The sequence below is a fragment of the Roseovarius sp. B-10 genome (genome assembly GCF_056859295.1).
This window is the reverse complement of record NZ_JBSXOE010000030.1, coordinates 55,281-166,026: the sequence shown is the minus strand read 5'-3', so window position 1 is coordinate 166,026 and position 110,746 is coordinate 55,281. Positions and strand designations below refer to the sequence as shown.

At 67.3% G+C, this 110,746-nt stretch carries 110 protein-coding genes (2 of these 110 only partly in view); 52 read left to right on the top strand and 58 right to left on the bottom strand.

Annotated elements, in window-relative coordinates:
* Window positions 1-307, top strand: the final stretch of a protein-coding gene (locus AC13D8_RS08455) for a TrkH family potassium uptake protein (protein WP_482968485.1). 1,142 nt of this gene lie to the left of the window's left edge; the window shows 307 of its 1,449 coding nt (coding positions 1,143-1,449); its start codon lies beyond the left edge, outside the window; the stop codon is at window positions 305-307.
* Window positions 308-328: 21 nt separating this feature from the next.
* Here the strand turns inward: AC13D8_RS08455 and AC13D8_RS08450 are convergent, their stop codons facing one another.
* Together AC13D8_RS08450 and AC13D8_RS08445 are read right to left on the bottom strand one after the other, a co-directional pair.
* Complete coding sequence (locus tag AC13D8_RS08450) at window positions 329-628, bottom strand: hypothetical protein (protein WP_482968484.1); 300 nt, start codon at window positions 626-628, stop codon at window positions 329-331.
* Between the two features lie 97 nt (window positions 629-725).
* A complete protein-coding gene (locus tag AC13D8_RS08445) occupies window positions 726-2,432 on the bottom strand; it encodes a serine protease (protein ID WP_482968483.1) in 1,707 nt (568 codons plus the stop codon).
* A 206-nt stretch (window positions 2,433-2,638) separates the two neighbouring features.
* Here AC13D8_RS08445 and AC13D8_RS08440 point away from each other — a divergent pair, with 206 nt between their 5' ends.
* The 6 genes from AC13D8_RS08440 to rpmG all read left to right on the top strand — a co-directional run bounded on the left by AC13D8_RS08440 (window position 2,639) and on the right by rpmG (window position 10,070).
* The gene (locus tag AC13D8_RS08440; RefSeq protein WP_104018063.1) at window positions 2,639-3,568 is read left to right on the top strand and encodes a glycine--tRNA ligase subunit alpha; all 930 of its coding nucleotides are present in this window, start codon (window positions 2,639-2,641) and stop codon (window positions 3,566-3,568) included.
* Window positions 3,568-4,089 carry a DUF6446 family protein gene (locus tag AC13D8_RS08435; RefSeq protein ID WP_482968482.1) on the top strand — a complete coding sequence of 174 codons (522 nt, stop codon included), beginning with the start codon at window positions 3,568-3,570 and terminating at the stop codon, window positions 4,087-4,089. The genes AC13D8_RS08440 and AC13D8_RS08435 overlap by 1 nt, the downstream gene beginning before the upstream one ends.
* A gap of 5 nt (window positions 4,090-4,094) precedes the next feature.
* Window positions 4,095-6,353, top strand: coding sequence for a glycine--tRNA ligase subunit beta (glyS, locus tag AC13D8_RS08430; protein ID WP_482968481.1), 2,259 nt, complete (start codon window positions 4,095-4,097; stop codon window positions 6,351-6,353).
* Window positions 6,354-6,495: 142 nt separating this feature from the next.
* The gene (locus AC13D8_RS08425) at window positions 6,496-9,036 is read left to right on the top strand and encodes a putative PEP-binding protein (RefSeq protein WP_482968540.1); all 2,541 of its coding nucleotides are present in this window, start codon (window positions 6,496-6,498) and stop codon (window positions 9,034-9,036) included.
* 126 nt (window positions 9,037-9,162) lie between these two features.
* Entirely contained in the window at window positions 9,163-9,777 is a 615-nt protein-coding gene (locus AC13D8_RS08420; protein WP_482968480.1) for a cell wall hydrolase, read from the top strand.
* 125 nt (window positions 9,778-9,902) lie between these two features.
* Entirely contained in the window at window positions 9,903-10,070 is a 168-nt protein-coding gene (rpmG, locus tag AC13D8_RS08415) for a 50S ribosomal protein L33 (protein WP_129431683.1), read from the top strand.
* Between the two features lie 180 nt (window positions 10,071-10,250).
* On the opposite strand, the gene AC13D8_RS08410 is transcribed toward rpmG, so the two are convergent.
* Both AC13D8_RS08410 and AC13D8_RS08405 read right to left on the bottom strand, forming a co-directional pair.
* Window positions 10,251-11,030 (bottom strand): Bax inhibitor-1/YccA family protein, encoded by a 780-nt coding sequence (locus AC13D8_RS08410; RefSeq protein ID WP_482968479.1) that lies wholly within the window; start codon window positions 11,028-11,030, stop codon window positions 10,251-10,253.
* A 133-nt stretch (window positions 11,031-11,163) separates the two neighbouring features.
* Entirely contained in the window at window positions 11,164-11,364 is a 201-nt protein-coding gene (locus AC13D8_RS08405) for a DUF1127 domain-containing protein (RefSeq protein WP_482968478.1), read from the bottom strand.
* Between the two features lie 124 nt (window positions 11,365-11,488).
* Here AC13D8_RS08405 and AC13D8_RS08400 point away from each other — a divergent pair, with 124 nt between their 5' ends.
* The gene (locus tag AC13D8_RS08400; RefSeq protein ID WP_482968477.1) at window positions 11,489-12,364 is read left to right on the top strand and encodes a LysR family transcriptional regulator; all 876 of its coding nucleotides are present in this window, start codon (window positions 11,489-11,491) and stop codon (window positions 12,362-12,364) included.
* On the opposite strand, the gene AC13D8_RS08395 is transcribed toward AC13D8_RS08400, so the two are convergent.
* Entirely contained in the window at window positions 12,345-13,313 is a 969-nt protein-coding gene (locus AC13D8_RS08395) for an NADPH:quinone oxidoreductase family protein (RefSeq protein WP_482968476.1), read from the bottom strand. The two genes, AC13D8_RS08400 and AC13D8_RS08395, sit on opposite strands and share 20 nt — an antisense overlap.
* A 353-nt stretch (window positions 13,314-13,666) precedes the next feature.
* Here AC13D8_RS08395 and AC13D8_RS08390 point away from each other — a divergent pair, with 353 nt between their 5' ends.
* Entirely contained in the window at window positions 13,667-14,032 is a 366-nt protein-coding gene (locus AC13D8_RS08390; RefSeq protein WP_129431688.1) for a helix-turn-helix domain-containing protein, read from the top strand.
* A gap of 54 nt (window positions 14,033-14,086) precedes the next feature.
* Window positions 14,087-14,878 carry a histidinol-phosphatase gene (hisN, locus tag AC13D8_RS08385; protein WP_482968475.1) on the top strand — a complete coding sequence of 264 codons (792 nt, stop codon included), beginning with the start codon at window positions 14,087-14,089 and terminating at the stop codon, window positions 14,876-14,878.
* Window positions 14,879-14,880: 2 nt separating this feature from the next.
* Here the strand turns inward: hisN and AC13D8_RS08380 are convergent, their stop codons facing one another.
* Window positions 14,881-15,042, bottom strand: a complete 162-nt coding sequence (locus AC13D8_RS08380) for a hypothetical protein (protein WP_482968474.1) — start codon at window positions 15,040-15,042, stop codon at window positions 14,881-14,883.
* A gap of 150 nt (window positions 15,043-15,192) precedes the next feature.
* Here AC13D8_RS08380 and mgtE point away from each other — a divergent pair, with 150 nt between their 5' ends.
* The 8 genes from mgtE (at window position 15,193) to AC13D8_RS08340 (ending at window position 22,119) form a co-directional block, all read left to right on the top strand.
* A complete protein-coding gene (gene mgtE, locus AC13D8_RS08375) occupies window positions 15,193-16,590 on the top strand; it encodes a magnesium transporter (protein WP_129431690.1) in 1,398 nt (465 codons plus the stop codon).
* Window positions 16,587-17,144 carry a 5-formyltetrahydrofolate cyclo-ligase gene (locus AC13D8_RS08370; RefSeq protein WP_482968473.1) on the top strand — a complete coding sequence of 186 codons (558 nt, stop codon included), beginning with the start codon at window positions 16,587-16,589 and terminating at the stop codon, window positions 17,142-17,144. Before mgtE ends, AC13D8_RS08370 begins: the two co-directional genes overlap by 4 nt.
* Window positions 17,145-17,182: 38 nt before the next feature.
* Window positions 17,183-17,653, top strand: a complete 471-nt coding sequence (locus tag AC13D8_RS08365; protein WP_482968472.1) for an OsmC family protein — start codon at window positions 17,183-17,185, stop codon at window positions 17,651-17,653.
* A 76-nt stretch (window positions 17,654-17,729) separates the two neighbouring features.
* Window positions 17,730-18,542, top strand: coding sequence for a TIGR00282 family metallophosphoesterase (locus AC13D8_RS08360; protein ID WP_482968471.1), 813 nt, complete (start codon window positions 17,730-17,732; stop codon window positions 18,540-18,542).
* 155 nt (window positions 18,543-18,697) lie between these two features.
* Window positions 18,698-19,438, top strand: a complete 741-nt coding sequence (locus AC13D8_RS08355) for a YebC/PmpR family DNA-binding transcriptional regulator (protein ID WP_104018047.1) — start codon at window positions 18,698-18,700, stop codon at window positions 19,436-19,438.
* 55 nt (window positions 19,439-19,493) lie between these two features.
* Window positions 19,494-20,087: a LysE/ArgO family amino acid transporter gene (locus AC13D8_RS08350; protein ID WP_482968470.1), complete on the top strand. Its 594-nt coding sequence runs from the start codon at window positions 19,494-19,496 to the stop codon at window positions 20,085-20,087.
* A gap of 87 nt (window positions 20,088-20,174) precedes the next feature.
* Complete coding sequence (locus AC13D8_RS08345; RefSeq protein WP_482968469.1) at window positions 20,175-21,101, top strand: pirin family protein; 927 nt, start codon at window positions 20,175-20,177, stop codon at window positions 21,099-21,101.
* An 88-nt stretch (window positions 21,102-21,189) separates the two neighbouring features.
* On the top strand, window positions 21,190-22,119 hold the full coding sequence (locus AC13D8_RS08340) for a DMT family transporter (RefSeq protein ID WP_482968468.1): 930 nt from the start codon (window positions 21,190-21,192) through the stop codon (window positions 22,117-22,119).
* 173 nt (window positions 22,120-22,292) lie between these two features.
* Here the strand turns inward: AC13D8_RS08340 and AC13D8_RS08335 are convergent, their stop codons facing one another.
* The 8 genes from AC13D8_RS08335 to AC13D8_RS08300 all read right to left on the bottom strand — a co-directional run bounded on the left by AC13D8_RS08335 (window position 22,293) and on the right by AC13D8_RS08300 (window position 36,912).
* A complete protein-coding gene (locus AC13D8_RS08335) occupies window positions 22,293-22,631 on the bottom strand; it encodes a TfoX/Sxy family DNA transformation protein (RefSeq protein WP_482968467.1) in 339 nt (112 codons plus the stop codon).
* Between the two features lie 3 nt (window positions 22,632-22,634).
* Complete coding sequence (locus tag AC13D8_RS08330; protein ID WP_482968466.1) at window positions 22,635-24,224, bottom strand: FMN-binding glutamate synthase family protein; 1,590 nt, start codon at window positions 24,222-24,224, stop codon at window positions 22,635-22,637.
* Window positions 24,225-24,332: 108 nt separating this feature from the next.
* Entirely contained in the window at window positions 24,333-28,061 is a 3,729-nt protein-coding gene (locus AC13D8_RS08325; protein WP_482968465.1) for a translocation/assembly module TamB domain-containing protein, read from the bottom strand.
* Window positions 28,061-29,890: an autotransporter assembly complex protein TamA gene (locus AC13D8_RS08320; RefSeq protein ID WP_482968464.1), complete on the bottom strand. Its 1,830-nt coding sequence runs from the start codon at window positions 29,888-29,890 to the stop codon at window positions 28,061-28,063. The genes AC13D8_RS08325 and AC13D8_RS08320 overlap by 1 nt, the downstream gene beginning before the upstream one ends.
* A gap of 62 nt (window positions 29,891-29,952) precedes the next feature.
* On the bottom strand, window positions 29,953-33,051 hold the full coding sequence (locus AC13D8_RS08315; RefSeq protein WP_482968463.1) for an efflux RND transporter permease subunit: 3,099 nt from the start codon (window positions 33,049-33,051) through the stop codon (window positions 29,953-29,955).
* A complete protein-coding gene (locus AC13D8_RS08310) occupies window positions 33,048-34,160 on the bottom strand; it encodes an efflux RND transporter periplasmic adaptor subunit (RefSeq protein WP_482968462.1) in 1,113 nt (370 codons plus the stop codon). Before AC13D8_RS08310 ends, AC13D8_RS08315 begins: the two co-directional genes overlap by 4 nt.
* An 89-nt stretch (window positions 34,161-34,249) precedes the next feature.
* Complete coding sequence (locus tag AC13D8_RS08305) at window positions 34,250-36,379, bottom strand: ATP-binding protein (protein WP_482968461.1); 2,130 nt, start codon at window positions 36,377-36,379, stop codon at window positions 34,250-34,252.
* 14 nt (window positions 36,380-36,393) lie between these two features.
* Window positions 36,394-36,912: a putative pterin-binding protein gene (locus AC13D8_RS08300; protein ID WP_482968460.1), complete on the bottom strand. Its 519-nt coding sequence runs from the start codon at window positions 36,910-36,912 to the stop codon at window positions 36,394-36,396.
* 181 nt (window positions 36,913-37,093) lie between these two features.
* Here AC13D8_RS08300 and AC13D8_RS08295 point away from each other — a divergent pair, with 181 nt between their 5' ends.
* On the top strand, window positions 37,094-37,705 hold the full coding sequence (locus AC13D8_RS08295; RefSeq protein ID WP_482968459.1) for a response regulator transcription factor: 612 nt from the start codon (window positions 37,094-37,096) through the stop codon (window positions 37,703-37,705).
* Between the two features lie 58 nt (window positions 37,706-37,763).
* On the opposite strand, the gene trpA is transcribed toward AC13D8_RS08295, so the two are convergent.
* Window positions 37,764-38,555 (bottom strand): tryptophan synthase subunit alpha, encoded by a 792-nt coding sequence (trpA, locus tag AC13D8_RS08290; RefSeq protein ID WP_482968458.1) that lies wholly within the window; start codon window positions 38,553-38,555, stop codon window positions 37,764-37,766.
* A gap of 129 nt (window positions 38,556-38,684) precedes the next feature.
* Here trpA and ychF point away from each other — a divergent pair, with 129 nt between their 5' ends.
* A complete protein-coding gene (gene ychF / locus AC13D8_RS08285; protein WP_482968457.1) occupies window positions 38,685-39,782 on the top strand; it encodes a redox-regulated ATPase YchF in 1,098 nt (365 codons plus the stop codon).
* Window positions 39,783-39,830: 48 nt separating this feature from the next.
* Here the strand turns inward: ychF and mazG are convergent, their stop codons facing one another.
* Window positions 39,831-40,646, bottom strand: coding sequence for a nucleoside triphosphate pyrophosphohydrolase (gene mazG, locus AC13D8_RS08280; protein ID WP_482968456.1), 816 nt, complete (start codon window positions 40,644-40,646; stop codon window positions 39,831-39,833).
* Between the two features lie 63 nt (window positions 40,647-40,709).
* Between mazG and AC13D8_RS08275 the strand changes: the two genes are divergently transcribed.
* The 4 genes from AC13D8_RS08275 to AC13D8_RS08260 all read left to right on the top strand — a co-directional run bounded on the left by AC13D8_RS08275 (window position 40,710) and on the right by AC13D8_RS08260 (window position 44,256).
* Window positions 40,710-41,876 carry a M20 aminoacylase family protein gene (locus AC13D8_RS08275; protein ID WP_482968455.1) on the top strand — a complete coding sequence of 389 codons (1,167 nt, stop codon included), beginning with the start codon at window positions 40,710-40,712 and terminating at the stop codon, window positions 41,874-41,876.
* Between the two features lie 124 nt (window positions 41,877-42,000).
* Window positions 42,001-42,945 (top strand): sulfurtransferase, encoded by a 945-nt coding sequence (locus AC13D8_RS08270; protein WP_482968454.1) that lies wholly within the window; start codon window positions 42,001-42,003, stop codon window positions 42,943-42,945.
* Window positions 42,946-42,952: 7 nt separating this feature from the next.
* Complete coding sequence (locus tag AC13D8_RS08265) at window positions 42,953-44,083, top strand: YeeE/YedE thiosulfate transporter family protein (protein WP_482968453.1); 1,131 nt, start codon at window positions 42,953-42,955, stop codon at window positions 44,081-44,083.
* Entirely contained in the window at window positions 44,080-44,256 is a 177-nt protein-coding gene (locus AC13D8_RS08260; RefSeq protein ID WP_164989161.1) for a hypothetical protein, read from the top strand. The genes AC13D8_RS08265 and AC13D8_RS08260 overlap by 4 nt, the downstream gene beginning before the upstream one ends.
* A 54-nt stretch (window positions 44,257-44,310) precedes the next feature.
* On the opposite strand, the gene AC13D8_RS08255 is transcribed toward AC13D8_RS08260, so the two are convergent.
* From AC13D8_RS08255 to AC13D8_RS08240, 4 genes are all read right to left on the bottom strand, one after another.
* Window positions 44,311-45,492 carry a peptidoglycan DD-metalloendopeptidase family protein gene (locus AC13D8_RS08255; protein WP_482968452.1) on the bottom strand — a complete coding sequence of 394 codons (1,182 nt, stop codon included), beginning with the start codon at window positions 45,490-45,492 and terminating at the stop codon, window positions 44,311-44,313.
* Between the two features lie 49 nt (window positions 45,493-45,541).
* Entirely contained in the window at window positions 45,542-46,198 is a 657-nt protein-coding gene (locus AC13D8_RS08250; RefSeq protein WP_104018028.1) for a protein-L-isoaspartate(D-aspartate) O-methyltransferase, read from the bottom strand.
* Window positions 46,195-46,977 (bottom strand): 5'/3'-nucleotidase SurE, encoded by a 783-nt coding sequence (surE, locus tag AC13D8_RS08245; RefSeq protein ID WP_482968451.1) that lies wholly within the window; start codon window positions 46,975-46,977, stop codon window positions 46,195-46,197. Before surE ends, AC13D8_RS08250 begins: the two co-directional genes overlap by 4 nt.
* A gap of 82 nt (window positions 46,978-47,059) precedes the next feature.
* On the bottom strand, window positions 47,060-47,713 hold the full coding sequence (locus tag AC13D8_RS08240) for an SDR family NAD(P)-dependent oxidoreductase (RefSeq protein WP_482968450.1): 654 nt from the start codon (window positions 47,711-47,713) through the stop codon (window positions 47,060-47,062).
* 106 nt (window positions 47,714-47,819) lie between these two features.
* On the opposite strand from AC13D8_RS08240, the gene AC13D8_RS08235 reads away from it, so the two are divergent.
* On the top strand, window positions 47,820-48,386 hold the full coding sequence (locus tag AC13D8_RS08235; RefSeq protein WP_482968449.1) for a biotin transporter BioY: 567 nt from the start codon (window positions 47,820-47,822) through the stop codon (window positions 48,384-48,386).
* 55 nt (window positions 48,387-48,441) lie between these two features.
* Here AC13D8_RS08235 and AC13D8_RS08230 read toward each other — a convergent pair whose 3' ends face one another.
* The 8 genes from AC13D8_RS08230 to hpt form a co-directional block, all read right to left on the bottom strand.
* Window positions 48,442-48,864 (bottom strand): DUF1284 domain-containing protein, encoded by a 423-nt coding sequence (locus tag AC13D8_RS08230; protein WP_482968448.1) that lies wholly within the window; start codon window positions 48,862-48,864, stop codon window positions 48,442-48,444.
* 31 nt (window positions 48,865-48,895) lie between these two features.
* Window positions 48,896-49,156, bottom strand: a complete 261-nt coding sequence (locus AC13D8_RS08225; protein ID WP_482968447.1) for a hypothetical protein — start codon at window positions 49,154-49,156, stop codon at window positions 48,896-48,898.
* Window positions 49,157-49,258: 102 nt separating this feature from the next.
* Window positions 49,259-50,713 (bottom strand): amidophosphoribosyltransferase, encoded by a 1,455-nt coding sequence (purF, locus tag AC13D8_RS08220; protein WP_482968446.1) that lies wholly within the window; start codon window positions 50,711-50,713, stop codon window positions 49,259-49,261.
* A 138-nt stretch (window positions 50,714-50,851) separates the two neighbouring features.
* Window positions 50,852-51,409, bottom strand: a complete 558-nt coding sequence (locus AC13D8_RS08215; RefSeq protein ID WP_104018021.1) for a CvpA family protein — start codon at window positions 51,407-51,409, stop codon at window positions 50,852-50,854.
* A gap of 24 nt (window positions 51,410-51,433) precedes the next feature.
* Entirely contained in the window at window positions 51,434-52,801 is a 1,368-nt protein-coding gene (gene radA / locus AC13D8_RS08210; RefSeq protein WP_104018020.1) for a DNA repair protein RadA, read from the bottom strand.
* Between the two features lie 59 nt (window positions 52,802-52,860).
* On the bottom strand, window positions 52,861-53,625 hold the full coding sequence (locus AC13D8_RS08205; RefSeq protein WP_482968445.1) for a DNA repair protein: 765 nt from the start codon (window positions 53,623-53,625) through the stop codon (window positions 52,861-52,863).
* Between the two features lie 137 nt (window positions 53,626-53,762).
* On the bottom strand, window positions 53,763-53,942 hold the full coding sequence (locus tag AC13D8_RS08200) for a hypothetical protein (RefSeq protein WP_129431718.1): 180 nt from the start codon (window positions 53,940-53,942) through the stop codon (window positions 53,763-53,765).
* On the bottom strand, window positions 53,939-54,481 hold the full coding sequence (hpt, locus tag AC13D8_RS08195) for a hypoxanthine phosphoribosyltransferase (protein WP_482968444.1): 543 nt from the start codon (window positions 54,479-54,481) through the stop codon (window positions 53,939-53,941). The genes AC13D8_RS08200 and hpt overlap by 4 nt, the downstream gene beginning before the upstream one ends.
* A gap of 72 nt (window positions 54,482-54,553) precedes the next feature.
* Here hpt and AC13D8_RS08190 point away from each other — a divergent pair, with 72 nt between their 5' ends.
* A complete protein-coding gene (locus AC13D8_RS08190) occupies window positions 54,554-55,000 on the top strand; it encodes a type II toxin-antitoxin system RatA family toxin (RefSeq protein WP_482968443.1) in 447 nt (148 codons plus the stop codon).
* Between the two features lie 34 nt (window positions 55,001-55,034).
* Here the strand turns inward: AC13D8_RS08190 and AC13D8_RS08185 are convergent, their stop codons facing one another.
* The 4 genes from AC13D8_RS08185 to ispF all read right to left on the bottom strand — a co-directional run bounded on the left by AC13D8_RS08185 (window position 55,035) and on the right by ispF (window position 58,462).
* Entirely contained in the window at window positions 55,035-56,213 is a 1,179-nt protein-coding gene (locus tag AC13D8_RS08185; RefSeq protein ID WP_482968442.1) for an ammonium transporter, read from the bottom strand.
* Between the two features lie 163 nt (window positions 56,214-56,376).
* Window positions 56,377-56,847, bottom strand: a complete 471-nt coding sequence (locus tag AC13D8_RS08180; protein WP_129431721.1) for a CinA family protein — start codon at window positions 56,845-56,847, stop codon at window positions 56,377-56,379.
* Complete coding sequence (locus AC13D8_RS08175) at window positions 56,844-57,332, bottom strand: phosphatidylglycerophosphatase A family protein (RefSeq protein WP_482968441.1); 489 nt, start codon at window positions 57,330-57,332, stop codon at window positions 56,844-56,846. The genes AC13D8_RS08180 and AC13D8_RS08175 overlap by 4 nt, the downstream gene beginning before the upstream one ends.
* Window positions 57,329-58,462 (bottom strand): 2-C-methyl-D-erythritol 2,4-cyclodiphosphate synthase, encoded by a 1,134-nt coding sequence (gene ispF / locus AC13D8_RS08170; RefSeq protein WP_482968440.1) that lies wholly within the window; start codon window positions 58,460-58,462, stop codon window positions 57,329-57,331. The genes AC13D8_RS08175 and ispF overlap by 4 nt, the downstream gene beginning before the upstream one ends.
* A gap of 160 nt (window positions 58,463-58,622) precedes the next feature.
* Between ispF and dusB the strand changes: the two genes are divergently transcribed.
* The 5 genes from dusB (at window position 58,623) to ntrX (ending at window position 65,815) form a co-directional block, all read left to right on the top strand.
* Window positions 58,623-59,606, top strand: coding sequence for a tRNA dihydrouridine synthase DusB (gene dusB, locus AC13D8_RS08165; RefSeq protein WP_482968439.1), 984 nt, complete (start codon window positions 58,623-58,625; stop codon window positions 59,604-59,606).
* Window positions 59,603-60,685: a two-component system sensor histidine kinase NtrB gene (locus tag AC13D8_RS08160; RefSeq protein WP_482968438.1), complete on the top strand. Its 1,083-nt coding sequence runs from the start codon at window positions 59,603-59,605 to the stop codon at window positions 60,683-60,685. The genes dusB and AC13D8_RS08160 overlap by 4 nt, the downstream gene beginning before the upstream one ends.
* A gap of 3 nt (window positions 60,686-60,688) precedes the next feature.
* Entirely contained in the window at window positions 60,689-62,050 is a 1,362-nt protein-coding gene (locus AC13D8_RS08155; RefSeq protein ID WP_482968437.1) for a response regulator, read from the top strand.
* A 98-nt stretch (window positions 62,051-62,148) separates the two neighbouring features.
* On the top strand, window positions 62,149-64,413 hold the full coding sequence (locus tag AC13D8_RS08150) for a sensor histidine kinase NtrY-like (protein WP_482968436.1): 2,265 nt from the start codon (window positions 62,149-62,151) through the stop codon (window positions 64,411-64,413).
* A gap of 7 nt (window positions 64,414-64,420) precedes the next feature.
* Complete coding sequence (gene ntrX, locus AC13D8_RS08145) at window positions 64,421-65,815, top strand: nitrogen assimilation response regulator NtrX (RefSeq protein ID WP_482968435.1); 1,395 nt, start codon at window positions 64,421-64,423, stop codon at window positions 65,813-65,815.
* A 16-nt stretch (window positions 65,816-65,831) separates the two neighbouring features.
* Here ntrX and AC13D8_RS08140 read toward each other — a convergent pair whose 3' ends face one another.
* Window positions 65,832-66,218: a hypothetical protein gene (locus AC13D8_RS08140; protein ID WP_482968434.1), complete on the bottom strand. Its 387-nt coding sequence runs from the start codon at window positions 66,216-66,218 to the stop codon at window positions 65,832-65,834.
* Window positions 66,219-66,273: 55 nt separating this feature from the next.
* Window positions 66,274-67,185 carry a LysR family transcriptional regulator gene (locus AC13D8_RS08135; RefSeq protein ID WP_482968433.1) on the bottom strand — a complete coding sequence of 304 codons (912 nt, stop codon included), beginning with the start codon at window positions 67,183-67,185 and terminating at the stop codon, window positions 66,274-66,276.
* Window positions 67,186-67,482: 297 nt separating this feature from the next.
* Here AC13D8_RS08135 and trkA point away from each other — a divergent pair, with 297 nt between their 5' ends.
* From trkA to AC13D8_RS08105, 6 genes are all read left to right on the top strand, one after another.
* The gene (trkA, locus tag AC13D8_RS08130) at window positions 67,483-68,862 is read left to right on the top strand and encodes a Trk system potassium transporter TrkA (RefSeq protein ID WP_129431729.1); all 1,380 of its coding nucleotides are present in this window, start codon (window positions 67,483-67,485) and stop codon (window positions 68,860-68,862) included.
* Between the two features lie 4 nt (window positions 68,863-68,866).
* Window positions 68,867-70,390: a TrkH family potassium uptake protein gene (locus tag AC13D8_RS08125; protein ID WP_482968432.1), complete on the top strand. Its 1,524-nt coding sequence runs from the start codon at window positions 68,867-68,869 to the stop codon at window positions 70,388-70,390.
* 116 nt (window positions 70,391-70,506) lie between these two features.
* Complete coding sequence (gene hfq, locus AC13D8_RS08120) at window positions 70,507-70,746, top strand: RNA chaperone Hfq (protein WP_104018005.1); 240 nt, start codon at window positions 70,507-70,509, stop codon at window positions 70,744-70,746.
* Between the two features lie 17 nt (window positions 70,747-70,763).
* Entirely contained in the window at window positions 70,764-72,026 is a 1,263-nt protein-coding gene (gene hflX, locus AC13D8_RS08115; RefSeq protein ID WP_482968431.1) for a GTPase HflX, read from the top strand.
* Between the two features lie 159 nt (window positions 72,027-72,185).
* Window positions 72,186-72,644: a c-type cytochrome gene (locus tag AC13D8_RS08110; protein WP_129431731.1), complete on the top strand. Its 459-nt coding sequence runs from the start codon at window positions 72,186-72,188 to the stop codon at window positions 72,642-72,644.
* Window positions 72,644-72,868 carry a plastocyanin/azurin family copper-binding protein gene (locus tag AC13D8_RS08105; RefSeq protein WP_482968430.1) on the top strand — a complete coding sequence of 75 codons (225 nt, stop codon included), beginning with the start codon at window positions 72,644-72,646 and terminating at the stop codon, window positions 72,866-72,868. Before AC13D8_RS08110 ends, AC13D8_RS08105 begins: the two co-directional genes overlap by 1 nt.
* A gap of 30 nt (window positions 72,869-72,898) precedes the next feature.
* Here the strand turns inward: AC13D8_RS08105 and mnmA are convergent, their stop codons facing one another.
* A complete protein-coding gene (gene mnmA / locus AC13D8_RS08100; RefSeq protein ID WP_482968429.1) occupies window positions 72,899-74,044 on the bottom strand; it encodes a tRNA 2-thiouridine(34) synthase MnmA in 1,146 nt (381 codons plus the stop codon).
* A 124-nt stretch (window positions 74,045-74,168) separates the two neighbouring features.
* Here mnmA and sciP point away from each other — a divergent pair, with 124 nt between their 5' ends.
* The 5 genes from sciP to AC13D8_RS08075 all read left to right on the top strand — a co-directional run bounded on the left by sciP (window position 74,169) and on the right by AC13D8_RS08075 (window position 79,759).
* Window positions 74,169-74,447 carry a CtrA inhibitor SciP gene (gene sciP / locus AC13D8_RS08095; RefSeq protein ID WP_482968428.1) on the top strand — a complete coding sequence of 93 codons (279 nt, stop codon included), beginning with the start codon at window positions 74,169-74,171 and terminating at the stop codon, window positions 74,445-74,447.
* 96 nt (window positions 74,448-74,543) lie between these two features.
* On the top strand, window positions 74,544-75,260 hold the full coding sequence (gene ctrA, locus AC13D8_RS08090) for a response regulator transcription factor CtrA (protein WP_129431735.1): 717 nt from the start codon (window positions 74,544-74,546) through the stop codon (window positions 75,258-75,260).
* 68 nt (window positions 75,261-75,328) lie between these two features.
* A complete protein-coding gene (ligA, locus tag AC13D8_RS08085; RefSeq protein WP_482968427.1) occupies window positions 75,329-77,461 on the top strand; it encodes an NAD-dependent DNA ligase LigA in 2,133 nt (710 codons plus the stop codon).
* Entirely contained in the window at window positions 77,458-79,548 is a 2,091-nt protein-coding gene (gene recG, locus AC13D8_RS08080) for an ATP-dependent DNA helicase RecG (RefSeq protein ID WP_482968426.1), read from the top strand. Before ligA ends, recG begins: the two co-directional genes overlap by 4 nt.
* Window positions 79,549-79,636: 88 nt before the next feature.
* Window positions 79,637-79,759 carry a hypothetical protein gene (locus tag AC13D8_RS08075; RefSeq protein ID WP_276308243.1) on the top strand — a complete coding sequence of 41 codons (123 nt, stop codon included), beginning with the start codon at window positions 79,637-79,639 and terminating at the stop codon, window positions 79,757-79,759.
* Window positions 79,760-80,037: 278 nt separating this feature from the next.
* Here AC13D8_RS08075 and AC13D8_RS08070 read toward each other — a convergent pair whose 3' ends face one another.
* Window positions 80,038-80,493, bottom strand: a complete 456-nt coding sequence (locus AC13D8_RS08070; protein WP_482968425.1) for an iron-sulfur cluster assembly scaffold protein — start codon at window positions 80,491-80,493, stop codon at window positions 80,038-80,040.
* Window positions 80,494-80,559: 66 nt separating this feature from the next.
* On the opposite strand from AC13D8_RS08070, the gene hisI reads away from it, so the two are divergent.
* Entirely contained in the window at window positions 80,560-80,928 is a 369-nt protein-coding gene (hisI, locus tag AC13D8_RS08065; protein ID WP_482968424.1) for a phosphoribosyl-AMP cyclohydrolase, read from the top strand.
* A gap of 22 nt (window positions 80,929-80,950) precedes the next feature.
* Here hisI and gluQRS read toward each other — a convergent pair whose 3' ends face one another.
* The 3 genes from gluQRS to AC13D8_RS08050 are packed head-to-tail and all read right to left on the bottom strand — an operon-like array spanning window position 80,951 to window position 83,937.
* A complete protein-coding gene (gluQRS, locus tag AC13D8_RS08060) occupies window positions 80,951-81,784 on the bottom strand; it encodes a tRNA glutamyl-Q(34) synthetase GluQRS (protein WP_482968423.1) in 834 nt (277 codons plus the stop codon).
* Window positions 81,785-81,796: 12 nt separating this feature from the next.
* Window positions 81,797-83,155, bottom strand: a complete 1,359-nt coding sequence (gene trmFO, locus AC13D8_RS08055) for a methylenetetrahydrofolate--tRNA-(uracil(54)-C(5))-methyltransferase (FADH(2)-oxidizing) TrmFO (RefSeq protein ID WP_482968539.1) — start codon at window positions 83,153-83,155, stop codon at window positions 81,797-81,799.
* The gene (locus AC13D8_RS08050; RefSeq protein WP_482968422.1) at window positions 83,152-83,937 is read right to left on the bottom strand and encodes an enoyl-CoA hydratase; all 786 of its coding nucleotides are present in this window, start codon (window positions 83,935-83,937) and stop codon (window positions 83,152-83,154) included. Before AC13D8_RS08050 ends, trmFO begins: the two co-directional genes overlap by 4 nt.
* A 58-nt stretch (window positions 83,938-83,995) precedes the next feature.
* Between AC13D8_RS08050 and AC13D8_RS08045 the strand changes: the two genes are divergently transcribed.
* Window positions 83,996-84,433, top strand: coding sequence for a PaaI family thioesterase (locus AC13D8_RS08045; protein WP_104020491.1), 438 nt, complete (start codon window positions 83,996-83,998; stop codon window positions 84,431-84,433).
* A 67-nt stretch (window positions 84,434-84,500) separates the two neighbouring features.
* Window positions 84,501-85,298: a DUF2189 domain-containing protein gene (locus AC13D8_RS08040; RefSeq protein ID WP_482968421.1), complete on the top strand. Its 798-nt coding sequence runs from the start codon at window positions 84,501-84,503 to the stop codon at window positions 85,296-85,298.
* Here the strand turns inward: AC13D8_RS08040 and AC13D8_RS08035 are convergent.
* The 11 genes from AC13D8_RS08035 to guaA all read right to left on the bottom strand — a co-directional run bounded on the left by AC13D8_RS08035 (window position 85,253) and on the right by guaA (window position 95,359).
* Window positions 85,253-85,843, bottom strand: coding sequence for a TetR/AcrR family transcriptional regulator (locus AC13D8_RS08035; RefSeq protein ID WP_482968420.1), 591 nt, complete (start codon window positions 85,841-85,843; stop codon window positions 85,253-85,255). The two genes, AC13D8_RS08040 and AC13D8_RS08035, sit on opposite strands and share 46 nt — an antisense overlap.
* Window positions 85,836-86,705: a polyphosphate kinase 2 gene (gene ppk2 / locus AC13D8_RS08030; protein WP_482968419.1), complete on the bottom strand. Its 870-nt coding sequence runs from the start codon at window positions 86,703-86,705 to the stop codon at window positions 85,836-85,838. The genes AC13D8_RS08035 and ppk2 overlap by 8 nt, the downstream gene beginning before the upstream one ends.
* 38 nt (window positions 86,706-86,743) lie before the next feature.
* Window positions 86,744-87,712, bottom strand: coding sequence for an alpha/beta fold hydrolase (locus tag AC13D8_RS08025; protein WP_482968418.1), 969 nt, complete (start codon window positions 87,710-87,712; stop codon window positions 86,744-86,746).
* Between the two features lie 3 nt (window positions 87,713-87,715).
* Complete coding sequence (metA, locus tag AC13D8_RS08020; RefSeq protein WP_482968417.1) at window positions 87,716-88,660, bottom strand: homoserine O-acetyltransferase MetA; 945 nt, start codon at window positions 88,658-88,660, stop codon at window positions 87,716-87,718.
* Window positions 88,661-88,679: 19 nt separating this feature from the next.
* Entirely contained in the window at window positions 88,680-89,543 is an 864-nt protein-coding gene (locus AC13D8_RS08015; RefSeq protein ID WP_482968416.1) for an ATPase, read from the bottom strand.
* A gap of 129 nt (window positions 89,544-89,672) precedes the next feature.
* Complete coding sequence (locus tag AC13D8_RS08010; RefSeq protein ID WP_482968415.1) at window positions 89,673-90,752, bottom strand: OmpP1/FadL family transporter; 1,080 nt, start codon at window positions 90,750-90,752, stop codon at window positions 89,673-89,675.
* Between the two features lie 139 nt (window positions 90,753-90,891).
* The gene (locus AC13D8_RS08005) at window positions 90,892-91,788 is read right to left on the bottom strand and encodes a DMT family transporter (RefSeq protein ID WP_482968414.1); all 897 of its coding nucleotides are present in this window, start codon (window positions 91,786-91,788) and stop codon (window positions 90,892-90,894) included.
* Window positions 91,785-92,051 carry a putative quinol monooxygenase gene (locus AC13D8_RS08000; protein ID WP_482968413.1) on the bottom strand — a complete coding sequence of 89 codons (267 nt, stop codon included), beginning with the start codon at window positions 92,049-92,051 and terminating at the stop codon, window positions 91,785-91,787. The genes AC13D8_RS08005 and AC13D8_RS08000 overlap by 4 nt, the downstream gene beginning before the upstream one ends.
* Window positions 92,048-92,869: an FkbM family methyltransferase gene (locus AC13D8_RS07995; protein WP_482968412.1), complete on the bottom strand. Its 822-nt coding sequence runs from the start codon at window positions 92,867-92,869 to the stop codon at window positions 92,048-92,050. Before AC13D8_RS07995 ends, AC13D8_RS08000 begins: the two co-directional genes overlap by 4 nt.
* 32 nt (window positions 92,870-92,901) lie before the next feature.
* The gene (locus AC13D8_RS07990) at window positions 92,902-93,624 is read right to left on the bottom strand and encodes a sulfotransferase domain-containing protein (RefSeq protein ID WP_482968411.1); all 723 of its coding nucleotides are present in this window, start codon (window positions 93,622-93,624) and stop codon (window positions 92,902-92,904) included.
* 166 nt (window positions 93,625-93,790) lie between these two features.
* Window positions 93,791-95,359 carry a glutamine-hydrolyzing GMP synthase gene (guaA, locus tag AC13D8_RS07985; protein ID WP_482968410.1) on the bottom strand — a complete coding sequence of 523 codons (1,569 nt, stop codon included), beginning with the start codon at window positions 95,357-95,359 and terminating at the stop codon, window positions 93,791-93,793.
* Between the two features lie 210 nt (window positions 95,360-95,569).
* Here guaA and AC13D8_RS07980 point away from each other — a divergent pair, with 210 nt between their 5' ends.
* Complete coding sequence (locus tag AC13D8_RS07980; protein WP_482968409.1) at window positions 95,570-97,117, top strand: trimethylamine methyltransferase family protein; 1,548 nt, start codon at window positions 95,570-95,572, stop codon at window positions 97,115-97,117.
* Here AC13D8_RS07980 and AC13D8_RS07975 read toward each other — a convergent pair.
* Entirely contained in the window at window positions 97,072-97,398 is a 327-nt protein-coding gene (locus AC13D8_RS07975; RefSeq protein ID WP_104020479.1) for a DUF6477 family protein, read from the bottom strand. The two genes, AC13D8_RS07980 and AC13D8_RS07975, sit on opposite strands and share 46 nt — an antisense overlap.
* Window positions 97,399-97,667: 269 nt before the next feature.
* Here AC13D8_RS07975 and AC13D8_RS07970 point away from each other — a divergent pair, with 269 nt between their 5' ends.
* The 3 genes from AC13D8_RS07970 to lipA all read left to right on the top strand — a co-directional run bounded on the left by AC13D8_RS07970 (window position 97,668) and on the right by lipA (window position 100,828).
* The gene (locus AC13D8_RS07970; RefSeq protein WP_482968408.1) at window positions 97,668-98,768 is read left to right on the top strand and encodes a DUF6456 domain-containing protein; all 1,101 of its coding nucleotides are present in this window, start codon (window positions 97,668-97,670) and stop codon (window positions 98,766-98,768) included.
* A 41-nt stretch (window positions 98,769-98,809) separates the two neighbouring features.
* Complete coding sequence (locus AC13D8_RS07965) at window positions 98,810-99,745, top strand: hydrogen peroxide-inducible genes activator (protein ID WP_482968407.1); 936 nt, start codon at window positions 98,810-98,812, stop codon at window positions 99,743-99,745.
* A 138-nt stretch (window positions 99,746-99,883) separates the two neighbouring features.
* Complete coding sequence (gene lipA, locus AC13D8_RS07960; RefSeq protein ID WP_482968406.1) at window positions 99,884-100,828, top strand: lipoyl synthase; 945 nt, start codon at window positions 99,884-99,886, stop codon at window positions 100,826-100,828.
* Between the two features lie 24 nt (window positions 100,829-100,852).
* Here the strand turns inward: lipA and AC13D8_RS07955 are convergent, their stop codons facing one another.
* Window positions 100,853-101,551: a DUF502 domain-containing protein gene (locus AC13D8_RS07955; protein WP_482968405.1), complete on the bottom strand. Its 699-nt coding sequence runs from the start codon at window positions 101,549-101,551 to the stop codon at window positions 100,853-100,855.
* A gap of 264 nt (window positions 101,552-101,815) precedes the next feature.
* Between AC13D8_RS07955 and rpsB the strand changes: the two genes are divergently transcribed.
* Together rpsB and tsf are read left to right on the top strand one after the other, a co-directional pair.
* The gene (gene rpsB / locus AC13D8_RS07950; RefSeq protein WP_129431756.1) at window positions 101,816-102,592 is read left to right on the top strand and encodes a 30S ribosomal protein S2; all 777 of its coding nucleotides are present in this window, start codon (window positions 101,816-101,818) and stop codon (window positions 102,590-102,592) included.
* 81 nt (window positions 102,593-102,673) lie between these two features.
* Window positions 102,674-103,546, top strand: a complete 873-nt coding sequence (gene tsf, locus AC13D8_RS07945; protein WP_482968404.1) for a translation elongation factor Ts — start codon at window positions 102,674-102,676, stop codon at window positions 103,544-103,546.
* Between the two features lie 368 nt (window positions 103,547-103,914).
* Here tsf and AC13D8_RS07940 read toward each other — a convergent pair whose 3' ends face one another.
* The 5 genes from AC13D8_RS07940 to AC13D8_RS07920 form a co-directional block, all read right to left on the bottom strand.
* A complete protein-coding gene (locus AC13D8_RS07940; protein WP_482968403.1) occupies window positions 103,915-104,673 on the bottom strand; it encodes a LuxR family transcriptional regulator in 759 nt (252 codons plus the stop codon).
* A complete protein-coding gene (gene aroQ / locus AC13D8_RS07935) occupies window positions 104,670-105,113 on the bottom strand; it encodes a type II 3-dehydroquinate dehydratase (protein ID WP_129431759.1) in 444 nt (147 codons plus the stop codon). The genes AC13D8_RS07940 and aroQ overlap by 4 nt, the downstream gene beginning before the upstream one ends.
* Before the next feature lie 224 nt (window positions 105,114-105,337).
* Window positions 105,338-106,750, bottom strand: coding sequence for an MATE family efflux transporter (locus AC13D8_RS07930; RefSeq protein ID WP_482968402.1), 1,413 nt, complete (start codon window positions 106,748-106,750; stop codon window positions 105,338-105,340).
* Window positions 106,751-106,837: 87 nt separating this feature from the next.
* Complete coding sequence (locus AC13D8_RS07925; RefSeq protein WP_482968401.1) at window positions 106,838-108,130, bottom strand: NAD(P)/FAD-dependent oxidoreductase; 1,293 nt, start codon at window positions 108,128-108,130, stop codon at window positions 106,838-106,840.
* 6 nt (window positions 108,131-108,136) lie between these two features.
* Complete coding sequence (locus AC13D8_RS07920; RefSeq protein WP_482968400.1) at window positions 108,137-109,360, bottom strand: acyl-CoA dehydrogenase; 1,224 nt, start codon at window positions 109,358-109,360, stop codon at window positions 108,137-108,139.
* A gap of 114 nt (window positions 109,361-109,474) precedes the next feature.
* Between AC13D8_RS07920 and AC13D8_RS07915 the strand changes: the two genes are divergently transcribed.
* Entirely contained in the window at window positions 109,475-110,386 is a 912-nt protein-coding gene (locus AC13D8_RS07915) for a LysR substrate-binding domain-containing protein (RefSeq protein ID WP_482968399.1), read from the top strand.
* Between the two features lie 6 nt (window positions 110,387-110,392).
* Here the strand turns inward: AC13D8_RS07915 and phoB are convergent, their stop codons facing one another.
* Window positions 110,393-110,746, bottom strand: partial view of a phosphate regulon transcriptional regulator PhoB gene (phoB, locus tag AC13D8_RS07910; RefSeq protein ID WP_129433696.1) — the 3' portion only. 336 nt of this gene lie beyond the right edge of the window; only the last 354 of its 690 coding nucleotides appear in the window; its start codon lies off the right edge, out of view — the gene reads right to left on this strand; its stop codon occupies window positions 110,393-110,395.

Here is a 110,746-nt window from a genome sequence, read left to right as displayed (position 1 = left end):
GGGAAGGCGGGTCGAGGACGAGGTGCTGCAATCGGTGATGCTGCTCTTCACCGTCTACATCCTGTCGCTCGGGGTGTTTTCCGTGGCGCTGGAACTGACCGGGCTGACGCTGATCGAATCTGTCACGGGCGCGTGGACCGCGATCTTCAATATCGGTCCCGCGTTTGGCCCGAGCGTGGGCGCAACCGGCTCGGTGCAGGGCTTCCCCGAGACGGCCAAGGCGCTGATGATCGTCGCCATGCTCATGGGACGGTTGGAAGTCCTCGCCGTACTGGTGCTGCTCCTGCCGCGGTTCTGGCGGCCCTGAGGGCGCGCCGCCGCGTCCTGGTCAGTAGACGTCGCGCCCGCCGCGCGTGGCGATATAGGTCGGGCATTCGGGGCGCGCGGTGTTGATGATGAGATACCACACCACCTCGCCGGGGCGGCCCGTGCGGGAATATTCGCAGCCCGAAGGGTGGGTCCACCACTGGCCGGCATGGCCCGCTGGCGGCATGATCTGGCTGCTGCCGCCCATGATCGCGGTGGTGTAGCCGCCCATGTCCTGTGCGTATTGGTCCTGCTGCGCGATAGCGGCAGGCACCGCGAGGCCGAAAAGGCCGAGCGCGGCAAAGAGATGTCTTGCGGTCATGATGCTGTCTCCGGGTGTGCGTGACAGCATCATCACGCCCCGCCGCCCCGGCCTCCGCCGGCCCGGTCGGTGGCGAAATCGTGGCGTTTGCAGAGAATTATTCCCAACACCCCACGAGTGCGGTCATCGCCTCGGCCCGGTCGGTCAGCGCCTCGCCCGAGAGGTCGGCCTCTACCGTGGCGGCGCGCGGCGTGACACCGCCGGCATCCAGAACTGCGCGTAGCGCGCCGTTTGTAGCGGCAAAGCTTACCCCCTCGGGCAGTCTGCGTCCCTCGGTCTCGTAGGGCACCAACATCCCCAGCACGGCGCCGCTGCCATCGAGCACGGGGCCGCCCGCATCGCCAGCCCGCGCGCTGAGCGCCAGCCGCTTGAGATGTGTCTCGCCGTCGAGCCCCTCGAGCGCTGCCAACTGGCCGAAGGTGACGGTGGGTGCACCCAGCAGCCCCTCGTAGGAATAGCCCGCCACTGCCACTCGTGACAGTACCGCCGGAAGACCGTCGCGGAACCGGGCGACCTGCGCGGGCGCAAGCTGGTCGCGCGGGCGTAGCACCGCCACCCCGAGCGCTTCGTCCAGATGGGCAATATCGGCTTCCGTCGTCTCGTTGATGGTAATGCGTCCGCATCTCTGCACCGCCTCTGCGGTGGTCAGCACCGCGCCGCCTGCATCGACGAAAAAGCCCGTGCGCACGCGGTCTGGCCGGCGCACGTCGAGGCCTGCGACGAGGTCCACGCGCTGCCCCGTCGCGGGGGCGGCGATGGCATCAAGCGTGCCGGGCACGGGGGTAAAACTGTCCTCCATCTCCTCGAGCAGCCGGGTGAGGCGGGCCTCGTCGCCCGCGGGCCAGACAAGGGTGAACCCCTTGATCTCGCGCCCCCGCAGCCAGACGCGGGTATGCGAGACCGTGTCGCGCCCTTCGCCGGTGAGGGTGAAGCCGTCCGATTCGAGCGCACGGGGCCCGGTTTCGGGCACGATCTCGAGGCTCTGCATGATGTCGTAGAGCGCGGTCATGGTCGTGCGGTCGCCCGGCTGACTGATGAGTAAAACCTGCGCCGGAAAGCTGCCGCTGGGTTGGTAATGGGCAAAGGGGGCCTCGTGGCGGTCGAATTCAACCATCCCGAGCGGCAGGTCGATCTCGATGCCCGCGCGGGTATCGCGCACGGTTTCCAGTCCGAGATCCTCCAGTACCGCGTTATACTGCCCCATTAGCGCGGCGCGCTGGCGCGTGGTCAGCACGCCGGTCGGCTCGAACCCGTTCTGTTGCTGCCAGCGGGCCATCGCCCCGCGGGTACCGCGCCCGAACGCCGCATCGATCGCGCCGTCATAGACCCCGGCCCATTGTAGCGCGACCTGCAATTCCTCACGTTCCTCGCGGCTCAGCCGGGCCTCGCCGGCGCGGGCCTCGCGCAGGGTTTCCCCCGGTTCGGGCTGCGGGGCGGGATCGGGGGCGGTCACGAGCGGAGCCTCCTCGGGCGCGGGGGCGGGCGCGCTCGCGTCGCCGACGGGCCAGAACCGGCGGCCGAAGTCGGACGATTGCGCAATATAGCTGTCGCGCGCGATCACCCCCTCGCGGCGATAAACCTGGAGCACGCGCTCGGCCTCGTCCTCCCTGTAAGGGCCAAGCGCGATCGCATACCAGCCCCGCCCCAGGGCAAATCCGTTCACGTCCGGCAGGTCGCGCGCGTAGACGCGCGCCCGCGCCCGCGCCTCGGCGAGGGTTGGCTGCGCCTCGATCTGCACCCAGACCTGCGGGACACCGCCGCCCGTATCCTGCGCCGCTGCCGCGAGAGGAAAGATGAAAACCATGTAGCAAAGGGCCGTGACCAAACGCATTCCTGTGCATCCCGTATCTGGTTTGCGCCCTGCTCGGCGCCTCTGACCGGTTCTACCAAACTACGCGGGCATTGCATCTCCTTTCTGCCACCGACGCCACGCCGACGCGACCCCGAAGCCCGATTGACCATGCCCCGCACCCGGCCTAGGTAGGGCGGGCAATTTCGGGGGCCTTTCGCATGACCGACAGCACTGTGAGACCGCGCAGCTTTCAGGAGATCATTCTCCGGCTCCAAGCCTATTGGGCGGGCCAGGGCTGCGCGATCCTGCAACCCTATGACATGGAGGTGGGCGCGGGCACGTTTCACCCCGCCACCACCCTGCGCTCGCTCGGCTCTCAGCCCTGGGCCGCGGCCTATGTCCAGCCCTCGCGCCGGCCCACCGACGGGCGCTACGGCGAGAACCCGAACCGCCTGCAGCACTATTACCAGTACCAGGTGCTGATCAAACCCTCGCCGCCCGATCTGCAGGATCTCTATCTCGGCTCGCTCGCCGCCATCGGCATCGACGCGGCCCTGCACGACATCCGCTTCGTCGAAGATGACTGGGAAAGCCCCACGCTCGGCGCCTGGGGCCTCGGCTGGGAGGTCTGGTGCGACGGGATGGAGGTCAGCCAGTTCACCTATTTCCAGCAGGTCGGCGGGCATGACTGCCACCCGGTCAGCGGGGAATTGACCTACGGGCTGGAGCGGCTGGCGATGTATGTGCTGGGCGTGGACCATGTGATGGACATGCCCTTCAACGACCCCGGCGCGCCCATACCGCTCAGCTATGGCGACGTGTTCCGCCAGACCGAGGAGGAATACTCGCGCTTCAATTTCGACGTGGCCGACACGACCGTGCTGCTCAGGCATTTCGAGGAGGCCGAGGCCGAATGCGCCGCCATCCTCGGCCAGGAAGAGACCGACCCCAAGACCGCCAAGCGCATCGTCATGGCGCATCCCGCCTATGACCAGTGCATCAAGGCCAGCCACATCTTCAACCTGCTCGACGCGCGCGGTGTCATTTCCGTGACTGAACGGCAGGCCTATATCGGTCGCGTGCGCGCGCTGGCACGGGCCTGCGCCGATGCCTTCGTCCGGACCGGGGCCGGGGGGCAGGCGGCCTGATGGGCAGGGTTCTCAGCATTGGCATTCTGGTCGCCGCCCTGATCGCCGGGGTGGCGATGTATTACCTGCAGGTCTACCACTTCTACGAAGAGGTTCGCCCCGCCTCGGAGGGTGGCACCGTGGACATGCGGATCACCCTCGCCGACGGCGGCACGCGCGCCCTGCCGGTGCGCGATTTCGCGGGCATCGACGCCGACAGCTCGCCGATTCGCTTCCGCGCCTGTTTCGAAACCGATTTGCCGCAGGACATGGCGCTCGCCACCTACGAGTCCGCCGAGCCGCTCAATGCGCCCGGCTGGTTCGACTGTTTCGATGCCGAGGCCATCGGTGCCGCGCTGCAAGAGGGCCGCGCCCGCGCGTATCTCGGCCAGAAGAACATCACCTATGGCATCGACCGGGTGCTGGCTGTCACCGGCGAGGGCCGCGCCTTTGCCTGGCACCAGATCAACCGCTGCGGAGAAGTGGTCTTTGACGGCCAGCCCGCCCCCGACGACTGCCCCGAACCGCCGCAAGGATACTGAGCCCCATGCCTGATCTCCTGATCGAACTGTTCTCCGAGGAAATCCCCGCGCGCATGCAGGGAAAGGCCGCGGATGATCTCAAGCGGCTGATGACCGACGCGCTGGTGGATGCGGGGCTCACCTATGCGGGCGCGGCGGCGTTCTCCACCCCCCGGCGGCTGACGCTCGCGGTGCACGGGCTGCTTGCGACAAGCCCCACCACGCGCGAAGAGCGCAAGGGCCCGCGGGTGGACGCCCCGGACAAGGCCATCGAGGGCTTCCTGCGCGGCGCGGGTGTCACGCGCGACGACCTGGAAATTCGCGATGAAAAGAAGGGCCAGGTCTATTTCGCCACCATCACCCGGCCCGGTCGCCCGGCCACCGACATCGTGGCCGAAGAGCTGGAGAAGGTCATCCGCCACTTCCCCTGGCCCAAGTCGATGCGCTGGGGTGCGGGCAGTTTGCGCTGGGTGCGGCCGCTGCATTCCATACTGTGCATCCTCACGGACGACGGTGGCGAGGCGCAGGTGGTGGAGATGGAGGTCGACGGTATCCGCGCGGGCGATGTCACGCGCGGCCACAGATTCATGGCGCCAGAGCCGTTTTCTGTCACGTCTTTCGAGGATTACGAGGCAAAGCTAAAGCGCGCAAACGTGGTGCTCGACGCAGCCGAACGGCAGGCAACGATTTGGCAGGAGGCCACCAACCAGGCCTTTGCCTCGGGGCTCGAGGTGGTCGAGGATCGCGGGCTTCTGGCCGAGGTGGCAGGGCTGGTGGAATGGCCGGTGGTGCTGATGGGCCGGATCGACGAGGATTTCCTCGGCCTGCCGCCGGAAGTGTTGCAGACCTCGATGAAGGAGCACCAGAAATTCTTCTCGGTGAGGAACCCGAAATCGGGGCGCATCGAACGTTTCGTCACCGTTGCCAACGTCGAGACCGCCGACCACGGCGCGACCATCCTGGCGGGCAATCAAAAGGTGCTGGCGGCGCGGCTGTCGGACGCGAAATTCTTCTGGGAGAATGACCTGCGCATTGTGCGCGAGCGGGGCCTTGAAGGCATGGCCGAGGGGCTGCGCGACGTCACCTTCCACAACAAGCTCGGCAGCCAGGCCGACCGCGTGGCGCGCATCACGGCGCTGGCGCGCGAGATCGCGCCGCTGGTGGGGGCGGATGCCAGCTTGGCGGAACAGGCGGCACAGGTCGCCAAGGCCGACCTCGAGTCGGAAATGGTTGGTGAATTCCCCGAATTGCAGGGGCTTATGGGGCGCTACTACGCCAAGGCCGCGGGGCTCGCGCCAGAGGTCGCGGCGGCCTGCGAGGAGCATTACAAGCCGCTCGGGCCGGGCGACGCGGTGCCCGCCGCCCCCGTCTCGGTTGCGGTCGCCTTGGCCGACAAGATCGACATGCTGACCGGTTTCTGGGCCATCGACGAGAAACCCACCGGCTCCAAGGATCCCTACGCCCTGCGCCGCGCGGCACTCGGCGTGATCCGTATGGTGATGGAAGGCGACCTTCGCCTGCCACTCGACCGCTTTATCGACGCGCAGCTTCTGCGCCAGAAGATCAAACTCAATCGAGACGAGGCCAGTGATGACGAGATCGACACGCTGGAGGAAATACTGGACGAGATCGCCCATCACGGCGTGTTCGGTGCCGCCTTCGAGGCGGTTCTTGACAAGTTGCACGGCCGGGACCGGACGCCGGAAACCGGCAATGGCAGTCTGATACACGAGGTGGGCGCAGCTATGCCGGACCTCAGCGACGACCTCCTCGCCTTCCTCCACGATCGTCTCAAGGTCCACCTGCGCGAAGAGGGCCTCCGCCATGACGTGATCGACGCCTGTCTGGCCATGCCGAACAACGACGATCTCACCCTGCTCGTCCACCGCGCCCGCGCGCTCGGGGATTTCCTGAAAACCGACGATGGCGAGAACCTGTTGCAGGGGTTCAAGCGCGCCAACAACATTCTAAGCCAAGCCGAGGACAAGGATGGCGTCGAGTATTCCTACGGCGCCAACGTGAAATTCGCCGACACGGAGGAGGAGCGCACGCTGTTCGCCGCTCTCGACGCGGCCGAGCCGCAAATCGCCGCCGCGCTCGGCTCGGAGGACTTTGCTGGTGCCATGTCCGCGATGGCCGCCCTGCGCGCGCCCATCGACGCGTTTTTCGACGCGGTGCAGGTCAATGTCGAGAATGCGGTCATCCGTCGCAACCGGCTCAACCTGCTGAGCCGAATCCGCCACATCTGCCTTCAGGCCGCCGATCTGACCCGCGTCGAGGGGTAGGGACGGCCACCTCTTACCCGTCACACGCCTGTGATCCTTTCCCTTGCCATGTTCACGTCGCGGCGTATGGTGCGGGCAAAGGAGAGGTGCCGCAGTGCAGCAAGACGACCCCGATATCACCCTCATCACCGCCTCGGCGCCCATGCAAGCGGACACCCATGGCGGCCGCGCGAAATGCCTGCAACGGCTGGTGCGGCTCGACCTGCCGGTACCGCGCACCATCGCGCTATCGTTTGACGCCGTTCACCGCATCGCGGCGGGCGAGATGCCCGACATGGCCGCGCTGCTCGCCCCATTCGGCGCGACGCCGCTCCTGTGTGTGCGCCCCTCGTCCGAGGACCCCGACTGGGGCGGGCCGAACGCGGTGCTCAACATCGGGATGAACGACGCGCGCTACCTGGATCTGTCCGAGCAGATCGGCAAACAGGCGGCCTCGGATATCTACCTGCGTTTCGTGCAATCCTATGCCATCCACGTGGCCCGGCTCGATCCGGACGTGTTCGAAGAGGTCGCACCCGACCCGGTGCAAGGGCTGGGAGAGGCGCTGCGCGCCTACGAGGACGAGACCGACGAGGCCTTCCCGCAGGATCCGGCCGTGCAACTCGGGCAGGTGCTGCGCTCGATGGCGCGCGCCTGGGAGGGGACGACCGCGCGCCTCCTGCGGCAGGCCAAGGGCGCACCCAAAGATGCCGGGCTGGGCCTCGTGGTGCAGCAACTGGCGCTGGGGATCGGCCCGGGCGAGAGCGGTTCGGGCGTGATGCAGCTTGTCGATAGCCGCACCGGCGCGCAGCAGATCACCGGGCGTTACCTCAGCCAGAGCCAGGGGCGCGACGCGCTGCGCGGCGGCGAGGACTCGATCTTTCTCACCCGCGACCCGCGTGGCCCCTCGCTCGAAGAGCTGGCCCCTGACGCGTTCGCCGAGATCCGCGCGCATACACGGCTCATGCGCGAGAAGCTGCGAGAGGAGATGCAGACCGAGTTCACCATCGAGGACGGCAAGGTCTGGATCCTCGATGGCATCCGCGTGGCGCGCAACGCCCGCGCGGCGGTGGCCATCGCGGTGGCGCTGGCCGAGGACGGGATCATTCCCCGCGAGGAAGCGCTGATGCGGGTCGAGCCGCGTGCGCTCAACGAGCTTCTGCACCGGCAGGTGGACCCCGAGGCGCCGCGCGACATCCTCGCCCACGGCATCGCCGCAAGCCCCGGTGCCGCCTCGGGCAAGGTGGTGTTCACGGCCGCCGAGGCGCAGGCGGCGGCGGCGCGGAGTGAACCTTGCGTTCTGGTGCGGCGCGAGACCAGCCCAGAGGACATCCGCGGGATGCACGCCGCCAGCGCCATCCTTACCGAGCGCGGCGGCATCACCAGCCACGCCGCGGTAATCGGGCGCGGCATCGGCTTGCCTTGCGTCGTGGGGGCGTCGGATATCCGCTTCCAGACCCGGCGCAAGATGCTGACCATGCCCGGCGGGCAGGTGATCCGCGCGGGCGAGACGATCACCGTCGATGGCACCAACGGCGAGGTGCTGGCGGGCGAGGCCCCGCTGCTCGAAGCCGCGCGCGACGCCGCCTTTCAAACGCTCATGTCCTGGGCCGACGAGACCCGCGACATCGCCGTGCGCGCCAATGCCGACACCCCCGCCGATGCCGAGCTCGCGCGCAATTTCAACGCGCGCGGCATCGGCCTGTGCCGGACAGAGCACATGTTCTTCGAGGCCGACCGCCTCACCGTCATGCGCGAGATGATCTTCGCTGACACGAGCGAGGACCGGGCCGCCGTGCTCGAACGGCTCCTGCCCATGCAGCGCGCCGATTTCGCCGACCTGTTCCGCATCATGCAGGGACAGCCCGTCTGCATCCGCCTCTTCGATCCGCCGCTGCACGAATTTTTGCCCGCCGACCGCGCGGGCCACCTGCAACTGGCCGAGGCACTGGACATGCCGGTCTCTGACGTCACCCGCCGGGTCGAGGCCCTGGGCGAATACAACCCGATGCTGGGCATGCGCGGCGTGCGGCTGGGCATCACCGTGCCGGAAATCTACGACATGCAGGCGCGCGCCATCTTCGAGGCGACGCTCGAGGCGAGCCGCGAGGGCGAGGAGCCGGTGGTGCCCGAGATCATGATCCCGCTGGTCAGCGCGCGCCGCGAGGTGGAGATCGTCAAGACGCGCATCGACGCGGTGGCGGCGGCGGTGCGCAACGAGCGGCAGCGCGATTTTGCCTACCGGCTGGGCGTGATGGTAGAAACCCCGCGCGCAGCGCTGCGCGCGGGCGAGATCGCGCCCCTGGTGTCGTTCCTCAGCTTCGGCACCAATGACCTGACGCAGATGACCTATGGCCTGTCGCGCGACGATGCCGGTCGGTTCATGTCGGCCTATGTGCAGCAGGGCGTCTTTCCGGAAGACCCGTTCCACGTGCTCGACACCGATGGTGTGGGCGAGCTTCTGCGGATCGGGGCCGAACGCGGGCGCGCGGCCAACCCCGACATCGTGCTGTCGATCTGCGGCGAGCATGGCGGCAACCCCGAATCGATCTCGTTCTGCCGAGACGCGGGCTTTACCTACGTCTCATGCTCGCCCTTCCGGGTGCCGGTGGCGCGACTCGCTGCCGCACAGCTCTCGGTGCGTGACAGGATCGGCACGCCTGAGGCCGTCCTCGCGCAAGATCCTTCGCGTTCTGTGGGCTGAGACGCGCTGGATTGCCCGTCGGCAAAAATTCGCCGATGGGGGCGGGTGGACGCGTGGTGCGCTTTCGGCTAATGGCCCGCGATGATCGTGCCGGTGCGACGCGCCGGAAAACGAAGGAGATCGCCTATGAAACGGACGCTTTTGATCGCGGCGCTTGTCTCCGCCTTAGGCGGGGCTGTGGTGGCGGACACCCCGCTCACGCAACTCATGGCCCAGGAAATCCGCGCCCTGCGCGCGATCCCGGGTGACCGGCTGGCCGGCTACGTTGCCCGCCCCGAGACCGGGATCGAGTATTCGCGCGGCTGGCTTGCGCGGCAGCGGGTGCGCGGCGCGGACCAGCAGACCGAATGCCTCGCCGAGGCGCTCTATTTCGAGGCCCGCGGCGAGAGCGTGCGCGGCCAGTTCGCGGTGGCCGAGGTCATCATGAACCGCGTCGACAACCCCGAGTTTCCCGACACGGTCTGCGGCGTGATCAACCAGGGCACCGGGAAAAAGTACCAGTGCCAGTTCACCTATACCTGCGACGGCAACCCCGAGCACATCGCCAACCAGTCCATCTACGGGCAGGTGTCCAAGGTGGCGCGGCTGATGGTCGAGGGGGCACCGCGGCAACTGACCGACGGGGCGACCTACTACCACACCCGCGCCGTCAAGCCGCGCTGGGCACGCAAGTTTGCGCACACCGCCTCCATCGGCGTGCATCATTTCTACCGCAAGCCGACGCGCCTCTCGAGCAACTGAGGGCGGCGCGCAATTCCCTCGCCACGCGCCGGAATCGCGGTTGACTCGGTCGCGCGCCCCGGTAAAAGGCGGGGTTCATGGGATATTCGCGGGTGCCCATGCGCATCCGCCGCAGGAGACGAGACATGGCAAAGCCGACCACCATCAAGATCCGCCTCAACTCGACCGCGGGTACCGGGCATTTCTACGTGACCAAGAAGAACGCGCGCACCATGACCGACAAGATGACCGTGCGCAAATACGACCCGGTCGCGCGCAAGCATGTCGAGTACAAGGAAGGCAAGATCAAGTAACGATCGCCCTCCCGTTCGACACGGCAAGAGCCGCGCCCCCGGGCGCGGCTTTCTCTTTGTGCGCCACTCTGCACCTGGTGTTGTGCCTCTTCTTGGCGAAAATACCCGAATCCCACGGCGCAGGCACGAAAAAGGGCCGGTCGCTGTGACCGGCCCTGATGTCTTCCAGAGGCTAGCGCGCTATTCCTGCTGGCCCATGAACATCAGCAGGAACTGGAACATGTTGAGGAAGCTGATGTAGAGGTTGAGCGCGCCGTCATAGGCGGCCTTGTCCAACCATTCCTGGTCGCCCTGCGCGGCGTGGGCCACGTAGGTGTTCTTGATTTCCTGCGTATAGAACGCCGTCAGCCCCGCAAAGATCAGCACGCCGATGGCAGAGATGGCGAACATCATCGCCGGGCTCTGCAGGAAGATGTTGACGATCATCGCCACGATCAGCCCGATCACCCCCATGATGAGGAAGCTGCCCCAGCCCGAGATGTCCTTCTTGGTGGTGTAGCCCCAGAGCGACAGCCCGGCAAAGGCGATCGCCGTCACCACGAAGGTCTGCGCGATCGAGAAGCTGGTGAAAACCAGGAAGATCGAGCTGAGCGAGATGCCGATCAGCGCCGCGAAGGCGAAAAAGCCAAGCTGCACGCCCGCTGCGGGTGCCTTGCGCAGCAACGCGCCCCAGCCGAGGAAGATGAACGCCAGCGGCGCCAGCATCACCACCCATCTCAGCGGCGACAGGTAGATCGCCGAACCGAAGCCCGTGAGCATCTCGCCGTTGGGCAGTTGTGCGGCCGCGGCCGAGGGATCGGTGGTCACGGCGAGTCCCGAGATGGCCCATGCCGCCAGCGCAGTGATGAGCATCCCCACGGACATGGTGCCGTAGACCTTGTTCATGTGCGCGCGCAGTCCGGCGTCGATCTCGCTGGCGCGTGCGCCCGCTGCCGTCCGGATCGTGTCGTGTTGAGCCATTGATACCTCCAGTTACGTGGCAGCCCCGGGACGGGGCTTTGCCAGTAATATCGGAGGGGACGGGGGTCTTTTCAAGCTTTTCCGACCGTTTCGGATATGTTTTTCGTGCCGGTCCGGTGCGCCTGCCCGCGCGTCACGCGCAGGGGGTTCCAGGCAAGTCCCAGAACGGGCGTGCGGCCTCGCGCTGCGCGTCATGACGGCTCAGGCCGAGATCGGCAAGGATGGCATCGTCGAGTTGCGCCAGTTCCCGGCGCTGACGGGCGACTTCGTACATCTGCCGTAGGGGCAGGCGGCGCGGGCGGGGCAGGGCGAAGGCTGCGATGCGGATGGACATGGGTTGCTCCTTTCGGGTCTGTGATGAATTTCCCGGTTTACATTTCATGTCTTGATCATATGGCGGAAGTCGCTGCATAATGAAAATGAATGTTCGTATGCCAATACATCACGGGAGCTGATCCATGAGGAATCTCGACATCACCACCCTGCGCGCGCTCGTGGCGGTCGCGGACCACGGCGGGGTCACGCGGGCAGCGGCGATCCTGCACCTCACGCAATCGGCCGTGTCGATGCAGATCAAGCGGCTGGAAGAGATGCTGGACCTCGCGCTCTTCGACCGTGGCAACCGGCGCGTGTCGCTCACCGGCCCGGGCGAGCAGCTCGTGAGCTATGCGCGGCGCATCCTCGCGCTCAACGACGAGGCGGTCGCGCGACTGACCGAGGATCGCTACGAGGGCGAGCTGCGCCTCGGGGTGCCGCATGACATCGTCTACCCGGTGGTGCCGCGCGTGCTCAAACAGTTCAACGCCGCCTATCCGCGGATCAACGTGCACCTGCGTTCGTCGAGCACGATGAAACTGCACGAAGAATTCCAGCGTGGCGAGGTGGACGTGATCCTGACCACCGAGGAATCGCCCAAGCCCGGCGGCGAGACCCTGACCGAGATGGCCCTGCGTTGGACCGGGGCGCGTGGCGGCGTGGCGTGGAAGCGGCGCCCGCTGCGGCTCGCCTTCTGCTCCAACTGCATCTTCCGGCCCATCGTGCTGCGCCGGCTCGAGGAGGCGGGGATCGACTGGGAGATGGCGGTGCTGTCCGAAGACGACCGCGCGGTCGAGGCGCTGGTCAGCGCCGATCTCGCCGTCGGCGCGCTGCTAGAGGACAGCATTCCGCCGCACCAGGAGGCGATCGAGCCGGGCACCGCGCTGCCCGATCTCGGCGTGCAGAAGATCAACCTCTACGTCCGCCCCGGCGGCGACGCGCTGCTTGATCCGCTGTCGGACATGCTGCGGCAGGGCTTCGTCGCACAGCCCGCGCCGGTTAGTCTGCGGATGGCGTGACCACCACCTTGCCGGTGGATTTGCGGCTGCGCAGCAGATCCAGCGCCTCGGCGGCGCGGTCGAGCGGCAGGACGTGGCTCACATGCGGGCGGATACGCCCCGCCTCGTGCCAGCCGAACAGCGTCGCGAGGCTCTCGGTCACCACCTCGGGTCGGAACTTCAGGTATCCGCCCCAGTAGAGACCCATCACGCTCAGGTTCTTGACCAGCAGGTGATTGGCGGGGATCTGCGGCACCTCGCCGCTGGCAAAGCCGATGGCGAGGATGCGCGCCTCGGGGCGGCAGGCGCGCATCGCCGCCTTGAACTGGTCGCCACCCACCGGGTCATAGACCACGTCCACACCTCCCAGGCCACGGCACGCCTCGCGGATGTCCTCGGTGGCGGCGTCAATCAGGTGGTCGGCGCCAGCCTGCCGCGCCACCTCCAGCTTTTCCGCCCCGCGCGCGCAGGCGATCACCCGCGCGCCCATCAGCTTGCCGATCTCCACCGCCGTCAGACCCACACCGCCCGCCGCGCCCAGCACGAGGAGCGTTTCACCGGGTTGCAGCCGCGCCTTGTGATCGAGCGCGACGTGGCTTGTGCCATAGGCGATCTGGAACGCGGCGGCGTCGGTGAAACTCATTGCATCGGGCAGCGGCACGGCGCGCGCCGCCGGGAAACAGCCCTGCTCGGCTAGCCCGCCCTGTCCGCCGAACACGGCGACGCGGGTGCCGGGGGCCGGACCGTCAGTGTCGGGGCCGCGCGCGGTCACCGTGCCCGCCACCTCCATCCCGAGGGTAAAGGGCGGCTCGGGCGTGTCCTGATAGCGTCCCTCGATCATCAGAAGATCGGCGAAGTTGAGCCCACAGGCGGCGATGCGCAGGCTGATCTCACCGGCCTTTGGTGCCGGCGCGGGGATATTTTCGAGCGCGGGCGGGGCGCCGGCGGCGGTCAATCGGTAGGCACGCATTTGTCGGTCTCCGGTCACAACTGCGCCCCTTGGCGTAAGCGCCGGGTGCGGGCATGTCCATCCGATTCGCCGGACCTGCACGGCGGACCCCATGATTGCACATCGAACCGCGCCACAACCTATCCGAAAGAGCGGTGGCCGGGTACGGGTCCGCACCACCGACCCCGCGCGACCACATGTAATTTCGAATTCCCCTGCAACCGAGTGGCGAAATTTCTTGAATTTCAAGGCAGTTTCGCTATTCATTCAGATACGCTGCCGGGTCGCGCGGCGTTGGGTGACGGACTTGGGTCGTTTTTGACCGATCCGGTCCGGGCCGCACAACGATTGATAAGATTGATAAGGGGAAAGACATGCCGCATCCCGTCGATGTTCACGTGGGCAAACAAATTCGTCATCGCCGGTGGCTGACCGGGATGACCCAGCAGCAACTGGCCGAGGCTGTCGGCATAAAATTCCAACAGATCCAGAAATACGAGACCGGTGCCAACCGCGTGAGCGCGTCGCGGCTTTGGGACATCGCCGAGGCGCTCGAGGTCGATGTCGCCTTCTTCTTCGATGGGCTGGCCAGGGTCGAACACGAGGGCGGCACGGCGCTTCCGGCTGATATCATCGCCGACAAGGAGGCGCTCGACCTCGTGCGCTCCTACTACGCGATCCCCGAGACCCAGCGCAAACGCCTGTTCGATCTTGCCCGCGTCCTGAGCGAGGTGGCTTGAGCCCCGCGTGATAGCGGGGTATCGCTCCGGCAGGACCGGGGCGAGGATACGGCAATGAACGAACTCGAGATACGCGAGACCGCGCACAGCCTCGCCGATGCGGCGCGCGCGGTTATCCTGCCGCATTTCCGGCATATCGCACTCAGCGCCGACAACAAGCATGATACCGGCGGCTTCGACCCCGTGACCGAGGCCGACCGTGCCGCGGAGCGCGCCATGCGCGCGCTTCTGGCAGAGCGTCGCCCGCGCGACGGCATCCTCGGCGAAGAATATGGCGCCACCGAAGGTGAAAGCGGCCTGACATGGGTGCTCGACCCGGTGGACGGCACCCGCGCCTTTCTCTCGGGCACGCCCACATGGGGGGTGCTGATCGCCCTCGCCGACGCTTCCGGGCCGGTCTACGGCCTGATCGACCAGCCCTATATCGGCGAGCGGTTCGAGGGCGGCTTCGGCACCGCGCGAATGACCGGACCGCAAGGCGCACGCCCCTTGCGCGCGCGCGGTGACCGCCCCCTTTCCGACGCGATCCTGTTCACCACCTTTCCCGAGGTCGGCACCCTCGCCGAGGGCGCAGGCTTTGCCGATCTGGCGCGCCACGTGCGGCTTACGCGCTATGGGTTGGACTGCTACGCCTACGCGCTCGTTGCAGCGGGGCAGATCGACCTCGTGGTCGAGGCTGGGCTCGCCCCTTACGACATCCACGCGCCCATCGCGGTGATCGAGGCGGCGGGCGGCATCGTCACCGACTGGCAGGGTGGCCCGGCCCATGCGGGCGGGCGCGTGATCGCGGCTGCGGGGCGCACGCAGCACGCGGCGGCGCTCGAGATCCTGTCGCGCGTCACCTGAGCTCAGCCGAAGAGTCGCGGCTTCAGCCTGAGAACTGTCTCGCCCATCTCGGCGCTGATCTCGCGTGCGACCCCGAGCGCGGCGTTGTCGCGCCCGTAACCGGGGCCAAAGGTCGCGTCGATGGCCTCGCTCGCATCGGAGAGACGGCGGGTCTGGTCGGTCATGGCGGTCTGCTCGCCGGGTTTTGCCGCCACATGGGGCAGGCGGGCCGGCTGTCCCGGCGCCGCGTGGTGAAAACGGGCTGCAACGCGATTGTTTTCACGCCCGCCAATCGCTAATCACGGGGTGCCGGAGCGGCGCAGAGGGAGGGCGGAATGGCCGAGACAGACAACGAACCGCTGCCCGGGGCCGAGACCGGCGAGGACGAGGGTCACCCGCTGAGCGAGGCGCGCATCGCGCGCATCATGGAGGCGCTCGACGCCGGTGACCGCACCCGGCTCTGGGCCGAGATGGAACCGCTCCACGCCGCCGACATCGCCGACCTGCTCGAACAGATCAGCGGCGGCGACCGGCGGCGGCTTATCGCGCTCTACGGGCAGGAATTCGACGGCGACATCCTGTCGGAACTCGACGAATCGATCCGCGAGGAGGTGATCGGCCTTCTGCACCCCGAGGTGCTGGCCGAGGCGGTGCGCGAGCTGGAATCCGACGACGTGGTCGATCTCGTCGAGGATCTCGAGGACGACCAGCAGGAGGCGATTCTCGACATCCTCGAGGCGTCCGACCGGCTCGCGGTGCAGCAATCGCTCACCTACCCGGAATACTCCGCCGGCCGCCTCATGCAGCGCGAGGTGGTCATCGCCCCCGAGCATTGGCGCGTGGGCGACGTGATCGACTTCATGCGTGGCGCCGAGGATCTGCCCGAACAGTTCTATCACATCATCCTCGTCGATCCGCGCCTGCACCCGGTGGGCAACGTCATGCTGGGCCGGATCATGGCTGCGCGGCGCGCCACGCCGCTGCGCGACCTGTTGGAGGAGACCTTCCACACCTTCGCCGTGACCGAGGAAGAGGCCGACGTGGCCTATGCCTTCAACCAGTATCACCTGATCTCCGCGCCCGTCGTGGACGAGGAGGGGCGTTTGGTGGGGGTCATCACCATCGACGACGCGATGATCGTGCTCGACGAGGAGCACGAAGAGGACATCCTGCGCCTCGCAGGCGTCGGCGAGGAGGGCGGCTTTTCCGGCCGCCTGACCGAGACCATCCGCGACCGGGCGCTGTGGCTTTTCGTCAACCTGCTCACCGCGATCCTCGCCTCGGTGGTGATCGAGCAATTCGCCGAGACGATCAACCAGATGGTGGCGCTGGCGGTGCTGATGCCCATCGTCGCCTCGATGGGCGGCAACGCGGGCACCCAGACGATGACGGTGGCGGTGCGCGCCCTGGCCACCCGCGACCTGACGCCACGCAACGCGCTGCGCATGGTGCTGCGCGAACTGGTCGTGGGTGGTGCCAATGGCTTGTTTTTCGGCGTGTTGATGGCCGGGGTGGTGGGCCTGTGGTTCGGCGTGCCGCTGCTGGCTGCCGTGATCGCGGTGGCGATGCTGCTGACGCTGGTGGCCGCCGCGTTGGGGGGCATCGCCATCCCGATGACGCTCGAGCGGTTCGGCATCGACCCGGCGCTCGCCTCGGGGCCGTTCGTGACCACGATCACCGACGTGGTGGGCTTCTTCGCCTTCCTCGGGCTCGCCTCGCTGGTGCTGCTGTGAGCGGGTTGGCAGAGCGCAAGGCCGAGGCGCGCAAGGCCGCCTTCGCCCGCCGCAAGGCGGCGCACGCGGCGGGGCATCCGGCCCCGGCGGCGCATCTCTCGGCGGTTCTGGCCGGCCATCGCGGCGTGCCGCTGGCCGGATATATGCCGATCCGCACCGAGATCGACCCGCTGCCCGCGATGGCCGAGGCGGCAGCACACGGCCCCGTCGCCGTACCGGTGATCGCGGGCACGGGCCTGCCGCTCGATTTTTCGCTGTGGGAGCCGGGCTGCGCGCTGCGCGAGGGGCCGTTCGGTGCGATGGTGCCCCAAGAGGACCGCTTCATCGAGCCGGAGATCGTGATCGTTCCGCTGGTGGCCTTTGACCGCAAGGGCGGGCGGCTCGGCTACGGCGGCGGTTTCTACGACCGCACGCTGGAGCGGCTGCGCGCCCGCCGCCCGACGCTGGCCATCGGCTTTGCCTGGGCCGCGCAGGAGGCGGAGGGGCTGCCGCTCGAGCCCACCGACCAGCCGCTCGACATGATCGTGACCGAGGATGGTGTGATCGCGTTCTGAGCGGATGAGGACAGTCTGGAACGGAGGGGAACGCAGCCATGGCCGAGCACGATTATACCGCCCGTGTCGTATGGACCGGCAACCGCGGCGAGGGCACGCGCCATTACCGGGGCTACGACCGGACATGGAATGTCGAGACCGAGGGCAAGCCGGTCATCCATTGCTCCAACGACCCATTGCTGGGGGGTGATCCGACCCTGCACAACCCCGAGGACATGCTGATCGCCGCGCTGTCGGCCTGTCACATGCTGTGGTTCCTGCACCTCGCGAGCGATGCCGGGATCACCGTCACCGCCTATGCCGACGAGCCCGTGGCCGTGGGCGAGACCGACGCGGCAGGCGCAAGCCGCTTCCTGCGCGCCATGTTGCGGCCCCGGATCACGGTGGCGCGCGGCACCGATCTGCAACGGGCGGATGCGCTGCACGCCCGCGTGCACGATTTTTGCTTCATCGCCCGGTCGGTGAATTTCCCGGTCGAGTACCGCGCGCGCTACCGCGTCGGGGATTGAGTATGCGCGGCAAGATGAAGGGCGGACGGCCATTCACCCGCTTGCCCTCGCACGCGCCTGCGCCTAACAGGGGCGCATGAAGATACTCTTTCTCGGCGATGTAATGGGGCGCGCGGGGCGCGCGGCGGTGGCAGAGCGGCTGCCCGGCCTGCGCGACACTTGGGCGCTCGATTTCGTGGTCGTCAACGGCGAGAACGCCTCGGGCGGGATGGGGCTCACGGCGGCGCATGCCAAGGGGCTGCTGGAGGCCGGGGCCGACGTGGTCACGCTGGGCGATCACGCCTTCGACCAGAAGGACATGCTCCAGGAGGTCGAGCGTAACGAGCGGGTACTGCGCCCGCTCAACTATGCCAAGGCCGCGCCGGGGCGCGGCGCGCGCGTGTTCTCCGACCGGCGCGGGCGTCGCGTGCTGGTGGCGCAGGTGCTGGGCAACGTGTTCATGCGCCGCGCCTTCGACGATCCGTTCTCGGCCATCGACGCGACGCTGCGCAGCCATCCGTTGGGCGGCGCGGTGCAGGCGGCAGTGGTCGATGTGCATTGCGAGGCGACCAGCGAAAAGATGGCGATGGGCCATTTCTGCGACGGACGTGCGAGCCTCGTGGTGGGCACCCATACCCATATCCCCACGGCGGATGCGCAGATCCTGCCCGGCGGCACCGCGTTCCAGGGCGATGCGGGCATGTGCGGCGATTACCATTCGGTGATCGGCATGGACAAGACCGAGCCGATGCGCCGCTTCGTCACCGGCATGGGCCGCGAACGGTTTACCCCGGCGATGGGGGCGGTGACGCTGTCGGGGGTCTATCTCGAGACCGACGATGCCACCGGCCGCGCCACCCGCATCGAGATGGTGCGACAGGGCGGGCGCCTGCCGCAGGCCGGACCCTGAGTTGGCCGACCGGCTGCGCCTGACGGCCCTGCTGCAGCCGCGCCCGCGCCTGGCTAGCCGGCCGACCCGCCCGGCACAGTGAGTTTGGGGCGTTGCCCCGCGCGCCGACAGCGGATAAAAGACCCCAGATTTCCAGCATCCGACAAGAGGACCTCATGGCCGGCCATTCCAAGTGGGCGAATATCCAGCATCGCAAGGGGCGGCAGGACGCCGTCCGGGCAAAGCTCTTTTCCAAGTTTTCCAAGGAAATTACCGTCGCCGCCAAGATGGGCGACCCGGACCCGGAAAAGAACCCGCGTCTGCGCCTGGCCATCAAGGAGGCCAAGGCGCAGTCGATGCCCAAGGACAATATCGAGCGCGCCATCAAGAAGGCGAGCGGCGGCGACGCCGAGGATTACGAGGAAATCCGCTACGAGGGCTATGGCCCTGGCGGCGTGGCGGTGATCGTCGAGGCAATGACCGACAACCGCAACCGCACCGCGTCCAGCGTGCGCTCGACGTTTTCAAAGAACGGCGGCAACCTGGGCGAGACCGGCAGCGTCGGCTTCATGTTCGAGCGCAAGGGCGAGGTGATCTACCCGGCCGATGCCGGTGACGCCGACACGGTGATGATGGCCGCCATCGAGGCAGGCGCCGAGGATGTCGAAAGCTCCGAGGATGGCCACGTGATCTGGTGCGCCGACACGGATCTCAATGACGTCTCGACCGCGCTCGAGGCCGATCTCGGCGAGAGCGAATCGACCCGGCTGGTGTGGAAACCCACCACCACGACCGAGATGGACCTCGAGACCATGCAAAAGCTGATGAAGCTGATCGAGGCGTTGGAGGATGACGACGACGTGCAGCGCGTCACCACCAATTTCGAGGCCTCCGACGAGGTGATGGCGCAGCTCTGACCATCCGTGCTGCGGGGCCTGTCCGGCTCGGTCCGCAGGCAAGAAGGGGCAGAACATGCAGGCAGCGGTGGCAGGCTTCGCGCTGGGGTTCTCGTTAATCCTCGCGATCGGGGCGCAGAATGCCTTCGTGCTGCGGCAGGGCTTGCGGCGCGAGCATGTGCTCGCCGTGGTGCTGGTCTGCGCGCTGTCGGACGCGGTGCTGGTGGCCGCCGGGGTCGCGGGGTTTGGCGCGCTGGCCGAGGCGGTGCCGGGGCTGGAGCGCGTGATGCGCTATGGCGGCGCGGCCTTCCTGCTGGTTTACGGCGCGCGCGCCTTCTTCGCCGCGTGGCGCGGCGGCGAGGTGCTCGAGGCGGGCCCGGGCGCGGGCAGCCGCGCACGCGCGGTGCTCACCTGTCTCGCGCTCACCTGGCTCAACCCCCATGTCTATCTCGATACGGTCGTGCTGCTGGGCTCGGTCTCTGCGCAATACGAGAACCGGCTGGGATTCGGCGCAGGCGCCGTCGGTGCGAGCTTCGTGTTCTTCTTCTGCTTGGGCTTTGGCGCGCGCCTGCTCGCCCCGTTCTTTCGCCGCCCCATGAGTTGGCGGGTGCTCGACGCACTGGTGGGGGCGGTGATGTGGACGATCGCGGCGGGGCTGCTGCTGGGCTGAGGGTTGCACAGGCGTTGTGCGGCGGCGGGGCTCAGCATGTCGGCGCGATCGTGCTAGCCTTGTCCCGTTCAGCAAGGAGGACACGCGATGAGCTGGAACCCCGGACTGGAACCGAAATGCCCCGCGGCGGACGAGGTGGACGCCATCGAGACGGTGATCGTGCCGCGCGCCCGCGATATCGGCGGCTTCGCGGTGCGCCGCGCGCTGCCCGCGCCGCGGCGGCAGATGGTCGGCCCTTTCATCTTCTTCGACCAGATGGGCCCGGCAGAGTTCCTGACCGGGCAGGGCATCGACGTGCGCCCGCATCCCCATATCGGCCTCGGCACGGTGACCTACCTGTTCGAGGGCGAGTTTCAGCATCGCGACAGCCTCGGCACCGACCAGATGATCCATCCCGGCGCGGTCAACTGGATGGTGGCGGGCCGCGGCGTCACCCATTCCGAGCGCACCAGCGCGGCCACCCGCCGGGGCGAGAGCCGCCTCTTCGGTATCCAGACATGGGTGGCGCTGCCCGAGCGCGAGGAAGAGCGCGCCGCCAGTTTCGAGCATCACGGGGCGGACGCGCTGCCGGTGCTGGACGATTCAGGTGCACAGGTCCGCCTCATCATGGGGCGGGGCTGGGGCGCGCGCGCGCCGGTCCACACCTTCTCCGAGATGGTCTATGCCGATGCGCGGCTTGATCCGGGGGCGGCGCTGCCGCTGCCCGACGATCACGAGGATCGCGGCATCTACGTGGTCGCGGGCACGGTCGAGATCGCCGGGCAGGTATTCGAGGCCGGGCGGATGATGGTGTTTCGCCCCGGCGACCGGATGTCCCTGCGCGCGGGCGAGGGCGGCGCGCGGCTCATCGTGCTGGGCGGCGAGACACTGGCGGGACCGCGCTATATCTGGTGGAATTTCGTGGCCTCAAGCCGCGAACGGATCGAGGCGGCCAAGGCGGATTGGGCTGCGGGCGACCGCGCGCGCTTTCTCCTGCCGCCGGGCGATGCGGACGAGTATATTCCGTTACCCTGAGCCATGCATTCGCGCAAGCCCGGCCTTGCGCCCCATGCATGGCAAACCGCGCCCCGCGCGCTCGACAGTTCGTGCAAGGCGTGAGTTAATGCCATCCATGAGCGCGAACGTGGGTATTTCGGCGGAGGCCGCCGCGCGCCCCGGCTGGGGCGTATTCTGGATGGTGGTGACGGGGCTCCTCTTCGTGGGGGTCACGGCGCTCGTAAAGGTGCTGGGCACGCGGGTGCCTGCGCCGCAGGCGGCATTCCTGCGCTACGCGATGGGACTGGTCTTTCTCCTGCCGATGCTCGCCACGCTGCGCGATCTGCGTCTCGACCGGGGCACATGGGGCCTCATCGGCGCGCGCGGGGCGTTCCACACGGCAGGGGTGGCGCTATGGTTCTACGCGATGGCGCGCATCCCGATCGCCGATGTCACCGCGATGAATTACCTCTCGCCCATCTACGTCACGCTGGGTGCGGCGCTCTTTCTGGGCGAGCGGCTGGCGGTGCGGCGGGTGATGGCGGTGGTGGTGGCGCTCTGCGGGGCGCTGATCATCCTGCGCCCCGGCTTTCGCGAGGTCGGGGCGGGGCACATGGCGATGCTGTTCACCGCGGTGTTCTTCGGCGGCTCCTACCTGCTGGCCAAGATGATCTCGGGCCGGGTGAGCGCGGGGGTCGTTGTCTCGATGCTGTCGATCTTCGTCACGGTGGGTCTCGCGCCGCTCGCCTGGGCGGTCTGGGTGCCGCCCACCACGTGGGAGCTGGCCGTGCTCTTTTGCGTGGCCTGCCTCGCCACCGGGGGGCACTACACCATGACGCTCGCGTTCCGTGCCGCGCCGCTGACGGTGACGCAGCCGGTGACCTTCCTGCAACTGGTCTGGGCGGTGATCCTCGGCGCGGTGGTGTTCGGCGAGGGGGTGGACCCGTTCGTGGTGCTCGGCGGCACGGTGATCGTCGCCTCCGTCAGCTTCATCTCGTGGCGCGAGGCGATGCTCAAGCGCCGCGTGACGCCGCCGGTGTCGGCCACAAAGGTCTGAGCGCCGTCCCTTGGTGGGGACCGGCCAAAAGGGCTGTGGGTCGCGACGGTTTTTGGTCTTGAGCGGACCTTCCGGTCTTGGCCCACTTGCGCGGAATCAAGGCGCGGAACGCGCCGCCGCGCAGCGCCAAATGCCCAACGACCGCTTCACTCCATATTCCCGGCGTCAGCCCGCTATCTCCTCACGCCCGTCCCGATCCTGTCGAGCTCGGCCTCGATCGCGGCATCGGGCTTCTCGCCGCCCGCGGCGACTCGCGCCTTGATCGCGTCGAACCGGGCGCGCAGCGCCGTCTTCTCGGCACCCTGGCAATCGTTCCACGGCCGACCCTGAAGCCCCATCACCATGGCATAATAGGCGATGAAATGCGGTCGCGCGCCGCTGCGCAACAGTGCCTCATAGCCCGCGTCCGCCCCCATCTCGCGCAGCATCCCGGCGCTGGTGATCCCGGCGCGGGCATAGGCGGCATCGGACGCGGGGCCGAGATTGCGGATCGACGAGACGGGATCGGGCATGGCTCAGGTAAAGGCGAAGGTATCGGCGTGGGCGCGATCCCAGTACTTTGCAAAAGCCGGATGGCTCACCTCGCCCGACAGCAATTCTCCCGGCTCCAGCCACAGGTACTGGCTGGCGGCCGAGCGCACCTCGCGGCTGCTGACGCGGATCATCAGGTGATGCGGGGTGAAATCCAGCGGGGATATCAGTCCCGAGGATTCCACCGCCTCCTTGAGTGCGATCATCGTGTTGCGATGGAAATTGGCGACGCGCTGATACTTGTCCGCCACCACCAGCGCGCGATACCGCCCCGGATCCTGCGTGGTGACACCCGTGGGGCACTTGCCCGAATGGCACACCTGCGCCTGGATGCACCCCACCGCGAACATGAAGCCGCGTGCGATATTGCAGCCATCCGCGCCGAGCGCGAACATCCGGCACATGTCGAACGCGCTGATCAGCTTGCCCGACACGATGAGCCGGATGCGATCGCGCAGCCCCATGCCGACAAGCGTGTTATGCACCAGCATCAGCCCCTCGCGAATGGGTGCGCCCTTGTGGTCGGCGAATTCCGCAGGCGCCGCGCCGGTGCCGCCCTCCGCTCCGTCGATGGTGATGAAATCCGGCGTGATGCCGGTCTCGTGAAACGCCTTGGCGATGGCAAAGAATTCCCACGGATGACCGACGCAGAGCTTGATGCCCACGGGCTTGCCGCCCGACAGATCGCGCAGCATTGCTATGAAGGCGCACAGATCCTTGGGCGAGGTAAACTCCGAATGGCCCGGCGGGCTGATGCAATCCTCGCCCACGGCCACGCCGCGCGCCTCGGCGATGGCCTCGCTTACCTTGGCCCCGGGCAGGATGCCGCCATGCCCCGGCTTGGCGCCCTGGCTGAGCTTTATCTCGATCATCTTGACCTGGTCGTCGGCGGCGGTTTCGGCGAAACGGTCAGGATCGAACGCGCCCTCGGGCGTGCGGCAGCCGAAATAGCCCGAGCCCACCTGCCAGATCAGGTCACCGCCATGCTTGCGGTGAAACCGCGAGATCGAGCCCTCGCCGGTGGTGTGGGCGAATCCGCCGATCCGTGCCCCCCAATTGAGCGACTCGATGGCATTGGGCGACAGCGCCCCGTAGGACATGCCCGAGATGTTGAGCGGCGAGGCGTCGTAAGGTTTCGTGCAGTCCGGCCCGCCGATGCTGTGGCGGAAATCATGGCTCTCGAGATGCGTCGGCGCCATCGAATGGTTGATCCATTCATGCCCGATCTCGTTCACGTTGCGCAGCGTGCCGAACGGGCGCAGTCCCTCGATCCCCTTGGCGCGGCGATAGACCAGCGCGCGCTGCTCGCGTGAATAGGGGGTCTCTTCGTGGTCGCTTTCCAGGAAATACTGCCGGATCTCGGGGCGGAAATGCTCGAAGATAAAGCGCAGCCGCGCCGAGACGGGATAGTTCTTGAGCACCGCGCTCCGGGTCTGGAAAAAATCGTAGAGTCCGATCAGTGCGACGATCCCGGCAATCCCCGCAAGCAACCCGCCCCAGAACGGCAGCGCGGTCGCGAGCCCGATCCCCGCCGGTATCAGGACAAGACTGATGATGAGCGGAATGTAACGCAAGTAACCCCTCCCAAGGTTCTGGCCGATCCGAATACTGTTGCAGATTGCCGCTCGGGAAGGCGAGTCATTTCTGCCCGGAAAACGGGCAGGTGGCAGGCAGGACGCGCCTCAGTAATCCTTCTCGAAGAACAGCCCGATCCCGGTATCCCCGTCATTCGACGCACTGCCCTTGGCAGTCAGGTTGCGTGTGAGGTCGAGGTTGAGGTTAATCATCTGCCGTCCAGCGCTGTCGGCGGTGACCTCGGTATAGACGTTGTCCGAGATATAGGCCCCGGCGCTCACCTCGGTGTCGCCCTCGGCGGTCTGCGTCACGTCGAGATCGCTCAGCCCGAAACCGCCGCGCAACCGCCCCACCAGATCGCCGCCCCCGCCCGAGAGCGTCGCCACCGCCGAGGCAAGCTGCGCGGCCTGCAACGGCGAGATATTGTCGAGCCCGCGCCCGAAGATGAGCCGCGCGACGATCTCTTCCTGTGGCAGGTCGGGGGAGGAAGCGAATGTCACCTCCGGTGCGCTCGCCAGCCCCTCGAGAATCACCCGCACCTCGACATCGTCGATCACCGTCACCGCGACAAAGCGCAGCCACGGGTCGAGCGAGCCCTGCATCGTCACGCGCCCCTCGGTCAGCTCCAGCCGCTTGCCCAGAATATCGAGCCGCCCCCGGCGCAACCCGAAGAAGCCCGCCGGCGCGACCGAAGCCGTGGTCCCGCCGACGCGCAGCCGCCCGCCAAGCTCGGCGTCGAGCCCGCGCCCGCGCACGAAGATGCGGGCAGGCGCGCTGATCGTCAGATCGACCGCGTAGGGGCGGGCAGGGGTCGCGCGCGCGGCCTCCGTCTCGATCAGCCCCGCGCGCGCCCGCGTGATCCGCGAGGCGGCAGGCTCGCCCACGTGGCGCAGCCCCGGCAGCGCGGCGGTATCGGGGCCAAGCCCCGAGGGGATGCGAATCTCGGTCTCCTGCAGAAATATCTCGCCGCCGATGCGCGCCCCGCCGATGAGCGGGCCGCGCACAGTCACCGTGCCATCCGCCGTTGTGCTATAGACCAGCCGGTCGGTCAGCACCGCATCGGCCAGCTCGATTGTCAGGTCGGCGTCATACCCGGGGACGAGCGAGATCGGCCCTGTCACGGCCACACTCCCGCCCTCGCGCAGGCGCGCGGTGAAATCGGTCTCCACCCGGTTGCCGCCCAGCCGCGCGGTGCCGCTCAGGTCGTCGATGGCCAGCCCGGCACCGGGCACCGATACCTGCGCGCCGCGCGCCTCGACGGTGCCCGCCAGCGCCGCCAGCCCCGGCGCGCCCTCCACCCGCAGATCGAACGCCGCATTCCCCGACAGCGCATTGGGCCGGATGGCACCGTTGGCCAGCGCCAGCGGCAGCTGCCCCGTGGCGGCGAGATCGAGCCGCGCGCCGTAATCGTGCACATCGCCCGACACCCGCGCCGTGGTTCCGCCCGGCCCCGTGGCGTCGAGCGCCAGCACGATCCTCCGCGCCTCGGGTCCGTGTAGCGCGACCGTGCCCCCCGCCGACAGCGCGCCGGAAAACTCGGGCAGGAACAGGCCCAGATCGGCCAGCCGCGCCTCAACGTGCACCGGCCCGCCCGCACCGTCATCGTGCGCGCTCAGCTCCAGTTGCGGGGTGGTGAGGGCGACATCGGCGATCTCGATGCGCTCGGGTGTGCGGCGCGCCTCTGCACTCAGGTTCAGCCGCCCGGCGATCAGCCGGTCAAGGTCGGCGATCCCGGTGGCAATGTCTTGCCCCTCGGCCTCCAGCGCGACCTCCAGCCGCTTGGCTTGCAGCGCGCCCTCGGCCTCCAGCGTGCCGGTGATCCGACCCCGCAGCGGCATCCCGGCGAGCGCGGCAAAGCGCGCGAGATCCTCTGCCTCCATGCGCAGCCGCGCGGTCACCGGCAGGCCCTCGGCTTCGGGCTTGACGCTGCCGGTGCCAGCGATCTCGGCCCCCATCGCCGTCAGTTCGACCCCGTCGAACGAGACCGCGCCGCCCGCCCACCAGCCGATCCCGCCTTCGAGCCGCGCCGGGCCGTCGAGGCGGCGGTCGCTCAGCCCCAGGTCGGCGATCGCCGCTGTGATATCGAGTGCGCCGCTTTCGCTGTCCAGTCTGCCCGAGGCGCTTGCCTCCAACGCGCTGTTGACGATTCTGAGCCGCTCCAGCGTGGTGCCCTGCGTGTCGCGCCGCGCCCTGAGCACGAGCCTGCCGGGGGGCGCGATCAGCGGGTCCACCTGCGCGATCCCGAGCGTCAGACCATCTGTCCCGGCATCGAGCGCCACGTCGAAATCCCCGCCCAAAAGGCGACCCGAGCCGGTGAGCGTAACCTGTGCCGCCCCCGCGAGGTCCAGCCCCGTCAGCTCGGCAAAGCGGGCGAGGTCGGTCGCGTCGATGCGGGCCGTGCCCTCGACGGGCAACCCCTCGGCCAGTGCCGCGATCTGGCCATTGGCCGCGAGGGTGACGTTGCCCGAGGCGACGCGCAGGCCGCGCAGTAGCAGGGGCTCGCCTTGGGTCCATTGCAGGCTGGCATGGCCCGAGAGCGCGGTGCCCGCCGCGCGGGCGAGGGCGGGATCGGCGAGGTCCAGCCCCGTGAGGTCGAACTCGGCCAGGGCGGTCACGCCGCGCGGGGCGCTGCGCTGCAAGGTGCCAAGACCCGACAGCGTGGCGCTGTCGAGCCTGAGATCGGCCTGCATGAAGTCGGTCAGGTCGATGCGCGCGCGCCAGCGATCGCCTCGGGCGGCGTCATAACTGGCCTCGATCATGGCCTTTTCCAGCGTGACGGCCGGGCCTGTAATGGGTAGGCGCACGGGGACCGTGCCATCACCGATATTGCCGGTGAGGTCGAACCGCACGGGCCAGCCCGCCGCATCGAGGGCGAGCGTGCCGTCGAGCGCCAGTTGCGCCGCCGAGAGGCTGAGCCGGTCGATATCGAGCGCACCATCCACGGCCCGTGCGCCGCTAAGCGCGAGTTCCGTGCGCCCGCCAAAGAACGGCCGGTACTCCTCGGCCATGAGCGGTGTGATGTCGCCGTCGAGCGCGACGTCGAAACGGGTGCCACCGGTCTCGTCCCCGTCGAGCGTCACGCGCCCCGTCAGCCGGTCGGTGCCGTCGGTGGCAAGCCGCAGGTCGGCCGCGTAATCGTCGATCGGGGCCTCGCCTTGCACCGAGAGCACGATGGCCGGGCTGTCGGGCAGGTTGAGCAGCGTGGACGCGATGCCGCCCGGCGCCTCGTCGAGCAAAAGATCCAGCGCCAGCACGCGGGTTTCGTTGTCAAAGCTCGCATCGAGCGAGATTTCGCCGCGCCCGTCGAGGCGGGTGACGTCGATCTCTGCCGTGCCATCACCGCTGCCGAGCGAGAGACTGCCGAACAGTTCCAGCCGGATTTCCTCGCCCAGAACGGGTGCGCCGAGGATCAAGGTATCGGCGCTGATCTCGCCGATATTGACCGACACGGGCAGGTCGGGCAGGGCAAAGGGCGTGGCCTCGGCATTCTCGGGGCTGATCGCGGGGCCGCCATCCGGCAGTCGTGCGAGCGTGATCTGCTCGGCGGTCAGGGCGTTGACCTCGACCCGGCCTGCCAGCAGGGCGGAGCGGCTCCAGTCCAGCGTGACGTTGCGCAGGCTGATCCAGATGCCGTCATCGTCGGCGATGGTCAGGCTCTGGAGACTGGCTCGGGACGAGAGCGCCCCGGCAAAGCCGGTGATCCGCACCTCGCGCCCGGCGCCCGAGAGGTTGTCCTCGATCGTGCGTTCGAGAAAGCCGCCGCCGGTCTCCTCCTGCGCCGCAAGCGGCGGGGAGAGAAGCGCGAGCGCCAGCGATATGCGCCACAGCAGTCGCATCAGAACGCCTGCCCGATGCCGACATATATCTCGAATGCCTGGAACGCGTCGTCGTCAACGGGCGTGGCGATATCGAGGCGGATCGGCCCGACGGTGGTGAAATACCGCGCGCCCAGCCCCGCGCCGCCATGCCATTCGCCCGTGCCGGTGCCGAGCGCGTCCTCGCCGACGAACCCGGCATCGGCAAAGGCCACGGCCTGCACGCGGTCATTCACCATTGCCCGCAATTCGCCCGAGACTCCGACAAAGGCGCGCCCGCCCACGGTGATGTTCGGGGCCAGATCGACGCCCAGCGATTGGTAGCCCTGTCCGCGCACCGTGCCCGCCCCGCCCGAGTAAAACAGCATGTCGGCGGGCACATCGACAATCCCCGCCCCGGCGACCGAGCCAAGCTGCGCGCGGCCCGCAAGCGTAAACCGCCCCGCATCGCCAAGCGTGAGATAGTCACGCAGATCGGCGTAAAATCGCGCGCCCCCTCCGCCCTGATCGAGCCCGGCGAATGGCGTGATCCCAAGCTCGAGATACAGCCCCTCCGTCGGGTTGAGCGGATCGTCGCGCCGGTCCCAGGTGGCGCTCGCCGGAAACAGCAAGTGCTGCACCTCGCGCTTGCCGAGATCGTCGGTGATCTCGGAAAAGCGAAAGGTGACGCCCGCCTCGGCGCTCAACTCGTCGGAAAACACATGGGTCAGCCCGCCGCCGATCTCGGCCTTGCGCTCGCGGTAATCGGGCTCGTTGCGCTCCTCGACATCGGCAAGCAGAAATGCGCCGGTGTCCGGGGTGAAGGTGGCGGGCCGGTCGACCCGCGCGCCGAGACGAAAATCCTCGCCACCGGAATCGCCGCCGATGCCCCCGATCAGCGCGTCGATGCGCAGCCGCTCGGCCCCGCCAAAGAGGTTGCGATGCAACCAGAATCCCGACAGCGTCACCCCTTCGAGCGACGACAACTCCGCGCCCACGCCGACGCGGCGGCGCTTGGCGTCGCTCACCCGCGCGTCGATATCGAGCGTGCCGTCGGCATTGGCGGCCTCTGCCTCGCTCAAACGCACCGAGCGGAACGCACCGCTGCGGCGCAGGCGGTTCGCGGCGTCATCCACCTCCCCGGGGGAAAACACACGCCCCGTGGGCAGACCGGCGATCTCGCGGATGCGTGCGGCGCGCACGCGGCTTGGGCGGTCGCCCTCGGTGATGCGCAACGCACCGAACCGCAGCCGCGGGCCGGGGTCGAGCGCAATGCGCGCATCGAGCCGCGCGCGCGGGTGATTGGCAACGATATCCTTGGCATCGACACGCGCCTTGGCATGTCCCGCCGAGCGCCAGCCTTCGATCCCCGTTTGCGTGGCCTCGGCGATGAGCCCCGCCTTGGCCAGCTCGCCCGACAGGAACTTGCCCGGCAGCCTGGTGCCGGGTGCGAGCGGCGTCACCTCGGCTACGCCGAAGCGGAACCCCGCCCCGCGCACCACCTCGATCGCCACTTGCCCGATCTCGTCGGGGGCCGACAGCGGCGGGATGTCGGCGGCCTCTTGGCCATCGACCCGGATCGAGATGATGCCGCCGTAATAGCCCTCGGCATAGAGAACGCTCAGCAGCCGCGCGTAATCGGCTTGCGCGGCGGCGAGCAGATCCTGCGCGGTGCTGTCCTCCCGCGCCACCTCACTCACCGTGAGCGAGGCGGCGCGCAGCCGCTCGGTGAATTTCTCCGGTGCCCGTGGTGCCGACAGGCTCACCTCCGCCGCGTGGGCGGACGGGGTGGTCAGCGCGGTTAGCGCCACGATCACCAAGACGATTCGGGCCGACCATTCCCGCACGACAGCACCCCCCACGGACACCATTTCTCTATCGCACCCGGGGCCACCGATGGCCAGACCCGTCGCCCGCCGCGATCGGCGAAAAATCACTCGGCGGGGTGCGCACGCTCCGAAATTTCGCGCTCCAGCGCCGCCTCCATCGCGCCGCGCGGGCGCGTGAACCGCGCCAGCAGGTCATATAGCACCGGTGTGACGACCAGCATCAGCACGGTGGCAAGGCTCAGCCCGGCGATGATGACCGTGCCCACGGCGATCCGGCTCTCGGCCCCCGCACCGCTGGCCAGCACCAGCGGCAGCGCACCCAGCACGGTCGAGATCGCGGTCATCATGATCGGGCGCAGACGCAGCACCGATGCCTCGATCACCGCTTCGCGCACGGCGTGTCCCTCGTCGCGTAGCTGGTTGGCGAATTCCACGATCAGGATGCCGTTCTTGGCGATCAGCCCGATCAGCAGGATGATCCCGATCTGGCTGTAGACGTTAAGCGACAGGCCCCCCAGCGTCATCGCGTAGATCGCCCCCGCCACGCCGATGGGCACCGTCAGCATGATGACCACCGGGTGCAGAAAGCTCTCGAACTGCGCGGCCAGCACCAGGTAGACGATCACCAGCGCCAGCAGGAACACCACGTTGGCCCCGCCCGCGGTGTCCTTGTAGGTGCGCGACTGCCCGTCATAACCCAGCTTGGCCTCGGCGGGCAGGATTTCGGCGGCGATCTCTTCGAGCTGTTCGAGCACGGTGCCAAGCTCGGCGTCGGGGGCGAGCGCGCCCGAAAGCTGGATCGAGGGCAGCCGGTCGAAGCGCCGCAGTGACGGCGCGGCAGCGTTCTCCTCCAGCGTGACCAGCGCACCCAGCGGCACCAGCGTCTCGCCGTCGCCCGCGCGCACAAAGATATTCCCGATATCCGTGGGGGTGCGGCGGTCCTCGTCCTCGGCCTGCAGCAGAACCGGATATTCGCGCCCACGGCTGACAAAGGTGGTCACCTCGCGCGACGCGAGCATGGTCTGGAGCGTGGCGGCAATCGCCTCGGCCGAGATGCCGAGATCGTCGGCCCGCGCGCGGTCGATCCCGATATCGAGCTGCGGCAGGTTTTCCTCGTAATTGATCTCGGGATTGACCAGCCCCGGCACGCTCTCCGCGCGGGCGAGCAACTCGGCGGCCCAGTCCTTGACGCTCTCGAAATCGGGGCCGCCGATGACCACCCGCACCGGGGTGGAACTGCCGCGCAGGCCCAACCCGGCGGGCGTCACCGGAAAGCCGCGCGCGATGGTAACGCGGCTCATCTGCGGGGCCAGCTCGCCCACCAGCGCCGAGACCGGGCGATCGCGCTCTTCCCACGGCGCAAGGCGGAACACCACGAAAGAGCGCCACGCCCGCCCGCCCCAGCCGGTAAAGGTGAACACGGTCGCAATTTCGCCCGAGGCGACATGCGGCTTCAGGATCTCCTCGACCTGCCGGGCGGCCATGTCCGAATGCGCGACGGTCGAGCCCTGCGGCGCGGTGAGCGGCACGAAGCCCACGCCACGATCCTCGCGCGGGGCCAGCTCGCGCGGCAACCCGTCATAAAACAGCGCCGCGCCCCCGGTGACCGCCAGCGCCACGCCCAGCACCACGAGCGGCATGGCAATACAGCGCGTGAGCAGCGCGCGATAGGCCCGCTGGATCAGTGGCGGGCGTCGCGGCGTGGCGTCGCCCGCCCCGCGCCGCGCCCGCGCCCGCAGCACCTTGGATGCCAGCGCCGGGCACGCAGTGAGCGCCACGAAGGTCGAGATCGCCACCGTGCCTGCCAGCACCCAGCCGAACTCCACGAACAGCCGCCCCACCTGCCCGGGCATGAACGACAGCGGCACGAACACCGCGATCAGCGTGAGCGAGGTGGCGATCACGGCGAAGGTCACCTGCCGCGTGCCGTTGAGGCTCGCCACCAGCGGCGTCTCGCCGTCCTCGATGCGGCGCTGGATGTTTTCCAGCACCACGATGGCGTCGTCCACCACCAGCCCGATGGCCAGGAGCAGCGCCAGCAGTGTCAGCGTGTTGAGCGAAAATCCCCAGATGCCGATCAGCAGGAACGTCCCGATGAGCGAGACGGGAATTGTAATCGCCGGGATCAGCGTGGCGGCACCCGAGCGCAGGAACACAAGGATCACCCCGATCACCAATGCGAGCGAGATGCCCAGCGCGATCACCACCTCGCGGATCGACGCGCCGACAAAGAGCGCGTCGTCAGAGCCCACGATGATCTCCATCCCCTCGGGCAGGGTCGGGGCCATCGCCGCGATCTCGGCGCGCACGGCGTTCGAGATGGCCAGCGTGTTCGACTGGCTCTGGCGCAGCACCCACATGCCCACCGCGTCGTTGCCGTTGGTGCGCACCACGGTGGAATCTTCGGCCACGCCCGGCTCCACCCGCGCCACGTCGCGCAGCCGCACCGGATAGCCCGCCACCCGGTCGATCACCACGTCGCGGAAATCCTCGATACTGGCCAGCCGGCTGTTGAGCCGCACGGTAAGCTGCCGGTTGTCGGATTCCACGTCGCCCGCGGGCAGTTCGATATTGGCCCGGCGCAACGCCGCCTCGACATCGGCCACCGTCAGGTTGCGCGCTGCCAGCGCCCGCCGGTCCAGCCAGATGCGCACCGCGAAGGGCCGGTCGCCCGCGATATCGACGCTCGCCACCCCCGCGACCGTGGCCAGCCGGTCGGCGATGAACCGGTCGATGTAATCGGTGATCTCGGCGGTGGTCATCCGGTCCGAGGTGATCGCGAGCCGCATCACCGGCGAGGCGTCGGCATCGCTCTTGACGACCTGCGGCTCCTCGGCCTCGTCGGGCAACGCGCCGCGCACGCGCCCCACCGCGTCGCGCACATCATTGGCGGCCACGTCGATATCCACCCCGGTCTCGAACTCGATGGTCACCCGCGACCGGCCCTGTCGGCTCTCCGACGAGATGGTGCGAATCCCCGCGATCGAGGCGACAGCGCCCTCCACCGCCTCGGTGATGTCGGTGTCGATCACCTCCGGCGCGGCGCCGCGATAGGTTGTGGTGACGGTGACGACAGAGTTGTCCACGTCCGGCAACTCGCGCACCGGCAGGTCGCGCAGGCTGGCCACGCCAAAGATGATGATCAGCAGGCTCGCCACCGCCGCGAGAACAGGGCGGCGCACGGCGATGTCCGACAGCGTCATGTCGGCGCCTCGCCGGTTCCCGCATCGTCCCCGGCGGTGGCGTCGCGGTCGCGCGCGAGGATATCGATCGGCGCGCCGTCGCGCACCCGCTGCAGCCCGCGCACCACCACCTCGTCCCCGACGACCAGCCCCGAGGTCACCGCGATCACCCCGTCGCGGCGCTGCCCGGTCTCGACCGCGCGCCGCCGGGCGATACCGTCCTCGGCCACGAACACATAGGTCTGCGCGGCCTGGAACACGATCGCCTCCTCCGGCACGACGATACGCTCCGCCTCGTCCAGCACCAGCGTCAGCGACAGGAACATGCCCGCGGGCAGCGTGCTGTCACGATTGGGAATAAGCGCGCGTGTCAGGAAGGACCGGCTCACCGGGTCGATACGGCTATCCACCTCCGAGATGGTGCCCTCGAAGCGGCGGTCGGGAAAGGCGGCGGCGTGCGCGATGATCTTTTGCCCGCGCGCCACCTGCGCAAAGACCGTTTCCGGCAGGCCGAATTCCACCTCGACCTCGCTCAGGTCGTCGAGCCGCGCCAGCACCTCTCCCTCGGTCACGCGCGCGCCCACGTCATAGGCGGTCAGCCCCACCACGCCGTCAAACGGCGCGGTGATCACCCGGTCGTCGAGCCTGCGTTGCGCGCGCTCGACCCGCGCCTGCGCCTCGGCGCGCCGCGCCACCGCCTCCTCCACGGCGGCAACCGAGACCGCGTTGGTCCTGCGCAACTGGCGCAACCGGTCGAGCGTGCTCGATTGTTCCTTGAGCACCGCCTCGGCCTCGGTGAGGTCCGACTGCTGGATCGAATCGTCGAGCCGCGCCAGCACGTCGCCCTTCTTGACTCGGCTTCCCGGCGCGATGTCGAGCGCCACCAGTCGCCCGTCGGTCTCCGGCACGATCTCGATCGAGCGGCGCGCGCGGGTGGTGCCGACGGCCTCGACGGTGCGCTGCATCACCCGCGTCTCGGCGGTGGCTAGCTCGACCGTCGCCGCGCGCGGGCCGCCATCGCCCTGCGCCGCGCCGGGATCGGTGGCGTATTCCGATCGCCAGTAGCCATAGCCGCCATAGGCCAGCCCACCCAGCACCGCGAGCACGATGAGTTGCCTGAATACGGACATGCGGTGACGGTCCCTTGCCGGTGCGCGTTTGGTCGTGGCCGATGAGTAAACCTACTGCGCCCGCGGCGAAAGGCAACTCCGCGTGAGCGTCAGGCCGCGAATCCGTGCTGCCGAAGCGCGGCGCGCGTTCGGCGCCACAGCGTCGGCAGCCCGTCGCACAGCGCGCGCGCCCGCGCCTCGTGCCCGGTCTCCAGCGCCGCCTCGATCTGCTCCAGCCGTGTGTTCAGGGCCGTGGCGCCACAGGCCCCGGCGGTCCCTGCGAGCCTGTGGATACGCCGACCCAGATCGTCCGGCATACCCGCCTCCAGATCGGCCAGCAGCGCCTCTGCCTCGCGCCCCAGCGCCGCCATCGTCCCGGCCATCTGCGCCTCGGACAGGACGGCCTGCATCTGCGCGATGTGCGCCGCGTTCACGAGCGCCTCGTCCCGTGGCACCTGCGCGATGAGCGCGCGCAGCGCGGCCCGCGACAGCGGCTTGACCTCGATTGCGCAGGCCCCGGCCTCCCGCAACCGCGCCACCGTGCGCGCGCCGTGATAGGCGGTCAGCGCGACGATCCGCGTGGCCGCATTGGGGCCGCCGCCCTCGCGGATGCGCCGGGTCGCCTCGATCCCGTCGAGCCGCGGCATGTCCACATCCATCAGGATCAGGTCGAAAGCGGCCTCGTCAGCAGCCCGGACCGCCTCGATCCCGTCCGCGGCCAGCACCACCTCGTGACCGTCGCGCTCCAGCATCGTCCCGGTCACCGTGCGGCTTGCCGGGGTGTCCTCGACAACCAGTACGCGCAGGGTGCGGGGCAGGGGGGCGGCACCCGCCTCGGGCTGCACCTCGCCGTCGCTCCTTGCCGGCGGCAGGGGCACCCGCACCGTAAAGATGCTGCCCGCGCCGGGGCTGCTCTCGACGTCGATATGCCCGCCCATCGCGGACACGATCCGCCGCACGATGCCAAGCCCCAGCCCGGTCCCACCGGCCTCCTCCTCCGCGCCCGCAACGTCGCGATGGGGCAGGCGGATGAAGTCCTCGAAGATCGCCGGTTGCTCGGCCTCGGCGATGCCGATCCCGGTATCGTGCACGGAGAATACCACCGCGTCGCCGGTGTCGCGCCGCGCCGACAGGGTGATGGTGCCCTCGCGGGTGAACTTGATGGCGTTGGCCACGAGGTTGAGCAACACCTGCCCCAGACGCCGCGCATCGCCGACCGCAGTGCCCAGACGGGCCTGCGCGGGATCGAGCCGGAGCGTGTTGCCACGCGCCTCGGCGGCAATCCGCTGCCCCGCCACCAGATCGGCGAGCAGCGCATCCAGATCGAACGGCGCCGGGCGCAGCACCGGCGCATCGCCGGGCGGTCCCAGCCCCCCCAGCGCCTCGTCGATATGGGTGCGCAGCGCCTCGCCGCTCAACCGCATGAGCCGCACGTGATCGCGCTGATCGCTGTCGAGATCGCTGTCCTCCAGCAATTCGAGCGCGCCCAGCAGGCCATTGAGCGGGGTACGCATCTCGTGGCTCGTCATGCCCAGGAACCGCGCGCGCGCCTGCTCGGCGGCCAACGCCTCCTCGCGCGCCGCCGCCATCGCCGCCTCGGCCCTGAGCCGCCCGCGATAGAGCCGCCACAGCAGCACCAGCAACAGGAACAGCGCCACGAACATCAACGTGCTTAGCGCCGTGAGGGTCACGATCTGCGTGGTCAACTGCCTGCGCTCGGCGTCCGAGCGGCGCGCGTCGATGGCCAGCGCGGCGGCGGCGATCCGGCGAATGGGCGGTGTCATCCACGCCGCCTGCGCCTCCAGCACCCCACGGGCCGCCACAAGGTCCGCGTCGCCGCCGTCGATCAACGGGATCATCTCGTCGAGGATCGCCATCACCTGCGCCACGTCGCCCGCCGCCTGCGAGCGCGCCAGCATGGCGCGATAGGCGGGCGCGTTGCGCAGCGTCGTGGTACGGCTATAGAGCAGATCGAACCGCTGCCGCACGGCATCCGGCGCCTCCGGGTCAGCGCGGCCGAGAGTCTCCAGCGCCAGCCGGAACTTGAGCTGGTCCACCTCGATCTGCGAGATGGTCCATTGCAGGTTGTCATCGCGTGCCGTGCCATACTCGCCGATCCGCGCCAGCACATGCGAGGTAATGGCCGCCGCCGCGATCATGCAGCCGATGGCGAACATCGCCAGCAGCGCCAGCGCGAGCCGCTCGCGCGCGGACAGACGGTGATCCTCGGTGCCCTGCATTCGTCGCCCGGTCCTCACTCCGCCGCCGGATGCACGGTGATCCGGTCAAGCTGCCAGATGCTGCGCATGTAGACGGTCTCGCGTTGGAAATCGGGGTCGCTGTCGTAATTGTAGACCAGCCAGAACGGCCCCTTGTCGCGCAGGCTCATCGGCGCACCGTTTCGGCTGTGCGCGATCACCGGATAGACCGGTCCGATCTCGTCGGCCGGCAGCGAGACGGTGTAATCGTTCACCGCCACGAGGTCGAGCCGCCGGGCGCTGATGCCGGTCCGCGCGAGCAGCGTGGCCAGCGACACGCCTTCGAAACGCTGCGCCCCCTCGGTCCAGATCGTATGCGTCGTGAACGCGGTCTGCGGCAGCGCGGTCAGGTCCGCGCGGTCGAGCGCGGCGAGCCGCGTGCCGTCGGGCGCGAGGATGTCCAGCCGTGCCTGCGCCTCCGCCTCCAACGGCTGCCACGTTGCCGCCCATGCCACGGCGAGGCACAGTCCGAACGCGCGGACGACCCGGATGATCGCGGCAATGCGGTGCAGCATGATCCCTCCCTGTTCGTGCGCAACCAGTTTCGGCAATTTCAGGCGCGTGCCCAGCCCTCCTATGCTTTTGCCCGGGGTGACGTCTTGCGGTCCGGCGTGCAATCACGCATTTGTCATTCCTGTGACGCCAGACTACACTCGACCTTCTGTCAAGACGAACACTCACCGAACCGGAGACAAGATGAGCCGCGTTTTGCTCGCCGACGATCACGACCTCGTGCGCGACACGCTCGCCGCCTACCTGCGCAGCGAGGGGGGCTTTGACGTGGCCGTGGCCGGCAGGTTCGACGACGCCCTTGCAATGGTGCGCACGCAGGACGGGTTCGACCTCGTGCTGCTCGACTACCGGATGCCGGGAATGGCGGCGCTCGCCGGTCTCGCGCGGATGCGCGAACAGGCCGGCTGCCCGGTGGCGATCCTGTCGGGCACCGCCCCGCCCGAGGTGGCGCGGCGCGCGCTGCGCGCGGGCGCGGCGGGCTTCCTGCCCAAGACGCTGGCGCCGCGCGCGCTGATCTCGGCGGTGCGGCGCATCCTCGGGGGCGACACCTTCGCGCCCTGCGATTTCCTGAATTCCGACCGCGACCCCGGTGCCGAGGCCGATATCGCCCTCACCGCCCGCGAACGCGACGTGCTGACCGGTGTCTCGGACGGCAAATCCAACAAGGAAATCGCCCGCGATCTCTCGATCCAGGAGGTGACGGTCAAGCTTCATCTCAAGACGCTGTCGCGCAAACTCGGTGCCCGCAACCGCACCCATGCCGCCATGCTCGCCCGCGACATGGGCCTGGCCTGAGGCGACTGCCCGCCCGCCGCGCGATGTGGCAAACCATCCGCCCGCGGTCAGCGGCACCTCACGCCCGGTGCGCGCCCTCCGCCAGTCCGCGCACGAACTCCAGCACCTCGACCACCGGGCGCCCCGCGGCCATCTCGCCCACGATGGCCGAGCCAACCACGCAGCCATCGGCCACCCCGGCGATGGTCTGCGCGGTCTCGGGGCTGCGGATGCCGAAACCCACGATTACCGGCAGATCGGTCTGCGCCTTGATCCGCGCCACCTCGGGGCCGACATCCGTGGCCTCGGCCGCCGCCGCCCCGGTGATCCCGGTGATCGACACGTAATAGACAAACCCGCTGGTATTGGTCAGCACCTTGGGCAGGCGCTTGTCATCGGTGGTGGGCGTCGCCAGCCGGATGAAGTTGAGCCCCGCCTTCGCCGCGGGAATGCACAGCTCGTCATCCTCCTCGGGCGGCAGATCGACCACGATCAGCCCGTCTATCCCGGCCGCCTTGGCATCGGTCAGGAACTTGTCCACCCCGCGATTGTAGATCGGGTTGTAATACCCCATCAGCACGATCGGCGTGGTATCGTCCTCCTCGCGGAACGCACGCGCCATCGCCAGCGTCTTCTCCAGCGTCATGCCCCCCGCCAGCGCCCGCTGCCCGGCCAGCTGAATGGTCGGGCCGTCGGCCATCGGGTCGGTGAACGGCACGCCCAGTTCGATGATGTCCACGCCCGCGCCCGGCAGCCCCTTCATCACCTCCAGCGAGGTGTCGGCATCCGGGTCGCCCGCCATGATGTAGGACACGAACGCCTTGCGTCCGGCGGCGCGAAGCTCTGCGAATCTGGCGTCGATGCGGGTCATGGAGGCGGCCTCTCAACTGTCACGTTCGCGCGGGTTTGGCGCAATCGGCGGGGAAAATCAATGCCCGGCTTGACCTTGCCCCGCCCGGCCCCGTAGATGCCCCCGACCTAGGATCGAAGGGGGCCGCAGATGGGCTTCAAGATGGGAATCGTCGGCCTGCCCAACGTGGGCAAGTCCACGCTCTTCAACGCGCTCACGCGCACCGCCGCCGCGCAGGCGGCGAATTTTCCGTTCTGCACGATCGAGCCCAACGTGGGCGAGGTCGCGGTCCCCGATCCCCGGCTCGACCGGCTGGCCGGGATCGCCGGGTCGAAACAGACCATCCCCACGCGCATGACCTTCGTCGATATCGCGGGCCTCGTGAAGGGCGCGAGCCGCGGCGAGGGTCTCGGCAACCAGTTCCTCGCCAATATCCGCGAGGTCGATGCCATCGCCCACGTCCTGCGCTGCTTCGAGGATGGCGACGTCACCCATGTCGATGGCCGCGTCGATCCGGTGGCCGATGTCGAGGTGATCGAGACCGAATTGATGCTGGCCGATCTCGATTCCATCGAGAAACGCCGCGCCGGGCTGGTGCGAAAGATCAAGGGTGGCGACAAGGAGGCCGTGCAGGCCGACCGGCTCCTGGCCGACGCCCAGGCCGCGCTGGAAGAGGGCCGCCCCGCCCGGACTGTCGAGGTCGATGACGAGGACGCCCGCGCGTGGCGGCTCCTGCAGCTGCTCACCGCGAAGCCGGTACTCTATGTCTGCAATGTCGACGAGGGCAGCGCGGCCACGGGCAACGCCCATTCCGCCGCGGTGGCAGAGATGGCCGAGGCGCAAGGCGCGGGCCATGTCGTCATCTCCGCCCGGATCGAAGAGGAAATCGCCCAGCTCGACGCCGAAGAGGCGGAAATGTTCCTCTCCGAGATGGGGCTAGAAGAGGCCGGTCTCGACCGGCTCATAAAGGCGGGCTACGCGCTCCTGCACCTTCAGACCTACTTCACCGTCGGCCCCAAGGAGGCGCGCGCCTGGACCATCCCCGAGGGCACCCCCGCGCCCCGGGCGGCGGGCGTGATCCACGGCGATTTCGAAAAGGGCTTCATCCGCGCCGAGACCATAGCCTACGAGGATTTCATCGCCTGCGGCGGCGAGACCCCGGCGAAAGAGGCCGGCAAGATGCGCGCCGAAGGCAAGGGCTACGTCGTCAAGGATGGCGACGTGCTGCATTTCCTGTTCAATACCTGAACGCACCGCGCGGTGAAACGCGCGAACCGTGCGGTTCGCGCTCTGAACCTACAGTTTCTCCTCGGCCTTGGCCGCGTTCCACATCGCGTCCATCTCGGCGAGGTCGCTCTCTTCGGGGCGGCGTCCGTCCTCGGCCAACAGCTCCTCGATGCGGGCAAATCGGCGGGCGAACTTGGCGTTGGCGCGGCGCAGCGCGGTCTCGGGACACAGCTTCATGTGCCGCGCGAGGTTGGCCATGACGAACAGCAGATCGCCGAATTCTTCCTCGATTTCATCCGGGTTACCCCCTTCTGACGCCTCATGTAATTCTTGAACTTCTTCTTCTATCTTTCGGAGAACATGTGATGTTTCCGGCCAATCAAATCCAACCCGCGCGGCGCGTTTCTGCAGCTTCACCGCCCGCAACAGCGCCGGCAGCCCCAGCGCCACCCCGTCGAGCGTGCCGCTTTCGCCCGACGCGGCGCGCTCGGCGGCCTTGACCGCCTCCCAGTCGCGGGTTTGCTGCTCGGCGCTCTTGTCGCGGTTTTCTTCCCCGAAAACATGGGGATGGCGGGCAATCATCTTGTCGGAAATCGCGTTCGCCACATCCTCGATGTCAAACAGCCCCTTGTCCCGCGCAATCTGTGCATGAAACACCGCCTGCAACAGCAGGTCACCCAGCTCCGCGCGCAAATCCCGCCAGTCGCCCCGCTCGATGGCATCGGCAACTTCATAAGCCTCTTCAATGGTATAGGGGGCAATGCTCGCAAAATCCTGCTCGATATCCCAGGGACAGCCCGTCTCGGGATCGCGCAGCCGCGCCATGATCTCGATCAACCGGGGCATCCCACCATCGGGGTCGTGCAGAAGGGTATCGTCGGCCATTGCAGCGCCCTTGAAATTGCTGTCTGTTGCCACCGTGACGACAGACGAAAGGGATGTCCAGACATGGCCGCAATCAATCGCATAGCCGGGTTCGCCGAGGAAATGACCGCGTGGCGGCGGCACCTGCACGCCCACCCAGAGCTTGGGCTGGATTGCTTTGAAACCGCTGAATTCGTTGTGGAAAAGCTGCGTGAGTTCGGCGTGGACCGGATCGAAACGGGGGTCGCCCGCTCGGGCGTTGTCGCGGTGATCGAGGGCCGCTCCCCCGGTCGGTCCATCGGTCTGCGCGCCGACATGGACGCGCTCGCGATGGACGACCTGACCGGTGCCGAGCACGCCAGCACCGTGCCGGGGCGCGCCCATGCCTGTGGCCATGACGGGCACACGACCATGTTGCTTGGTGCAGCAAAATATCTTGCAGAAACAAGAAATTACGCCGGGCGCGCGGTGCTGTTCTTCCAGCCCGCCGAGGAAGGACCGGGCGGCGCACAGCTTATGGTCGAGGAGGGCACACTCGACCGCCACGAGGTGGCCGAGGTCTATGCCCTCCACACCCTGCCCGGCGCGCCCGAGGGCACGTTCGAGACCACGCCAGGGCCGATCATGGCCGCCGTCGATACCCTCCATGTCCACGTAATCGGGCAGGGCGGGCACGGCGCCATGCCCCACGAGGCGCGCGATCCCATCCCGGCGGCGGTGGCGATTGTCCAGGCAATTCAGACCATTATCACCCGCGACCGCGACCCGCTCGACGACCTCGTGATTTCGGTCACGCAGATCCACGCGGGCAGCGCCGACAACGTCATCCCCGAACGCGCCTATGTCGGCGCGACGATCCGCACCTTTGCCGAGGGCGTCCGGGACATGGCGCACCGCCGCTTGCGCGAGGTGGCCGCGGGCGTGGCGGCGGCACATGGCGTGCGCGCGGAAGTGGAGTTCGAGTCCGGCTATCCGCCCACGATAAACGATCCGCAAACTACGGAATTTGCATCGGAAATCGCGCGGGAAGTGGTTGGAGATGCAGCCGTGATCGCGGATCGCACGCGCGAGATGGGAGCCGAGGATTTTTCCTATATGCTGGCCGAGCGGCCCGGCGCCTATCTGTTTCTCGGGCAGGGCGCGGGGCCAGCACTTCACCACCCGGCGTTCGATTTCAACGACGCGGTGGCGCCCCTCGGCGCCTCGTTCTTCGCGCGGGTAGTGGAACGGGCGCTGCCGCTCGATACCTGAGCCCGCGCGCCGGGACGTGGCGGGGCTCAACAGCCCGTGAGATCACTGTGACAGGCTTGTTGCCGACAGGCTCTGGGAATATGTCTCAAGCGATTGCATCAACCACAGGGATGGGAGAGGCTCCATGCTGACGAGATTGAAACAGGCGGCGTTGGTGCTTGGGATGGCGCTGATCCCGCTGGCGGCGCAGGCGTCGAACGGCCCGCTCACGACCCCCGCGGCGCTCGATGACGCTTTGGACGCCGCCGAGGCACCGGTTGTGCTCGATATCCGCGCGCCGACCGCCTACGAGGCGGGCCACATCCCTGGCGCGCGCAACGCACCCTATGGCCTCTTTCGCGGGCCGTCGGAAAACCCCGGCGAGCTTGTGACCGAGGCGCATCTGACCGAGGTGCTTCGCAACCTTGGCCTCGAAACCGACACGCCCGTGGTAATCGTCCACCAGGGTAGCAACCAGACGGATTTCGGTTCGGCGGCAAGGGTTTACTGGACGCTGAAATCCAGCGGATTCACCGATCTGGAGGTGCTCAACGGCGGCATGAATGCGTGGGAGCAAGCCGAGGCCGCGATCAAGACCGGCGCGGCCCCCGACATCGCGCCGAGCGCGATCACCGTGAGCTTCTCCGACGAATGGCTGGCCACGCGCGCGGATGTGCAGGCCATTGTCGAGGGGCGTGAAGAGGCGACCCTCGTCGATGCCCGCCCCGAGGCGTTCTGGCGGGGCGAGACCAAGCATGGCGCGGCGGCGCGGCCCGGCACCATCCCGCAATCGCAGTATTTCACCCATGACCGCTGGTTCGGCGAGGACGAGCCGTCGCTCATCAAGACAGACCTCGTGCGTGAACTGGCCGCCGAGAACGGATTCATGCAGGGCGACCGGCTGGTATCCTTCTGCAATACCGGGCACTGGGCGGCGACCAACTGGTTCGCGCTGAGCGAGATCGCCGGGATCGAGGGCGTGCGGCTCTACCCGGAATCGGTGGTCGGCTGGTCCAACGCGGGGCTGGAGATGGCCAACGTGCCGGGCCTCATCCAGAACCTGCTCAACAAGATCACCGGCAAGTATTGAGGCGCCCATGACACAGGCCACCGCGCACGCGGCCCCGTCCTCTGCCCCCGGTGCGTTGTTGCGCGCGGGGGTGATGGTTCTCGTCGCGGCGCTGGTGATGGCGGTGGCGCTGAGTGCCGGGCCGCGCGCGGGTGCAATCCTGGCCATCGGGCTCGGCTTCGGCCTTGCGCTAGAGGGGTTCCGTTTTGGCTTTACCGGCCCGTGGCGACGAATGATCCTGGAGGGGGATGCCTCGGGGCTTCTGGCGCAACTTCTGGCCATCGGTATCGTCGCCTGCGCGGCACTGCCGCTTCTCGCTGCGAACGGGGCCGAGCTGAAGGGCGCGCACGCCCCCATTGGCTTTGCGATGGTGGGCGGGGCCTTCGTCTTCGGCGCGGCGATGCAGGTGGTGCTGGGCTGCGGCTCGGGCACGCTCGTGAACGCCGGGAGCGGCAATGCCATCGGCGCGGTGGCACTGCCCTTCTTCGCCATCGGCAGTTTTGCCGGGGCCTATCACCTGAGCTGGTGGACGGCGCTGGGCAGTTTGCCAGTGGCCACGCTTGACGGCACCGGTGGGCTCGCGATCACGCTCGCCGGGCTGGCGGGGATCGCGGCGTTGGCGCTTCGTCTGGGCCGCAAGGGCAGCCACCGTCTGCCCGCGCGTTACTGGGGGGCGGCGCTGGCGCTGGCGGTGTTGGCGATCCTGCACCTCGTGGTGGCCGGGCAACCATGGGGTGTGGTCTACGGCCTCGGGCTATGGGTGGCCAAGGCGGTGGTGGCCGTGGGCGGCGACCTATCCGGCTCGGTGTTCTGGTCCGCCCCGGCCAATGCCGCGCAGGTCGAGGCGAGTCTGCTCACGGATGTCACCTCGCTCACCGATCTGGGGCTCATAGGCGGCGCCGCGCTCGTGGCGTGGTGGCGGGCGGGGTTCGCCTCGCCGGTCGGCGTGCTGCCTGCGCGCGCCTGGGTGGCGGTGATCGTCGCGGGACTGGTACTGGGCTACAGTTCGCGGCTCGCGTTCGGCTGTAATATCGGCGCGTTCTTCAGCGGTGTCGCCACCGGCTCGGCGCATGGCTGGGTGTGGTTCATAGCGGCCTTTGCCGGATCCTGGGTGGGGATCCGGCTGCGACCCGCGTTGGGACTGGAGGCGCGAAAATGAGGCGGGTGCACGTGGCAATGCTCGTGGGGCTGGGCATTCTGGGTCTCGTCGCCCTGGATCAGTTGCAGTCTGACCCGCTCAACCCTTACACGGCGCCGCCGATGCTTGCGCTCGGCTCAGGGCTGGCCGCCACAGGTGGGCATTGCGCGGCCCCGCCGCCGCCGGCGCGGTAGCGCGGGGGAGGGTGTCGGCCCCAAGTGCGACTCCCGTTTGCCGTCCCCTCTCGCTCAACTTCCCAGAAACGAATTGGGGTCGAGACTCTCGATCCCGTCGCGCACCTCGAAATGCAGCGCCGGGGTGCCCGAGTTGGGCAGTGTGCCGATGGTTTGACCGCGGGTCACTTGATCGCCCTTGGCCACGCTCAGCTCTGCAAGGTTGGAATAGACAGTCAGCAGGTTGCCATCGTGGCGGATGACGGCGATGGGGCGGCCGTCACTGTCCTCGATCACTGCCGCCACGGTGCCCGCGCCTGCGGCGCGCACCTCGGCGCCGGGCGCGCCGGAGATGTCGATGCCTTCATTGCGGCCCTTGTCATAGTCACGCACGATCGAGCCGTCGAGCGGTCGGGCGAGACGTGCCTCGTTTCTGTCGGTCTGCGACTGGCCAAGATCGGGCGTGGCCACCGGCTCGGGCGCGGCGGGCTCTTCTTCGGGCAGGGGCTGCGCGGCACTCGGTGGCTCGGGCGTGGGCGAGCCGGCGCCGGGCGCGGTGACGGTGTCCTCTTGCTGCTGCTTGGTTCGCTCCGCGTCACGGGTCCGGGGCCGTGCGTCGGGCGCGGGTACGGGGATCAGCAGGAACTGACCCTCGCGCACGGTGAAGGACGGGCCAAGCCCGTTCCAATCGGCGAGGCTGCGCACCGGCACGTCGTAGAGTCGGGCAATGGAATAGGCGGTCTCTCCGCGCTCGACCTTGTGGCGTATGGGCTGCGCCCCGTTCTGGCCCGCCTCGCTCTGCGCCGCCGGTTCGAGCGTGCTGGTCGCGATGCCATCGCCGTCGGCGCGTTCTATGGCGCGGTCGGCGAGGGCCGCGATTTCGGTGTCGGGCCGGATGGGTCCGCCCTCGGGCTCGGCCACCCGGCGCGGCAACGCCACGATCTCTCCGTCGCGCAGGATGTCGCCGGTCTGGATACCGTTGTAGCGGGCCAACTCGTCGGCATCGGCACCGATCCGTGCGGCGAGCGCGGCAAGGGTATCGCCGCGCCGTGCCACGGCAACCTGGTAGCCGGGATAGGAAATGATGCCGCGCGAATCCGGCTCGGGCCGCGTGGCGGTCGCGGTGCGCGCTGCTTCGGCCGTGCTCGGTGCATTGCCGAACCCGCCGCGCATGTCGATGTCGAGCGGCCCGCTGCACGCCGCGAGTCCCGCCGCCATACCGATGCCGATCACCACCTGTCGTGGCAAATGTCGCATTGAGATACCCCTTGTCCCTCGTCCATTTCCTGCCTCTGCGCGGCCGGTTTCAGCCGTCGCGTCCCAGCCCCTCGACCAATGGCACGAAACGCACCGGGCGTAGCTCGTCATATTCGTACCCGGTCTCGTGCCGGGTCACGCGGATGAGTTTCTGCACCGTGTCCGACTGGCCTACGGGCAGGACCATGATACCGCCGATCTTTAGCTGGGCCAAGAGCGGTCCGGGTGGGTCCTCGGCGGCGGCGGTCACGAGGATGCGGTCGAACGGCGCCTGGTCGGGCAGGCCGAAGCTGCCATCGGCGGTGAGCGCGATGATATTGGCCAGATCGAGCTCTCTGAAGATCGCGGTGGCCTCGTGCACCAGCTGGCGATGACGGTCCACGGTATAGACACGGCGCGCAAGCTGGCTGAGGATCGCCGCCTGGTAGCCGCTGCCGGTCCCCACCTCCAATACCTTGTCGCGCGGCGAGAGCCGCAGCGCCTGCGTCATCAGCCCCACCACCGAAGGTTGGCTGATGGTCTGGCCGCAGGCGATCGGCAACGGCATGTCCTCGTAGGCACGCCCGGTAAAATAGCCCCGCACGAAGCGCCCCCGGTCGACTCGCTCCATCGCCGAGAGCACCCGCGCATCGGTCACCCCGCGGGACCGCAGCGCGAACAGGAACTGCATCTGGCGTTCGGCACTATGATCGGCCTCGTCGCTCATTCGATCGCCTTCAGCGCCTCCAGCGCGTCATGGGCCGTAAGGTCGGCGCGCATCGGCGTGACCGAGACATAGCCCTGCAGGTTCACATCCGCGTCCGAGCCGGGGCTCGTCGGCTCATGCTGTGGCGCACCCGTAACCCACAGAAAACGTCGCCCCGAAGGTGCCACATGCGGCTGCACACCAAAGCCCATGTCGCGGCGAAAGCCCTGCCGCGCGGCGCGGATGCCCCTTACCTCGGACCCGGGGCAAGGAGGGAAGTTGATGTTGTAGAAGATGCCATAATCGTCTTGCGTCCATACCCCCTTGTCCAGCAGGCGGCGCAGCACCGGCAGGCCGTGGGTGCGGGCACACTCGAATGGGTCGTCGAGTTCGCGGATTTTTGGCCCGTAATACTGGCTGAGCGCCACCGCCGGCACGCCCTGGAGCGCCGCCTCCATGGCCCCGCCCACGGTGCCGGAATAGACCGCGTTCTCGGCGGCGTTGTTGCCGCGATTGACGCCCGAGAGCACAAGATCGGGGCGGGCATCCTTCATCACGTCGTGCAGCCCCGCGAGCACGCAATCGGCAGGGCTGCCCTCGGCGGCAAACCGGCGCTCGGCCATCTGCGAGATCATCATGGGCCGCGTGTAGGAGATGCAGTGCCCGACGCCCGATTGCTCGAACGCCGGGGCCACGGTCCAGACCTCGCCCCCGTCCCCGGCGAGCGCGGTGGCAATCTCTTCCAGCACGGCAAGCCCGGGCGCGTTGATGCCGTCGTCGTTGGTAATAAGAATGCGCATGTCGCCCGCCCTGTCCGCTGCTTGCCCTGTCCTGCGGCCTGTCTAACGCCTGCGCCGCGCGGCAACAAGCGGGCAGCGATGCTCAGCCGAGCGAGGCCAACAGGCGCGCCGCCTCGTCGCGGGGATGGGCGAGCGTCTCGCGGTCCTCGCCGGGGAAAAAGCGCGCGCGCGTCGCCGTGGCCATCGGTGCGGGCGCGAGGATATGCACGCGGGGGCCGGTCCGGGCAGTTTCGGCCTGCCAGCTTCGGGCGAGCGCAATCTGCGCCGCCTTGGTCGCGCCGTAGGCGCCGAAGAATTTCTCGCCCGCGCGCGGATCGTCGAGGAACACCGCCTGTCCCTCGAGGCCCAAAAGTGGCGCGACGTAGGGAATGAGAATGCCCGTGGCGCTGATATTGGTGGCGATGGAGCGCTCGAGGTCGCGCGCATCTACATGGTCGGCGGGGCTGAGGGGCGCTGCGTGAACGGCGGTGTGTATCCAAAGTGCCAACCGTCCCCAGCGGTCGTGGATCGAGCGGCAAAGCTGTGCCATCGCGTCGCGCGTGGTAATGTCCATGGGCGCGAGCGTGGCCTGTCCGCCCGCAGCGCGGATACGGTCGTCAAGCTCCTCGAGTCCGCCCACTGTGCGCGCCACGGCAACCACGTGATGGGTGGGGGCAAGCGCCTCGGCCATCGCGGCCCCAAGGCCCCGGGACGCGCCGGTGACGAGGGCGATCGGGAAATCATGCAGGTCTGTCATGAAAGCCAAATCCCACTCTCGCGTGATCGGATCAAGGACAATCGCTTGACTTTTGACGCAGTGCGGCGAAAAAGTCGGTCCGGGACGGAAACAGGAGGGACGCGTGATGCGCGAACAAACACTGACGCAGGCCGTGATCGGCCACGAGGGCCTTGTACGCAAGGCGGGTCTGGTTCTGGGAGGATCGCTCTTCATCGCGCTGGCGGCGCAAGTGAGCGTGCCGTTCTTTCCGGTGCCGCTGACGCTCCAGACACTGGCGATCCTGGTCGTCGGGCTGACCTTCGGCTCGCGGCTCGGGGCGGCGGCGCTGCTGGCCTATCTCGCCGAGGGGGCGATGGGGCTGCCGGTCTTTGCGAACGGCATGAACGGTGCGGCGCTGGTCGGGCCGACCGCCGGGTTCCTCTATGGCTTTGTCGGTATGGCGTGGCTTGCTGGCCTCGCGGTCGAGCGCGGGCTCGCGCGCGGGGTCGTGAGCACCGCGATTTGCGGCGTCGCGATCTCGGCGCTGCTCTACCTGCCCGGGCTCGCCTGGCCTGCCGCGGTGATGGGCAAGACCATGCCGGAACTGTGGACCTACTGGATGAGCCCATTCCTGCTGGGTGACGCGGTCAAGGCCGTGCTCGCGGCGATGGTCGTCTGGGGTGGCTGGAAGGCGCTGTCGGCGCGCGGCTGAGCCTGCGGTTAAAACCGATACTCAGGCCGCACCCGGGCATCCGGGGGCGGCCTTTTCATTTGGCATCATGAAGGCGGGCGAGGGCTGCCTCGCACAGCCCAAGCTCCAGCCACTGGCAACCGTCACAGAGCTTGCCCAGATCGCCGGGGGCAACTGCACGCCTGATGAGATCCTGCGCCTCGCCCCATGTCAGCCGCGCACCCGCGCGCAGTCCGAGCGCCGCCGCGTGACGCGCGTCGAGCGCTGCGATCTTCTCCTGGCTGACGCAGAGCGCGCCGCGCCGCTTGGGGCAGGGGGTGCATATATCATCCGCCGCGCCCGCCACCTCGATCACCGTCTCGTCGCCACCCGGCGCGCGTAGCCCGTCGCGCACGATTCGCGTCATGTTGGCGGTGAACGCGTCGGAATAGCCCGCGCCGGCAAAGCCGAGGGCACAGAGAAAGTGGTGCGGACGAAACCATAGGGCAGGCGGTGTCATGCCCGTTTTCTGCGCGACGAAGGACAGGACGTCAAATCCCGGGCAGGGCGAGGCGCTCGGTCGTGCGCCCGCGGGCGAGAATCAGCACCCCGTCGCCGATCGCCGCCACGGTGCCCCCGTCAATGCGGTCGCCGCTGGTCACGGTCTCGACGCGCCCACCGACGCGCAATAGGGCCCGCGCGCTGCCGGGGCCGTGCATCGTGCCCAGAAGGATCAGACGCTCATTAGGCAACGCGTTCTTTTGCGTAGCCGCGGCGAGGGTTGTCGCGGGGCTCTCTGTCTGGTCTGTCATGATGGTCCTGTGATCCGTCTACGGACCTGCGCCCTACGCCTGTCGACACGCGTGCGAAAGCGGAATTCTGCGCTGCGGCAGAACTCCGCCTGCTGGGAGGGCCTATTCGGCGGCCTTCAGCTCAAAGCCCTTCTCGATCATGTCCGTCGGTGCCACCGGGTAGTCGCCCGAGAAGCAGGCATCGCAGTATTGCGGACATGCGGCATCGCGCCCACCCGCCTCGCCGACGGCGCGGTAGAGCCCGTCGAGTGAGATGAAGCGGATGCTGTCCACGTTGAGATGTTCGCGCATCTCGTCCTCGGACATGGTCGCGGCCAGCAGTTTCTCGCGCTGCGGCGTGTCCACGCCATAGAAACACGGCCATGCCGTGGGCGGGCTGGCGATACGGAAATGCACCTCGGCTGCCCCGGCATCAAGGATCATTTCCTTGATCTTGCGGCTGGTGGTGCCGCGCACAACGCTGTCATCGACGAGGATCACCCGCTTGCCCTCGATGAGGGCGCGGTTGACGTTAAGCTTGAGGCGCACACCCATGTTGCGGATCTGCTCGGTCGGCTCGATGAAGGTGCGGCCCATATACTGGTTGCGAATGATCCCCATGGCAAAGGGAATACCCGATTCCTGGCTGTAGCCGATGGCCGCAGGCGTGCCGCTATCGGGCACAGGACAGACGAGATCGGCCTCTACCGGCGCCTCGCGCGCCAATTCCACCCCGATCTGGTGACGCGTCTCGTAGACCGAGCGACCGCCGATGATCGAGTCGGGGCGTGAGAAATAGACATGCTCGAACACGCAGAACCGCGGTTTCTGGCGACGGAAGGGGAAATGGCTCTCGACCTCGCCGGTTGCGGAGATGACAACCATCTCGCCCGGCGCGATCTCGCGCACAAAGCGCGCGCCGATGATGTCGAGCGCGCAGGTCTCGGAACTGAGTACCCAGCCTTCGCCCAACTGGCCCAGCACCAGTGGGCGAACGCCCAGCGGGTCGCGCACGCCCATGAGCTTGGAGCGGGTCATCGCCACCACCGAGAACGCCCCCTCGACCCGGCGCAGCGCATCCTCCATCCGCTCGGGGATATTGCGTTGCAGCGAGCGGGCCATCAGATGGATGATGCATTCGCTGTCCGAGCCGGATTGGAAGATCGAGCCGCGCTCGATCAGCTCGCGGCGCAGCGCGTCGGCATTGGTGATGTTGCCGTTATGGGCAATCGCCGCGCCACCCATCGAGAATTCGCCAAAAAAGGGTTGCACGTCGCGGATCGCCGCGCCTTTGGAACCGGCGGTGGAATAACGCACATGGCCGATGGCCAGCGGCCCCGGCAGCGCCTCCATGAGCGACTGGCGGGTGAAATTGTCGCGCACATAGCCGAAGCGACGAACCGAGTTGAAGCCAAGCTCTGGGTCGTGGCTGACGATGCCGCCGGCCTCCTGACCGCGGTGTTGCAATGCGTGCAATCCGAGCGCCACGAAGTTCGCGGCGTCAGTCAGGCCGATTACGCCGTAAACCCCGCATTCTTCGCGCAGCTTGTCGTCGTCGAACGGGTGGGCGGGGGGCATAGGTGCGGACGTGGACAAGGGCAGCTCCGAATCCGTGGATGTCGCTTGGCCCACCTCATACGCGGTTGGCCGGGTCATGTCACGAAACTATCACGAAAGGATCCCGATCGGCGCGCGGTCAAAGCGGCGTAGCTCGTTTCAGGGCGCGTCGCAATTGCCGACGAGCTGCTCGTACTGCGTGGTGATCCATCCCAGCGCCTGCTCGGGCTTTTGCGCGGCCACGGTATCGGTCAGTTGCGAGAACACTTGTGCCGATCGACTGTTGTCGATGATGGCGATCGATTGGGAGGAAATCACCGTCTCGTATACGAAGTAGGCGATGGCAATGAGCAGCACCCCGCGCGCCACACCAAAGACGAAGCCCACCCCCTGATCGAGGCCGCCGAGTACTGAACGCTGCACCAGCGAGGAAAACAGCGGCGTGATGAGCGATGCGATGATGAGCGCCAAGGCAAAGACCACGGCAAACGCACCGATCATCGACAATTCGCAACTGTCGGCGATGAACTCGCCCACAACCGGCACTTCCTTGACCAGCGGTTCTACCTGCGGCGCAAAGACGAAGGCAACGATCCCTGCCGCCACCCAGCCCGCGATGGCCAGTGCTTCGCGCACGAAACCCCGAGAATAGGCGAGAAGCGCCGAGAGCACGATAAAGAGGGCAACGACCCCGTCGATGATGGTGAAACCGTCCATGCCTCGTCCTGTTCCTGCTGGCGCCTACCCTGCGCCGAAAACATCACCCACGAACGCGGTCAGATCACCCATCCGGGTCAGGCTGAGGCCGCTCTGTCCGCCGGTCTTGTCGTCCGACGGAAGGATTGCAGACGTGAAACCAAGTTTTCGCGCCTCTTTCAACCTGTTTTCGGTCTGGCCCACCGGGCGCAGCGCACCCGAGAGGCTTATTTCGCCGAATATTACAGTCTCGGGCGGCAGGGCCACATCCTCTCGCGCGCTGAGTAACGCGGCGGCGACAGCGAGATCGGCGGCTGGCTCGGTGATGCGCAAGCCCCCCGCCACGTTGAGATAGACATCGAGCCCGGCAAACGGGATGGCGCATCGCGCCTCGAGCACCGCGAGGACCATGGCAAGCCGGGCGCCATCCCATCCTACCACCGCGCGGCGGGGTTGGGCGTGGGGCGTGGGGGCCACCAGCGCCTGCACCTCGACCAGCAGGGGCCGCGTGCCCTCGATCCCGGCGAACACCACCGAGCCGGGGGCCGGCGCGCCGCGCCCGGCGAGAAACAGCGCCGAGGGGTTGGCGACCTCGGCAAGCCCCGCGCCCGTCATCTCGAACACGCCGATTTCGTCGGCCGGACCAAAGCGGTTCTTGACCGAGCGCAGGATACGGAACTGATGCCCGCGCTCGCCCTCGAAATACAGCACGCAATCGACCATGTGCTCGACCACGCGGGGGCCCGCGATCTGGCCGTCCTTGGTGACGTGGCCCACGAGGATGACACTCGCGCCCCGCCGCTTGGCAAAGCTCGTGAGCTCATGCGCGGCGGCGCGCACCTGCGCGACGCTGCCGGGGGCCGACTCGATCGTGTCCGACCACATGGTCTGGATCGAATCGATGATCACGAGATCGGGACGCTCGGTGTCGAGCGTGGTGAGGATGTCGCGCAGGCTGGTGGCGGCGGCGAGCCGCACCGGCGCGCTTTCCAGCCCCAACCGCTGGGCGCGCATCCGCACCTGTGCGCTGGCCTCCTCGCCCGAGACGTAGAGTGTCGATAGCCCCGCGCAGGCAAAGCGCGCGGCGGCCTGCAACAGCAGCGTGGACTTGCCGATACCGGGATCGCCGCCGACCAGCACCGCGCTCGACGGCACAAGGCCCCCGCCCAGCACGCGGTCGAGCTCGGCCATCCCCGAGCAGGTGCGCGGCGGCGGAGCCTCCTCTGTTGCCAGATCGCTGAGCGCGAGCGCCGCACCGCGCCGCGCCCCGAGGCTCCGGCCGGCCGGCCCCGCCGACAGGGGCGACTCCTCGGCGATGGAGTTCCACGCGCCGCAGGCATCGCAGCGCCCCGACCAGCGTGCGTGGCTCGCGCCACAGGCCGTGCAGGTGAATGTGGTGGAAGGTTTGGCCATGCAAGACCACATGCCCCACCCCGCGCGGCCCGTCAAACGCGAAACGCGGGGGCAGGGTGCTATTCCGCGGCCTTGCGGGGGATATCGATGACGGTGCCGTCGGCGCGCAACACCTCCTCGATGCCAAGCTCGGGCAGCACGGCCAGAAGATCCTCGCGCAACCGGGCAAGCTGGCTCGCCGCGACGCTCTCTTCAAGCTCGACCTCGTGCGCCCAGTGGCGCAATTCCTGAGAGACAGCCTTGGCGCGCTCGATCCGGTCGTTGAACGCGGCCACCTCTTCCTGCCGCTGGTGCAGGAACTGGCGCGCGCGTGCCACCTTTTCCTCGGAATAGACATCGGCAAGCTCCTGGCTGATATGCGACATCTGTGCCGCGACCTCCAGAAGTCCGGGCTCCAGTCCGCCGAGATCAGGATGTTCACGCAGCCAAGCCAACCGCTCACGCACCGCGTCGAACTCCGAGGACAGGTGAAACACGCCCTCGCGGTCGGCGGCATGGGCGGCGTGATAGGCGCGGGCGATGTCCCGCATCCCGATATCAAAGCGGCGATGCGAGGTCTCCAGCGCCATGATCCGGGCATTCGATGGCAGGTAGAAACACAAAAGCACCGCCAGGACCGTCACGCCGATCTGAGCAATTTGCCCGGCATTGGCGTAGGATTTGCCGCCGAACGCGACCTCGAACTCCAGCCACGGCAAAGCACCGACGGCAGCGGCGGTGGTGGCCGCCACGAGCGCCAGGGCAGACAGGACGAGACTGATTGCGGCAAGCCGCTGGAACAGGGCCCCAATTAGGGCGAGGACGGATTTCACCTGCGTAAACATGGCTTCCCCCCGATGAATAGACCAATTCCAATATAGGCAAGTTTACGCCGATTACTCCGTTCTCAAAGTGATAATTCGCTCAACCGGCGGTCAAGTCGTGGAGATTGGCTCGTGAGCAACGCCTGCGTGCACCGCGTTTAGGGCCGCATGATCGAGCGGCGCGGCTCGAGCGTGAGCGCTTCGGGCCAGCCAAAGAAAAGTTCGATCCCGGCCAAGGCGAGGCCAATGCCGATGACGATGAGCCACAGCCGCACCGTGCGCGGCCCCGGCGGACGGCGTGCCCATCGCGCCATCCGCAAGAGCCAGTTTATGTTCATGGGTCGGTGAACCGCACGGCACCGATATGGGGCAGGTTTCGGTTGCGCTGCGCATAGTCGATACCGTAGCCCACGACGAATTCGTCGGGGATCTCGAAGCCGATCCAATCGGCCCGTATATCCGCCTCGCGCCGCGACGGCTTGTCGAGCAGCGCGATGGTCTTGAGGCGCGCGGGCTTGCGGCTTTTCAGAAGGTTGAGCACGTGGGCGAGCGTGTGCCCGGTATCTACGATATCCTCGACCACCAGCACATCTCGCCCCGCGATATCGCCACGCAGGTCCTTGAGAATGCGCACCTCGCGGCTCGATTCCATGGCGTTGCCGTAGGACGAGGTTTCCACGAAATCCACCTCCACGGGCAGATCGAGTTCGCGCACCAGATCGGCGATGAAGATGAATGAGCCGCGCAACAGCCCCACCACCACGAGCTTTTCCGTCCCGGCGAATTCCGCCTCGATCTCCTCCGACAGCGCCTCGATGCGGGCGGCGATGCGCTTGGCAGAAATGAGCGTGTCGATCACGTAGCTGCGCTGCGGCATGTCTTCCCCTTGAAAATCCGCGCCCAGTCTAGGAGAAACCGCGCCACTGTCACGGGAAAACCGGGGGGCGCGATGCCATCACATTCCGAAACGCGCCACCTGCCTTACACGGCAGACCAGATGTATGCGCTGGTCGCTGACGTGGCACGCTACCCGGAGTTCCTGCCGTGGACAGCGGCGGCACGGGTGCGCAAGGTAACGCCGCAGGCGGACGGCTCAGAGGTGATGGAGGCCGATCTCGTCATCAGCTTCAAGGTGTTCCGCGAGCGATTCGGCAGTCGCGTGGTGCTATGGCCCGATGACAGGCGGATCGAGACCGAGTATCTCGACGGTCCATTCCGGCACATGCGCTCGAATTGGTCCTTTGCCGAGGCCGAAGGCGGCTGCGAGGTCAGTTTCGACGTGGATTTCGCGTTCAAGAACAGATTTTTGCAATCCGCGGCCGAGATGTTCTTTCACGAGGCGATGAAGCGGATCGTGCGCGCCTTCGAGGTCCGCGCGCAGGCGCTCTACGGTTGAGCGCGGGCTGCGAGCCGCCCGCGCCCCAGCCGCCCTAGCTTGTCATGTCATAGGCCCTTTCGCCATGCACGCTCAGGTCGAGGCCGTTGGTCTCCGTTTCCGCATCGACGCGCAGCGGGGTGATGGCACCCACGATCTTTATCAGGGCATAGGTCACCACGGCGGTGAATACGCCGACGATGGCAAGCGATCCCAGTTGCGCGGCCCAGCTTCCGGCGCCAAAGACCGCGATCATCACCGTGCCGAAAATGCCGCCGACGCCATGCACGGCAAAGACATCGAGCGTGTCGTCGATGTTCAGCCTGTCGCGGATCAGGTTGACCGCCTCCTGGCAGAGGATACCGGCCACGGCACCGATGATCAGCGCCTCGAGCGGCCCGACGAAGCCGCTGGCGGGCGTGATCGAGGCCAGCCCCGCGATTGTGCCGGTGACCATGCCCACAAGAGACGCCCGCCCGAACTTGATCTTTTCCCACAACGCCCATGAAAGCGATGCCGCGGCCGCCGAGATATGCGTGACGGTAAGGGCCATCGCCGCGCCGCCATCGGCGGCAAGCTGCGAGCCACCATTGAAGCCGAACCAGCCCACCCAGAGCATCGCGGCCCCAACCATGACAAGGCCGGGGCTGTGCGGCGGAGTGGTGCGGTTTCTGCGCGGCCCGAGCGTTATGGCGAGGATCAACGCGGCCAGGCCTGCGGTTTCGTGCACCACGATGCCGCCGGCAAAATCCCGGACACCCATGGCGCCGAAAATCCCACCATCCGCCAGGAACCCGCCGCCCCATACCCAGTGCGCCACGGGCGCATAGCACAGCAGCATCCAGAGCGTCGAAAACAGCAGAACGAAGCCGAAACCGATGCGCTCGACATAGGCGCCCACGATCAGTGCCGGGGTGATGATCGCGAATGTCATCTGGAACATGAAGAACAGAACCTCGGGCAGGGTGCCCGAGAGGCTGTCAGCGGTGATGCCGCGCAGCAGCGCCTTGCCCGCGCCGCCCCAGATGGCGTTACCCTCGCCAAACGCGATCGAGTAACCCGCCACGAACCACAGAACGCTCATCAGACAGGCAATCGCGTAGCACTGCATGAAGACGCTGAGCACATTCCGGGCACGAACGAGACCGCCATAGAACAATGCCAGCCCCGGTAGAGTCATGAACAGCACGAGCGCCGTCGCGACGATAATCCAAGCAGTATCCGCTGCGTTCATTGGAAAATATCCCCATCCCATTTGCGTCGGATGTGGTGAAGCGCAGTCCGCTCGAGGAAAAAAGCAGCAATGCCATGGTAGCGCGATCAATTCACGGGCAAATTGCAAACTGGCGCGTATTTATGCAGGAATTTTACCGTCTGCGGTGACAAGAGGCAAAAAATCAACGCAGGCTTTCGGCCAGCAAGACCAGCGCGTGATCGCGCGACAGGCGGCGCACCTCGGCGCGGCCCTGCGGCCCAAACTCCCGTGTCTCGGCCTGCGTCGGGTGGCCAGCCATGGCCAGCCCGAAGCAAACCCGACCTTCAGGTTTGTGCTCCGAACCTCCAGGTCCGGCGATGCCGGTGATCGCCACGGCAAGCTGCGCGCCGCTATGGGCGAGCGCGCCCTCGGCCATCTCGCGGGCGACCTCCTCGGATACGGCACCGTGGGCGGCGAGCGTGCCGGGTGAGACGCCCAGCATTTCGATCTTAGCGGCGTTGGAATAGGTGACGAAGCCGCGCTCCACCACCGCTGAAGAGCCCGCCACGTCCGTCAGCGCCACCGCGACCATGCCGCCGGTGCAGCTCTCGGCGGTGGCGATCATTACGCCACGTTCCCGCGCTATATCAAGAATTTGCGCGGCAATCTTCATGCGAATATCCCGTGCGCGACCCATGCCCCCAGTATCACGCAGAGCGCCGCCGCAAGGCCTGCGAGGATGTCGTCGAGCATCACACCCAGCGCATCGCCGCGCCGGTCGGCCCAGCCGATCGGACCCGGCTTCCAGATGTCGAACAGGCGAAAGGCCACGAAGGCCACCACCCAGCCTGGCCACAGCGCGGTCACCGCTACACCAGCATGGGCCGCGCCGACCGAGACGGGCAGGAGGGCGAGCCATTGGCCCGCCACCTCGTCGATCACGATCTCGGAAGGGTCGTGATTGTCTTTTCCTTGTGTTTCCAACGCGGTGGCCCACCATCCCGATACGAAGGCGACGAGAACGCCCAGCGTGAGCAACACCGGCCCGCCCAGCACGTGCAGCGCCCACGCCATCGGTAGAGCCGCCAGCGAACCCCATGTGCCGGGGGCGGGGCGCAGGTGGCCGACATAGAGAAAGGTGGCAATGAGATGGGTCATGCGGGGCCTTTCATCAGCATGACGGCGGCCTGCGCGGCGATCCCTTCGCCGCGCCCGGTGAAGCCCAGCCGTTCGGTTGTCGTGGCCTTGACCGAGACGCGGTCAGGGGCCACGCCGGTCATCCCCGCGATGGCCGCGCGCATGACCTGCGCATGGGGGCCGATCTTGGGATCTTCACAGATGAGGGTTACGTCCATGTTGTTGATCCTGAACCCCTTGTCGGCAGCGAGCCTCGCCGCGTGGCGCAGGAAGACATGGCTTTCGGTGCCTTTCCATTGCGGGTCGGAGGGCGGGAAATGCCGCCCGATATCGCCCTCGGCCAGCGCGCCGTAGATTGCGTCGGTGAGCGCGTGCAACCCGACATCGGCATCGGAATGGCCCTGCAACCCGCGCGCGTGCGGCACGGCCACGCCGCAGAGCATGACATGATCCCCCGGCCCGAAGCGATGCACGTCAAAGCCTGTGCCAACGCGAATATCCATCGTAGCCCCCAATATCCGGTCCGCCCGCGCGAAATCCTCCGCGTGGGTGATCTTGAGATTGTCCGCATCGCCCGGTGTGATCGTCACTGGCAGCCCAGCGGCGCGGGCCACGGCGACATCATCGGCGGCGGTGCCGTCATGGGCGCGGTGCGCGGCGAGGATGGCCGCGAAATCAAACCCCTGTGGCGTCTGCGCCGCATATAGCCCGATTCGATCCTGCGTGCCCGTCACATAGCCTTCCGCGCCGGTCCAGAGCGCATCGGTCACGGGCAGTGCCGGGGCGGCGGCGGGCGCGCCCGCGTCGAGCGCGGCGATCACCCCCTCGATCACCCCGCGCGGCGGGGTGGCGCGGGCGGCGTCGTGGATCAGTACATGGCGCGGCATGATTCCGTGCGCCGCGAGGTTCTCTAGCCCCGCGCGAACCGAGGCCGCACGGGTGGCCCCGCCGGGCACGGCCTCGACGCCTGCGGGCGCGCGTTCCATGTCGTCAGGGTGCAGCACAAGGACGACACGCGCGACATGGGGGGTGAGCGCGGCCAGCGTCCAATCGAGCACGCGACGGCCCGCGAGCGGCTGCCATTGCTTGGGCAGGTCCCCGCCCGCGCGGGTGCCGCGGCCTGCGGCGACGATGAGGGCGGCGCGTGTCATGGCATCTTGATTACGTCGCGCCAAGCGCAAGCGCAATGGCGGCGTAACTGCCCATTTTATAGGCAACCCCTCGGGCAAGCTGGCCAAATCTCCCCTTGCCACGTTGTGCAAGTCGGGGCAGGCGGCTACAAGAGAGGCGTTGCACAGGGATTGGGCAAAGATGTTCTCACTAGCCGACAGAGTGATCGCACCGCCGGTGCTGCTGGCGCCGATGGCGGGAATCACGGACTTGCCGTTCCGTGACCTGGTGAGCGGCTTTGGTGCCGGACTGGTGGTGAGCGAGATGATCGCGAGCCGCGAGATGCTGTCGGCGCGGCCCGGTGTGCGCGAAAAGGCCGAGCTGGGCCTCGGTGCCGCCGACACCTCGGTGCAGATCGCGGGCTGCGAGGCCGGACCAATGGCCGAGACGGCGCGGATGCTGGCGGGCGAGGGGGCGCGGATCATCGACATCAACATGGGCTGTCCGGCCAAGAAGGTGACGCGGGCGCGCGGCGCCGGCGCTTCCGGATCGGCACTGATGCGCGACCCCGGGCACGCGCTCCGGCTGGTCGAGGCGGTGGTAGATGCTGTTGACGTGCCGGTGACGCTCAAAATGCGGCTGGGCTGGGATCACGCGAGCCTCAACGCGCCGCAGATCGCCGCGCGCGCAGAGGCGGCGGGGGTGTCGATGATCGTGGTGCACGGGCGGACGCGGTGCCAGTTCTACAAGGGCCATGCCGACTGGGCGGCGGTGCGCGCGGTCAAGGAGGCGGTCAGCGTGCCGGTGGTGATCAACGGTGATATCGTGGACAGCGCCTCGGCGCGCGCGGCACTGAGGCTGAGCGGCGCGGACGGGGTGATGATCGGACGGGGCGCGCAAGGCAAGCCCTGGCTGCTGGCGCAGGTGGCGGCGGAACTCTGGGGCGCGAAGGCACCGGCGGTGCCACAAGGCGACGCGCTGGCGGAGATGATGGCCGCGCATCACGACGCGATGCTGTCCTTCTACGGGCGCGAGTTGGGCGGGCGCGTGGCGCGCAAGCACCTGGGCTGGTACATGGACCACGCCGGCACGCCGCAAGTCCTGCGCCGCCAGGTTTTGACCGCCGCCCCGGACGCGGTGGCGCGGCTCCTGCCAGAGGCCATCGGCTTGCGGTGCGCGGCATGAGCACGGACACCGCAGAGGAGCCGCTCTGGGCGTCGCTGCCGGTTCCCGCACTGGTGGTCGATGCCGACGACCGGATCGTGCGGATCAATCCGGCGGCGGAGGGCTTCATGCTGGTGTCGCAGCGCGCCGTGGCGGGCGAGCCGGTCTGGGACCGGCTGGCCGTCGATGCGCCGCTGGAGGAAGCGTTCGAGCGCGCACGGGCCAGTGGCGCACCGCTTTTCGTCAACGATGTCGATATCGGCACCGGGGCGCGCGCGCCGATGCTGTGCAACCTGCAGGTCGCGCCGCTGGCGGGCGCACCGGGGCAGATGCTGATCCTGCTCGCCCCGCGCGAGCTTGCCGGGCGGATGGCGCAGAAAAGCGGCGTAAAGGCCGCCGCGCGCTCGGCCATCGGCATGGCCGAGATGCTGGCCCACGAGATCAAGAACCCGCTGGCGGGGATCACCGGCGCGGCGCAGCTTCTGTCGATGAATGCAAGCGCAGCGGATCGCGAACTGACCGATCTCATCGTCGGCGAGAGCCGCCGCATCGTCGGACTGCTGGACCGGGTCGAGCAATTCGGCAATGTCACGCGCCCGGTACTGCGGAGGGTGAACCTGCACGATGTGCTCGACCGCGCGCGGCGCTCCGCGATGGTGGGGTTCGCGGCGGGGATGCGCTTTGTCGAGGAATACGACCCCTCGCTGCCGCACGCGCTCGGCGATGGTGATCAGCTTTTGCAGGTGGTGCTCAACCTGCTGAAAAACGCGGCCGAGGCGGCACCGGACGGCAAGGGAACGATCCGGCTGCACACCTATTACGACGGCGCGCTTCGCGTGCGGCGCAACGACGGGGCGGGGCTGGCGCTACCACTGCAGATCGAGATCATCGACGACGGCCCCGGCCTGCCGCCCGACATCGCCGAGGAGATTTTCGAGCCCTTCGTCTCGGGCCGCGAGAACGGCACTGGCCTGGGGTTGGCGCTGGCGGCCAAGATCATCTCGGAGCATGGCGGCTGGATCTCGGTCAGCTCTGTTCCGGGCCGCACCGTGTTCCGCATATCGTTGCAACGCGCCGATGCGCAGGAAGAGGGAGACTGACCCATGGACGGCACGGTCCTGGTCGCCGATGACGACCGCACGATCCGCACGGTTCTGACGCAGGCGCTGACGCGGGCGGGCTGCCGGGTGCACGCCACCTCGAGCCTGACCACGCTAATGCGCTGGGTCGGCGAGGGGCGCGGCGACGTGGTGATATCGGACGTGGTGATGCCCGACGGAAACGGGTTGGAGATGCTGCCCAAGATCGCCGAGGACCGGCCCGGCCTGCCGGTGATCGTGATCTCGGCGCAGAACACCATCATGACCGCGATCAAGGCCGCCGAAGCGGAGGCGTTCGACTACCTGCCAAAACCGTTCGACCTGCCCGACCTGATGAAGCGTACCGCGCGGGCGCTCGAGGCGCGCGAGCGGGCACCGGCGACGGCCCGGCAAGACGAGCGGCCCGAGGAACTGCCGCTTGTAGGGCGCAGCCCGGCTATGCAGCGGCTCTACAAGGTGGTGGCGCAGGTCATGCACAGCGATCTGCCGGTGATGATCTGCGGCGAATCGGGCACCGGAAAGTCGCTGGTGGCGCACGCGATCCACGATTATTCTGATCGGCGCACGCTGCCGCTGGCCACGGTGACGGCGCCGGACCTGCACGATCTCGACGGGCCGTCGCAGGTGATGGCGCGAGTGCGTGGTGGCACGCTGGTGCTCGACGAGGTGAGCGATCTGCCGCAGGAGGCGCAGGGTCGCGTAGTGCGGATGATGGACGCACCCGGCGAGCACGCACCGCGCTTCATGGCCACCAGCCGCATCTCGCCCGCCACCGCGCTCGAGGAGGGACGGCTGCGCGAGGACCTGTATTACCGGCTGAGCGGGGTGACGATCGAGGTGCCATCCTTGCGCGACCGGATCGAGGATATCGAGCTGCTTGCCGGTCATTTCCTGGGCCGCGACCTCCGGCCCGGCCAGCCCGAGCGGCATTTTTCCGAGGACGCGCTGGAGATGATGCGTGCCTATAGCTGGCCGGGCAATGTCCGCCAGCTCGAGAACGCGGTGCGCCGGATCGCGCTCACCGCCCAGACCGAGGAGATCGGCCGCGCCGAGATCGCCGCCATCCTCGGCAACCAGCCGCGCGCCGAGCCGGTGATCCAGCCGGGCCGCAGCGAGACGCTGACCGGCGCGGTCACGGCGCATCTGCGGCGATATTTCGACCTGCACGGCGCCGACCTGCCGCCCCCTGGGCTGCACGGCCGGATCCTGCGCGAGATCGAGGCACCGCTCATCGAGATTGCGCTCGAGGCCACCGGTGGCAACCAGATCCGCTGCGCCGAGCTATTGGGGATCAATCGCAATACCCTGCGCAAGAAGATCACCGATCTGGATATTCGCGTGACTCGCCGCCGCAAGTTGATGTAAACCTGCAACAGCACTGTGACGATCAGGGCGCACACTCGGCCTCGCCCCTAGGTTTCGTGGTGAGCGTGGCTGCGTCCACTGTATGATGGGAGAGGATCGTGGCGCTGGCGACACGCGGATTGCGCGCGGGCAGGCGCGGCTGGCTCGGGCCACGCCGGTTGCGGAAGTTACGCAACTGGGGGGCGTTCGGTCTCGTTCTTACCGGCCCGGCGCTGGCGGTGCTGACCTACATGGTGATGGGCCCGCTCGACCGCGGCAGCGGGTCGGGGGCGCTGCGGCTGGTGCTGCTGGCCGACATGATCTACGTGCTGATCGTCGCCGGGCTGGTGTTGCAACGGGTCGCGCGGATGATCGCGGCACGGCGCTCGCGCTCGGCGGGATCGAAGCTACACCTGCGTTTGACCGGCGTGTTCGCAGTGATGGCGATCCTGCCGACAGTGGCGGTGGCGGTGTTCGCGATGCTGTCGATCAACATGGGGCTGGAGGCGTGGTTTTCCGAGCGGGTGGGCCGCGTCGTGGACAGCTCGGTCGCCGCCGCCAAGGCCTACGAGGACGAACACCGCCGCGACCTGCTGGCCGATGCGCGGGTGCTCAAACGGGTGATCGACGGCACGCGCCGCGCCTCGGTCTTCATGAGCGATGGTGATATCCGGCAGGTACTGTCCTCGGGCCAGCGCGAGATCCAGCGCGGCCTCAAGGAAGCGTTCGTGATCGACGGCACCGGCGAGATCCGCGCCCGCGGCGAGCGCTCCTACCTGTTCGACTACGAGGAGCCGACTGCGGACCAGATCGCGCAGGCGCGCGAGCAGGGTGCGCTGGTGATCCGCGACTGGGATAATAACGAGTTCCGCGCGCTGCTGCCGCTCGCCGCCTTTGCCAACCGTTTGCTCTATGTGAGCCGCACGGTGGATGGCGACATCCTCAACCTGCTCGACGAGACGCAGGAGACGGCGGCATTTTACAATCAACGCGAGAGCGAGCGGGGGCGGGTGCTGTTCGAGTTCGGGCTGGTCTATTTCGGTTTCGCGCTCATTCTCATCCTCGCCGCGATCTGGCTGGGCATGTGGTTTGCCGAGCGGCTGTCGCGGCCCGTGGGACGACTCACCTCGGCGGCGCAACGGGTGGGTGAAGGCGATCTCGACACGCAGGTGCGCGAAGAGGCAGGTGACGACGAGATTTCCGAGTTGGGGCGCTATTTCAACCAGATGACCCGCCAGCTCAAGGGGCAGCGCGACCGGCTTCTGGCCAACACGCGGCAGATCGAGCAGCGGCGGCGGCTGTTTGATTCGGTGCTTGGCTCGGTGTCGTCGGGCGTGGTCGGGCTCGATGCGCAGGGGCGTGTGACCTTCGTCAACCGCGCCGCCGAGCGGCTGCTCGACTGGCACGAAGACCAGCAATCGCTGGCGCTGGCGGCAGCGGTGCCGGAATTCGGGGCGCTGTTTTCGCGGCTCAGGCAGAGCCAGGGCGGCTTCGTCCAGGAGGAAATCGCGGTGACACGCGGTCGGCGGCAGGAGAACCTCCTGGTGCGCATGTCCACCCGGACGGGCGAAGGCGGGCGGCGCGAGGGCTACGTCGTGGCGTTCGATGACGTGACCGAGCTGGTGACGGCGCAGCGCATGGCCGCCTGGGGCGACGTGGCGCGGCGTATTGCCCACGAGATCAAGAACCCGCTCACGCCCATCTCGCTCAGCGCCGAGCGCATCAAGCGCAAGTTCGCACGGCAGTTGCCCGAGGAGGAGGCGGCCAAGCTGGAGGAACTGACCGACGTGGTGGTGCGACAGACCGCCGATTTGCGGCGCATCGTCGACGAGTTCTCGAAATTCGCGCGGATGCCACAGCCCAAGACGCGGGTCGAGAGCCTGTCCAAGGTGCTGCGCGAAGCGGTCATGCTGCAGGAGACCGGCCAGCCCGACACACGCTTCGACCTGGCGCTCAGCGACGACGGGCTGATGGCCGAGATCGACCCGGCGATGATCGGGCAGGCGCTGACCAACCTCATCAAGAACGCGGGCGAGGCGATCGAGAGTCTGCGCGAGGCGGGTGCGCCCGAAGGGCATGTGCCGACCATCCGCGTCGAAAGCCGGGTAGAGGATGGCGTGGCGGTGATCGCCATTTCCGACAACGGGATCGGCTTGCCGCAGGACAGCGCCCGGCTGTTCGAGCCTTACGTGACCACGCGCGAGAAAGGCACCGGGCTGGGCCTGCCGATCGTCAAGAAAATCATCGAAGAGCATGGCGGCACGCTGGTGCTGGAGGATGCCGACGCTTTCGTCCCGGGCGCACATATCGGGGCGCGGGCGGTGGTGCGCATGCCGCTGCACAGCAGCGAACAGACAAATGAAAGGGCCCCTGCGGCCGAGTGAGGATGGTATGAGCGACATTCTGATCGTCGATGATGAGCGCGACATTCGCGAGGTGATCTCCGATATTCTCGGGGATGAGGGCTTTGATACCCGCCTCGCCGCCAATTCCGACGAGGCGATGGCGGCGATCCGCTCCGATCCGCCGGGCCTGTTGATCCTCGATATCTGGCTCAAGGACAGCCAGATGGACGGCATCGACATCCTCAAGTCGGTCAAGCGTGACCATCCGGACATCCCGGTCATCATCATCTCGGGGCACGGCAATATCGAGATCGCGGTCGCGGCGATCAAGCAGGGTGCCTACGACTTCATCGAGAAGCCGTTCAACATCGACCAGCTCCTCGTGGTGATCCGCCGCGGCATGGAGACGAGCCGCCTGCGACGCGAGAACCAGGCGCTCCGCCGGCGCGAGAGCGCGCCGTCGCAGATGCTGGGCAGCTCATCCTCCTTCCGCGCGCTCCTGTCGCAGCTCGACAAGGTCACGCGCTCCAACGGGCGGGTGATGCTCACCGGGTTGTCGGGCGTCGGCAAGGAGCTGGCCGCGCGCTACATCCACGCCAACTCGTCACGCGCCGAAGCCCCGTTCGTTACCGTCAACTGTGCCGCCGTCGCCGCCGAGCGCATGGAGGAGGTGCTGTTTGGCCACGAGGCTTCGGAGACCGGGATCGCACAGGGGCTGCTCGAGCAGGCGAATGGCGGCGTGCTCTACCTCGACGAGGTGGCCGACCTGCCGCCCGGTACGCAATCCAAGATCCTTCGCGTGCTGGTGGATCAGACCTTCCTGCGTGTCGGTGGCGGCGACAAGGTCAACGTCGATGTTCGGGTGATTTCCTCGACAAGCCGTGACCTCGAGACCGAGATCGCCGAGGGCCGGTTCCGGCGAGAGCTTTATCACCGGCTCAACGTGGTGCCGATCCGGGTGCCGGGGCTGGAAGAGCGGCGCGAGGACATCCCGCAACTGGCCGAACATTTCATCGGGTTGCTGCACGAAACGCAGGGCCTGCCGAAACGCGCGCTGTCCGAAGAGGCGGCCGCGTTGCTGCAGACGATGAACTGGCCCGGCAACATTCGGCAGTTGCGCAACCTGATCGAGCGAGTGCTCATCCTCGGCGACGGGGGTGACGCGATCTCGGCGGCGGAACTCCCCGGCGAGGCCGCCGCCCCGTCCGAGGGCGCACGCGTGATCGTGTCGGGCAGCGTGGCCACCCTGCCGCTGCGCGAAGCGCGCGAGGCGTTCGAGCGGGAATACCTCGTGACCCAGATCAACCGGTTTGGCGGCAATATCAGCCGCACGGCGGAATTCGTCGGAATGGAGCGAAGCGCGCTGCACCGCAAGCTCAAGTCACTTGGCGTGGTGCCGCCCGCACGCAGCGACCGCGACGATACCGCCGCGGCCGAGTGATCGATCAAAGTGTGGATCAGAGGCAGTCGCGAAGCCGCCAGCCGCCCGCGTGCAACCGAAGCCGCCCGCCGCCGGTAAAGCTCAGCACCAGAGTGGCAAACACAGCGGCGACGAGCTCGACCTGCAGCGCAGTGTTGTCACCGAAGAGCGCGAACGCCGCACCGCAGACCACCATGCCGATGATTGCCACGATACGGCTATAGATGCCCAGCAGAAGCCACAACGCCACCAACGCGAAAAACACGGCCGCAGCGACATCGAGCACGCCGGTGCCGGTCTCGATCCTGAGCCCGAACGTGCCGAGCACCCCGGGCGAGAGGTGATTGACCACATGGGTCATGAAGAAGACCGCGAGCGATAGCCGGGCGACAAGGCCGACGGTCTGAATAAGTGCCTGTTGCATGGCTGCCTCGTGTTCATGTCTTTTAAACCGAAGGTGCCGCCATAAGGGACAACAATCAACCCTGAATTGTGTAAAGGCGCCCTTGCGTTTCCGGAAACTCCTCTGCCGCATTCGGCAGATCGGTGAGGTGCCGGCAAATCCAGTCGACCACCGCGCGCAGGTCAGCGTCCTCGCTCCGGCTTTCGTGGTAGATGAGGTAGAGATCGCGCGTGGCATCAAGGCCGCTTCCCGGCACGCGGACGAGATCTGGCTCGTGCGCGGCCATAACGGCGGGTAGAACGGCGGCCAGCCCGAGGCTGTGCATCGCCGGTATCACCTGTGCGAAACTGTCGGCCTTGAGAATGGCGTCACTGCCGAACCATGCGCGGCGGGCCTCGGCATACTGAGCGCTATAGCGGTCGGTGAGGCTCGCCCAGCCGTCTCCCTTCTCCCAGCCCCGCGGGGCGTAGAGCGCGAAGGGAAACGGGCCGCACCGGCGGGTCTTGAGCCGTCCCGTCTCCGGGAGGTTGAAGACGAGCGCGACATCCGACATGCCCAGCCCGGCCTCGTAGACGCGGCTCTCGAACACCGGGCGCAGATGGGCGCGCTCCTGCCACAGCTCTTTCACGGCAGGCACGAGCACATGCGAGATGATCGACGGCAGTGCGCCGATGCGAATGTCCCGGGCCTCGTCCGGGGTACTCTCGCTCACGCGGCTCAGCTCGGAAAAGATCATCCCGTCCGCATGCTCGAACGCCTCTATCAGTGAGGACAGGCGCGGGTTGAGAAGCCAGCCGCCATCGGATTTCACGAAAGGCGAGATACCGAGTTCCTCGCGCAACCGCGCGATCTGCCGCGAAACGGTCGAGGTGGTGGTCTCCAACTCCTCGGCGGCGCGCGTCATGGACCCGCAACGATGCACGGCGAGCAGCACGCGCAGATCGTCGAACAGGCGGGCATAAGACAATTTCGAGCGCGAGGTCGCCAATCGGGTTTCTCTCCTTTCACGTATGACGGCATGATGACAGCCGTCCGGTCAAACGGGTCGCATATGGCACGCGTTTCACTGTATACAAGTGCATCCAATGCATGGCGGCCATGACATGACGCGATGGCGGGGCCGATGGAATGGCGCGGTCCGCACTTCCATCTTGCGCGGGTAGCGCAGCGCTTGCCACCTGTGCAGACGCATAGGAACGCGCCATGGCGGCAAGCCGGACAAAGCGATTGACCGGTCTGCGGGCTTCTGTCATGCAGCAGCTTCAGTCAGGTCGGGACAAGCGGCATGAAGGTTATCATCTGCGGCGCCGGTCAGGTAGGCTGGCAGATCGCACGCCACCTGTCGGGCGAGAACAACGACGTCGTCGTGGTGGACAACAACCCCGAGCTGGTGCGGCGTGCCACGGATACGCTTGACGTGCAGGGGGTGGTCGGCTTTGCCTCTCACCCGGACGTGCTCGACCAGGCGGGGGCGGGGGATGCCGAGATGGTTATCGCGGCGACCTATTCCGACGAGGTCAACATGGTCACCTGCCAGGTGGCGCATTCGGTCTTCGGTATCCGCCGCAAGATCGCGCGGCTGCGCAGTCAGACCTATCTCGACCCCGCCTATGCCGATCTCTATCGCCGCGACCACATGCCCATCGACGTGATGATCAGCCCCGAGCGCGAAGTCGCGCGCGCCGCGCTGCGGCGGCTGGCAATGCCGGTGGCGTTCGACACGGAAATGTTCATGGGCGGCGAGGCGCAACTTATCGGCCTGCGGCTCGACGAGGATTGCCCGGTACTCAACACGCCGCTGCGGCAGTTGAGCGACCTCTTTTCGACGCTGCGGGTGGTGGTGCTGGCGGTGCGGCGCGACGGGCGGCTTTTCGCGCCGGAATCCGGCGATCAGCTTTTCGAGGGCGACGATTGCTATCTCTTCGCGCCGGTCGAGGATGTGCCGCGCACGCTCGAGGTGTTCGGCAAGGCGCAGACCCGTCAGGAACGCGCGGTCATCATCGGCGGCGGCAATATCGGCCTGTCGGTGGCACAGGCGCTGGAGACGCGGACCGGCGGGCGCATCCGCGCCAAGGTGATCGAAAAGGACCGCGCCCGCGCCGAACGCGCCGCCGACGCGCTCGAACGGACCATCGTGCTTCACGGCGATGGGCTGGGCGCGGCAATCCTCGCCGAGGCCGGCATCGCGCGGGCCGATGCAGTGCTTGCCGTCACCGACGACGACAAGACCAACATGCTCGCCGCCGTGCGTGCCAAGGCCGAAGGCTGTCCCTTTGCCATCGCGCTGATCAACGATCCCACGCTGGTGCCGCTGATGGAGCCCTTGGGCATCGACGCCTACATCGATCCCCGCGCCACAACGGTGAGCTCGATCCTGCGCCATATCCGGCACGGCAAGGTGCGCGGCGTCTATTCGGTGGGCGATGCCGAGGGCGAGGTGCTGGAGGCTGAGGTGCTCGACACCTCCTCGATCGCCGGGGTGGCGCTGCGCGACGTGGATTTCCCCGAGGGCGTTTTGGTGGGCGGCGTGCGCAAGGCAAAAGGGATCGTCAAGCCCACCGGCTCGATGCGGCTCGAGGCGGGCGACGTGGTGGTGATCTTCGCGCTGGCGGCGGATGTGGCGGCGGTGGAACGGCTGTTGCAGGTGTCAGTGGACTATTTCTGACGTCATGACCGCGCGGCTCCTCAGATTCCCGCTATTCCTGATCCTCACGGGGATCGCCGCACTGATGATGCTGCTGCCCGCGCTCGACGCGCTGATGCGCGACGATACGAGTGTCGCGCGAGCGTTCTTCTACGCCGGGCTGTTGGGGCTTGCGGCGGTGATCTCGACCGGGCTGGCGATCTCGGGCCACGTGGCGGGGCGCGAGCCCACCGATGCGCAGCATCTGGGCTCGCTGCTGCTGGCCTATCTCTTCCTTCCGCTCTACCTCGCACTGCCCTTCTACGAGGGCGTGCAGACCACCACCTTTCTCAACGCCTATGTCGAGATGATGTCGAGCCTGACCACCACAGGGGCCACCATGTTCGATGCGCCGGGGCGGCTCGCCGACAGCCTGCACCTGTGGCGGGGCCTCGTCGGATGGGGCGGTGGGTTGCTGATCTGGATATCGGCGTCGGCGGTGCTTGCACCGATGAGCCTCGGGGGCTTCGAGGTGACGGTGCGCGCCGAGCCGGGGCAGGATGATGCGATGCTTGGCCGCTTTCAGCGCGCACTGCCTTCGCGGCGTGTGGCACAGGCGGCGCGCGTGCTGACGCCGGTCTATCTGGGGCTCACACTCGTGTTGTGGATCGCGCTGATGGCGGGAGGTGAGCGCGCCTTCGTGGCGCTGATCCACGCCATGTCGACGATGGCGACGAGCGGCATCTCGCCGGTCGGCGGGCTGCACAACGGGGCCTCGGGGCTGGGCGGCGAGATCGCGATATTCCTGTTTCTCGTCTTTGCGCTGTCGCGCCTGACATTCTCCTCGGACACCGTGCCGACTGCGCGGCCCGGCCTCGTCAACGACCCCGAATTCCGGCTGGGACTCGTGCTGGTGATGACGGTGCCGCTGGTGCTGTTCGCACGGCACTGGATCGGCTCCATCGAGCTGGCGGAGCCGGCGCACCCGGTCGAGGCGCTGCACGCGCTTTGGGGGGCGGTGTTCACGGTGCTGTCCTTCCTGTCTACCACGGGGTTCGAGAGCGCCGACTGGCAGGCATCGCGCGCGTGGTCAGGGCTGGGTGCGCCCGGCCTCATCCTGATGGGGCTGGCGATGATCGGCGGCGGCGTGGCGACCACGGCGGGCGGCGTGCGGCTGTTGCGCGTCTACGCGCTCTACCTGCACGCGCATCGCGAATTCGAGCGGCTGGTGCATCCCTCCTCGGTAGGCCGCGCCTCGGGGACGGGGCGGCGCATCCGGCGGCAAGGGGCCTACATCGCCTGGATATTCTTCATGCTCTTCGCGTTGACCCTGACTGCCGTGACCGCGGCTCTGGCCGCCGCCGGGCTCGATTTCGAGGCGGCGCTGATCGTCGCACTGGCGGGGCTCTCGACCACCGGACCGCTGATTACAAGCGCCACCGAAGACCCCATCCGACTGATCGAGCTGGGCAGCTTCGGCAAGCTGGTATTCTCGGTCGCGATGGTTCTGGGGCGGGTCGAGACGCTGGCGCTCGTGGCGCTCATCAATCCGGCGGCGTGGCGCGAATGAGCGGCGCCCGAAATTCGTGCTGGAAACTCGGCCCGCCTCGGGACATACTCGCCCTGACCTGAGGAAAGCCTGGTGCCGGATACGGTGCCTGCGAGAAAAAAAGGGCAGGGGATGTAATGGCTTCGGATCGTCAGAGTTTACAGGACGCGTTTCTCAACCATGTGCGCAAGGGCAAGATCCCGGTCACGATCTTTCTCATCAACGGCGTGAAATTGCAGGGTGTCATCACCTGGTTCGACAATTTCTGCATCCTGTTGCGGCGCGACGGTCAATCGCAGCTTGTCTACAAGCACGCGGTCTCGACCATCATGCCGTCGCAGCCGATTTCGCTCTACGAGGGCGACGGCGAGAATTGAGGGAACATGCTCGCCCCGTGACCCGGGCCCTTGTCCTGCATCCCGATATCGACTCCGGTACCGTCGGGCCCGCGCGCGACGCCGCGCTGGCCCTGGAGGAGGCGGTGTCGCTGGCGCATGCGCTGCCCGACCTCGAGGTCGTGGATGCGCGGGTCGTGCGCCTGCGCAAGCCCGATGCCGGGCGGCTCTTTGGCAAGGGCAAGCGCGAGGAGCTGAAGACAGCGATCGCCGCGGCGGAGGCGGATCTCGTGCTGGTCGATGGCCCGCTCACCCCTGTACAGCAGCGCAACCTCGAGCGCGACTGGGACATAAAGATCCTCGACCGTACCGGGCTGATCCTAGAGATTTTCAGCGACCGTGCCGCCACCCGCGAGGGCGTGTTGCAGGTCGAGATGGCGGCGCTCAGCTATCAGCGCACCCGGCTGGTGCGCGCCTGGACCCACCTCGAACGGCAGCGCGGCGGCCTCGGCTTCGTCGGCGGGCCCGGCGAGACACAGATCGAGGCCGACCGCCGCGCCATCGACGAACAGCTCGTGCGGCTGCGCCGGCAGCTCGACAAGGTGGTCAAGACACGAACCCTGCACCGCGCCGCGCGCGCCAAGGTGCCTTATCCCATCGTCGCGCTGGTGGGCTATACCAATGCCGGGAAATCCACGCTGTTCAACCGCCTGACCGGGGCCGAGGTGAAGGCAGAGGACATGCTCTTCGCCACGCTCGACCCGACGATGCGCCGCGTGGCGCTGCCGCATGGCGGCCCCGAGGTGATCCTCAGTGACACCGTGGGCTTCATCAGCGATCTGCCGACCGAACTGGTCGCGGCCTTCCGTGCCACGCTCGAAGAGGTGCTGGAGGCCGATCTCATCTGCCACGTCCGCGACATCTCGCACCCCGAGACCGAGGCGCAGGCACGCGACGTCGAGACCATCCTCGACAGCCTGGGCGTGGCCGAAGAAACCCCGCGCATCGAGGTCTGGAACAAGATCGACCGGCTGGACGCGGCGACCCGCGACGCCGCGCTGACGCAGGCCGCGCGGAGCGAACACGTTCAGGCGGTCTCGGCGGTCACCGGGCAGGGGATCGAGGCGCTCGTGGCGACCATGTCCGAGGCGCTCGCCGAGACGCGGCACCTGAGCGAGCTGCACCTGCGATTCGATGACGGGCGCCGACGGGCCTGGCTCTACGAGAACGATCTGGTGGAGGATGAACAGCAGACCGAGGACGGCTTTGCCCTCACGGTGCGCTGGACGGCCCGGCAGGAGGCGCGTTTCCGCGAGATGTGAGGCGACAGAGGGCTGCGATTGGACGTGCCTCACGGTATGTCTTGACCTTCCAGCGCTGGAGACATGTCTGTCTCACCGAAATACGGGACCGCGTCGTCGCGGGGCCACGCGGGCGAGCACGGCGACCGGTCCCGGCAGAGGCAAGAAAGCAGGTGAGAGATGAGCAAACTCGGTTGGATGATCGCGGCTGTGCTGGTTGCGGGGGCTGGTGCGTTCGTTTGGCAGAGCACACGTACCGGGCCAGGCCCGACCGGGCACTCCATGACCCCGCCCGACACGTCGGACATCGCGGACGGCGCGGCCATCGTCGCGGTCAGCGTGCCGGACGACTTGTCGTCCCTGGCGCAAATGGGAGAGCGCGCCTTCAACGCGAAATGCGCAGCCTGTCACGGGGGCGATGCCGCAGGTCGCGAAGGCAAAGGCCCGCCCCTGGTGCACAAGATTTACGAACCCAGCCATCACTCGGACATGGCCTTCGTGATGGCGGCTAAGAGTGGTGTGAGGTCGCATCACTGGCGCTATGGAAACATGCCGCCGGTGGACGGCGTGACAGATGCCGACGTGAAGGCGATCACCGCCTATGTGCGCGCCCTTCAGAAGGAAAACGGGATTTTCTGATGGATTCGGCGCGACGCATGGGGGCGGCCGCCCGGCTTGGCTGTGCGTGTTCGCGCCAGGCCGGCAAGATGTATGATCATGCCAACAGCGTTCTGTTGAAGCCCGGCCAGACCGCCAGGGTGACGTGGACGTTCGGCGAAAAGTCGGAGTTGAGTTTTGCTTGCAACGTACCGGGGCATCGCGCGGCCGGCATGGTCGGAGATATTACCTTCGCGAGGCACTAGGCGTGGTTCGACGGCCCGGGATCGGGCGTGTTAATACCCGCGCCAGATCCAGCCGCCGCCCAGAACCCGGCTGCCCCCGGTCTCGTAGACCACGCAGGCCTGCCCGGGCGAGACGCCTTCCTCGGGGCTGAGCAGTTCCACCTCGGCCTCGGTCTCCGACAGTGGGCGCAGCACCGCCTCGCGCGGCGGGCGGGTCGATCGCAGCTTGACAGAGACGTGCCACTCGGACCGCGCGGTGATGGGTGCGCCGCCCAGCCAGTTGATCTCGCGCACCGGCACGGTGCGCGTGGCCAGCATCTCCTTGGGGCCGACGATGACGCGGTGCGCATCGACATCGAGCCGCACCACGTAGAGCGGCTCGTCGAGCCCGCCGATGCCGAGCCCGCGCCGCTGCCCGATGGTGTAGTGGATCACCCCCTTGTGCGCGCCCAGAACGCGCCCGTCGGCATGGACGATCTCGCCCGGCTCGGCGGCGCCGGGGCGCAGTTTCTCGATCACGCCGGCGTAGTTGCCGTCGGGGACGAAACAGATATCCTGGCTGTCAGGCTTGTCGGCCACCCGCAGCCCGTGGCGCGCAGCCAATGCGCGGGTCTCGTCCTTGGACGCGAGATGGCCCAGCGGAAAGCGCAGATAGGCAAGCTGCTCCGGTGTCGTCGAGAACAGGAAATATGACTGGTCGCGCGCCGAATCGGCGGCACGGTGCAGTTCGGGGCCCTCTGCACCGACCTTGCGCTGGATGTAATGGCCGGTCGCCATGCAATCGGCATCGAGATCGCGGGCGGTCTCCAGCAGGTCGCGAAACTTGACGCGCTCGTTGCAGCGGATGCAGGGCACCGGCGTCGCCCCCGCGAGGTAGCTGTCGGCGAACTCGTCGATCACCGCGTCGCGAAACACCGATTCGTAATCGAGCACGTAATGCGGAAACCCTACCTCCTCGGCCACGCGGCGCGCGTCGTGAATATCGCGCCCCGCGCAACACGCGCCCTTCCTGGCCAGCGCCGCACCGTGATCGTAAAGCTGGAGTGTCACGCCGACCACGTCGTACCCCTCAGAGGCAAGTTCTGCTGCCACCACGGACGAATCGACACCGCCCGACATCGCGACCACAACCCGCGTTTCGGCGGGCGGTTTCGCGAAACCGAGGGAATTCAAGGGTCTGTTCTCGTCGAGGGGCATTATTGTCTCCGCAGCGTATCCGGCGGAATATAGGAAAATCCTAAGCACTCTCAAGGCCCGGTTTCACCCGCCGTTAAACCTGTACTCGCATCATCGGGTCCGCATCAGCGAAGGGGTGAGAGTGATGTATCTGAAGAAAGTGGACGGGCCAAGGGCGGTGACGTTGCCGGATGGCAAGGTATTCAGCAGGGCCGATCTGCCACCGCCCGAGACCGCACGATGGGTGGCCTCGCGCAAGCTCGCGGTGGTGCGCGGAATCTCCCTTGGGTTGATTTCCCGGGAGGACGCATTGCGCACTTATGGGTTGACTGATGAGGAGCTTGACGGCTGGACGCGTGCAGTGAAAGAAAACGGATTGAACGGCCTGAAAGTGACTTTTGACAAGAATGCGATACAACCATAGCATGTGTTAGCAAAATGTTCCGCGGTTGGTAACGCGCGATTAACCATTTCTGTTCAGTGTTGTGAACATGTCGATGCGATCGAACGGAGAAACGTTATGCGTGTATTGCTTGTCGAGGATGATCCCACCACCTGCAAGAGCATCGAGATGATGCTGAGCCATGCCAACCTCAATGTCTACACCACCGATCTGGGGGAGGAGGGGATCGACCTCGCCAAGCTCTACGATTACGACCTGATCCTGCTCGACCTGGGCCTGCCGGACATGAACGGGCACGAGGTGCTGCGCCAATTGCGCATGGCACGGATCGCGACGCCGATCCTGATCCTGTCGGGCTCCGACGATACCGAGAACAAGCTCAAGGGGTTCGGCTTTGGCGCGGATGACTACCTGACCAAGCCATTCCACCGCGAGGAACTGGTGGCGCGCATCCACGCCATCATCCGCCGCTCGAAGGGGCATTCACAATCAGTGATCCGCACAGGCAAGATCAACGTCAATCTCGACGCCAAGACCGTGGACGCGGGCGGACAGACGGTGCACCTGACGGGCAAGGAGTACCAGATGCTCGAGTTGCTCTCCTTGCGCAAGGGTACGACGCTCACCAAGGAGATGTTTTTAAACCATCTCTACGGTGGCATGGACGAACCCGAACTCAAGATCATCGACGTGTTCATCTGCAAGCTGCGCAAGAAACTGGCCGAGGTCACCGGCGGCGAGACCTATATCGAGACGGTCTGGGGCCGCGGCTACGTGCTGCGCGATCCCGAGCCCGATATCCGCGACGGCACGGCCCTGGCGATCGGGGCCTGAACGGCGGCATCTGGACCTCGCCGCGCGCGCACCCTATCACGTCAGACGGGTGACCGCGCGAGGGGGCGATGAACGACCAGACCGACCAACGTGCTGTTGAGGAACTGACCGAGGCACAGGCGAAGGACGAGCTTGCGCGGCTCGCGCAGGTGCTGGCAGAGGCCGATGCCGCCTACCACACCGACGACGCGCCGGTGATGAGCGATGCCGACTACGACGCGCTCAAGGCCCGGAACGTCGCCATCGAGGCGCGCTTTCCCGGTCTCAAGCGCGCCGACAGCCCCTCCGACCGGGTCGGCGCCGCCCCCGCCGAGACCTTCGCCAAGGTGCGCCACGCGCAGCGCATGCTCAGCCTCGGCAACGCGTTCTCCGATGACGAGATCACCGAGTTCGACGCCCGCATCCGGCGCTATCTCGGACTCAACGACGACGCCCCGCTGGCCTATACCTCGGAGCCGAAGATAGACGGGCTCAGCCTCAGCCTGCGCTATGAGGCCGGTCGTCTCGTGCAGGCGGCGACGCGGGGCGACGGCGAAACCGGCGAGAACGTCACCGCCAACGCCCGCACCATCGACGACATCCCCGAGATGCTCGAGCGTGCGCCCGACCTGCTGGAGGTGCGCGGCGAGGTCTACATGAGCCACGAGGATTTCGCGGCGCTCAACGCGCGGCAGGCGGACCAGAGCGCCAAGACCTTCGCCAACCCGCGCAACGCCGCCGCCGGATCGCTCCGGCAACTCGATCCGGCGATCACCGCCGCACGCCCGCTGCGCTTCTTCGCCTATGGCTGGGGTGAGCTTTCCGCGCCACTTGCCGAGACGCAGATGGGCGCCATCGAGCGGCTGGCCGCGCTCGGCTTCGTCACCAACCCGCTCACCACGCTTTGCGACGGCCCGCAGGAGTTGCTCGCGCATTACGCCCGGATCGAGCAGGCGCGCGCCACCTTGGGCTATGACATCGACGGCGTGGTGTGCAAGGTCGATGACCTCGCCCTACAGGCGCGGCTCGGCTTCCGCGCCACGACGCCGCGCTGGGCCATCGCCCACAAGTTTCCAGCCGAACTGGCCTGGACCCGGCTCGAGGCCATCGACATCCAGGTGGGGCGCACCGGCGCGCTCAGCCCGGTGGCACGGCTGGCGCCGGTGACGGTGGGCGGCGTCGTGGTCTCGAACGCCACGCTGCACAACGAGGATTACATCGCGGGCCTCGATTCCGGCGGACAGCCCATTCGCGACGGCAAGGATATCCGCGTGGGCGACTGGGTGCAGGTCTACCGCGCGGGCGACGTGATCCCCAAGATCGCCGATGTGGACCTATCCAAGCGGCCCACAGATTCAGAACCCTACGCTTTTCCCGCTGCCTGCCCGGAATGCGGCAGCGACGCCGTGCGCGAGCCAGGCGATTCGGTGCGCCGATGCGTGGGCGGCCTCGTCTGTCCCGCGCAGGCAGTCGAGCGACTCAAGCACTTCGTCTCCCGCGCCGCCTTCGACATCGAGGGGCTCGGCGCGAAACAGGTGGAGGCGTTTTACCGCGACGGCTGGATCGCGGAGCCCGCCGATATCTTCACGCTCAAGGACCGTTACGGCCCCGGCTGCCTGACTCAGCTCAGGAACCGCGAAGGCTGGGGCGAAAAAAGCGCGAAGAACCTCTTCGAGGCGATTGATGAAAAACGGAAAATCCCCTTCGGGCGGCTTCTCTTCGCGCTCGGTATTCGCCATGTGGGCGAACAGGCGAGCAATCTCATCGCGCGCAATTACGGCCGCTGGGACGCATTTACCGCCGCGATGGACGCCGCCGCCGGTCTCCACGGCCCCGAATGGGAGCGGCTGCTGGGCATCGACGGGGTGGGCGAGGTGATGGCGCGCAGCCTCGTTCAGACCATGACCGAACCGCATGAGCGCGCCGGCATAGAGCGGCTGGTGGCTCATCTGGAGGTGGAGGAGGCCGAGGTCCCCGACACCTCTGGCAGCCCGGTGGCGGGCAAGACCGTCGTCTTTACCGGCACGCTCGAGCGGATGACACGGGCCGAGGCCAAGGCACGGGCCGAGGCGCTGGGGGCCAAGGTCTCGGGCAGCGTCAGCGCGCGCACCGATCTGCTGGTGGCCGGGCCCGGCGCCGGCTCGAAGGCGAAGAAGGCCGCCGATCTCGGTATCGAGGTGCTGGACGAGGACCAATGGCTCGCTCTCATCGGGGCCACATGAGCACCCGGCCGGAAATCCTGTTCCCGCTGTTTGCCGGGATCGAGACGCTCGAGGGGGTGGGGCCGAAAACCGCAAAGCACCTCGCCGCGCTCGACATCACGCGCCCGCGCGACCTGCTCTTCACCCTGCCGCATTCGGGGGTGGACCGCCGCCGCCGCGCCACGGTGCAGGGTGCGGAGATCCCCGGCGTGGTCACGGTAGAGGTGGTGGTGGGCCGCCACCATGCGCCCGCGCGCCCCTCCGCGCCCTACCGGGTCGTGGTAGAGGATGCGGCGACGAGCTTTCAGCTGGTGTTTTTCCGCGCCCGCGAGGATTACCTGCGCCGCCTGCTGCCCACCGGTGCGCGGCGGATCGTGTCGGGCAAGGTGGAGCTTTTCGACGGGGTGGCGCAGATCGTCCACCCCGATCACGTCCTGCCGGTGGAGGAGGCGGGCGATATCCCCGATTTCGAACCGGTCTACCCGCTCACCGCGGGCCTGACGCAACGGGTGATGGCCAAAGCGGTGCACTCGGCGCTGGCGCGCGCGCCGCAGCTTGAAGAGTGGATCGACCCGGCGCAGAAGGCGCAGGCGGGATGGCCCGACTGGCGCGAGGCGATCGCGGCGGCGCACGGGCCGAGCGCGCCGGGCGATCTCGCCCCGTCGGCCCCGGCGCGCGAGCGGCTGGCCTATGACGAGCTGATGGCGCACCAGTTGACGCTGGCGTTGGCGCGCGCGCATCTGCGCCGGGCCAAGGGTCGCGCGACCGTGGGCACCGGGGCCTTGCAGGCGCGCGTTCTGGACGCGCTGCCCTACCGGCTCACCGGCGCGCAGACCCGCGCGCTGGCCGAGATCGCCGCCGACATGGCCGCCAATGCCCGGATGAACCGGCTGTTGCAGGGCGATGTCGGCGCGGGCAAGACACTGGTCGCGTTCAAGGCGCTGCTGATCGCGGTCGAGGCAGGCGGGCAGGGGGTTCTGATGGCCCCCACCGAGATTCTCGCACGCCAGCATTTCCAGGGTCTCCAGCCGCTGGCAGAGGCGGCTGGCGTGCGCATGGCCATCCTCACGGGGCGTGACAAGGGCGCGGCGCGCAGCACCAAGCTCGCCGCGCTTGCGGGCGGAGACACCGATATTCTTATCGGCACTCACGCGGTCTTTCAAAAGGATGTGGATTTTGCCGACCTGCGCCTCGCCGTGGTGGACGAACAGCACCGCTTCGGCGTGCGCCAGCGGCTGGAACTGGGCCGCAAGGGCGCGCAGGCCGATGTGCTGGTGATGACCGCGACGCCGATCCCGCGCAGCCTCTCGCTGGCGCAATACGGTGACATGGACGTGAGCGTGCTGGACGAGAAGCCACCCGGGCGCAAGCCGATCACCACCGCGCTCGTCGGCATGGGGCGCATGGACGAGGTGGTGGATCACCTCCGCCAGGCCATCAGCGAGGGGCGGCAGGCCTACTGGGTCTGCCCGCTGGTGGAGGAAAGCGAGGCGGTAGACCTCTCGAGCGCCGAAGAGCGGTTCCGCCGGCTGCGCGCGGCGCTGGGCGACGGGCGCGTGGGGCTGGTGCATGGCCAGATGCCGCCCGAGGACAAGGACGCCGCGATGGCGCGTTTTCAGCGTGGCGAGACGGCGGTGCTGGTGGCCACCACGGTGATCGAGGTTGGGGTGGACGTGCCCAATGCCTCGATCATGGTGATCGAACGCGCCGAGAGCTTCGGCCTCGCGCAATTGCACCAGCTGCGCGGGCGCGTCGGGCGGGGCAGCGCCGCCTCGACTTGCCTGCTGATGTATCAGCCGCCGCTGTCCGAGGGCGGGCGGCGCCGGCTCGAGACCATGCGCGAAACCGAGGACGGGTTTCGCATCGCCGAGGTGGATCTCGAGATGCGCGGTGCGGGCGATCTCATCGGCACCGCCCAATCCGGGCTGCCGCGGTTTCGCGTCGCCGACCTGGAATCTCAGGCCGCGCTCATGGCCGTGGCGCAGTCGGACGCGCGCAAGCTTCTCTTCGACGACCCCGGGCTGGCCTCGCCGCGCGGGCAGGCGGCGCGCAGCCTGCTGTGGCTGATGGAGCGCGATCAGGCGATCCGCTTGATTTCCGTCGGATGACGGTTTGTTCTCATATGTTCTTATAATGTTCTTGACACATATCGTGCAATTGTGAGAACAATCAGGCAACATCAGATTGGAGGTCCGCATGTTACACCAGATCAAGCTGTCTGCCGCCCGCGCCGGTGACACGATCATTGGCGATGCCGTGGGGGCCTGCGCGCTCGCTGTCATGCTGGTGGGGGCGCTCTATTTGCCGGCCCTGGTCTGAAGAGTTTGTTTCTGCCTGCCGTTGGGCGGCCCTGTGGAGTCCCCTGTCCCAAACGGGCTCCGACGCCTGCCTGTCCCTAGCTTTTGGGGGCTGCCTCTTGCCCCCGGTGTCCGCGACAGGGCCGCCCACGGCCACTACCCGCCGCCGTTCCTCTTGGAACGAGCGGCGGTTTTTTTTGGTGGATGGCGAGACTGTTTGGGCGAGTGACGGGGTCAACGCAGCGCGGGCGTTCGGCAGCAGGTGGTGCGCCCGTTACCGCCCGGGCCGCCTGTCACCTCTCAGGCGCAGGGGCTGCGCGCCGCGATTTCGTCCATCGCTTCGGTCGCCGCCTCGAGCGTGAGCAGGATCGAGGCGTGGCGATTCTTGTAGTCGCGCGCGGGACGCAGCACCTCGAGCCCGTCGAAGGGCGCGGGCGGGGTTGGCCCGTCTTCCTTGAGCATCGCCTTGAGCGCGTCGCGTGCGGCCGCGATCTCTTCGCGCGTGCACCCGATGATGTTCGCTCCAACGACGCTCGCCGCCGCCTGCCCGAGTGCGCAGGCCTTGACCTCGGCGGCATAGTCGCTCACCCGGCCGTCCTCGCAGCACAGATCGACCGTCACGGTCGAGCCGCAAAGCGGCGCGCGGCGACGCACGGTCGCCTGCGGATCGCCGAGTCGCCCGTGCCGCGGGATGTCCGCCGCTAGCGCGAGGATGCGCGCGGAATAGAGCTTGATGAGGTCGGTCTCGCCGCTCATGGCTTTCCCTTCTTGCCGATGCCCCATAGATAGGCGGACGAGCCGCAGATGCAAAAGGATTTTGTCATGCCCTTCGACCCCGCCACGCTGCGATACGATGCCAATGGCCTCATCCCTGCGATCGCGCAGGAGCACGAGACCGGCGAGGTGCTGATGATGGCGTGGATGAATGCCGAGACCGTCGCGCGCACGCTCGAGACGGGCCGCGTGACCTACTGGAGCCGGTCGCGACAGGCGTTGTGGATCAAGGGCGAGACGTCCGGCCACGTGCAGGACCTCGTTGAGATGCGCGTCGATTGCGACCGTGATTGCCTGTTGCTGCTGATCCGTCAGACCGGCCCCGCCTGTCACACCAATCGCCGCTCGTGCTTCTACACCGCGCTGCGCGGGGGCGAAGAGACCGAGATCATGGCGCCGATGGCAGGCCCGGACTGAGTATTTTTCGCAGGGTGAGGCCTCAGAGCCCCACTATGTTGCGGATATCCTGAGGGGTGGCTCCGGCGTCGCGATAGGTGGCGATGGCGCGGGCATCGTCGCGCTTGGCCAGCCGCTTGCCCGTCTCGTCGCGAATCAGCCGGTGGTGATGGTAGGCGGGGGTCGGCAGGTCGAGCAGGCGTTGCAGGGTCACGTGGATTTGCGTGGCCTCCGCGAGGTCTTGGCCGCGGATCACGTGGGTGACGCCCTGGTCGGCATCGTCGAGCACGACAGAGAGGTGATAGGACGCGCCCATGTCGCGACGTGCGAGCACCACGTCGCCCACCGTCCGAGGCAGGTCATGCGGGGTGACGATTTCGCCTTTCTCCTTGTAGACCAGCGGGCTGGTCAGCATCGCGCAGGCGCGCGCCATGTCGAGGCGCAGGACCGCGTCCCCGGGCATCGGCCCGGTCGAAGGGCTGGCAGGGCGACAGGTGCCCGGATAGATCACCCCGTCGGGGCCATGCAGCGGCGCGCCTTCCTGCGGCGCCGAGGCGGCGGCGCGGATGTCGGCGCGGCTGCATGAGCATGGGTAGAGAAGCCCTTGATCCCAAAGAACTTTCAGCGCCTCGCGGTAGCGCGGAAGGCGGTCCGACTGGTGCATCACGGGCCGCGGCCAGTTCAAGCCCAGCCAGCCCAGGTCGTCGAAGATTTGCGCCTCCCATTCCGGGCGGCAGCGGCTCTGGTCGAGATCGTCGATGCGCAGCAGGAAAGTGCCTGCGCGCGCGCGTGCCATGTCATGGGCCAGCAACGCCGAAAAGGCGTGACCAAGGTGCAAGGGGCCGGTCGGCGAAGGCGCGAACCGGGTTATGAACATCGCGACAAAGGGTTACGAAGCACAGCTAATCTCGTCGATCGCGAGCCAACCCTGCCAAGCCGCCTTGGCGCGGTCGGTATAGGCCTTGTAGCGGTCGCGCCGCCCGCGCCGCCCGCCCTTGAGCCCGTCTACGGGCCGGAACAGGCCGAAATTGACGTTCATCGGTTGAAACGTCTTGGCATCCGCGCCGCTGGTGACGTGATGGACGAGCGCGCCCATTGCGCTGTCTTGCGGCACCGGGGGCAGGGCAAGGCCCTTGATCTCGGCGGCGGCGAGCCGCCCGGCGACGAGCCCCATGGCGGCGGATTCCACGTAGCCCTCGACCCCGGTGATCTGCCCGGCAAAGCGGATGTTGGGCCGGGCGCGCAGGCGCAGCCGGTCGTCGAGCAATGTCGGTGAGTTGAGGAACGTGTTGCGGTGAATGCCGCCAAGCCGCGCAAAGCGCGCGTTCTCCAATCCGGGAATCGTCCGAAAAACAGCAGTTTGCGCGCCATACTTCATCTTTGTCTGGAAGCCCACAATATTGTAGAGCGTGCCAAGCGCGTTGTCGCGGCGCAATTGCACGACGGCGTGCGGTTTCACGTCCGGCGCGTGCGGGTTGGTCAGGCCCACGGGCTTCATCGGGCCGTGGCGCAACGTCTCGCGCCCGCGCTCTGCCATCACCTCGATGGGCAGACAGCCGTCGAAGTAATTGGCGGTTTCGCCCTCGTGGAACTCGGTCTTGTCGGCGGCGAGAAGCGCGTCGATGAAGGCGTTGTATTGGTCCTTGTCCATCGGGCAGTTTAGATAGGCCGTGCGTTCGTCTTCGGTCTCGCCCTTGTCATAGCGCGACTGCATCCACGCCCGGGACATGTCGATGCTGTCGAAATGCACGATCGGCGCGATGGCGTCGAAGAACGCGAGCGCGTCGGTGCCGGTCTCTCGGGCGATGGCCTGTCCGAGCCCTTGCGAGGTCAGCGGTCCGGTCGCGATGATCCAGTGACCATTCTCGGGAAGCTCTGTGATTTCATCGGGTTGCACGGTGATTTTCGGGTGCTGCGCGAGCCGCTCTGTTACCGCGCGCGAAAACGCGTCGCGATCCACGGCGAGCGCACCACCGGCAGGAAGGCGGTGGCGGTCGGCCATCTCCATGATCAGCCCGCCCGCCGCGCGCATCTCCCAGTGCAGGAGACCCACGGCGTTCTGCTCGTCATCGTCCGAGCGGAACGAGTTGGAGCACACCATCTCGGCGAGGTCGCCGGTGCGGTGTGCGAAGGTGCCCACGCTTGGGCGCATCTCGTGGATAATCACCGGCACGCCCATGTTTGCGGCCTGCCACGCGGCCTCCGAGCCTGCCATGCCGCCACCGACGATATGCAGCGGCCCGGTCATTGCTGCCATTCGGGGGGGCGCTTTTGCAGGAAGGCGTTGATTCCCTCGTCGGTATCACGGTCGAGCATGTTCTCGACCATCACCGCGCCGGTATGGGCATAGGCGTCATCGAGCCCCATCTCTACCTGCTCGTAGAAGGCGCGCTTGCCGATGCGCACTGCTGTGCCGAGCTTGGCGGCGACGGTTTCGGCCAGCGCCATGGTCTCAACCTGCAGGTTCGCGGGCTCAACCGCACGGTTGATGAGGCCAAGCTCTTGCGCACGGTCAGTCTCGATGAACTGCCCGGTGGTGAGCATTTCGAACGCCTGCTTGCGGGGCACATTGCGGCTGAGTGCCACCATCGGCGTGGAGCAAAAGAGCCCGATATTGACGCCGTTGACGCCAAAGCGCGTGCCATGCGCCGCCACCGCCATGTCGCAGCTTGCCACGAGCTGACAGCCGGCGGCGGTGGCGATGCCGTGCGGTGCGGCGATCACCGGTTGCGGCAGGTTGCGGATCGCCGTCATCACGGCAGTGCAGCGCGAGAAGAGGTCGGCGAAATAGGCGCGGCCCTTGTCCTCGGACTGGCGCGCGGTCTGCATTTCCTTGAGGTCGTGTCCCGCGCAGAATGCCTTGCCCGCGCCCGTGAGGGTGACCACCCGGATCGAGTGATCCTCGGCCAGCCGCGCGAACTCGGCGCTGAGCGCCGCCAGCATCGCGTCCGAGAGCGCGTTGAGGTTGCCCGGTGAATTCATGGTGAGCCGCGCGATTGCGCCGCTGTCGTCGCGGTCGAGAATTGCCATCTTGTCTCCCTTTCGGTGTTGTGGCCATTCTGGCACGAAACCGGGCAGGGAGAAAAGCATGACCGTCACGATGGACGCCGCCGAGCTCACGCATTTTCTCGGGCGGGAATTTCCGCAGGTGGCTGAGGATTTCGTCATCGAGGAGGTGGGCGAGCGGCGTATCCGCGTGCGCCTCGCAGTGGGCGAGCGGCATTTGCGGCCCGGCGGGACGGTATCGGGGCCGTCGATCTTTGCGCTGGCCGACGTGGCGGTCTATCTCGGGCTTCTGGCGATGATCGGACCCGAGGCGCTGGCCGTGACGACGAATTGCTCCATCGACTTCATGCGCAAGCCCGCGGCGAACACCGACCTGATTGCCGAGTGTCGCCTGCTCAAGGTCGGCCGCGTGCTGGCCGTGGGCGAGGTGCTGATCTTCTCCGATGGGGTAGACGCGCCGGTGGCGCGCGCGAGCCTGACCTACTCGATCCCGCCGAACCCTGGCAGCGGCAAAAGCTGACTTCCAATTCGATCTTTGCGGCTGGCCCGGCCTTGGCTACGCTCCTGCCGGCAGAGGAGGATTGCCGATGACCGAAACGCAGACACGCCCGTTCGGCGTGCCGGACATGGGGGAGGTGCGATTCGCCATGCTGGGCGAGGCGCTGCGGCGGGGCTGGGCGGACATGCGGCGCGCGCCGGGTTACGGGCTCTTGTTCGCCGGGGTCTACGTGGCAATCGGGCTGGCGATGGCCGGGGTGACCTGGGCCACCGGCAAGAGCTACTGGCTGATCCTCGCCGCCGTCGGCTTTCCATTGGTGGGGCCGTTCGCGGCGGTGGGGCTCTACGAGGTGAGCCACCGGCTGAGCGAGGGCCGCCCGTTGGTGGCGGGCGAGATATTCGGGGTGATCGCGCAGCAGCGGCGGCGGCAACTGCCCTCGATCTGCGCGATCATCATCATGGTGTTTTTGTTCTGGTTCTTTCTCGCCCACATGATCTTTGCCCTGTTTCTCGGTCTCTCGACAATGACCAACGTATCGTCATCGTTCGACATCTACTTCACGCCGCAGGGACTCTCGATGCTGGTGGTGGGCACCGGGGTGGGCGCGTGTTTCGCGCTGCTCATCTACGCGATCACGGTCGTTTCTCTGCCGCTGCTGCTCGACCGCGAGGTGGATTTCGTGACCGCCATGCTCACGAGCCTGACCGTGGTGATGGAGAACCCGGTGCCGATGCTCGCCTGGGCCGTGCTTGTTGCGGGGCTGACGTTCTTGGCGCTCTTGCCGGCGTTCCTGGGGCTGTTTGTGGTGTTGCCGCTTCTGGGACACGCCACATGGCATCTCTACCGGCTGGTTTGCGAGGCGGGAGGACCGAGCCCCGAGAGATAGGTATCGAGAGCGCGCGACAGCGTCGCCCGTGCCTCGGGCGGATCGGTCAGCCCGGCGGAATTGCGCAGGTAAAGCTCTACCACCCCGTGGCTGAGCGACCAGATATGTGCGGCGACCTCCTCGACATCCGCACAAAGCCCGTCGCACGCGCCGTGCAGCAGGTCGCGCGCGCGCCCCGCCGCCTCGGCCAGCGCTGGGCGGCGGGCGAGGTCGATGCCGCTTTCGAACATGGCGATATAGTGACCGGGATAGCGCTCGGCAAAGGCAAGATAGGCCCGCGCCATCGCCCGCACACGCGGTGCGCCCCGCTCGGCCGACACCTCGGACAACATCCCGGAGAACAGCGCGTACCCTTGCCGCGCCGTTTCGGCCACGAGATCGTCGCGCCCCGCGAAATGGCGGTAGATGGCGGCGGGTGTCACGCCCGCGTGCCGCGCCGCCTCGGACAGGGTAAAGCCCTGCGGCCCCTTTGCCACGATAAGCGCGAGCGTCGCCTCGACGAGGGCTTCGCGCAGGTTACCATGGTGATAGCCCTGCTTAGCCATTCCAGATGTCGGGGCCGCCGATGATCGCGGGATCGTTCACGCCCACCGCCGACGGATCCTTGCGCGCATAGTCGATTTGCGACAGGACGTGGCGGATCGCCGCCACGCGCGCGCGCCGCTTGTCGTCCGAGCGCACCACCGTCCACGGCGCGTGATCGGTGTGGGAGCGTTCCAGCGTCTCGGCGATGGCGGTGGTGTAGTCGGGCCATTTCGCCAGCCCCTCCACGTCGATCCGGCTCAGCTTCCATTGCTTGAGCGGGTTGCTCTCGCGGGCGAGGAAGCGGCGCAATTGCTCGGCGCGGCCGACATTGAGCCAGAACTTGAAAAGGTAAATCCCCTCGTGCACCAGCATCCGCTCGAAATCGGGCACCTGCGCAAAGAAATACTCGCGCTGCTCGTCGGTGCAGAAGCCGAAGACATGCTCGATCACGCCGCGATTATACCAGCTCCGGTCATAGAACACGATTTCGCCGCCGGCGGGCAGGTGGTCGATATAGCGCTGGAAATACCATTGCGTCGCCTCCTTGTCCGAGGGCTTGGGCAGGGCCACGACCCGCGCGCCGCGCGGGTTGAGATGCGCGCGGAAGCGCTTGATCGTGCCACCCTTGCCGGCGGCGTCGCGCCCTTCGAACACGATCGCCACCCGCGCGCCGGTGCTTCGCGCCCAGTGCTGGAGCTTGACCAGCTCGATCTGGAGCCGGTCGAGATCGCGCTCGTAGGTCTTGCGCGCCATGCACTCGGAATAGGGGAAGCCGGGGTCGAGCACGTCGTCCTTGTCGGCGCGGGTGATCGCATCGCGCACCTCGCGCGGGGCGTCCTCGTTGAAAAAGGCGCTGATCGCGCCGTCATAGGGCAGGTCCATGCCGGGGCCTCGTCGCTCGGGGCCTCCACTATGGCCGCTCACTCGCGCGGGCGCAATCCGGCGCGGTCGGCCGCGCGGTGGATGGCGGCGATCACCGCGTCGGGGGCGGCATGGTGGGGCATGTGGCCGACCCCGTCGAGCACGGTCAGGTGTGCGCCCGGCACCTGGTCGGTCAACGGGCGGGCATGGATCGACAGGCCCACCGTGGTGTCGGCGGTGCCGTGGACGATCTCCAACGGCATCCCGATTTCATCATAACGAATGTGCAGCGCCTCGATCTCGGCCAGCAGGCCCGCGCGTTGCAGTGCGTTCTCGCGCAAGGTTTCGCGCCGCAGGGTCAGCGCCGCGCCGACATGGCCGAGATAGCCCTCGGGCGGCGCCTGCGGCGCGAAAATCTCCGATACCGCGTTTTCCACGTAGCTGTCGGGCACGAAGGCGGTGATGATCGGCGCGGCAACCGGCCCCAGCACGGGATGCGACAGCACCCGGTAGAGCGGGGGCAGGGGGCTGTCCCACGGCTTGGCGGCCCCGGCCACCGACACCAGCGCCGACAGCGTGCCGGGCCGCGTCACCGCCCAGGCAAGCGCCACCGCACCGCCATAGCTGTGGCCCAGGACGATGGGGTGCGTCGCCGCCAATTTGGCCGCCGCCCGCTGCAACAGCGCCGCCTGTTCCGTGATCGTGGCCCCGTCGCGCCCGATCTGGTCGCTATAGCCGAGGCCGGGCCGGTCGAACACGATCACGCGGTAGGGCCCCGCAAGCGCCGACGCGAGGTGAAACGTCATGTCGCGGGTGTTGCCCGACGCACCGTGGAGGAGCACCAGGTCGGGTGCCTCTCCTACCTCGGGCCCCATCACCACCGCGTGAACGCGGTGGCCGTCCACGGTGACGAACTGCCCGCGCGGTGGCCAGGCCGCCTCGGCGCGGGTCTCGTGGACGCGCGCCTTCCACAGGGTCAGCGCGGCCAGTGCCGCAAGGCCGATCAGAAGCAGGAGGGCGAGCTTCATCCCTCAGGCCCGCAAATCGGTCGACTCCACACCGATCCTGGTGATGTCGTAGGGGGTGGTTTCGTAGATTTCGGATATCCAGTTGCCGTAGAGCAGGTGCGCGTGGCTGCGCCAGCGATTCGAGGGCGCGCGGGTCGGGTCATCGTCGGGATAGTAGTTGCACGGCACGTTGATCGGCGTGCCGCTCTCGACGTCGCGGTCGTATTCCTGCTTGAGCGTGTCGCTGTCATATTCGAAGTGGTTGAAGATATAGAGCGCGCGGTGGCCCGTGTCCTCGACCATGCAGGGGCCGACCTCGTCGCTGTCGAGCAGGATGCTGAGGCCCGGCACGGCCTCGATCTCGTCACGCCGCATTTCGGTCCAGCGGCTGACGGGGATCACGCAATCGTCGGAAAAGCCGCGCAGATAGGGCGAGGCGGGCACCATGTTGCGGTGCCGGAAACAGCCGAACGCCTTGGCCGGCAGCATGTGTTTCTTGACCCCGTGGAAATAGTTGATCATCGCCATGCCGCCCCAGCACACGCCGAAGGTGGAATGCACATGGGATTGCGTCCAGTCGAACACGCGGCGCAGCTCGTCCCAGTAGGTGACCGCGTCGAACTCCAGATGCTCGATCGGCGCGCCGGTGATGATGAGCCCATCATACTTGTCGCCCGAGGCCGCGACCTCGGCGAACGGGCGGTAAAAGCTCTCCATGTGATCGGCGGCGGTGGTCTTGGAATGGTGCTCGGTCATGCGGATGAGGTCGAACTCGATCTGCAACGGCGTGGCCCCGATGAGGCGAGCGAATTGCGTCTCGGTCTGGATCTTCTTGGGCATCAGGTTGAGCAGCCCGATGCGCAGCGGGCGGATATCCTGTCGGTCGGCGTGGCCGGGGTCCATCACCATCACGCCCTCGCGCTTGAGCACGGAATGGGCGGGCAGGTTGGTGGGGATCTTGATCGGCATGGTCGGTGGTCCTCGGGGATCAGTCGGCGCGGCGCTCGATGGCGGTGGCGATGAGCGCGTCGAAACGGGCGGCGTCGGTTGCTTGCGCCACCTCGTCGGCACTCACGCGCACGCCCCATTTGGCCATTCGCTCGTAACGCGGCTGGCGGTGCGCGAGCGCGCGCGCATAGGTCCAGCGGATGAAGGCATCGGGATCAACTTCGTCCGCTTTACACTTGTTTTCTCTCAGGTATTCCTCCCACATTCGGGCGAGAAACTCTGGCTGGTAGGCCATCGGCTTGGGCGCGCGATCGAAGCGGCGAACGAGTTCGGCGGTATGCGCCTCGGACCCCTCGATATAGACCAGCAGGCAGTGCCGCGACAGCTCCGTCAGCAGCGGATCGCCGGGGTCGTCGCCGTCCACCCATTCGCAGATCGACCCGCCGGTATCGCAGATGAAATTCGGATAGCCATAGAGCCGCTCGGCGCGCTCGATGAAATAGCCGGTATCCATCAGCGCGCTGATCTCCGCCTGCCGGAACTGTTCCTGCCGACGGCGGTATTCCTCAATGGGCATGCCGCCCTTGGCCGGATCGCCGGGTTTTCCAAGGTAGGTGGAGACGGGGGCGAGGTTGTGAAACGTGATGTTGGAGCCGATATAAATCGAGTCCGACAACAGCAGATCGCGCAGGAACGGCACCTGCATGGCGTGCGCCTTGGCGTTATCGACGATCAGCTCACCCATGTAGCGCGTGCCGATGCGGTAATCTATCGAGTAGTGAAACCAGCCGCCCGCGTCGCGCAGCATCTGCGAGACATGGGTCTTGCCCAGCCCCGACATGCCGTAAAACAGCACTCGCTTGCGGGGGGCACGCATCCAGGCTTGGGCGGTATCGTAGATCATGGGCCACCTTTGGTTATCGCGTGATGTGGTAGCCACAGCGGGAGCGGCGGTCAAACCCAAAGCCTGAAAGTGCAACGAAAAAACCCGGCAGTTACCTGCCGGGCCTTTGGAATACAGTTTTGGCTGCAATCAGAAGCGGAAGCCGACCTTGATGCCCGTGGCGAGCGCATCGTTGTTCGAGAATTCCGAGCCGATGGTCGTCGTGGTGGCCGAGCCAATATCATAGTACCGCACGCCCATGGTCACGTCGAATGCCTCGGCAGTATAGGTTATCGCAGCGCCGTAGCTGGTAAAACCGTCGCGGCCTTCGAGGTTGCCCGTCAGCTTTCCGTTGTCGGGCTCATAGCCCACGATGAGTGCCCCGGACCAGCTCTTGGAAAACCTGTGTCCGACACCGAGCTCATAGGTCCAGTAGTCCCCGGTGCCAGAGGCGATGGGCAGATTTTGCGGGTTCAGCGGGTTCGTCAAAAAATCCGGCGCGCCAACCTGGAACTTGGACCATTCCTGCCAGCGTGCAGAGCCGAAGACGATTGTGTCCTTGGCGACACCGGAGCGCGCATGCAGCGTGACCGCCTGCGGGATCTCCACGTCAAAGGAGGCCCCGTTATTGTCCTTGAACTCGTGCTCGATTTTGGATTCGTAGGTAACGGCCAGGCGCAGCGCGATCTCTGGCACCTCGTAGGCACCGCCAAGCACATAACCAAGCCGGTAGTCCTTGTCCACGTCCAGCGAGTAGACAGCCGGAGGAGCCACCCCGAGGTTCACGTTGCCGTCGAGCGACTGCAAGCGCAGGCCGCCGTAGACGCTGACCTTGTCGTTCATCTGGTACTTGAGATACCCGGTCAGGGCGAGTGAATTGATTTCCGCCGTTGACGTCGCGAACGGATAGGGCCTGGCCGGATAGGAAACGTCAGCGCCGACCGGATTTGTGCTTACGATCGCAAAGGTGAGCTTTTCGTTGATGTCCTGTTTGTAGCCGAAATGGTACGTCTGGTAGCTCGGTGTGATATCACCAGACTGAGCACCTGCAAAAGCTCCGGTGCCGGTGCCGCTGATACTGGGCGACACGTTCGTCACGGAAAACTCGAAGTAGCGCTCACCCTCTTCGAAGAGGATTTGCGACCGGTCCCCATGGCGCTGAATGCTGGCGGCATGTGCGCTCCCGGCTGCAAGGCAGGCCGCGGCGGCGGCCAATGTGAATTTCTTCATGATGTCCCTCTCCTCCTGGATGATTGGCGGTCACACTACCGTTACACCCCCCCCGGTCAATCTTTGACGCCGCGTCACAAATGCACATGAGTTGGGCGGTGGCTCGCATGACACAGTTTTCGCGCGAATCCGTTCACGTTCAGTAACGTTTTCGTGTTTCGACCCACAGGTTGAGGTAATTCGCTCCAAAAATCACACCGGCGCCGATCAGCACCCATGCGTCTATTGCCTCGCCATAGACCATGAGGCCGATCACCGCGATCAGCGGCAGGCGCAGGAAATCCACCGGCGTGACCACGGTGGCCGGTGCGATGGAGAGCGCGGTTGTCAGACACACATGCGCCATCAGCCCCGCGCAGCCGATCACGACCAGCCACGGCAGGGAGGCGGGCGAGGGCAACGCGATATCGCCGTCAACGCCTGCGCAAACGAGGCCGAACACGATCTGCGTGCCGGTCATCCAGAACAGGATACAGGTCAGGCTCTCGGTCCGCGTCAGCCGCTTGGTGGCAAGGATCGAGCCGGCAAAACCGATGGCGGCGGCGGCGGCGGCGAGCGTGCCCGCGTTGATCGTCTCGGCGCTCGGGCGTGCGACGATCAGGATGCCGGAGAAGCCGACGATCGCGGCCAGCGCGCGCACCCGTGTCATCCGCTCGCCCAGCAGCAGCGGCGACAGCACCAGCACCCACAGGGGCGAGGTGAATTCCAGCGCGAAAACCTGCGCCAGCGGGATCATCGCGATAGCGTAGAACCAAAGGTTCTGCCCGGTGAAATGGCTGATGTTGCGCACGAGGTGCAGCCCCGGAGAGCGCAGCGTGATGCTGCGCGCCCGCCCCGTCACCCACGCCACGCCGAGCACGAGGACAAAACCCACGACGCTGCGATACATCATGATCTCGAAGGTATCGAGCTCGAAGCTGACGGCGCGGCCGGCGACCGCCATCGACGAGAACGACACCACCGCCCCCAGCATCCACAGCCCCGCCCGCAGCACGGCAGCGGACTCGGCATGCGGCGGGGCAGGGACGAAGGTCATTCCCCGTCCAGTGCGAAATCGCGCGCCATGTGGCCCGTGACCTGCCACCATTCGCTTGCGCGGGTGCGGGCCTGATGGGCGTCGAACGCGGCGCGGTCGGCAAACCGCTCGGAGACCGAGAACACGCCCGGCGCGGTCTCGGCGATGTCAAAGGACAGACAGCCCGGCTCTTGCCGCGTGAGCCGGACATGGTCGGGCAGCGCGTCGCGGACGGTCGCGGCCTCGTCGGGCGCGCAGGACATGGTGCCGGTCAGGCGGATCACCCGCGCCACCAGATCTCGGGCATGGCGATATCGGGCGTGTCGGCCACGTTGGGCCGGTCGAGCGCATGCGGCAGGTGCAGCGCGCCGGTCGCGGCCCCGGCGGGCAGGCGGTCGCGCCGCAGGTAGGTGATCTCGAACACCCGCGGGACGCCGATGCCGCGGCACGTGGCAATACCGCAGCAATTGTTGGCGTGCATGTGCACGATGGCGAAATCCCGGTGCAGCTTGGCGAACATGGCGCGGATGAGCGGCAGGCCGTGACGTTCGAAGATGCGCTCCATGTCGTGGAACTCGATCACCATCATGCGGAACCGGCGCAGCAGGGCGGCATCGCTCTCGATCAGAACGTCGAATTCGGCCCCCTCGATATCCATCTGCAACAGCAGGTCGTCATCCGCCTCTTCGCCGAGCTTGTCGCCGACCCAGTCGCCCAGGGTGATGAAGGTCTCATCACTCTGCGCCCCCAGAAAGCGGCGGTCGAACTCGAAGAGCGGGTTTTCGAGCGGCGCGCGCTCGACGCTTGCATCGGCCATGAAGGATCGGATGCCGTGGTTGCGCGCGATCTCTTCTTCGAAACGGGCGGTGACGTCGACGCCGGGCGAGAAACAGTGGCGGATGCCCTCGAAATCATCGGGCAGCAAATAGCCCCCGTCACCCCCGCCGCCGACCCGCACCAGAGGCACCGCCGCGCAGGCGTCGCGTATCGAGGCCGCGAAGCCCTGCAAGGCGTCCGGGTCCGCGGCACGCTGCGCGACGCGCCCGCGCGCCAGCCGCGCCACCTCGATTCCCCGCCGCCATCTTGCGATTACGTGCCGCATCGCATGCCCCCTCAGTGCCCCGAGACTACTACTCAGGATTCGTAGCCCAGAAGGGCGCATTCATCACGGCAACTCCGTTCGATGCGTCGTTCGACGGACCTCGGTGCTGCCTCATACGCCGCTGCGGAGACGAATTCCAGAGCATAGCCAGGGTTGCGCTGCCGGGCGAGCGCCTCCTGCTCGCGCATTTCCGAGCGCGAAGACAGGTCCACCGCCCGCGTGATCGCGTCGTCCTCGAAATACCAGCCGAAATTGCGTGCCAGCGCGCGCAGCTCGCCGGTGGTGTCCGACAGCAGATCCTCGTACCGCACGAGATGCAGGAACCGGTTGCCGAAATTGACATGGGTGGAGAACCACGAATGCACGTGCCGTTTCCACGCCTCGATCCCGAAATCCGGATGATTGCAGAACGCCTCGAGGCTGTCCGAATACCGGTCTAGCCCGGTCATGTAGCGATGGTAGCTTCGCATCACGTTCAGGGGATGGCGTACAACGTAGATGACATGGGCCATCTCGGCTTCAAAGCTGCTGTGCGACTTGTAGAAGCGCACTTGCGGCGACGCGAATTCATGGGCGAGCGTATCCGGTGTCGCATCCAGGTCGGGGATGTAGGAGCGAACCGAGGAAAAGGTCGCCCGATGCGACGAGCCGCCATTTCGCAGGCACATATTGGCCAGCAATACGGTCAGCCACGTGATTCCCGATTTCGGAAACTCCACGAGGTGGAAATCGTTCGAGTACTGCTGTCGCGGCAAGCATGTCCGGCGCGCCCGCAACCGGCGGGACGTGGTTCGTGTGCGGGATAGCGACCGCGCTTTACGGATCAGCTCCATGTTCGCACCCCCGTGGCTTCAGGATAAACAACATACAAGGTCGGACGTCGTTTGAGAATTCCTGTCGCGCGCCCGGGTTAATGGGCCGTCACTCCCATTCGATGGTCCCCGGCGGCTTCGAGGTCACGTCATAGGTGACGCGGTTGATGCCCTTGACCTCGTTGATGATGCGCGTCGCGGTCTCGCCGAGGAAGTCGTGTGAGAACGGGTAGTAATCCGCCGTCATGCCGTCCACGCTCGTCACCGCGCGCAGCGCGCAGGCGAAATCATAGGTCCGCCCGTCGCCCATCACGCCGACGGTGCGCACCGGCAGGATGGCGACGAACGCCTGCCATATCTCGTCATAGAGACCATGCTTACGAATCTGGTCGATATAGACGGCATCGGCCTTGCGCAGGATTTCCAGCTTCTCGCGGGTGATCTCGCCCGGGCAGCGGATGGCGAGGCCAGGGCCGGGAAAGGGGTGACGACCGATGAAATGGTCTGGCAGGCCCAGTTCACGGCCCAGCGCGCGCACCTCGTCCTTGAACAACTCGCGCAGCGGCTCGACCAGTTTCAGCCCCATCTTCTCGGGCAGGCCGCCGACGTTGTGGTGGCTCTTGATCGTGACCGATGGCCCGCCCGAGAAGCTGACGCTTTCGATCACGTCGGGGTAGAGCGTGCCTTGGGCCAGAAACTCCGCGCCGTCGATCTCGCCCGCGTATTTCTGGAACACGTCGATAAACAACCGACCGATGATCTTTCTCTTTGTTTCCGGGTCGCTTACGCCGTCAAGCTCACCCAGGAAAAGCTCTGACTCGTCGGCATGGATGAGCGGGATGTTGTAATGGTCGCGAAACATCGAAACCACTTGCTCGGCCTCGTTGAGGCGCAAGAGCCCGTGATCCACGAACACGCAGGTTAGCTGATCGCCGATCGCCTCGTGCAGCAGCATCGCCGCGACCGAGCTGTCGACCCCGCCGGATAGCCCGCAGATCACCTTGCGGTCGCCCACCTGCTCGCGGATTTTCGCAATCGCCTCCTCGCGGTAGGCGCCCATCGTCCAGTCGCCCGCAAAGCCCGCCAGCCGCACGAAATTCTCGTAGAGCCGCCGACCATTGGGCGTGTGGTGCACCTCGGGGTGGAATTGCACCGCGTAATAGCGGCGCTCGCGGTCGGCGGTGATGGCAAACGGCGCGCCGGGAGAGGTGCCCAGAACCTCGAAACCGGGTGCGATTTCAGAGACATGGTCGCCGTGGCTCATCCAGACCTGTTCGCGCGTGCCGTCCGCGAACCAACCGTCGAGAAACTCGCTTTGCAGCCCCGATGGCGTGACCCAGGCGCGCCCGAACTCGGCGGTTGCGTGCTCGCCCGCCTCGACGCGCCCGCCGAGGTCCTGCATCATCACCTGCTGGCCATAGCAGATACCAAGAATCGGCACGCCCAGGTCATAGACGGCCTGCGGCGGGCGCGGGCTGCCTGTGCGCGTGACGCTATCGGGTCCGCCGGAAAAAATCACCGCGCGCGGCGCGATCTCTGCGAGCAGCGCCTCGGTCACGTTCTGGTAGGGGTGGATTTCGCTATAGACGTTCAATTCGCGCAGGCGGCGCGCGATAAGCTGCGTCACCTGGCTGCCGAAGTCGATGATGAGAAGGCGGTCGTGCATGGGCTGGCTCATGGCCAGCCTAGTAGAACGCGCGCCATGTCTGCGCAAGAGGATGTCATCGTGCCGGCGGTGGCTCAGCCCGGCAACGATGTCGCTTTTCCCCCCAACGCGCCGCTATACGCCTCCGGACACGTCAGGCAACAAGTTAAAAACGCACAAATACCCGCTGGAACGCGGGCTGGACGGTTGGCGTGGACAGGCTCGAACACAAAGGGGGCACTCATGGCAGAAGCATCAGCGCGCAGCAGGCGGGCACGGGGCGGTGGCGGGGCCGCGCGCCGCGCGGAGCGCACCGCCGTGAGCGTCGAGACGGCGCGGTATATCGAGCGCAACATTCCCAATTTCGAGATCCTCTCCGAAGAGGCGCTCGAGATCATCGAGCACAACGCCGAGACCGTGCTCGAGGAGATCGGCGTCAATTTCGTGCAGAACCCCGCCGCGCTCGAACGCTGGCGGCAGGCGGGCGCGGACGTTCAGGGCGAGCGGGTGCGCCTGCCCCGCGGGCTGGCGCGTCAACTGATCGCCACCGCGCCCTCGCATTTCACCCAGCACGCGCGCAATCCCGCCCGCTCGGTCGAGATCGGCGGGCGCAACCTCGTGCTCGCGCCGATCTACGGCCCGCCCTTCGTGCATGACATGGAGCATGGCCGCCGCTATGCCACGCTCGAGGATTTCCGCAACTTCGTGCGGCTGGGCTACATGTCCAAATGGCTGCACCATTCCGGCGGCACGGTGTGCGAGCCCACCGACGTCCCCGTGAACAAGCGCCATCTGGACATGCTCCACGCGCACATGACCCTGTCGGACAAGCCGTTCATGGGCTCGGTCACCGAGCCCAGCCGCGCGCAGGACAGCGTCGATATGGCCGGGTTGCTCTTCGGCGAGGATTTCGTGCGCGACAATACGGTGATGACCAACCTCATCAACGTCAACTCGCCGATGACCTTCGACGACGTGATGATGGGCTCACTCGAAGTCTACGCCCGCAACAACCAGGCCTGCATCATCTCGCCGTTCATCGTCGGTGGCGCGATGGCGCCGACCACGGTCGCCGGCACGCTGACGCAGGTGCTGGCCGAGGTGCTTGCCGGCATCGCCTATTCCCAGCTCATCCGCCCCGGCGCGCCGGTGATCGCGGGGGCCTTTGTCACCTCCATCGACATGAACAGCGGCGCGCCCACGTTCGGGACGCCCGAGGCCGCCCACATAACCTATGGCATGGGCCAGCTCGCGCGGCGGCTGCGGCTGCCATACCGCTCGGCGGGCTCGTTCACCGGCTCCAAGCTGCCCGATGCGCAGGCCGCCTACGAGACCGCCAACAGCCTCAACATGGGGCTGCTGTCGGGTGTCAACTTCATGCTGCATTCCTGTGGCTGGATGGAGGGCGGGCTGGTTGCCTCGTTCGAGAAATTCGTGATGGATGCCGATCAGCTCGGCGTGCTGCACCATCTCGCCAAAGGCGTCTACATGGACGAGAACGGCCAGGCGATGGACGCGATCCGCGAGGTGGGGCCGGGCGGTCACTATCTCGGTTGCGCGCATACCCAGGCCAATTTCAAGACGGCGTTCTGGCGGTCTGACCTGCTCGATTACAAGCCTTACGAGACGTGGATCGACGAGGGCGGGCGCGACACGATGGCGCTCGCCAACGCGCGGGTCAAGAAGCTGCTCACCGACTACCAGCAGCCCGCGCTCGACCCGGCCATCAACGAGGCGCTCTCCGATTACGTGGCCAGGCGCAAAGAATCGATGCCCGACGCGTTTTCCTGAGCTTCGCGGTCCAGCAGCCGCGCCTCGCCCATCACCGCGATGAGCACCGCCACGTGATGCGCGGCGCGGTACGTCACCGCGCCGCCCCGGCGCGCCGCATCCTGCGCGCGCTCGATCTCGATCAGCCGGGCGAGCGCCTCGCGCGCCGTTGGCAGCGGCCCCGGCCCGATCAGCCGCGGCAGCGCCGTGCCCCGCACGTAGCCCGGCACGCCCAGCCGCGCGGCGCGCACCAAGAGCGGCGGGCGGCGCAGCGCGCCTAGCTTCCGATTAATTTCCTGCATGGCCCGAACTCCCTTTTCGCGAACGTGTCCGGTCACCGTGGCACGGTTGGACGGGGTGTTGCGCGCAGGCCGGATGCAGCGTGCGGCGGGCACAGTCATTGTTCATGGTTTGTCAACGAAAGTTTAATTTCTTGAAACAGTTAACGAACCGGTAATCTTTGCACGTTTAAGTTGATCTGACCATGTGGATAAGCCTGTGGACAAATTGTCCCGGTGCCCGGGACCGTCCTCAGGCCGTAAATCGGGGAACCGCGATGCAAGAGCAGCTTATGACAAAACCCACCTTGCCAAGGGTGCCCTCCTGGGTGCCCGAGGCCGCGGTCCACTACCTTGCGCATATCGAGAGCGGCGCGTCCATCCGTGCGCTGGCGCGGCGGTCGGGGCGGCATGCCTCGACCGTGCTGCGCCAGATCCGGGCGTTCGAGACGCGGCGCGACGACCTGCTGGTGGACGATGCGTTGCGGCGGCTAGGCTGCATCGTCGGTCATGCAAGGAAAGCCGGTTCCCCAACCTTGGAGGCCCGCATGCCCGCCACCCACCACAGCCCGACCGAAGACGACAGCACGACCCTCAGCGAGGCGCGGCTCAGGCGCGAGGCACGGCGCGTGCTGCGCCGGCTTTGCGAAACCGGCGCGCGGCTCGCCGTGGCCTCGGAGATGGACAAAGCCGTGGTGGTGCGCGACACCGGCACAGGCCAGCCCACCCGCACCGCCGTGGTCGATCGCGAGGTGGCCGAGGCGCTGGCGCTCAAGGACTGGATCGCCTGCGACAATCCCGGTCGCATCTCGCGCTACCACGTCACTGCAAGGGGCCGCGCCACGCTCGGGGAACTGCTTGCCGAGGAGGAAAACGCCGCCTCTGGCCTGCGCGAGGCGACGCTGCTCGACGGGGCGGATGCGGGCGGCGATCCCGCTACGGGCGCGCGGCAGATGCGCTTTGCCCCTGGCGACACACCGCTCGCGGCGCTGGCGCGACGGCGCGACAAGGACGGCAAGCGGTTTCTCGACCCCGATCTGGTCAACGCAGGAGAACGCCTGCGCGAGGATTTCGAACTGGCCCAGATGGCCCCGCACACCGCGCAGAACTGGGATCACTTCCTCCGCCATGCGGGCGAGCCGCCCGCGCCTCCCGACGCGCCAGGCTTCGGTGCCGAGGCGGCGCGCGCGCGCCTCATCGGCGCGCTGCGCGAGCTCGGCCCCGGGCTGGGCGACGTGGCGCTGCGTTGCTGCTGCTATCTCGAGGGGCTGGAGGCCGCCGAGAAGAAGATGGGCTGGTCGGCGCGGTCGGCCAAGATCGTGCTGCGCATCGCGCTGCACCGGCTCAAGCGCCATTATGAGCGGCTGGGCAGGGACGCGAGCCTCATCGGCTGATCGCCCTTGCACCCGCGCCGGGAAGGCCCGATTATACACGCATGAGTATAACGCTGCGCCAGATTCGCTATTTCCGCGCCCTCGCCGAGCATCGCAATTTCGGGCGCGCGGCGTCCGAGATGAACGTCTCGCAGCCCGCGCTCTCGGTGCAGATCCGCGAGTTGGAGGCCGCACTCGGCGCGCGGGTCGCCGAGCGGCGCGCCCGTGACGTGTCGCTCACCCCGTTTGGACGGCGCGTCTTGCACCACGCCGGGCGCGTGCTGGAGGAGATGCAGGCGCTCTCGGAGGCCGCGCGCTGGCATGACGGGCTGTCGGGCGAGCTGGCGCTGGGCGTCATCCCGACTATCGCGCCCTATATCCTCCCCGGCGTGCTGGCGTCGCTGCGCACGCGCGACATCGCGCTCGACGTCCGGGTGCGCGAGGCCCGCACCGAGGATCTCGCCGCCGACCTGCGCACAGGGCGAATCGACGCGGCGCTGATGGCCTTGCCGCTGCCCGGCAACGATCTCGAATCCACCGGCCTGTTCGAGGATCGCTTCCTGCTGGCGGGCAGCGCTGCGCGGCTGGCCGCGCTCGGAGAGACGGTGCCCGACCCAACGGCGCTGGGCACCAACCCGCTGTTGCTGCTGGAGGACGGGCATTGCCTGACCGACCAGGCGCTCGAGGTCTGCGGGCGGGGCAGGGGGCACGCCCAGATCGACACCGGCGCCTCGTCGCTGGGCACGCTGTCGCGGCTGGTGGCGGCGGGGTTCGGCCTGACGCTCATGCCCGAGATCGCCGCCCCCACCGAGGCGCGCGCTGCGCCGGGGCTAGTGCTGCGCCGGTTCGATTCGCCAGAGCCCGCGCGGCGTGTGGCGCTGGTGCGACGCCGGGGCGCGGAAAATGCACAATGGTTCGACGACCTTGCGCAGGTATTGCGCGCGGCGGGCGAAAGCCTGCTGGCGACGGCCCGCGCCGATTGGGGCACGGGCCGCTAAACACCAGACCACTCGTTACCACGCGATGGCACCGTTGACCCCGGCGCATACCGGCACGCGGCGATGCGCCACTGGAACTCGCCATCCCTCTCACCTATACTCCCCCCAAGTTACCAAATCATTCGCGGGGATTATATCGTGCGCGATCTCAAGATACCCGGGCAGCGCCACCCCGAGAAGGCGCGCCGCCCCGACAGTGCCCAACCGCGCAAGCCCGACTGGATCCGGGTCAAGGCCCCGAGTTCCAAGGGCTATTTCGAAACCCAGCGAATCATGCGCGAGCACAAGCTGGTGACCGTCTGCGAAGAGGCGGGCTGCCCCAATGCCGGCGAATGCTGGGGGCAGGGGCACGCCACCATGATGATCATGGGCGAAATCTGCACCCGTGGCTGCACCTTCTGCAACGTGGCCACCGGCAAGCCGCAATCGCTCGATGCGTTCGAGCCGGGGCGCGTCGCCGATGCCGTGCAGAAGCTCGGCCTCAACCACGTCGTCGTCACCTCCGTGGACCGCGACGATCTCGACGATGGCGGGGCCGAGCATTTCGCCCAGACCATTCGCGCCATCCGCCACCGCGCGCCCGGCACCACGATCGAGATCCTGACACCCGATTTCCTGCATTGCGACGTGAGCGTTCTGGAAACCGTGGTCGCGGCGAAGCCGGACGTGTTCAATCACAACCTCGAGACGGTTCCCGGCCTATATCCGGCAGTGCGCCCCGGCGCGCGCTACTTTCACTCCCTGCGGCTGTTGCAGCGGGTCAAGGAGCTCGACCCGTCGATGTTCACCAAGTCGGGCATCATGGTGGGCCTCGGCGAGGATCGCCAGTCGGTGCACCAGGTGATGGACGACATGCGCGCGGCGGATGTCGATTTCCTGACCATCGGCCAATACCTGCAACCCACGCCCAAGCACCACGCGGTCGCCCGTTTCGTGCCGCCCGACGAATTCGCCGCCTATGAAAAGGCCGCCTATGGCAAGGGATTCCTGATGGTGTCGGCCACGCCGCTCACCCGGTCGAGCTATCACGCGGGCGACGATTTCGCGCGGCTGCGCGAGGCCCGGCAGGCGCGGCTGGCCTGACCGGAACGCTAAAGGGCAGGGTGGTCAGGCGCGCTTGCGGGGCTTGCCCGCGGGTTCGGGCTTGCGCTCGGGCGGATAGACCAGCCCCGCCGAAATCACCAGCTTGGCCGCGTCCTCGATGCTCATATCCAGCTCGATCACGTCCTCGCGCGGAAAGAACAGCAAGAACCCCGAGGTCGGGTTGGGCGTCGTCGGCACGAACACGCTCAGAAGGTTGCTTCCGGTTTCGGCCTTGGCGTTCACCTCGCCGCGTGCCTCGGTCGAGATGAAGCCGATGGCCCAGATATCCTTGCGCGGATACTGCACCAGGCACGCCTTCTCAAAGCTGCGATCGGATTGCGCGAACACCGTCTCGGCGATCTGTTTCACCCCCGAGTAGATCGAGCGCACCACCGGCATCCGATTCACCAGCGATTCGGCAAAGCCGATCATCGAGCGCCCAATCAGCCCCTTGGCGATCCACCCCACGACGATGGTAAAGATCAGGAAGATGATCACGCCGATGCCGCGCAGGTTGATGCCGATATACTGCTCGGGCTGATAGCCTGCGGGGATAAGCGGCAGCACCATGCCATCGACCCATCCCGCCACCGTCCAGATGAGCCACAGCGTCAGCCCAACCGGCGCGATCACCACGATCCCGGTCAGAAAACTCGCCCGCAACCCCACAAGGCGCCTCGGTTTCTTCGGCTCGGGTGGCAATTCGTCGAAAGGCGTGTTCATCTCGGATCCATGCGGCGACCACGCACGTATCTAGGCATGTTGGCCGTGGGCCACAATGGGGCAAAATCACGGGGCCGGAGCGCCGCCCCACGCCGGGGGCGGCCGCGAGGGGTTGCGCCCGTCCGTCACCGGGGCTATACGCGCGCCACTGATAATCCCGCAGGCATGGGCGGGCCGCCAGGGGGAGACATCCCCGACGGTCCACCGGTTGAAGCATCCGCTTCTCTCCCCGTGCCGAGGCGCAAACCGGAAAAGGATACGATAATGGCTCTTCCCGAGTTCAATCTGCGTCAGCTTCTCGAAGCCGGCGTTCACTTTGGCCACCAGACGCAGCGCTGGAACCCCCGCATGGGCGAGTTCATCTACGGCGCGCGCAACGGCATCCACATCATCGACCTGACGCAGACCGTGCCGATGCTCGACGCGGCGCTCAACGTCATCCGCGAGACCGTGGCCAAGAACGGCCGCGTGCTGTTCGTCGGCACCAAGCGGCAGGCCAGCCAGCCGATCGCCGACGCGGCCGAAAAATGCGCGCAGTACTACATGAACCACCGCTGGCTCGGCGGCACGCTGACCAACTGGCAGACCGTGTCAAAATCCATCCAGCGCCTGCGCGAGATCGACGAGATTCTCGAGGCCGGTGGCGAGGGCCTCACCAAGAAGGAGCGTCTTGGCATCGAGCGCGACCAGACCAAGCTTCAGTCGAGCCTCGGCGGCATCCGCGAGATGGGCGGCGTGCCCGACCTCCTGTTTGTGATCGACGTCAAGAAAGAGGCGCTCGCCGTGGCCGAGGCCAACAAGCTCGGTATCCCGGTCGTGGCCGTCGTCGATACCAACTGCTCGCCCGACGGGATCGACTACATCATCCCCGGCAATGACGACGCCGCGCGCGCCATCGCGCTCTATTGCGATCTGGTCAGCCGCGCCGCGCTCGACGGGATGTCGGCACAGCTTGGGGCTGCGGGCGTCGACGTGGGTGCGCTCGAAGAGGCGCCGGTCGAAGAGGTCATCGCCGAGGCGACCGAGAGCACCGACGCCTGAGCCGTCACGAAACCGTCACCGGGGCAGGGCTATCCCTCGCGCCCCGGGAACACCCGCTGATATTTTGAGGAGAGCCGAGAGATGGCGATCACTGCTGCAATGGTGAAGGAACTGCGCGACAGCACGGGCGCAGGTATGATGGACGCAAAGAAGGCGCTGACCGAGACGGGCGGCGACATGGAGGCCGCAACCGACTGGCTGCGCACCAAGGGCCTGTCCAAGGCCGCCAAGAAATCCGGTCGCACCGCCGCCGAGGGCCTCGTGGCGCTGAGCGTTGACGGCGGCCGCGGTGTCGCGGTCGAGGTCAATGCCGAAACCGACTTCGTCGCCAAGAACGCCGAGTTCCAGGACATGGTGGGCGCCATCGCCGGGGCCGCGCTTGACGTGGCCGACGTGGACGCGCTCGCCGCCGCCGAGATCGGCGGCAAGACCGTGGCCGACACGCTGACCGACAAGATCGCCACCATCGGCGAAAACATGTCGCTGCGCCGCATGGCCCGCGTCGAAGGCAAGGGCGTGGTCTCCTACGTCCACAACGCCGCGCGCGACGGCATGGGCAAGATCGGCGTTCTCGTGGCCTTCGACGGCGACGAGGGCTTTGCCCGGCAGGTGGCGATGCACATCGCCGCGTCCAACCCCGCAGCCCTCGACGAGGCCGCGCTCGACCCGGCCATTGTCGAAAAGGAGCGCGCAGTCCAGATCGACATCGCCCGCGAATCGGGCAAGCCCGAGGCCGTGATCGAAAAGATGATCGTGGGCCGGATGAAGAAATTCATCGCCGAGGCCACGCTCATGGGCCAGGCCTTCGTGATGAACCCCGATCTTACGGTCGAGGCCGCCGCCAAGGAGGCCGGCACCGCGATCACCGATTTCGTCCGCCTCGAGGTGGGCGAGGGGATCGAGAAGAAGCAGGAAGATTTCGCCGCCGAGGTGGCCAAGGCCGCACAGGGCTGATCCTGCCCCGATCAGGACGCATCGAGAGGCCCCCGGTTTCCGGGGGCCTTTTCGTTTCGGGACACGCGATCAGAAAGGCGGCGGTGCGCCCGAAGACGCACCGCTATGACCGATCGCAATTGGGGATGAACGAGGGTCAAACCGAATTCGACTGCCGACACCGAAATGGGTGTCGACAGCCGAAATCCGGCAATGCCGGAAGAAAACGGTCCCCCAGAAACGCTTGGGGCTAGCGCCGCCTTCCGATGTTCCAAGCCAAAAAAGGCCATCACTCACGGAACACATCTCTTGTGCAACTTTACGCTGCGCAAGGAAAGTAAGGGATTCCTTACCGGGCAGTGGGGATTGATGCGCCAAGGTCGTCCGCGTCACCCTCGGTCAAGGATGAATATCTGGTTCTGGAAAGCCGCCTTGAGGATCGCCTGCGCCGTCGTCTCTACCGACAATGCGCGACGCGCCAGCCTCAAGTGTTTTTCCACCGTGGCGGGTGTCAGCCCCATCAGCACCGCTATATCCTGCACTGTCTTGCCGTCGCCGACCCACTCCAGCACCTCGCGCTGCCGGTCGGTGAGCGGGCGGCGCGGCGATTCGTAGGGCAGGGACATGACGCAGCGATGCACCACGTTGTTGAGCGCGAGAATCGCCTCGCCATCGCGTCGCCAACACGCATCCACCTCGGCCTGCGTCATCCCCGGTCGCGCGGTCAGCGCGATCGCCGCCTTCATTCGCGGACGCAACGAGCGAAAGCTGATCGAGTAGCCCGCCGTCACCCCGTGCCGCCGGTTGAAGGCGATCACCGCGCGTTCCTCGGGGGTGAAATCATCCGCCGCCGCGCGTGTATCGAGCACCGACCACGAGCACGCGCCGTCATTCTCCAGCGACCAGCGCACCATCGGCGCGTGGAAATACAGCCCCTCGTTGACAAACGTCTCGGCATAATCGGAATCGTGGTTCGTCAGCACGATGAAATCGTCGGGGCTGCCCAGCGAATGCGCGGTGCGGTGTTGCGTGCAGCCATAGAGCAGCCGGTCAAAGCCGTATTCGCCCATCGCCCGGGTGTGGATGTTCCACAGCTCTTCCATCGTGGTCGCGTCCAGCAGCCGGTTCAGGACTGCCGACTCGATCATCCACGACGCTCCAGGTGCGCGCGCAGCGCGTCGATGGCCAGAACATAGCCCTGCGCGCCAAACCCGCAAATCACGCCGAGCGCCACCCGTGCGATGTAAGAGCGGTGGCGAAACGACTCGCGCGCATGGACGTTTGATAGGTGCAGCTCGATGGTCGGCACCTCCGCCGAACTGATCGCGTCCATCAGCGCGATAGAGGTATGTGTATAGGCGCCGGCGTTGAGGATGATCCCGTCATGCTGTCCGCGCGCCGCGTGGATGGCATCAATGAGGGCACCCTCGTGGTTGCTCTGCGCGAAATCGAGCGCGAGCCCCAGCGCCTCGGCATGCGCGCGGCACATCGCCTCGATATCGCCAAGCGTCTCGTGGCCATAGACCTCGGGCTGCCGCTTGCCCAGCAGGTTGAGATTGGGGCCGTTCAGGATCAGGATGGAAGCCATGCGGAAATCTCCTCAATGCATCTAGATAACCCCGGGGCGCGCGATCTGTCGAGGGCTCGCGTGCATCTGAACTTCGTCGTTCAAATACATGATTTCCAATTGAAATCGGAACGGGCTAAGCTGTCGGTGGATTGTGTCGGCCATTCTGGTGTGATACTATTTAACATAATACTGATTATGCGCGTTACGGATATGACCTCAGGTACCCACAGGCATCTCCCCCGTCAGCGATAGCTGCGCCCCGCGATCACCTGCATCCTCTGATCGGGACATGTGTAATGCGCGCCGAGCGGGTCGCGGCACGGCGCCTCGATCACCCGTAGTGCCAGCCACGCGCCGCCGGCGGCAAAGACCGCGCCGCCCAGCGCCTGCCCGATGAGCACGCCTTCCGCCCCGAAGATCGCGCCGAAGCCCACCGCAAACGGCCAGGTACCGGCCGTGTGCCGCCCCCAGTTGAGCGCCGTTGAATAGCCCGGATGGCCGAGGTTGTTGAATGCCGCGTTCGACACGAACAGGATGCCGTTGAGGGTCATCGCCGGTGCCAGCGGTCCCATGAACAGGTAGAGCAGCTCGCGCATCTGCCCCGTCGCCCCGAAAAGGTCGGCCACCGGTGCGCGCAGTGATACCAGCAAGACACAGGCCACCAGCATGTAGAGCGCCAGGAACCGCAGCCCTTCGCGGAACGTGCCCAGCACCCGGTCCATGCGCCCTGCCCCGAAATTCTGCGCGAATATCGGGCCCAGCGCCCCCGACAGCCCGAAAATCACCGACGATACGAACGGCATCATCCGGTTGATGACCGCCATCCCCGCCACCGCGTCCGAGCCGTATTTCGCCATCTCGCGGGTAACGATGGCGGTGCCCACGGGCGTCGCGACGGTCGTCATCATCGCCGGGAACGCGATGCCCAGCGCGTCGCGCAGATCCCGGCGCAGGCATTCCGGGCGCGGCCAGCAGAATGCTTGGTGGCGGCTTTGCGCCACCGCGAGCGCCAGCACGGCAGTCGCGAGCCGCGCCAGCACCGTGGCTATCGCCGCCCCGTCAAGCCCCAGTCCCACCGCGAAGATGAGGATCGGGTCCGCCACGCCGTTGACCGCGGCACCAAGCAGCGACGGCACCATCGCACCCTGCGCGTCGCCATGCGCGCGCAGAGCCGCGACCGCCACCATCGCCAACCCCGACAGCGCCGTGCTCGGCAGGATGATCCACAGATAGCCCGCCGCCAGCTCCGCCTCGCGACCGCCCGCACCGAGGAAGCCGAGGATCGGCTCGAGCAGCGGCAGTGTCAGCAGCGGCACCAACGCACCAAATCCCAGCGCGATGACGGCGGTGCTTGCCGCGTGCTCGGCGGCGAGGTGCGGGTCGTCCTTGCCCAAGCCCCGCGCCACCAGCGCGCCCGTGGCGATAGACAGGCCGATATTCAGCGCGCTGGCAAAGAACATCACCACCCCGGCATAGCCCGCCGCCGCCGCCAGTTCGCTCTGGCCCAGCATCGCGATGAACATCACGTCCATCAGGTCCACGGCAAAGATCGCGGCGATGCCGAGGCTCGACGTGAGCGACATCACCGTGACGTGGCGAAAGAGATTGCCTTGGGTAAACCGGGCACTGCGCCCGGGCCTGTCTATTTGGGTCATTCCGCCGCTCCTGATTACTGATGGCGGATATAGACCCTGCACCAGTGCGGAAAACGTTCCGGATGTCACACGCCTTGTGCGAAAATGTCAGAGCCGCGCGGAAACCAGATGCACCATCCGCGCCGCCATCTCGAAGCCGAGCGTGCGTAGCGCCGCCAGCGCCTCGGCATGGCTGTCCACGCACGGCACCGGCAGCCCCGCCTCGTCACCCGCCAGCAGCGCCTTGGCGGCGGCCTCTCCGAACACGGTGCCCGGCGCGATGCCGCGCCCCGAATAGCCGAACACCGCCAGCGCCCCCTGCCCCAGCCGCAGGATGCGCGGCAGGTGGTCGCCGGTCATCGCGATGCGCCCGGACCAGACATGCTCGAGCGGCACATCGGCCAGCCGGGGCAGCAGATGCGCCAGCTTGCGCCGGGCCCAGCCCTCGTGGGTCTGCCCGCCCGCGCCCATCCCGCCCAGGATCACCCGCCCCGCCGCATCGCGCCTGAGCGAGGTCATCACCGTGCCGGTATCCCAGCACCCCTCGCCGCCCGGCAGGATATCTCCGGCCACGTTGTCGCCCAGCGGCGCGGTGGCGATCTGAAAGAACTGCACCACCGGCAGGTCCGGCAGGCGCGTGCCCTCGGCGGGCCGGTGATAGGCGTTGGTTGCCATCAGCAAACGGCGCGCCCGCAGCTTGCCGCCATCGGTGCGCAGCGTCCATTGCCCACCGTGATGCTCGGCGGCGACCACCGCGCTCCGCTCGAAGATGCGCGCGCCCGCGCCAGCGGCGGCGCGGGCCAGGCCGCGCGCATAGGACAGCGGCTGAATCGTGCCCGCGCGCGGATCGTGCAGCGCGCCGTGAAACCGCTCCGATCCCGTGCGCCGCGCGGTCTCGTCCCCGTCAAGGAGCGTCACCGGCGCCCCCCGCGCCTGCGCCTGTTCCGCGCGGCGGCGCAGATCCTTCAGGCCGCCCGGCGCATGCGCCAGGTGGAGCGTGCCCGCCCTCTGCGGCTCGCAGGCGATGGCGTGCTGCGCGATCAGGTCAAAGACGCGGGTCGGGGCCGCCGCCAGCGTGGCGTTGAGCGCCTCGCCCGGCCCCTCGCCCAGCCGCGCCGCCACCGCGTCGGGCGGCAGCCACAGCCCGGCATTGACGAGGCCCACGTTGCGCCCCGAGCCGCCGTGGCCCACGCGCTCGGCCTCCAGCAGCACCACCTCAGCCCCCTGCTCTGCCGCCGCCAGCGCCGCCGACAGCCCGGTATAGCCCCCGCCGATGATGGCGAGATCGGCGCTGCGCTCGCCCTGAAGATCGGGGGCGGCGAAGCGCTCTTCGGCGCTTGCGCTCCAGAGGGACTCTGGCTCTGTCTTGTCTTTTCTTTCCAGAGGATTACGCCCTGTCATTCATGTTCAGAAAAACGCCTGGAGCCCGGTCTGCGCCCGCCCGAGAATGAGCGCGTGCACATCATGCGTGCCCTCGTAGGTGTTGACCGTCTCGAGGTTGACCATGTGGCGAATGACCTGGAATTCCTCGGAAATGCCGTTGCCGCCATGCATGTCGCGAGCGTGCCGCGCGATCTCCAGCGCCTTGCCGCAATTGTTGCGCTTGATGAGGCTGATCATCTCTGGTGCGGCCTTCGCCTCGTCCATCAGCCGCCCGACCCGCAGCGCCGCTTCGGTTCCCAGCGCGATCTCGGTCTGCATGTTGGCAAGCTTGAGCTGGAAAAGCTGCGTCTGCGCCAGCGGCCGGTTGAATTGCCGCCGGTCAAGCCCGTATTGGCGCGCGGCATGCCAGCAGAACTCGGCCGCGCCCATTACCCCCCACGCGATGCCATAGCGCGCCCGGTTGAGACAGCCGAACGGCCCCTTGAGCCCCTGCACGTTGGGCAACAGCGCCTCTTCGCCGACCTCGACCCCGTCCATCACGATCTCGCCCGTCACCGAGGCGCGCAAGCTCAGCTTGCCACCCACCTTGGGCGCGCTGAGGCCCGCCATCCCCTTGTCCAGCACAAAGCCGCGGATGCGCCCGTCATGGGCGTCGGATTTCGCCCAGACGACAAACACATCGGCGATCGGGCTGTTGGAAATCCACATCTTGGTGCCGGTCAGGCGATAGCCGCCATCGGTCTTCTCGGCGCGGGTCTTCATCGCCGCCGGATCGCTGCCCGCGTCCGGCTCGGTCAACCCGAAACAGCCGATCAGCTCGCCGCTCGCCAGCCCCGGAAGGTATTTGCGGCGCTGTTCCTCGCTGCCATAGGCGTAGATCGGGTACATCACCAGCGAGCTCTGCACGCTCATCATCGAGCGATACCCCGAATCGACACGCTCGATCTCGCGCGCGACGAGGCCATAGCTCACGTAATTCGCGCCCAACCCGCCAAATTCCTCGGGGATCGTGGTGCCCAACAGGCCCATCTCGCCCATTTCCCGGAAAATCTCCGGCTCCACCCGTTCCTCGCGATAGGCGTCGATCACCCGCGGTTGCAGCACACCTTGGGCGAACTCGCGCGCGCTGGCGGCGATCATGCGCTCCTCATCCGAGAGTTGATCGTCGAGCCGCAGCGGATCGGCCCAGTCGAAACTTCCCAGGTCGGGCGCGTCCTTGGCACGGAGCGGGGTGGCGGGGGCATTCATGGCACTATCCTCAACATTTCGGTCAGACCACTGCAAGGATAGACTGGTCAAACGCGGGCGAATACCGATATTTTCACATGAACCCATGAGTTTTCCGCAACAGAGAGTAGTGTCATGCCCCTCCCCCGCCGTAGCCTGCCCTCCATCGCGTCCTTGCGCGCGCTAGAGGCGCTCGACCGTCTCGGCAGTGCCACGGCGGCGGCCGCGGAGTTGTCGCTGACGCAGAGCGCCGTCAGCAGGCAATTGAAAACGCTGGAAGACTTCATCGGCCATCCAATCCTGACGCGCGAGGGGCGCGGCGTGCGCCTGACGCCCGAGGCCGCCGACTACGCGGCCCGCGTGCGCGGTGCGCTGGAACAGATCGCGCAGGCGACGATGCGGCTATCGGTCAATGCCGCGGGCGGCACGCTCAGCCTCGCGATCCTGCCCACCTTCGGGATGCGCTGGCTGGTGCCGCGCCTGCCGGATTTCGCGCACCGTCACCCGGAGGTCACGATCAACCTTTCCACCCGACTTGATAAGTTCAACTTCGCCTCGGAACCATTTGATGCAGCGCTACATTTTGGTGAACCAGACTGGCCTGGAACGGGCGCGCTGCGGCTCCGGCACGAGGCGATGGTGGCGGTGGCCACGCCAGAGTTCCTCTCACGCCAACGCGCCGTCCGCGGCCCGCGCGATCTCCTGCGCCTGCCGCTCCTGCATATCGGGACGCGCCCCGACGCCTGGGCCGACTGGTTCGCGGCCCACGGCATCACGGGCGTGCCCATCGGCGGCACGATTCATGACCAGTTCGCAACAATCATGCAGATGGCGCTGCACGGGATGGGGGTGGCGCTCCTGCCCGATTACCTCGTGGAACAAGAGCTGGCCACCGGGCGGCTCATGCCGCTCTGCGGCGGGCCGATCACCATGCGCGGGGCCTATTACCTCGTCTGGCCAGAGCGCCGCGCGCAGGATGCCGCCCTCTCGGCCTTCCGCGACTGGCTCGCCGGTCAGGCCGATGATGAGGACGGGCTGCCGCGCTGAGCCCGCTCAGCCGAGCGCGTAGCCCGCACCGCGCACCGTGCGCAGCGGATCGTCACCGCCATGCTGGCACAATGCCTTGCGCAGCCGCCCGATATGCACGTCCACGGTGCGCGTATCCACGTAGATGTCGCGCCCCCAGACCCGGTCGAGCAACTGCTCGCGCGACCACACGCGCCCGGGCTTTTCCATGAAGGTGGCGAGCAGGCGAAACTCGGTCGGGCCGAGCTTGAGCGGCTTCTCGCTGCGCGTCACGCGGTGGGTCTCGGCATCCAGCACGATATCCTCGTATTCCAGCCGCTCGCCGATGCTCGCGGGCCGCGTCCGGCGTAGCTGCGCGCGCACCCGCGCCATCAGCTCGAC

What these genes read in the sequence shown, in the direction of transcription:
- AC13D8_RS08450 (WP_482968484.1), bottom strand. Translation starts at nt 628, where the DNA reads ATGACCGCAAGACATCTCTTTGCCGCGCTCGGCCTTTTCGGCCTCGCG.
- AC13D8_RS08445 (WP_482968483.1), bottom strand. Translation starts at nt 2,432, where the DNA reads ATGGTTTTCATCTTTCCTCTCGCGGCAGCGGCGCAGGATACGGGCGGC.
- AC13D8_RS08440 (WP_104018063.1), top strand. Translation starts at nt 2,639, where the DNA reads ATGACCGACAGCACTGTGAGACCGCGCAGCTTTCAGGAGATCATTCTC.
- AC13D8_RS08435 (WP_482968482.1), top strand. Translation starts at nt 3,568, where the DNA reads ATGGGCAGGGTTCTCAGCATTGGCATTCTGGTCGCCGCCCTGATCGCC.
- glyS (WP_482968481.1), top strand. Translation starts at nt 4,095, where the DNA reads ATGCCTGATCTCCTGATCGAACTGTTCTCCGAGGAAATCCCCGCGCGC.
- AC13D8_RS08425 (WP_482968540.1), top strand. Translation starts at nt 6,496, where the DNA reads ATGCAAGCGGACACCCATGGCGGCCGCGCGAAATGCCTGCAACGGCTG.
- AC13D8_RS08420 (WP_482968480.1), top strand. Translation starts at nt 9,163, where the DNA reads ATGAAACGGACGCTTTTGATCGCGGCGCTTGTCTCCGCCTTAGGCGGG.
- rpmG (WP_129431683.1), top strand. Translation starts at nt 9,903, where the DNA reads ATGGCAAAGCCGACCACCATCAAGATCCGCCTCAACTCGACCGCGGGT.
- AC13D8_RS08410 (WP_482968479.1), bottom strand. Translation starts at nt 11,030, where the DNA reads ATGGCTCAACACGACACGATCCGGACGGCAGCGGGCGCACGCGCCAGC.
- AC13D8_RS08405 (WP_482968478.1), bottom strand. Translation starts at nt 11,364, where the DNA reads ATGTCCATCCGCATCGCAGCCTTCGCCCTGCCCCGCCCGCGCCGCCTG.
- AC13D8_RS08400 (WP_482968477.1), top strand. Translation starts at nt 11,489, where the DNA reads ATGAGGAATCTCGACATCACCACCCTGCGCGCGCTCGTGGCGGTCGCG.
- AC13D8_RS08395 (WP_482968476.1), bottom strand. Translation starts at nt 13,313, where the DNA reads ATGCGTGCCTACCGATTGACCGCCGCCGGCGCCCCGCCCGCGCTCGAA.
- AC13D8_RS08390 (WP_129431688.1), top strand. Translation starts at nt 13,667, where the DNA reads ATGCCGCATCCCGTCGATGTTCACGTGGGCAAACAAATTCGTCATCGC.
- hisN (WP_482968475.1), top strand. Translation starts at nt 14,087, where the DNA reads ATGAACGAACTCGAGATACGCGAGACCGCGCACAGCCTCGCCGATGCG.
- AC13D8_RS08380 (WP_482968474.1), bottom strand. Translation starts at nt 15,042, where the DNA reads ATGACCGACCAGACCCGCCGTCTCTCCGATGCGAGCGAGGCCATCGAC.
- mgtE (WP_129431690.1), top strand. Translation starts at nt 15,193, where the DNA reads ATGGCCGAGACAGACAACGAACCGCTGCCCGGGGCCGAGACCGGCGAG.
- AC13D8_RS08365 (WP_482968472.1), top strand. Translation starts at nt 17,183, where the DNA reads ATGGCCGAGCACGATTATACCGCCCGTGTCGTATGGACCGGCAACCGC.
- AC13D8_RS08360 (WP_482968471.1), top strand. Translation starts at nt 17,730, where the DNA reads ATGAAGATACTCTTTCTCGGCGATGTAATGGGGCGCGCGGGGCGCGCG.
- AC13D8_RS08355 (WP_104018047.1), top strand. Translation starts at nt 18,698, where the DNA reads ATGGCCGGCCATTCCAAGTGGGCGAATATCCAGCATCGCAAGGGGCGG.
- AC13D8_RS08350 (WP_482968470.1), top strand. Translation starts at nt 19,494, where the DNA reads ATGCAGGCAGCGGTGGCAGGCTTCGCGCTGGGGTTCTCGTTAATCCTC.
- AC13D8_RS08345 (WP_482968469.1), top strand. Translation starts at nt 20,175, where the DNA reads ATGAGCTGGAACCCCGGACTGGAACCGAAATGCCCCGCGGCGGACGAG.
- AC13D8_RS08340 (WP_482968468.1), top strand. Translation starts at nt 21,190, where the DNA reads ATGCCATCCATGAGCGCGAACGTGGGTATTTCGGCGGAGGCCGCCGCG.
- AC13D8_RS08335 (WP_482968467.1), bottom strand. Translation starts at nt 22,631, where the DNA reads ATGCCCGATCCCGTCTCGTCGATCCGCAATCTCGGCCCCGCGTCCGAT.
- AC13D8_RS08325 (WP_482968465.1), bottom strand. Translation starts at nt 28,061, where the DNA reads ATGCGACTGCTGTGGCGCATATCGCTGGCGCTCGCGCTTCTCTCCCCG.
- AC13D8_RS08320 (WP_482968464.1), bottom strand. Translation starts at nt 29,890, where the DNA reads ATGGTGTCCGTGGGGGGTGCTGTCGTGCGGGAATGGTCGGCCCGAATC.
- AC13D8_RS08315 (WP_482968463.1), bottom strand. Translation starts at nt 33,051, where the DNA reads ATGACGCTGTCGGACATCGCCGTGCGCCGCCCTGTTCTCGCGGCGGTG.
- AC13D8_RS08310 (WP_482968462.1), bottom strand. Translation starts at nt 34,160, where the DNA reads ATGTCCGTATTCAGGCAACTCATCGTGCTCGCGGTGCTGGGTGGGCTG.
- AC13D8_RS08305 (WP_482968461.1), bottom strand. Translation starts at nt 36,379, where the DNA reads ATGCAGGGCACCGAGGATCACCGTCTGTCCGCGCGCGAGCGGCTCGCG.
- AC13D8_RS08300 (WP_482968460.1), bottom strand. Translation starts at nt 36,912, where the DNA reads ATGCTGCACCGCATTGCCGCGATCATCCGGGTCGTCCGCGCGTTCGGA.
- AC13D8_RS08295 (WP_482968459.1), top strand. Translation starts at nt 37,094, where the DNA reads ATGAGCCGCGTTTTGCTCGCCGACGATCACGACCTCGTGCGCGACACG.
- trpA (WP_482968458.1), bottom strand. Translation starts at nt 38,555, where the DNA reads ATGACCCGCATCGACGCCAGATTCGCAGAGCTTCGCGCCGCCGGACGC.
- ychF (WP_482968457.1), top strand. Translation starts at nt 38,685, where the DNA reads ATGGGCTTCAAGATGGGAATCGTCGGCCTGCCCAACGTGGGCAAGTCC.
- mazG (WP_482968456.1), bottom strand. Translation starts at nt 40,646, where the DNA reads ATGGCCGACGATACCCTTCTGCACGACCCCGATGGTGGGATGCCCCGG.
- AC13D8_RS08275 (WP_482968455.1), top strand. Translation starts at nt 40,710, where the DNA reads ATGGCCGCAATCAATCGCATAGCCGGGTTCGCCGAGGAAATGACCGCG.
- AC13D8_RS08270 (WP_482968454.1), top strand. Translation starts at nt 42,001, where the DNA reads ATGCTGACGAGATTGAAACAGGCGGCGTTGGTGCTTGGGATGGCGCTG.
- AC13D8_RS08265 (WP_482968453.1), top strand. Translation starts at nt 42,953, where the DNA reads ATGACACAGGCCACCGCGCACGCGGCCCCGTCCTCTGCCCCCGGTGCG.
- AC13D8_RS08260 (WP_164989161.1), top strand. Translation starts at nt 44,080, where the DNA reads ATGAGGCGGGTGCACGTGGCAATGCTCGTGGGGCTGGGCATTCTGGGT.
- AC13D8_RS08255 (WP_482968452.1), bottom strand. Translation starts at nt 45,492, where the DNA reads ATGCGACATTTGCCACGACAGGTGGTGATCGGCATCGGTATGGCGGCG.
- AC13D8_RS08250 (WP_104018028.1), bottom strand. Translation starts at nt 46,198, where the DNA reads ATGAGCGACGAGGCCGATCATAGTGCCGAACGCCAGATGCAGTTCCTG.
- surE (WP_482968451.1), bottom strand. Translation starts at nt 46,977, where the DNA reads ATGCGCATTCTTATTACCAACGACGACGGCATCAACGCGCCCGGGCTT.
- AC13D8_RS08240 (WP_482968450.1), bottom strand. Translation starts at nt 47,713, where the DNA reads ATGACAGACCTGCATGATTTCCCGATCGCCCTCGTCACCGGCGCGTCC.
- AC13D8_RS08235 (WP_482968449.1), top strand. Translation starts at nt 47,820, where the DNA reads ATGCGCGAACAAACACTGACGCAGGCCGTGATCGGCCACGAGGGCCTT.
- AC13D8_RS08230 (WP_482968448.1), bottom strand. Translation starts at nt 48,864, where the DNA reads ATGACACCGCCTGCCCTATGGTTTCGTCCGCACCACTTTCTCTGTGCC.
- AC13D8_RS08225 (WP_482968447.1), bottom strand. Translation starts at nt 49,156, where the DNA reads ATGACAGACCAGACAGAGAGCCCCGCGACAACCCTCGCCGCGGCTACG.
- purF (WP_482968446.1), bottom strand. Translation starts at nt 50,713, where the DNA reads ATGCCCCCCGCCCACCCGTTCGACGACGACAAGCTGCGCGAAGAATGC.
- AC13D8_RS08215 (WP_104018021.1), bottom strand. Translation starts at nt 51,409, where the DNA reads ATGGACGGTTTCACCATCATCGACGGGGTCGTTGCCCTCTTTATCGTG.
- radA (WP_104018020.1), bottom strand. Translation starts at nt 52,801, where the DNA reads ATGGCCAAACCTTCCACCACATTCACCTGCACGGCCTGTGGCGCGAGC.
- AC13D8_RS08205 (WP_482968445.1), bottom strand. Translation starts at nt 53,625, where the DNA reads ATGTTTACGCAGGTGAAATCCGTCCTCGCCCTAATTGGGGCCCTGTTC.
- AC13D8_RS08200 (WP_129431718.1), bottom strand. Translation starts at nt 53,942, where the DNA reads ATGAACATAAACTGGCTCTTGCGGATGGCGCGATGGGCACGCCGTCCG.
- hpt (WP_482968444.1), bottom strand. Translation starts at nt 54,481, where the DNA reads ATGCCGCAGCGCAGCTACGTGATCGACACGCTCATTTCTGCCAAGCGC.
- AC13D8_RS08190 (WP_482968443.1), top strand. Translation starts at nt 54,554, where the DNA reads ATGCCATCACATTCCGAAACGCGCCACCTGCCTTACACGGCAGACCAG.
- AC13D8_RS08185 (WP_482968442.1), bottom strand. Translation starts at nt 56,213, where the DNA reads ATGAACGCAGCGGATACTGCTTGGATTATCGTCGCGACGGCGCTCGTG.
- AC13D8_RS08180 (WP_129431721.1), bottom strand. Translation starts at nt 56,847, where the DNA reads ATGAAGATTGCCGCGCAAATTCTTGATATAGCGCGGGAACGTGGCGTA.
- AC13D8_RS08175 (WP_482968441.1), bottom strand. Translation starts at nt 57,332, where the DNA reads ATGACCCATCTCATTGCCACCTTTCTCTATGTCGGCCACCTGCGCCCC.
- ispF (WP_482968440.1), bottom strand. Translation starts at nt 58,462, where the DNA reads ATGACACGCGCCGCCCTCATCGTCGCCGCAGGCCGCGGCACCCGCGCG.
- dusB (WP_482968439.1), top strand. Translation starts at nt 58,623, where the DNA reads ATGTTCTCACTAGCCGACAGAGTGATCGCACCGCCGGTGCTGCTGGCG.
- AC13D8_RS08160 (WP_482968438.1), top strand. Translation starts at nt 59,603, where the DNA reads ATGAGCACGGACACCGCAGAGGAGCCGCTCTGGGCGTCGCTGCCGGTT.
- AC13D8_RS08155 (WP_482968437.1), top strand. Translation starts at nt 60,689, where the DNA reads ATGGACGGCACGGTCCTGGTCGCCGATGACGACCGCACGATCCGCACG.
- ntrX (WP_482968435.1), top strand. Translation starts at nt 64,421, where the DNA reads ATGAGCGACATTCTGATCGTCGATGATGAGCGCGACATTCGCGAGGTG.
- AC13D8_RS08140 (WP_482968434.1), bottom strand. Translation starts at nt 66,218, where the DNA reads ATGCAACAGGCACTTATTCAGACCGTCGGCCTTGTCGCCCGGCTATCG.
- trkA (WP_129431729.1), top strand. Translation starts at nt 67,483, where the DNA reads ATGAAGGTTATCATCTGCGGCGCCGGTCAGGTAGGCTGGCAGATCGCA.
- AC13D8_RS08125 (WP_482968432.1), top strand. Translation starts at nt 68,867, where the DNA reads ATGACCGCGCGGCTCCTCAGATTCCCGCTATTCCTGATCCTCACGGGG.
- hfq (WP_104018005.1), top strand. Translation starts at nt 70,507, where the DNA reads ATGGCTTCGGATCGTCAGAGTTTACAGGACGCGTTTCTCAACCATGTG.
- AC13D8_RS08110 (WP_129431731.1), top strand. Translation starts at nt 72,186, where the DNA reads ATGAGCAAACTCGGTTGGATGATCGCGGCTGTGCTGGTTGCGGGGGCT.
- AC13D8_RS08105 (WP_482968430.1), top strand. Translation starts at nt 72,644, where the DNA reads ATGGATTCGGCGCGACGCATGGGGGCGGCCGCCCGGCTTGGCTGTGCG.
- mnmA (WP_482968429.1), bottom strand. Translation starts at nt 74,044, where the DNA reads ATGCCCCTCGACGAGAACAGACCCTTGAATTCCCTCGGTTTCGCGAAA.
- sciP (WP_482968428.1), top strand. Translation starts at nt 74,169, where the DNA reads ATGTATCTGAAGAAAGTGGACGGGCCAAGGGCGGTGACGTTGCCGGAT.
- ctrA (WP_129431735.1), top strand. Translation starts at nt 74,544, where the DNA reads ATGCGTGTATTGCTTGTCGAGGATGATCCCACCACCTGCAAGAGCATC.
- ligA (WP_482968427.1), top strand. Translation starts at nt 75,329, where the DNA reads ATGAACGACCAGACCGACCAACGTGCTGTTGAGGAACTGACCGAGGCA.
- recG (WP_482968426.1), top strand. Translation starts at nt 77,458, where the DNA reads ATGAGCACCCGGCCGGAAATCCTGTTCCCGCTGTTTGCCGGGATCGAG.
- AC13D8_RS08075 (WP_276308243.1), top strand. Translation starts at nt 79,637, where the DNA reads ATGTTACACCAGATCAAGCTGTCTGCCGCCCGCGCCGGTGACACGATC.
- AC13D8_RS08070 (WP_482968425.1), bottom strand. Translation starts at nt 80,493, where the DNA reads ATGAGCGGCGAGACCGACCTCATCAAGCTCTATTCCGCGCGCATCCTC.
- hisI (WP_482968424.1), top strand. Translation starts at nt 80,560, where the DNA reads ATGCCCTTCGACCCCGCCACGCTGCGATACGATGCCAATGGCCTCATC.
- gluQRS (WP_482968423.1), bottom strand. Translation starts at nt 81,784, where the DNA reads ATGTTCATAACCCGGTTCGCGCCTTCGCCGACCGGCCCCTTGCACCTT.
- trmFO (WP_482968539.1), bottom strand. Translation starts at nt 83,155, where the DNA reads ATGACCGGGCCGCTGCATATCGTCGGTGGCGGCATGGCAGGCTCGGAG.
- AC13D8_RS08050 (WP_482968422.1), bottom strand. Translation starts at nt 83,937, where the DNA reads ATGGCAATTCTCGACCGCGACGACAGCGGCGCAATCGCGCGGCTCACC.
- AC13D8_RS08045 (WP_104020491.1), top strand. Translation starts at nt 83,996, where the DNA reads ATGACCGTCACGATGGACGCCGCCGAGCTCACGCATTTTCTCGGGCGG.
- AC13D8_RS08040 (WP_482968421.1), top strand. Translation starts at nt 84,501, where the DNA reads ATGACCGAAACGCAGACACGCCCGTTCGGCGTGCCGGACATGGGGGAG.
- AC13D8_RS08035 (WP_482968420.1), bottom strand. Translation starts at nt 85,843, where the DNA reads ATGGCTAAGCAGGGCTATCACCATGGTAACCTGCGCGAAGCCCTCGTC.
- ppk2 (WP_482968419.1), bottom strand. Translation starts at nt 86,705, where the DNA reads ATGGACCTGCCCTATGACGGCGCGATCAGCGCCTTTTTCAACGAGGAC.
- AC13D8_RS08025 (WP_482968418.1), bottom strand. Translation starts at nt 87,712, where the DNA reads ATGAAGCTCGCCCTCCTGCTTCTGATCGGCCTTGCGGCACTGGCCGCG.
- metA (WP_482968417.1), bottom strand. Translation starts at nt 88,660, where the DNA reads ATGCCGATCAAGATCCCCACCAACCTGCCCGCCCATTCCGTGCTCAAG.
- AC13D8_RS08015 (WP_482968416.1), bottom strand. Translation starts at nt 89,543, where the DNA reads ATGATCTACGATACCGCCCAAGCCTGGATGCGTGCCCCCCGCAAGCGA.
- AC13D8_RS08010 (WP_482968415.1), bottom strand. Translation starts at nt 90,752, where the DNA reads ATGAAGAAATTCACATTGGCCGCCGCCGCGGCCTGCCTTGCAGCCGGG.
- AC13D8_RS08005 (WP_482968414.1), bottom strand. Translation starts at nt 91,788, where the DNA reads ATGACCTTCGTCCCTGCCCCGCCGCATGCCGAGTCCGCTGCCGTGCTG.
- AC13D8_RS07995 (WP_482968412.1), bottom strand. Translation starts at nt 92,869, where the DNA reads ATGCGGCACGTAATCGCAAGATGGCGGCGGGGAATCGAGGTGGCGCGG.
- guaA (WP_482968410.1), bottom strand. Translation starts at nt 95,359, where the DNA reads ATGAGCCAGCCCATGCACGACCGCCTTCTCATCATCGACTTCGGCAGC.
- AC13D8_RS07980 (WP_482968409.1), top strand. Translation starts at nt 95,570, where the DNA reads ATGGCAGAAGCATCAGCGCGCAGCAGGCGGGCACGGGGCGGTGGCGGG.
- AC13D8_RS07975 (WP_104020479.1), bottom strand. Translation starts at nt 97,398, where the DNA reads ATGCAGGAAATTAATCGGAAGCTAGGCGCGCTGCGCCGCCCGCCGCTC.
- AC13D8_RS07970 (WP_482968408.1), top strand. Translation starts at nt 97,668, where the DNA reads ATGACAAAACCCACCTTGCCAAGGGTGCCCTCCTGGGTGCCCGAGGCC.
- AC13D8_RS07965 (WP_482968407.1), top strand. Translation starts at nt 98,810, where the DNA reads ATGAGTATAACGCTGCGCCAGATTCGCTATTTCCGCGCCCTCGCCGAG.
- AC13D8_RS07955 (WP_482968405.1), bottom strand. Translation starts at nt 101,551, where the DNA reads ATGAACACGCCTTTCGACGAATTGCCACCCGAGCCGAAGAAACCGAGG.
- rpsB (WP_129431756.1), top strand. Translation starts at nt 101,816, where the DNA reads ATGGCTCTTCCCGAGTTCAATCTGCGTCAGCTTCTCGAAGCCGGCGTT.
- tsf (WP_482968404.1), top strand. Translation starts at nt 102,674, where the DNA reads ATGGCGATCACTGCTGCAATGGTGAAGGAACTGCGCGACAGCACGGGC.
- AC13D8_RS07940 (WP_482968403.1), bottom strand. Translation starts at nt 104,673, where the DNA reads ATGATCGAGTCGGCAGTCCTGAACCGGCTGCTGGACGCGACCACGATG.
- aroQ (WP_129431759.1), bottom strand. Translation starts at nt 105,113, where the DNA reads ATGGCTTCCATCCTGATCCTGAACGGCCCCAATCTCAACCTGCTGGGC.
- AC13D8_RS07930 (WP_482968402.1), bottom strand. Translation starts at nt 106,750, where the DNA reads ATGACCCAAATAGACAGGCCCGGGCGCAGTGCCCGGTTTACCCAAGGC.
- AC13D8_RS07925 (WP_482968401.1), bottom strand. Translation starts at nt 108,130, where the DNA reads ATGACAGGGCGTAATCCTCTGGAAAGAAAAGACAAGACAGAGCCAGAG.
- AC13D8_RS07920 (WP_482968400.1), bottom strand. Translation starts at nt 109,360, where the DNA reads ATGAATGCCCCCGCCACCCCGCTCCGTGCCAAGGACGCGCCCGACCTG.
- AC13D8_RS07915 (WP_482968399.1), top strand. Translation starts at nt 109,475, where the DNA reads ATGCCCCTCCCCCGCCGTAGCCTGCCCTCCATCGCGTCCTTGCGCGCG.